The following is a 109,633-nucleotide window of genomic DNA, read 5'->3' as shown; positions in this document are numbered from 1 at the left end:
AGAAGGTCGCCGATCAGCCGGTTCATCCGCCCGGCCTCGCGGTCCATGATCGCAAGGAACCGTTCCCGCGCCGCCGCATCGTCGCGGGCCGGGCCGCGCAGGGTCTCGATGAAGCCCATCAGCGCGGTCAGCGGTGTGCGCAGCTCGTGGCTGACATTGGCCACGAAATCGCGGCGCATCTGTTCGGCCTGCTCGACGCCGGTGGTGTCCTCCAGCACCACAACCGCGCCGCGCCGCCCGCGCACGGTCAGGGGCGAGACGGTGACGATGCAGTTCTGCTCTCGTCCCCGTGCCCTGATCGTGGCAGAGAGCCGGGTCGAGGCAGGCTCCTGCGCTTGTGTCGGCGCCAGGGTCTGGTCAACGGCGCGGTTGATGAGCGGCTGGCGCAGCACGGTGACGAAGGGCCGGTCGGTCAGGCCCGCCCCCAGCATCGCGACAGCGGCAGCGTTCGCGGTCATCACGCGGGCATTGTGATCCACGACCAGCATCGCCACCGGAACAGCGTCGCCGATCTGGTGGAGCGCGACGCTTTCCACGGTCTGCCCTCAGTCCACTCGCCGCAGGCTCGCGCGGAAGCGGGCGGCATTGGCCCGGTAGCGGGCGGCGGATTCGCGCAGGCTGGCGATGGCTGCCTCATCGAGCTGGCGGATGACGCGCCCCGGCGCTCCCATCACCAGCGCGCCGGGCGGGATCTCTTTCCCTTCGGCGACCAGCGCCCCGGCGCCGATCAGGGCGCCCGCGCCGATCACGGCGCCGTTCAGCACCGTCGCGCCCATGCCGATCAGCGCGCCGTCACCGACAGTGCAGCCGTGCAGAATTGCCTTGTGGCCGACCGTCACATCCGCGCCGATCCGCAGCGGCAGGCCGGGGTCGGTGTGGAAGACGCAGCCGTCCTGCACGTTGGAGCCGCGGCCGATGCGGATTTCCTCGTTGTCGCCGCGCAGGACGGCACCCCACCAGACGCTCGCCTCGTCTTCAAGCACGACGCGGCCGATCAGTTGCGCGTCGGGCGCGACCCATGCGCCCTGCCCCAGTTCGGGGGCCACCCCGTCGAGTTCCCAGATCATGCCGCTTCCTCCATCAGCTTTCGCACGAAACCGCCCAAGGCCGGGCGCCGCTCGCGCCGCAGCCGCTCGGCCGTCAGGATCGCGCGCAGGTTGGACTCGGCCGCCTCGATGTCGTCGTTGACCAGAACATAGTCGTATTCGGCCCAGTGGCTGATCTCGTCGCGACTTTTCAGCATCCTCCGGGCGATCACGTCGTCGCTGTCCTGGTTGCGCCCGCGAAGGCGGCGTTCCAGTTCCGGCAGGCTGGGCGGCAGGATGAAGATCGAGACGACCTGCGAGCCGAGGCTCGATGCCCGGATCTGCTGCCCGCCCTGCCAGTCCACGTCGAAGATGGTATCGCGGCCCTCGGCCATCGCCAGTTCCACGGGCGCGCGGGGGGTGCCGTAGCAGTTGCCGAAGACCTCGGCATGTTCCAGCATCTCGTCCTGCGCCACCATCTCGTCAAAGGCGGGCTTGTCCATGAAATAGTAATGCTGCCCCTCGACCTCGCCCGGACGCGGGGGGCGGGTGGTGGCGGAAACCGAGAAGCGCAGGGTCGGGTCCCATTCCATCAGCCTGCGGGCGAGCGTGGACTTGCCCGCGCCCGAGGGCGACGAAATGATGATCAGCAATCCGCTGCGCTGCATGGTCCCTCTCACGGCTGTCCGGCGGGGACAGTTGCCCCACCGGGGCGGCCGAGGTCAAGGACGGGGCCGTTATGGACCTTGGGGCACGCGCGTTGTATCTGACGGGCATGGACATGAAGCCGCCCCTGACCCTTTACCTTGCCGCGCCGCGCGGATTCTGCGCGGGCGTGGACCGCGCCGTGCAGATCGTGGAACTTGCGCTGCAGAAATGGGGCGCGCCGGTCTATGTGCGCCACGAAATCGTGCACAACCGCTTCGTCGTGGAGGGCTTGCGCGACAAGGGCGCGGTCTTTGTCGAGGAACTCGACGAGGTGCCCGACGACCGCCCGGTGATCTTTTCGGCCCATGGCGTGCCGAAATCGGTGCCTGCCGAGGCGCGGCGGCGCGAGATGGTCTTCGTGGACGCGACCTGCCCGCTGGTCAGCAAGGTTCATATCGAGGCCGAGCGGCACCATGCCGAAGGGTTGCAGATGGTGATGATCGGCCACGCCGGCCACCCCGAAGTGCTGGGCACCATGGGCCAGCTTCCGCCGGGTGAGGTCATCCTGGTCGAGACGGTCGAGGACGTGGCGCAGATAACGCCACGCGACCCGGAACGGCTCGCCTGGATCACCCAGACGACGTTGTCGGTGGACGACACCGCGCAGATCGTGGCGGCCCTGCAGGCGCGGTTTCCCGCCATCGTCGGACCGGCCAAGGACGACATCTGCTATGCGACGACGAACCGGCAGGCGGCGGTCAAGGCCATCGCGCCCCTGATCGACGCGCTGCTGGTGATCGGGGCGCCCAACAGTTCCAATTCGAAGCGGCTGGTCGAGGTCGGACGCGGCGCGGGCTGCGATTATGCCCAGCTTGTCATGCGGGCAACCGACATCGACTGGCGGGCGCTGGAAGGCATCCGTTCGGTCGGCGTCACGGCGGGGGCGAGCGCGCCCGAGGTGCTGGTGGACGAGGTCATCGCCGCCTTTGCCGACCGCTACGACCTGAGCGTGGAACTGGTCGAGACGGCGCGCGAGCGGGTCGAGTTCAAGGTGCCGCGCGTGTTGCGCGAGGCCGTGCCGGGCTGAGCCGCCCTATCGGGGGCGCTTCGCCCCCCGCTCGGCTGTTGACCCTCGCTCGCGGAAAACAGCCCGCCGGACTGTTTTCCGGGCGCTCGCAAGCCCACGAGGATGTTTGAACAAAGAAGAACCTGCGGCGGGAGTTGCCGCCCGTCTTGCTTCACCGCTAAGACGCGCCTTGGAGATTCATGATGACCGAGCTTTTCGCCTGGACCGACGGCGCCTGCAGCGGAAATCCCGGCCCCGGCGGCTGGGGGGTGCTGATGCGCGCGCAGGATGGCGAGCGGGTGGTCAAGGAACGCGAGCTTTCGGGCGGCGAGCCCGCCACCACAAACAACCGGATGGAACTGATGGCCGCCATCGCCGCGCTGGAAGCCCTGAGCCGGTCTACGACGATCACCATCACCACCGATTCGGCCTATGTGAAGAACGGCGTCACCGGCTGGATTCATGGCTGGAAGCGGAACGGCTGGAAGACCTCGGACCGCAAGCCCGTGAAGAACGCCGACCTGTGGCAGCGGCTGGACGAGGCCCGCAACCGCCACCAGGTCACCTGGGCCTGGATCAAGGGCCATGCCGGGCACCCGGAAAACGAGCGCGCGGATGAACTGGCCCGTGCCGGCATGGCGCCCTTCAAGTGACCGAGGGCATCCTGATCGGGGCGAACCTGCCGGCGCTGGTCTGGCTGCTGGATTATTCCTCGGCTCTGGTCTTTGCGCTCACCGGGGCGCTGGTGGCGAGCCGCCTGCAGCTTGACCCGGTGGGTTTCATCTTCATGGCGACGATGACGGCCGTGGGCGGGGGCACGCTGCGCGACCTGATCCTGAACCGGGCGACGGTCTTCTGGGTAGACCGGCCCTCGCTGATCCTGCTGGCGGCAGCGGCGGCGCTGCTGGTCTTCTGGACGGCGCATCTGGTCGAAAGCCGCCAGCAATGGCTGCGCTGGCTCGACGCCTTTGCGCTGGCCGTGGCGGTGCCGGCAGGCGTCGGCGTGGCGCTGGCCGCCGGAGTCTCGCCGGTGATTGTGGTGCTGATGGGCGTCGTCACCGGCACCTTCGGCGGGCTGATGCGCGACGTGGTCGGCAACGAGTTGCCGATGGTCCTGAAACAGGGCGAGCTTTACATCACCGCCGCCTTCGGCGGTGCGCTGACGGCGGTCGTGCTGATCTGGCTCGGTCTCGACCGCTCCATGGCCGTGGTGCTGTGCGGCGCGGTCACGATGATCCTGCGCGTCGGCAGCATGATCTTCGGCTGGAGCCTGCCGGTCTATCGCCCCCGCCCGCCGCGCAACCGCTAGATTGCCTCGATGTCGCCCTGTGCCCTGACGGCGTGGAAACCCGCAATCCAGTTATCCAGCGTGCCCCCTGCGATGGCGTCCCGCATCCCCTGCATGATCTCCTGATAATAATGCAGGTTGTGCCAGGTCAGCAGCATCCCCGAGATCATTTCTCCGGCGCGGAAGACATGGTGCAGGTAGGCGCGGGAATAGCCCGTGCAGGCGGGACAGGTGCAACGCTCGTCCAAGGGCCGCGGGTCGTCGGCGTGGCGGGCGTTCTTGATGTTGACCTGCCCGCGCCGCGTCCAAGCCTGTCCCGTGCGCCCCGAGCGCGAAGGCAGAACGCAGTCCATCATGTCCACGCCCCTTTGCACTGCACCCACGATGTCGTCGGGCTTGCCCACCCCCATCAGGTAGCGCGGCTTATCTCTGGGCAGCAGTTCGGGCGCGTAGTCGAGCACCCCGAACATCGCCTCCTGCCCCTCGCCCACGGCAAGGCCGCCGATGGCATAGCCGTCGAAGCCGATGCGGCGCAGGGCCTCGGCGGATTCCTCGCGCAGATCGCGTTCGACACCCCCCTGCATGATCCCGAACAGCGCATGGCCGGGGCGGTCGCCGAAAGCATCGCGCGACCGCTGCGCCCAGCGCATGGACAGCCGCATCGCCTCGGCCTGCCGTTCATGCGTTGCGGGCAGCGCGGGGCATTCGTCGAAGGCCATGACGATGTCGGACCCAAGCAGCCGCTGGATCTCCATGCTGGTTTCCGGCGACAGGAAATGGCGAGAGCCGTCGACGTGGCTGGCGAAGGTCACGCCCTCCTCGGTCAGCTTCCGCAGGTCCGCAAGGCTCATCACCTGGAACCCGCCCGAGTCGGTCAGGATCGGCCGGTCCCAGTTCATGAAGCGGTGCAGGCCCCCCAGCCGCGCGATGCGCCCGGCACCGGGCCGCAGCATCAGGTGATAGGTGTTGCCCAGCAGGATGTCGGCGCCGGTGGCGCGCACGCTTTCGGGCAGCATCGCCTTGACGGTCGCGGCGGTGCCCACGGGCATGAAGGCGGGGGTGCGGATCTCGCCGCGCGGGGTCTGGATGAGGCCGGCGCGGGCACGCCCGTCCGTCGCGTTCAGGGTGAAGGAAAATCCGGTCATCCGGCGCTTCTAGCCGTGGTGGATTCGGCCAGCAACCGTGGCCCGCCGCCAGTTCTTCTTTCTGGATCGAAATACCCCGCGGGGCGCGAAGCCCCCGCTTTCCCGCAAGGCAATCTAGCCCGCCAGCAACCGCAGGGCGCGGGCGCGGGATGACGGAATGGCGCTGACCTCCATCCCTGTGAAGACATGGATCGTGCCCAGCGCCCGGTCCATGACCGCGTGATCGCTGACCCAGCCGCCCATTGTCAGATAACTTCGCAGCAAGGGCGGCATCGTCGCCCTTGCCCGGCTTGCATCCGGCCGGCGCGGCGGAGGCGGAAAACGCACCACCTCGGGCGCCCTCATCCGCGGCAGCCAGCGCGGCGGCGCCTGGTGACAGTCGCGCAGCATGGCAAAGGCATCCTCATACCCTGCCGCGTCGGTGCCTGGGAACGAGGAGCAGCCGAACAGCAGCCCGGCCCCGGCGGCATCCACATGGCGGGTCAGCGCGGCCCAGGCTGTCCGCAGGATGTCGGAACCGGAATGAGCCGGATGGACGCAGAAGCGGCCGATCTCGATCATGGCCGCGGGAAAGGCGCGAAGGCGCTCCAGATCATAATGCTGCGCGGAATAGCTGCTGTCGATGTCGGCGCCCGACTCCAGGTCCAGCAGGCGAAAGCAGCCGGCAAGCTGGCCGCTGCGGCTGTCCTCGATCAGCAGGTGCCGGCACAGCGCGTCATGGGCATCGGCGTCCCGCGCATCGGGGTCATCCATGCCGTGACGGTCCCCGATGAAGCACAGCCAGCGCAGTCGCTGGGCCGCGCGCAGGTCATCCTCGCCCAGCGCGGGACGGACCCGGTAGCGGCCCTTGTGCAGTTCCGGCATCCCCCCACCCCTGTTGGCGCGGGCGGGTCCGCCCGCGTGGATCAACCCCTGCATCCCGGCCCCGTTCCGCGTTCTTGTTCCGCCATGATCCGAGCTTAAATGTGAGGACAACCGCAACAGGGATACCCGACATGGCTGAAAAGATCACCCGCACCGACGCCGAATGGCGCGAACTTCTCGACCCCGCCACCTATCACGTCACCCGGCAGGCCGGAACCGAACGGCCGTTTTCCCATCCCGGCTTCCCCAAGGGGGCGGGCCATTACGCCTGCGCCTGCTGCGGCGCCCGGCTGTTCGACGGCGACCAGAAGTTCGAAAGCCACTGCGGATGGCCCAGCTTTTCCCACGCGGGCGGCGCGATCGAGGAACACCGCGACCGCAGCCACGGGATGATCCGCACCGAGGTCCGCTGCGAGCGCTGCGACGCGCATCTGGGCCATGTCTTTCCCGACGGGCCACCGCCCACGGGGCTGCGCTACTGCATCAACGGGGTGGCGATACGCTTTGTCCCCGAAGGCGCGGAAGCGGCCCCGGCCTGAGCCCCGAATCAGCGGGCGGAATCCAGCAGGTCGCCGGCATTCACCCGGCCCACGTTGCCCAGGATTTGCCGCAGGAAGCCCGAGCCCTCGACGCCCGTGTCGGTCACGCGCCGCGACAGCGTGACGACACGGCCGCGTTCCAGGCCGAAGCGTTCGACATTGGTGACCGTGCCCCCTTCGTCGAAGCTGATGGCAACCACCTCGCGGGAAATCTCGCGCGGTTCCCTCAGCCCGTAGCGTTCCCAGCGCGAGCCGACGTAATACCAGCTTGATCCCGTGAGGACGCCCTGAGAGCCCGGGCGGCCGACAAGGTATTCCAGGTCGTCGCGCCTGGTCTGGCCGACGACGACGGCCGCAAGTTCGTCATCACTGGGCACATGGCCGTGGTTGCGATACATCCGCGTGCAGCCCGCTGCGGCCACAATGGGCACCGCAAGGGCCAGGGCGATCGCTCGCCGGCGGGTCATGGACATCGGGACACCTTCCCTCGTTCGGGCCCGCCCGTCGCGCAGGATCGGCCACTTCTTCCGCCGCGTCCCGTCCCTTTGCCGGGTTCCGGTTGACGGCGTCCGACCCGCTTAGCAAACTCGGCAACGCCGCTCAAGAACATCGGGGCGCAACGCCCTGCCGACAAAGGCAAGATCATGTCCTCCGCCCCATTTTCCCACAGGTTGCGCCTGTCGCAGCTGAATCCGCGCCAGCCGAACCACATCGACCTGGTGCCCGACGAACCCGCCCGTCAGCGGATTGCCGCCGAACTTGGGCTGACTGCCCCGCCCGAGGTGCGGCTGGTGGCCACGATCACCGCCGCCCCGAACGATGCCTGGCTGCTGGAGGGCCGTGTCACCGCCCGTGTCCAGCAGCCCTGCGTAGTGACGCTGGCCCCCGTCCGCAGCAAGATCGACGAGCCGGTGCGCCGCCTTTATTCCCCCCATGTCACCCAGCCTGAAAGCGACGAGGTCGAGATGCCCGACGACGAGGTCGAGCCGCTCGGCCCCGCCATTGACGCGGGCGAGGTGCTGGTCGAGGCGCTGGCCTTGGCGCTGCCCCCCTATCCCCGCGCCGAAGGGGCCGAGTTGCCCGCAAACGCGACCGATCCCGCTGATGGGGACGACAACAGCCGCCGTCCGTTTCAGGGGCTTGCGGATCTTCTGCAACGCAAGGACAATTGACGCCAGGTTGACCGCAACCGGCCTTTGGCCTTGCGGAATACGGGTTTGTGCCGTATCTGCGCGGTTCGATCCGAAACACTTGCCGGTCGGGACAGGATTCCCTCCCGACCCTCTGCCACCGAAGGTTGTCCCATGGCCGTCCCCCAGAACCGAGTCACCCGGTCCCGCCGCAACATGCGCCGCTCGCATGACGCGCTGGTCGCGGGTAACCCCAACGAATGCTCGAACTGCGGCGAACTCAAGCGCCCGCACCATGTCTGCCCCTCCTGCGGTCATTACGCCGACCGTGAGGTCGTCGCGCAGGCGGCGGACATCGACCTGGACGACGACGCGGCCTGAACACGCTGACCGCAGGGTGCGATGACGACCACGCTTTCCAAGGCAGACCCGTCGCGCCCCCGCGTCTCAGGCCCGGTGGTGATTTCGGTCGATGCGATGGGTGGCGACCGCGGCCCCGCCGCCGTTGTCGCGGGCATCGAGAAAAGCGCCGAGAAGAACCCTGACATCCGCTTCATCGTCCACGGCCCCGAAGCCGAGCTGCGACGCCTGATCGGCCGCCGCAAGGGACTGGCCGAACGCTGCGACATCCGGGACGCGAGCGGCGTCGTCCGCATGGACGACAAGCCCGCGCAGGTGATCCGTTCCGCGCAGGCCACCTCGATGTGGTCGGCCATCGAATCGGTGCGCGAGGGCGAATCGACCGTCGCGGTCAGTTGCGGCAACACCGGCGCGCTGATGGCCCTGTCCACCCTGCGCCTGCGCAAGCTGCCCGGCGTGAACCGCCCTGCGATCGCGGTGCTGTGGCCCTCGCGCGGGCCGCAGGGCTTCAACGTCATTCTGGACGTGGGCGCCGACATCAAGGCCGAGGCCACCGACCTGCTGCAATATGCGATGATGGGCGCATCCTACGCGCGCAACGGCCTTGGTCTGGAACGCCCGCGCATCGGCCTGCTGAACGTGGGCACCGAGGATCACAAGGGCCGCCCTGAACTGAAGGAAGCGCACGCCCTGATCGCCGCCGCGGCCGAGCCGGCGAATGTCGATTATGTCGGCTTCGTCGAGGGCGGCGACCTGATGAGCGCCCGCGTGGATGTGATCGTCACCGACGGCTTCACCGGGAATATCGCATTGAAGACTGGCGAGGGGACGGCCAAGCTGGTCGGCGACTTCCTCAAGGACGCCTTCGCCAATTCCATCATGTCCAAGTTCGCCGCCGTTCTCGCCATGACCTCGCTGAAGCGGCTGCAGAAGCGCATCGATCCGCGCCGGGTGAACGGGGGCGTGTTCCTCGGGCTGAACGGCACCGTGGTGAAATCGCATGGCTCGGCCGATGCGACCGGCGTTTCGGCCGCGATCAAGCTGGCCTTCAAGCTGGCGCAGTCGGGCTTTCAGGACCGGCTTGCCGCCCGCGTGGCGCAGGCCAACGAACAGGCGGCGGCCGAGGGCGCGCATCCTGCCCAGCAATCGGGGACGGGGGCATGATGCGTCGGTCGGTAGTGCGCGGAACCGGGCATTACCTGCCCGAGCGCGTGGTCGAGAACAGCCATTTCGAGCAGACGCTCGACACAACGGACGAATGGATCCGCTCGCGCACGGGGATCGAGCGGCGCCATTTCGCGGCTGAAGCAGAGTTCACCTCGGACCTCGCCATCGCCGCTGCGCGGCAGGCGCTGGACCGCGCCGGCATGACGGCCGAGGACATCGACGCCATCGTCGTCGCGACATCGACCCCCGACCTGACCTTCCCGGCGACCGCCACCATCGTGCAGGCGGGCCTGGGGATGCAGCGCGGTTTTGCCTATGACATCCAGGCGGTCTGCGCGGGCTTCGTCTATGCGCTGGCCAATGCTGACGGGCTGATCCGGTCGGGCCAGGCCGATCGCGTGCTGGTGATCGGGGCCGAGACCTTCAGCCGCATCATGGACTGGACCGACCGCGGCACCTGCGTGCTGTTCGGCGATGGCGCGGGCGCGGTCATCCTGGAAGGGGTGGATACCGAAGGTACCAGCGACGACCGCGGCGTTCTGGCCACCGACCTCAACAGCGACGGCAACCTGCGCGAACTGCTGTATGTGGACGGCGGCGTCAGCCGCACGGGTACGGTGGGGATGCTGCGAATGCAGGGCAACCTGGTGTTCCGCCACGCGGTCGAGAAGCTGGCCGCCACCGCCAAGCGGGTGCTGGAGAAGGCGGGACTGACGCCCGGCGACGTGGACTGGCTGGTCCCGCATCAGGCGAACCTGCGGATCATCACCGCCACCGCGCAGAAGATGCAGCTTCCGATGGACAAGGTGATCCTGACGGTCGCGGACCACGGCAACACTTCGGCCGCGTCGATCCCGCTGGCGCTGTCGGTCGCCGACACGGAAGGCAAGCTGAAACCGGGCGACGTCATCGTGACCGAGGCCATCGGCGGCGGGATGAGCTGGGGCAGCGTCGTCCTGCGCTGGTGATGCGGCCGGGCCACAGGCCAAGGCGTTTTCCCTGATTCCGACCGGAACCGTTCCGGCCACCCCATGTTCCTTCTGTGACCGGTATCAGGTCCGAGGCGAGGGGAACATGCAGACCGATCAATTGAACCCGATCGCCTATTGCGGCGTCCCGCCAACCCCGGCGACGCTGATGGGCGCATGGAACCTCGACCCCGTGCTGCTAGTCGCGCTGGGCCTGTGGGCCGCGGCGCTGTATCGCCACGGCAAGGACGCGTTCGGCTGGTCAGCCTGGGCGCTTGCAGTGGTGGTCTTCGTCTCGCCGCTGTGCAACCTGACCTCGGCGCTGTTCTCGGCGCGGGTGGTCCATCATGTGCTGCTCTCTGCCGTCATCGTCCCCTTGGCGCTGCTGGGGCTGGCCCCTGCGCTGCGGGACCGGATGCGCATCGTGGGCGTCGGCGCCGCGATCCTGCTGCATGCCGGGGCGATGTGGGCCTGGCACGCGCCCGGACCCTATGCCTGGGCGCTGGCGACGACGCCGGGCTACTGGCTGATGCAGGCGACGCTGGCCGGAAGCGCGGCTGCCGTGTGGCTGCATATCCTGTCCCCCGACCGCGGCGCCGCGGCGGTCGCCGCAGGCGGAACCTTTGTTCAGATGGGGATGCTGGGGGCCATCATCCTGTTTGCGGGCCAGCCGCTTTACGGCGCACATCTTCTGACAACCGAGGCCTGGGGCCTGAGCCCGCTTGCGGACCAGCAGTTCGCCGGCCTGCTGATGTGGGTCGTGGGCGCCCTGCCCTATATGGCCGCGCTGCTGTGGCAGGTCGCCCGCCTTGCCGACGAGGCCGCGCCCGAGCCTGCGAAAGCGCCCCGGTGATTCCGGCCTTCATCGACGCGGTGCGGGACATCCTCAACTCGGATGCCTTTCTGGGCCTTGTGAAGTTCATCCATGTCGGCGCCATCGCCGTCTGGGTCGGCGGGCTGATCGCCCTGCCCTGGCTGATGGCGCAGCGGCGCGGAATCACCCGGCGCGGCGGCCAGCGCGCGCTGCACCGGCTGCATGCGATAGGGCGGATGCTGCATATCGGGCTGGTCTCGCCCGCCGCGGTGCTGGCGATCAGTTCCGGCATCGGGCTGATCTTCCTGCGGGAAACCTATTCGCCCTGGTTCACCGCCAAGCTGGGCTTTGTCGTGCTGCTGGGTGCGGGCCACGTGCTTTGCGCTCGCACCATGGTCCGCGTCTTCGCCGACGACCCGGTCGAGGAGGACCCGGAGGGCGAGGTCAACCCGCGCGAACTGCGCCTGACCCCCGGCCGGGCGATCCTGCTGAACGGACTGATCGGGGTGGGCGCGATCGGCATCCTGCTGATGGTGCTGATGAAGCCGCCGCTGGAATGGTCGGGGCTTGCGCCCGACCTGTTCCAGCCTGGCGCCCTGGCAGAGACGCTGGGCCTTCAGTCGTCGGACGCAACCATGATGCCGACACCATGATCGAAGATGAGCTTGCCCCCATGATAGCCGGCCACCCCCACCGTCAGCGCGCCCAGGATCGACAGGAACAGCCCGTCGGGCAGGATCGGCCGGGTGCCGTCCAGCCGCAGACCCCAGTTCGCGCCGATCACGGCCAGAAAGGTCAGCGCCGCGACCGCATGGCTCCAGCTCGCGCCGCGCAGGCGGATGCCGGGGACCAGCAGCACCTCGGCCAAGCCGACGAGACTGGCGATCACGCCCGCAAGGAAGCCGCCGCCCACCGCCCAGGTCGCCGCGCGGGCGAAGAAGGGATCGCCGAACACCCAGTAAAGGACGTCGAAGCCCAGCACGACCATGGCGAAGGCGATGGGGAAATGCACCAGCATCGCATGGACCGGGTGGCCGATGAAGGCGATGGCCGAGCCGGTGTCGAGTTCCTGAACCGGCGGGCTCAGCGGGTTCCGGCTGCCGCCCTTGCCCTTGTTCCCACCCTTGCGCGGCGTCTGGTCGGTGCTGGTCATCGAAGGCTCCTCGGGCTGATGGCTGGCGGTGCGGTGCTGGTCACCTCGGGTTGCAACGCGCCGCTGTCGGCCCTGGATCCGCTGGGACCCTCGGCCGCCGAGATCGGGCTGCTGGGCCGGGTCATGCTGGCGGTCATGCTGACGATCTGGATCGGCATGGTCCTGCTGGTGCTGGCGGTCATGTCCCCGCGCGGGCGGTTCGGGCGGGTTTCGCTGAAGACCTGGCTGATCGGCGGCGGACTGGTGCTGCCGCTGGCGGTGATGATCCCGCTGTTCATCTGGTCGGTCGTCCTGACCGGGCGGCTTCTGCCGGACGGAACTGAGCCCACCCGCATTGAGGTCGAGGGTTCCATGTGGGCCTGGACCTTCACCTACCCGGAGGTTCCGGGGGCGGCCAGCCAGGGCACCCTGTTCCTGCCCGCAGGCCAGCCGGTGCGGCTGGAGATCACCGCCCGCGACGTAATCCATTCCTTCTGGGCGCCACGGCTCGCGGGCAAGATGGACGCGATCCCCGGCCATGTGAACGAGACCCTGATCCAAGCCGACAACCCTGGCGTGATCGAGGGGCAATGTTCCGAATACTGCGGTCAGGGCCACCAGCTCATGCGCTTTGTCGTCGATGTCCGCACGCCCGAGGACTACACCGCCGCCCTGACCGCGCTGGCCGAGGGCCGCGCGCCCGAGCCCGCGCCCGAATGGGTGCCGCCCAGCGCAGTCGGCGCGGCCGCGCCCTCGCCGCCGCTGCCAATGCCCGAGGCGGGCGGTCCCATCGGCGGCGCGCCCGAGACCGCGCCCGGCCCTGATCCGATGCCGCCCGCGCTGCCGCCCTCGGCGCAAGGCGAGGGCTCGCCCGCGCCGCCGCCCGAGGACATCCCCACCACGATCCCGAGAGATTCCGCCCCATGACCACGGCGCCCACCCCTGCCCCGTCTGCGCCCGAGGACGGGCTGTCGCCCCTCGAACGCCACAAGGCGCTTGACGCGATCTGGACCTCGGGGCGCGGGCTGCAGCAGCTTTCGGCGGTGAACCATACGACGCTGGGCATCCGCATCATGCTGACAGCCTGCTTCTTCTTCTTCGTCGGCGGTCTGCTGGCCATGCTGATCCGGGCGCAGCTTTCCACGCCCGACACCGCCTTCCTCGACGCGCCGGCCTATGCGCAGGTCTTCACCATGCATGGGACGGTGATGATGTTCCTGTTCGCGATCCCGCTGCTGGAAGGGATCGCGATGTACCTGCTGCCGAAGATGCTGGGGACGCGCGACCTCGCCTTCCCGCGCCTGACCGCCTACGGCTATTGGTGCTACCTGTTCGGGGGACTGACGCTGCTGGCCGCGCTGGTCCTTGGCGTGGCGCCGATGTCGGGCTGGTTCATGTACACGCCTCTGTCCTCGGACGTCTACTCGCCCGGCATCAACTCGGACATCTGGCTGCTGGGAATCACCTTCGTCGAGATCTCGGCCGTCTCGATCGGGGTGGAACTGACCGTCACCATCCTGCGGATGCGCGCGCCCGGCATGTCGCTGGCGCGGATGCCGATCTTCGCCTGGTACATGCTGGTCACGGCCCTGATGATCGTCGTGGGCTTTCCGCCGCTGATCGCCGGGTCCCTGATGCTGGAAGCCGAGCGCGCCTTCGGCCTGCCCTTCTTCGACCCGACCCGCGGGGGCGACCCGCTGCTGTGGCAGCACCTGTTCTGGATCTTCGGCCACCCCGAGGTCTACATCATCTTCCTGCCCGCCGCCGGGATGCTGGCGACGCTGGTTCCCACATTCTCGCGCCGGCCGCTGGTCGCCTACAAGGCGGTCGTGGCCGCCGTGCTTGCCATGGGGGTCATCAGCTTCCTGATCTGGGCGCATCACATGTTCACCGTGGGGATGCCCAAGCTGGCGCTGGACTTCTTCGCGGTCAGCTCGAGCGCGGTGGTCCTGCCGACGGCGATCCAGATCTTCGCGCTGATCGCCACCATGGCGATGGGGAAGGTCGTCCGCAGCGTGCCGATGCTGTATGTCATGGGCTTCTTCATCGTCTTCGTGAACGGAGGGCTGACGGGCGTCATGGTCGCTGTCGTGCCCTTCAACTTCCAGGTCCATGACACCGCCTTCGTGACCGCGCATCTGCATTACGTCCTGATCGGCAGCCTCGTCTTCGGCTCGCTGGCGGGGCTTTACTACTGGCTGCCGCATCTGACGGGGCGGATGTCGGTCCACAGCCTGTCGATCCCGGCCTTCTGGCTGATCTTCCTCGGCTTCAACGGGACCTTCCTGCTGATGCACCTGACCGGCCTGCTGGGGATGCCCCGGCGCGTCCACAGCTATTTCTGGGATGACGGCTGGGCCACGCTGAACCTGATCTCCTCGGTCGGAGGGTTCATCCAGGCGATGGGCTTCGGGCTGGTGGCGCTGGACGTGATCCTGACCCGCCGGCACGGGCCGCGCTTCCGCCGCGACCCGTGGAAGGCGGGGACGCTGGAATGGGCCACCCCTACGCCTGCGCCCAGCTATGCCTTCGGCGCCCTGCCCCATATCGAGACCCGCGCCGACAAGCTGGAGCCGAGCGTCCTCGGCCCGCAACTCGCGGCGGGCGACGGCTATCTCGCGCGCCCTCGCGGCTGGATGGAGACGATGGTCGTGGACACCGTCTCGGGCAAGGCGGACCACATCGCCATCCTGCCCCGGCGGACCTACATGCCGCTGATCCAGGGGCTCGTGACCTTCGCCGGAATCCTCTGCCTGCTGTTCAAGGCCTATCTGCTGGCCGCCGGAATCGCGCTGCTGCTGGCGGCGCTGTTCATCCTTGCCGCGCAGGGGGCGGGGCTGGGCCGCGACCACGGGCCGCTGCCGGCAGGCCGGGGGCTGTCGCTGCCGCCCCATCCCGAGGTCAGGAACTCGTTGCCGACCTGGGGCCTGCGCGTCACGCTGCTGGCCAATGGGGCGATGTTCGCATCGCTGGGCTTCGGCGTTCTTTACCTCCGGCTGACCGCGCCGGGCTGGCCGCCGCCGCCCGAGGCGATGGCGATGCGCGGCCCCGGCGTGGCGCTGGCGGCGCTGGCCGCCGTGTTGCTGATCGCGGTGGCGGCGGGCCTGTCCCGCGCCACGATCCGCGCCAATGACAAGGGCGAGCCCAAGGGCCGCTGGATGCTGTTCACCGCGGGCGCACTGGCGGTTGCCACAGCGCTGGTCTTCTGGCTGCCTGCCAGCGGCCATCTGCCCGATCCCCGCGTCCATGCGCTGGGGGCCACGCTGAACGGGCTTGCCGCCTATGTCTTCGTCCATGCCGCGATCGGGCTTGCGATCCTTGCCTCGAACGCGTTCCGCTCGGCTGGCGGCTGGACCAGTCCAAGACGCGGCACGGACTTCCTGCTGACGCGCATGTGGCTGGACTACACCGCCGCCACGGCGGCGATCAGCGTGGGGCTGGCGGCCCTCGTCGTGTGACGGGTGACGCGGCAGCGCGGCGGCCCCGCAGACCCTTCCCCCTGCCGGTGCGCCGCGCTATCAGGCGGCCATGCTGAAGACACGCATCATCCCCTGCCTCGACGTGGCCGATGGTCGCGTGGTCAAGGGCGTCAACTTCGTGGACCTCATCGACGCGGGCGACCCTGTGCAGGCCGCCGCCGCCTATGACGCGGCAGGGGCGGACGAGCTGTGCTTCCTCGACATCCACGCCACGCATGAAAACCGCGGCACGATGTATGACCTCGTGACCCGGACGGCGGAACAGTGCTTCATCCCGCTGACCGTCGGCGGCGGCGTGCGGACGCCCGAGGATGTGCGGGCGCTGCTGCTGGCGGGCGCCGACAAGGTCAGCTTCAACTCGGCCGCCGTCGCCGACCCCGACGTGATCGCGCGGGCGGCGGACCGTTTCGGCAGCCAGTGCATCGTCTGCGCCATCGACGCCAAGACGGTCGAGCCGGGCCGCTGGGAGATCTTCACCCACGGCGGCCGCCGCCCGACCGGCATCGACGCGGTCGAGTTCGCCCGAACCGTGGCGGAGAAGGGCGCGGGCGAAATCCTGCTGACCTCGATGGACCGCGATGGCACCCGCGCGGGCTTCAACATTCCGCTGACCCGCGCGGTGGCGGATGCGGTGGACATCCCCGTGATCGCCTCGGGTGGCGTGGGCACGCTGGACCACCTCGTCGAAGGTGTCCGCGACGGCCATGCCTCCGCCGTGCTGGCGGCGTCGATCTTCCACTTCGGCACCTACAGCATCGCCGAGGCCAAGGCCCACATGGCCGCCACCGGCATCCCCGTGAGGCTGGAATGACCGCGCTGGAACGCTTGGCCGCGACCATCGAATCCCGCCGCGGCGCCGATCCCTCGTCAAGCTGGACCGCGCAGCTTCTGGCCAAAGGCCCCGAGAAATGCGCCGAGAAATTCGGCGAGGAAGCCGTCGAAGCCATCATCGAGGCCGTGCGCGGCGACCGCGCCCGCCTGACGGCGGAAGCCGCGGACGTGCTGTATCACCTGCTGGTCATGCTGGCCGCGCGCGACGTGGCGCTGTCGGACGTGCTGGCGGAACTCGACCGGCGCGAGGGCCATTCGGGCGTGGACGAAAAGGCCGCGCGCACAGAATAGACCCCGCGCACCCGGCGCGAAACAGCGGGCGGAGACCTCATGGATGCTGTTCTCGCCGATCTGGCCCGCGCTTTCGATCCGCTCGGCTCGATGCCGCTGCATATCGCCGCGCTGCGGCTGATCGCAGCGATCGTTCTGGGCGGCGTGATCGGCTGGGACCGCGAGGTGAACGCCCGTTCGGCGGGGCTGCGGACGCATATGCTGATCTCGCTGGCGGCCGCCACCTTTGTCATTGTCGGCATCGAACTGACCAGCCTTGAGGCCGCGCCCGGCACCACGTCGCAGATCGACCCGCTGCGCCTGATCGAGGGGGTGACATCGGGCGTGGCCTTCCTTGCGGCCGGCTCGATCATCATCAACGGGACCAACGTCCGCGGCATCACCACCGGCGCCTCGATGTGGCTGTGCGGGGCGATCGGCCTTTGCTGCGGTTTGGGCGACATCACCCTGGCGATACTGACGACCGTGCTGGCCATGACGGTGCTGCAGCTGATCCAGCTGCTGCTCAGCCCCGTGGCCAAGCGGGCCAAGGGCGAGAGCCCCGACACCGACGCGGAGGGGTCGAAGGACCGCGGCGGCTGAGGCCCGGTGTCAGCCGACCACGACCACCCGCACCGCGCCGCCCTGCGCCGACAGCGCGATCTTGCCCTGTGTCAGCCGCAGCGCGTCCTCGCCGAAGACCTCGCCCCGCCAGCCCGACAGCGCGGGCACGTCGCGCGCGCCCGTGGCGATGGCGTCCAGTTCCGACGACGAGGCGATCAGCTTGGGCGCGACCCCCGCCGCATCGGCCTTGGCCTGCAAGAGGACCCGCAGCAGTTGCGACAGCGCCGCGTTGCCGGGCTTGCCGGGCTCGTCAGGGGCAACCTTGGGCAGGTCGGTGGCCTCAATGCCCGCCTTCACGGCCTCAAGGATGCCCTGCGCGATCTCGCCCCGCCGCGCATCGCGCAGAAGCAGGCGCGACTTGCCAAGGTCATCCTCGGTCAGCGGCTTGGTCGAGGCCAGTTCGATCATCGCGTCGTCCTTGAACACGCGCGAGCGGGGAATATCGCGGGTCTGGGCATGGATTTCCCGGAACCGCGCAAGTTCCCGCACCACCGCCAGGAAGCGCGGAGAGCCGGAGCGCGTCCGCACCCGTTCCCACGCTTCCTCGGGGCGGCTGATGTAGGTCTCGGGGTTGATGAGCGCCTGCGCCTCTTCCGCCACCCACGCATCCCGCCCGGTCTTCTGCAACTGCGCCGAAAGGAATTCGTAGATCGCCCGCAGATGGGTCACGTCGGCCAGCGCATATTCTGCCTGCGCCTGCGTCAGCGGACGGCGCGACCAGTCGGTGAAGCGCGAGGACTTGTCCAGCGGCTGCTTGGCGATGCGCTTGACCAGCGTCTCGTATCCTGCCTGCTCGCCGAAGCCGCAGACCATCGCCGCGACCTGGGTGTCGAACAGCGGATCGGGGAATACGCCCGCGTCGTGGAAGAAGATCTCCAGATCCTGCCGGGCGGCGTGGAAGACCTTGACCGTCGCGGTATGGCGGAACAGGTCATACAGCGGTTCAAGCGACAGGCCCGGCGCCAGCGGATCGACCAGCGTGGCGGGTCCCCCCTCGGCCTTGGGACCGGATGCGGGAGGCAGCGCCATCTGGATCAGGCAGAGCTTGGAATAATAGGTCCGCTCGCGCAGGAACTCGGTGTCGAGCGTCACATAGGGCTGGGCCTTGGCGAGTTCGCAGAATGCCGCGAGGTCTTCGGTCGTGGTGATGATGCGCGGTTCTGCGGCCATCTTCGTCCTTTCAGGGGCGGGTCATCCGCCGGTTGCTGGCTGCCGCTTTATTCCTGTCCAAAGGGGATTGCGAGTGGAAACGGGGGGTTGGACTTCCTTCCTGTTGACGCCGCGCACCGGCGGCCTTTCATGGGCGCGCAGTCCCTTCCGGCCCCTGAGGTTTTCCATGCTGACCATCCACGGCGTCACCCGTTCCCGCGCATCCCGCATCGTCTGGCTTTGCCACGAACTCGGCCTGCCCTTCCGGCAGGAGCGGGTGATCCAGGCCTACAAGCTGCCCTTCCCGGATGCGCCGGATGCGCCGGTCAACACCCGCTCGCCGTCCTTCCTGGCGCTGTCGCCCGCCGGCGCGATCCCGGTGATCGAGGATGACGGGCTGGTGCTGTCGGAATCGCTCGCCTGCACTCTGTATCTGGCGAAGAAGCACGGCGGAGAGCTTGCGCCCCGCGATGCCGCCGAGGAGGCGCTGATGCTGCAATGGTCCTTCTACGCGGCAACCTCGGTCGAGCCCGACGCGCTGACGATCATGATGCTGCACACGGGCCGCCAGCAGTCGGGCGAGGACGTCACCCTGATCGCCGATGCGGCGGAACGGCTGGTCCGCCCGATGAAGGTGCTGGAGGATCATCTGGCGACGCACGGCCATCTGGTTGGGGGCCGCTTCACCGTAGCCGACCTGAACGTGGCGGAAATCGTCCGCTACGCGTCGGATTACGGCGAGCTGATGGGCCAGTTTCCGGCTGTGCAGGCATGGCTGACCGCTTGCCATGACCGGCCCGCGTTCGAGAAGATGTGGGACGCGCGGGCCGCAGAGGAACATTGAAATACATACTGTAGTATCTATATTGGTGGCACCTGCTTGGGAGCCACCATCATGACCCGCCTGCTGACCAACCATATCGCTACCATGACCGAACTGCGCGAGCCGCATAAGGTGCTGGAACGCTCGGGCGGCAAGCCGGTGGCGATCCTGCGGAACTCGGCGCTGGTGGGGTATCTGGTGCCTGCCGAGGCGACCGAAAAGGTAACTTCGCGCTATGCGACCCGTGAGGAAATGCTTGCCGCATTGGAACGCACGCGTGAGCGCGCCCAGCCTGTCCTGAACTATCTGAAGGACAAGTGAGGTCGCGATGGAATACCTGCTGCCCTCGGCCGAACTGGTCGAGGAGGTTCACGACATCGTCCTGAACCCGGGCGAGTTGCCCGGCCGTGCCCGCGACAAGTCGCTTGAAGGTGCGCTCGCACGGGTCGAGAACCGCCTCTCCTATGGCATGATCGAGGATGTGTATGCGCTAGCCACTGCCTACGCGATGGCCATCGCGCAGGGGCATTGCTTCAACGACGCCAACAAGCGCACCGCCTATCGCGTCATGCAGGTGGTGCTGGACTGGAACGGCGGCATCGAGCCTGACGTGCCTGAAGACGTGATGGGTCAGCAGATCATCGCCCTCGCCCAAGGCCATATCGACGACGGCCAATTGGCCGAGTGGCTGCGCGAGCGGGCGTGAACCGCCGCCCCGGCCGGGGCAGGATTGCCCCGACCAGCCCCTTCGTGGCATGACGCCGCATCATCACAGGCAAGAATACCCATGTCCGACGACCTTCTTTCGGGCGCGCAAGCGGCCACCGACAGCTATTCCGCCGCCTCGATCGAGGTGCTGGAAGGGCTGGAACCCGTCCGCAAGCGCCCCGGCATGTATATCGGCGGCACCGACGAACGCGCGCTGCATCATCTCGTGGCCGAGATCCTCGACAACTCCATGGACGAGGCGGTGGCGGGCCACGCCAGCCGCATCGAGGTCGAGCTGCGCGCCGACCACTCGGTCGTGGTGCGCGACAACGGGCGCGGCATCCCCGTCGATCCGCACCCCAAGTTCCCCGGCAAGTCCGCGCTGGAGGTGATTCTCTGCACCCTGCACGCGGGCGGCAAGTTCACCGAAGGCGCCTATCAGACCTCGGGCGGCTTGCACGGCGTCGGCGCCTCGGTCGTGAACGCGTTGTCGGACAGCATGGTGGTCGAGGTCGCCCGGAACCGTGAACTCTGGCGGCAAAGCTTCAGCCGCGGCATCCCGCAGGGTCCGGTGGAAAAGGTCGGCCCCGCCCCGAACCGTCGCGGCACCACCGTCACCTTCCATCCCGACGAGCAGATCTTCGGCCACCACCGGCTGAAGCCCTCGCGCATGATGCGGATGGTCAAGTCCAAGGCCTACCTGCATTCCGGCGTCGAAATCCGCTGGAAGACCGAGATCGACGACGGCGAGACGCCGCGCGAGGCGACCTTCCACTTCCCCGACGGGCTGTCGGACTATCTGTCCGAGCAGATCGGCAAGGCCAGCACCTACGCCGACCGGCCCTTTGCCGGGCTGGTCGAGTTCCGCGAGCGCTTCGGCGTCCCCGGCAAGGTCGAATGGGCGATCAACTGGACGCCCTCGCGCGACGGCTTCATCCAGTCCTACTGCAACACCGTGCCGACCCCCGAGGGCGGCACGCATGAGGCGGGCTTCTGGACCGCGATCCTCAAGGGCATCCGCGCCTATGGCGAGCTGACGAAGAACCGCAAGGCCGAGAACATCACCCGCGACGACCTGCTGACGGGCGGCTGCGCGCTGGTGTCCTGCTTCATCGCGGAACCGGAGTTCGTCGGCCAGACCAAGGACCGGCTTGCCACTGCCGAGGCGGCGCGTCTGGTCGAGGGCGCCGTCCGCGACCATTTCGACAACTGGCTGGCAGCGGACACCAAGTCGGCGGGCGCGATCCTCGACTTCCTGGTGCTGCGGGCCGAGGAGCGCCTGCGCCGCCGTCAGGAAAAGGAAACCGCGCGGAAGTCGGCCACCAAGAAGCTGCGCCTGCCCGGCAAGCTGGTGGACTGCTCGGCCAACGCCCGCGAGGGGACGGAACTGTTCATCGTCGAGGGCGACTCGGCGGGCGGCTCGGCCAAGTCGGCGCGCGAACGCACGACGCAGGCGATCATGCCCATCCGGGGCAAGATCCTGAACGTGCTGGGCGCGTCTTCGTCGAAGCTCGGCCAGAACCAAGAGATCGCGGATCTGTGCCAGGCGCTGGGCGTGGGCATGGGGACCCGCTTCAAGGTGGACGACCTGCGTTACGACAAGGTCATCATCATGACCGACGCCGACGTGGACGGCGCGCATATCGCCAGCCTGCTGATGACCTTCTTCTTCATCCAGATGCGGCCCCTGATCGACAAGGGGCACCTGTATCTCGCCTGCCCGCCGCTTTACCGGCTGACGCAAGGGGCGGCCCGCGTCTATGTCGCGGACGACGCCGAGAAAGAAGCGTGGCTGGCCAAGGGCATTGGCGGCAAGGGCAAGATCGACGTGCAGCGCTTCAAGGGTCTGGGCGAGATGGATGCCAAGGACCTCAAGGACACCACCATGAACCCGGCCAGCCGCAAGCTGATCCGCGTCAGCATCGACGAGGAGGAAGGCGGCGAGACAGGCGATCTGGTGGAACGCCTGATGGGGAAAAAGCCCGAGCTGCGTTTCCAGTATATCAGCGAGAACGCGCAGTTCGTGGGGGACGAGGGGCTGGATGTGTGAGAGGATGAAGCAATGACCTCGGGATATTATCGTGAGGCAAGTGCTGTAAGATTTGCTCGCTATCGCGTTTGCTATCCCTCTTTGGTAGCCCGTCCTTTAGCACTTCTGGCTCGCGGTCAAATTATTAGTCGAGCGACAGGGTTCATTTATGAAAATGCCGGCTCTATGCACCTAGTTAGTAATTGGCATGTCTTTTCTGGGAGAGACATTTACACAGGGGCAGCGAAACATTCCTCTTTGGCCATACCTGATGAAGTTGAAGTTCAGTTCCCAGCAAAACTGATCTCAGATGAGAGGGAAATAGAATTGCATACTGGCAACTTCCCCCTTCAATCATCGAGCGAGAAACCATTATGGAAGATGCACCCAAAGGGACACGAAGTTGATGTAGCTGTGCTTCCGATTAACATAAATAACCCAAATGATAAGACAGCTATAGCTCCAGTTAATATAAGCCTGCCAGTCAACATGAGCAATGGCTTGCGAGTTGCAAATGATGTGTTTATTGTGGGCTTTCCGGAAAAATTTCCTATTGAAATGGCGCTTCCTATATGGAAACGAGGGACTATAGCGGCGGAGCCTTTGCTTGATGGAGAGTATGCCCGAAAATTTTTCATAGATGCTGCAACAAGACCTGGAATGTCTGGCTCACCGGTATTTTACCGGAGAAATAAAGTTATAATGCTAGACGATGGCACTCAGGCGAGCAGTTTGTTAGAGGCAGAATTTGTGCCATGCGGTATTTATTCCGGCCGCATAGACACCTCAGATCAGTTTGCGGCCACAATTGGAATAGTTTGGCTTTTAGGTTTTATTGAAGAGATTGTAGCCAATGGCGTCGCAGGTGGTTTTGTTCGTAATTGATTATTTAGTCTGCAAGAATGTTTACTTAACCCTTAGATCATAGGCCTAGATGATCAACGATCAAAGCCTCGCCCTCACCCCCGCCCATGTCGCCCGCGCCCACCGCTCGGTGGACGAGCCGCCCTACGATGCCTGCTGGACGCTGCTGACCGACGACGACCTGGATGCGCTGGCCGAGGAACTGACCGCAGGCCGGCCCCGTCCGGTGCCGATCTTCTCCTACGGCTCGCTGATCTGGAATCCGGGCTTCGAGGTGGGCGCAATTCGCAAGGGCACCGCGCCCGGCTGGCACCGCAGCTTCTGCATCCACCTCGACCACTGGCGCGGCTCGCCCGACTGCCCCGGTCTCATGCTGGCGCTGGAACCGGGCGGCACCTGCGCCGGGCTGGTGATGGAGATCGCGCCGGGAACCGAACGCGACTCGCTGCGCGCGATCCTGCGGCGGGAACTGGTGGCGCAGGAACTGGTCCGGAACGCCTGCTGGATCACGGTGGAAACCGAACGCGGGACCGAAGACGCGCTGACCTTCTACGCCGGGACGGTTGGCCAGACGCTGGTGCATCTGCCGGTCGAGGAACAGGCCCGGCGGCTCGCCCGTGCCTGCGGTCATGCCGGGTCGGGGGCCGAGTATCTGCAGCGCACCACCGCCGCGCTCGCCGCGCATGGTCTCGACGATCCCTACATGTGGCGTTTGCAGCAGCTTGTGGCCGCGGAAATCGACAGTTGGTCCCATCACGGCACGCCCATCGGCGACGTCTAGGAAGACTGCCCGCCCGCAGCGTTCTGTCCCCAACCCGAAGCAGGAGAGAACCCCTGTCATCCGGCGAGACCACCACCGACCACGACACGATCCGTGAATGGATCGAAAAGCGCGGCGGCATCCCCACCGTCGTCAAGGGCACCAAGGGCGAGGACGGCGAGGGCATCCTGCGTGTCGATTTCGCCGAGCGCGACGAGAAACTGGAAGAAATCCCGTGGGAGGAGTTCTTTCAGGTCTTCGAGGACCGCGCCATCGCCTTCCTTTATCAGGAGGAAACCAAGGACGGGTCCGAAAGCCGCTTCTTCAAGTTCGTCAAGCGGTAAGCGGCGGCCTCTTCAGCCCTGCGACGGCGCACGGCCTTGCTGCAGCGGCCTGCCGGGGTCTGCCAGCCGAGGCCAGCAACCCGACTATATTCGCAACAGCCTCATGCAGCGGCAGGCGCAGTGCGGTCCAGCTGCACCAGCCTGTCCATCCGCCCGGCAAGTTCCATGTTGTGCGTGGCGATCAGCGCAGCCATCCCCGTCTCGCGCACCAGCGCCATCAGCACGTCGAAAACCCGGTCCGAGGTGGCGGGGTCGAGGTTCCCCGTCGGCTCGTCCGCCAGCAGCAGCGAGGGCGCGTTGGCCAGGGCACGGCAGAAGGCTACGCGCTGCTGCTCGCCCCCGGACAGCGCCGCCGGGCGGTGATCGGCGCGCGGCGTCAGGCCCACGTGGTCCAGCAAGTCCGCCGCGCGGGCGCGGGCAGCGCCATCCACCACGCCGTTGGCAAGCTGCGGCAGAACGATGTTTTCCAGCGCGGTGAACTCGGGCAGCAGGTGGTGGAACTGGTAGACGAAGCCCACTTCGCGCCGCCGCGCCTCGGTCCGGGTGCGGTCGGGCAGGCCCGTCATGTCGCGCCCGTTCAGCACCACGCGGCCCGCGTCGGGCGTGTCCAGCAGCCCCGCGACATGCAGCAGCGTCGATTTGCCCGCGCCCGAAGGGGCGACCAGCGCCACGATCTCACCCTTTGCGACCGACAGGTCCAAGCCGCGCAGCACCTCGACGGCGGCGGGGGTGCCGGGGTTGTAGGTCTTGGCGATGCCTTCCAGCCGCAGCACGTCATTCATAGCGCAGGGCCTCGACCGGGTTCATGCGGGCCGCGCGGCGGGCCGGGAAGATGGTGACGATGAAGGACAGGGTCAGCGACAGCCCCACCGCCTTGGCGATGTCGATGCCGCGCAACTCGGCGGGCAGGCGATAGATGCCGCGCACCGAGGCGTCCCAGGCGCCCCCGCCCGAGAACCAGTTGATCCCCGCCATGATGCTGTCCACGTTCAGCGCCAGAAGGACGCCCAGGATCACCCCGGCGATGGTGCCGATGATCCCGGTGAAGGCTCCGCAGAGGAAGAAGACGCGCAGGATCGCCCCTTCCGTCAGGCCCATGGTCCGCAGGATGCCGATGTCGCGGCCCTTGTTCTTGACCAGCATGATGAGGCCGCTGGTGATGTTCATCGATGCGATCAGCACCAGCACCGACAGGATGACGAACATCACGTCATCCTCGATGTCCAGCGCCGACAGGAACGACCCCGAGGCGTCGCGCCACGTCCAGACGATCCCGCCCGGCAGCGCCTGCATTAGGGGCATCGTCAGCGCATCCACGCCCTCGGGGTCGGAAACGAAGACCTGGATCTCGTCCACGACGCCCTCGCGGTTGAAGAAGGACTGCGCCTCGGCCAAGGGCATGTAGATGCGGGTGCGGTCGATGTCATAGCGACCGGCGGAGAAGACATAGACGACCGGATAGGTGGCGATGCGCGGCGTCGTGCCGAAGGCCGTCTGCGCCCCGTGGGGCGAGATCAGTTGCACCAGGTCCCCGACATTCACCCCCAGTTCCCGCGCCATGCCGATGCCGATGGCCACGCCTTCGTCAAAATCGGACAGGTTGCCCTCGGCCGTTTCCGGGTTGGCGACACGGGGGATGGCGGCAAGGTCCTCGGCACTCAGGCCGTAGACCTCGGCCACGTTCGACCGATCCGCCACACTCGCCATCACCTGCCCGCGCACGACGGGATCGGCGCGCTCGACGCCGGGCAGAGCCTCGATCCGGGTGACGGCGGCGGGATAGTCGGAAATCGTGCCCGCGACCGTATAAACCTCGTCCGTCAGCTCGTTCACGATCGAGCTTGGCGGCAGGTAGACCGTCGAATGGGCGTTGGCACCAAGGATCGTGTCCACGAACTCGGCCCGGAAGCCCGAGCGGACGGCCAGCGTGGCGATCAGCGCCATCACCCCCAGCGCGATGCCGATCAGGCTGATCCAGGTCATGACCGACACGCCCCCCTCGGCGCGGCGCGCGCGCAGATAGCGCCAGGCGATCATGAACTCATAGCGCGCAAAGGGGGCTGGGTTCGCCATGCGGGGGCCTTTCGTCACTCGCGCCCTGCAATGGCTGCAGACCCCGCCCGATGCAAGGCGACAACCCCGTGAGCCTCATGCCCATCTTCTTCGGGGTAAATATCCCGGGATCGTCGTATACGACGATGGGGCAGAGCCCCGGGCGGCCTTGCCGTCAGTCCGGGCGGGTGGCGTCCTTCAGCCCCTTCATGTCGGTGCGGTCGGACAGCAGCAGCGCCCAGGGGCGCAGCACCGGCACATGGGCGCCCAGCACGACCAGCGCCACCGTGACGGGCACCGCCAGCAGGGCGCCGGGAATGCCCCAGATCCAGGACCAGGCCAGAAGCCCCACCAGCACGACCAGTGGAGAGACGGAGACGCGCTTCCCCTCGACCTTGGGATCGACGTAATTGCCCATGACCTGCTCGATGACGAGGATGCCGAGGCCAACCGCAACCGCGGTGCCGATGTCCTGCGTCATGAAGACATAGATCACCGGCAGCAGCCCCGCGATGATCGAGCCGACCGTGGGGATGAAGTTCAGAAGGAACGTCAGGATCACCCAGACGAGGATCAGCCCCGCGCCGAAGAACCACAGCCACAGCCCGTAAAGCGCGGCGGTGATGACGCCCAGCGCTGCCCGGATGAGCAGGTAGGCGCGGATCTTCTGCGCGATCACCTCGGCGGACTCGGTCAGCCGCCATTCGTCGCGCGGATGGGTGATGGTGGCGATCTTCCGCCGCCAGTCGCCGCTTTCGATCAGGATCAGCAGGGTGAAGAAGAAGATGATGACCAGCGCCGAGCCGAGCCCGACCGCCGAGTTGAGGACCGTCGTCGCCACGCTGCCAAGCACGCTGGCCATGCCGCTGGCCATCCGGGACGCGAGATCGCCGCCGGACCCCGACAGCATCCCCTCAAGCCCCGATCCCTCGCCGTCGGAGAAGGCCTCGGCCCCCGCCTCGGCCCCGTCGCCGGGCAGGCTCAGGGGCAGGGCCGGGGCGGTGTCGCCGCCCGACGCCTCGTCCTCGGACCCGTCCTGCGGCAGCATCTGCGCGATCTCCTCGCCCGAGGGGAACTCGGCGATCACCTGCTGCGCGGCCAGCCACAGCGCCCCGAAGAACAGCGCCACCACCAGCAGGATCAACGCCATGGCCGAGGTGACGCCCAGCCATTTCAGCTTGTCGGGCATCCGGTCCCGCACCCGGTCGCGCACGGGCATCACCGCCAGCGCGATCAGGATCGACGAGACCAGCGGGATAACCACGGCGCCGGTCGCGCGCAGGCCCCAGCCGATCACGACCAGCGCGATCAGCGCCAGCAGCACGGTGCGGATGTCAGGCCGGTCGCTTGGCGGAGCGCGCGTTCCTGACCGGGCGGTTGCCCCCGCGACCTCGCTTCCGTCTGCCATGACCGTTCCCTTGCTGGTGCTGCGGTCCAACCACCGCCTGCTAGATAGGTTCCGCCGCGCTTGCGGCCGCCCGGTGGGGCTGCCACATAGGCCGGCATGGCCAAGCCCGTCACCTCCTTCACCTGCACCGCCTGCGGTGCCGCGCATCGCAAGTGGTCCGGCCGCTGCGAGGCCTGCGGCGAATGGAACACCATCGTCGAGGAAGCGCCGCTGAGCCAGGGACCGGGCCGGGGCCTCGGCGCCCAGCGCGGCCGCACGATCCCGCTGAGCGGGCTGTCCTCGACCGAGCCGCCGCCCGCCCGCGCGCCCTCGGGCATCGAGGAACTGGACCGGGTCCTGGGCGGCGGACTGGTCCCCGGCAGCGCGATCCTTGTCGGCGGCGATCCGGGGATCGGGAAATCGACCCTGATGCTGCAGGCTGCCGCGGCCTTCGCCCGCCGGGGCACCTCGGCCGTCTATATCAGCGGCGAGGAAGCCGGCGCGCAGTTACGGATGCGGGCGCAACGGCTGGGGCTTTCGGACGCGCCGGTGCGGCTGGGGACGGAAACGGCGCTGCGCGACATCCTGACGACGCTGGACACGGAACGACCCGAGGTGGCGGTGATCGATTCCATCCAGACGCTGTGGTCCGACACGGTCGAGGCCGCGCCGGGCAGCGTGGGGCAGGTCCGCGCCGCAGCCCACGAGCTTGTGACCTTCGCCAAGCGATCCGGCGTCGCCGTGATCCTCGTCGGCCATGTCACCAAGGACGGCCAGATCGCCGGTCCCCGCGTGGTCGAGCACATGGTGGACACGGTGCTTTACTTCGAGGGCGAGCGCGGCCACCAGTTCCGTATCCTGCGCGCGGTCAAGAACCGCTTCGGTCCCTCGGGCGAGATCGGCGTCTTCGAGATGACCGGCGGCGGGCTGTCCGAAGTCGCCAACCCCTCGGCCCTGTTCCTGTCCGAACGGGGCGAGCCTGTGCCCGGCAGCGCCGTCTTCGCCGGCATCGAGGGCACACGGCCCGTGCTGACCGAGGTTCAGGCGCTGGTGGCACCCTCGACGCTCGCCGCGCCGCGCCGGACGGTGGTGGGTCTGGACAGTGGCCGTGTGTCCACCATCCTCGCCGTGCTTGAGGCCCGGTGCGGCATCCCCTTTGCCGGGCTGGATGTGTTCCTGAACGTCGCGGGCGGGATGCGGGTCGTGGAACCCGCCGCCGACCTTGCCATCGCGGCAGCGCTGCTGAGTGCGCGGGAAGACCACGCCCTGCCCGCCGAAACGGTGTTTTTCGGCGAGATCAGCCTGTCGGGCGCGCTGCGTCCTGTGGCGCAGGCGGAAAACAGGTTGAAAGAGGCGCAGAAACTTGGTTTTTCCCGGGCCATCCTGCCCGAGGTCCAGAAGGTCGAGGGCGGCGGCGGCATGAGCCTTGCGCGGGTCGCCGATCTGACCAGTTTCACGGGCGAGACATTCGGAGCCGGATGACCGCCCCAATCATGCCGGGCCAAGGCCCGCACAGAGGGCGGTAGAAGATGGACGGATTCACCCTGATCGACGGCATTGTGGCCGCCGTCATCATTCTGTCGGCGATCCTCGCCTATTCGCGCGGCTTCGTGCGCGAATCGCTGGCGATCATGGGCTGGATCGGCGCGGCCGTGCTGGCCTTCGTCTTTGCCGCGACCCTGCGCCCGATGATCGCCCAGATCCCTTACGTGGACAGCATCATCGCTGACAACTGCGAACTTGGCATGATCGCGGGATTTGCCGTGGTCTTCGCCCTGGCGCTGGTGGTGTTTTCCATCCTGACGCCGCTGTTCTCGTCGGTCGTGCAGCGGTCGGCGCTGGGCGGGGTCGATCAGGGCATGGGCTTTCTCTTCGGCGTGGCCCGCGGCATCCTGCTGGTCGTGATCGCCTTCATCGTCTACGACCGGGTGATGACGACGCAGCGGGTCGCGATGGTGGACCAGTCGCGTTCCGCCCAGGTCTTCCAGCAGATGAGCGGCGAACTGAACCAGCAGATCCCGCAGGACGCGCCCGGCTGGCTGGCCGCCCGCTTCGAGCAACTGGTCCGCGACTGCGGCCCGACCGGCGTCACGGTGGCGCCCACCGCCCCCGCGCCTGCCGCGAACTGATCCGAAAGCCGCGACGTTCCGGTGATCTGCCGCCCTGTGGGGTGACTTTTCACCGGTTCCATCCTACATAGACGCAGTCCCGCTCGACTCGGGGCTGCTACAGCCGCCCGAGCGACCTTCACCCCACACAGCTACAGGCCGACGCGATGCAGCCCTTTCTTGCGGATCCATTCGACAGCGACCGGCTGCACGAGGAATGCGGCGTCTTCGGCGTGATCGGCGTCAATGATGCGGCGAACTTCGTCGCTCTCGGCCTGCACGCGCTGCAGCACCGCGGGCAGGAGGCCGGCGGCATCGTCGCCTTCCACCCCGACAAGGGCTTCAACAGCGCCCACCGCTTCGGCTACGTCCGCGACAACTTCACCAAGGCGTCGCTGATGGAAACCCTGCCGGGCGAACTGGCCATCGGCCATGTCCGCTATTCCACCGCAGGGGCAAAAGGCCCGGCGATCCGCGACGTCCAGCCCTTTTTCGGCGAATTCGCCATGGGCGGCTGCGCCATCGCCCATAACGGCAACATCACCAACGCCGTCGCCCTGCGGCGCGAGCTGATCGAGCGCGGCTCGATCTTCCAGTCGGGCTCGGACAGCGAATGCATCATCCACCTGATGGCGCGGTCCATCCAGCGCAACATCCCCGAGCGGATGAAGGACGCGTTGCGCCGGGTCGAGGGCGCCTTCAGCGTCATCGCCATGACCCGCACCAAGCTGATCGGCGTGCGAGACTCGCTGGGCGTGCGCCCGCTGGTGCTGGGCAAGCTTGCGGGCGACGGCTATGCGCTGGCGTCCGAAACCTGCGCGCTGGATATCATCGGCGCCGAGTTCGTGCGCGAGATCGAGCCGGGCGAGATGGTCGTGATCTCGAAGGGGAAGGTCGAAAGCTCGCGCCCCTTTGGGCCTGCCTCGGGCCGCTTCTGCATCTTCGAGCATGTCTATTTCAGCCGCCCTGATTCAATCATCGGCGGGCGGTCGGTCTATGAGACGCGCAGCCAGATCGGCGTGGAACTGGCCCGCGAGGCCCCGGTCGAGGCCGATCTCGTCTGCCCCGTCCCCGATTCAGGCACCCCCGCGGCCATCGGCTACGCGCGGGAAAGCGGCATCCCCTTCGGCATGGGGATCATCCGCAACCAGTACATGGGCCGCACCTTCATCGAGCCGACCGAGCAGATCCGCAACATGGGCGTCCGGCTGAAGCTGAACGTCAACCGCGCGCTAGTGAAGGGCAAAAGGGTCGTGCTGGTGGACGATTCCGTGGTGCGCGGGACAACCAGCCGCAAGATCAAGGACATGATCATCGACGCGGGCGCGGCCGAGGTGCATTTCCGGGTCGCCTCGCCGCCCACCGCCTGGCCCTGCTTCTACGGCGTGGACACGCCGGACCGCGACAAGCTGCTGGCCGCGAACATGACCCCCGAGGAAATGCGCGACTGGATCGGCGTGGACAGCCTCGCCTTTGTCTCGCTGGACGGGCTTTACCGCGCCGTGGGCGAGGCGCAGGGCCGCAACGATTCCTGCCCGCAATATTGCGATGCATGCTTTTCGGGCGACTATCCGGTTGCGCCCTTCGACCAGCTTGAACGCGGCTTCCGCATGAAGCCCGATCCGCTGTCAGGCGATGCCGAGGCGCAGCAGGACCAGACCGGCTACGAGCCGGTGGACCACACCCTTCCCCCGAACAACGCCACCCACGCGGCGGAATAGCTCAGCCCGCCAGCGCCTCGATCAGCGCGGCATGGCGGCGCTCGGTTTCTGCCTGCGCCGCGGCAACCTTGGGGATGTCCATCAGCCGCGCGTATTCGGCCTGCAGCCGGGCACCGTGGCGCTGGCCGAAGCCGGTGTCGCGGATGCCCGCCCCGGCGATGCGGTCGAAATAGCGATAGGTGTGGCGGTCGTTCTGCTGCCCCTTGGGGGCGGCACCCCGCCCCCGGTCCTGCCGCAGCAGGAACGAGGCCAGCGACTTGACCGCGTAATGGTTGTAATGCGCCATGCCGTAGCGGATGTCCTCGACCGGAACGTTGCGCAGGAAGGCCCACAGCTTGCCGCCCGGCGGGATTGCGAAGGTCGAGCCATCCGCCCGCATCACCAGCAGGTCGCCGTCCCCGCGATATCCCATGACCGAGTGGTTGTGGATCTGCCGGAACCGCCCGATCCCCCGCGTCAGGGTCTTGACGGGGCCGTTCGCGCGATGCCGCTCGGGCAGGCGCCGGGTGAACTGGTCGGTGACAAGGCCCGGCTGCCACTGGGGATCGTCGCCGGTCCCGAAGGTCCGGGCGTTCAGCATCACGATGTCCACGCTCTCCTCGGTCGCGGCGGTCAGGTCCTGCACCTTGCCCTGCCCCGTGCAGACATCCAGGAACTCGTCGGCATCCAGCACCATCAGCCAGTCGGCGCGGTCAAGCCCGTGCGCCTTGCGCATCGCCGCATAGGCGGCGTGCTGCGGCACCTCTCCGGGTGCGACGGTGCTGCGGTGATGGATGATCGCGCCAGCGCGGTCCAGCGCGTCCAGCAGCAGGTCGGTCCCGTCGCGGCAGTCGTTCGAGGCGATGAAGATGCGGTCAAAGCCGATGGCGCGGTGATGGGCCACGAATTCCAGCGCATAAGGCCCCTCGTCCCGCATGGACGAGACCAGCACATGGCCCAGCGAAGCCTTTGCGCCCGCTTCGTCCGGCACGGGCATGGCCATGCGGTCGTCCTGCATGATTGCCTCCACCTGATCCGGGCCGGGGCCTGGCGACCAGCCTGCGCCCTTCGACCGGGCGGATGTGTCCTGCACCGGGGGCGAGGTCAAGCGGATCGGGGCCGGGCCTTGTTCAGGCAGTGGACTCCCTGGCGGGCTGCGATGCCCCGTCCTCGGCCGCGGCCTGCTCGACCACGGCCTCGAACAGTTCTCCCAACTCGCGCTCGGTCAGATCTTCCACGGTCGTGCCCGCCGGCAGCAGGGCATCAACTGCATCACGGGTGGTCGTCGGCATCATCCTGCCTTCTGCCCCAAGGGGGCGCTTCGGGGAACGGGGAAACCCAAGCGTTATCCGCGCGGACCCCGAGCGGTCAAGCGGCCGCATCGGCCGCCTGACGCAGCGGCAGTTCAAACCTGCATGAGCAGACCGCCGGGACGAGGCGTCGTCAATGCTTGGGGGCCTTGGCGGGCCAGCGCGGCTTGCCTGTCGCGCCCGCCACCTTCGGCTTGAACCTGGCGCGAGGGGCCTCGGCCGTGCCGCCGGGCGCCTTGTCGAATGACTTGCCGGCCTTGGCTGCACGCGGCCGCTTGGCGGCAGGCCCGCTGTCCTTCTGGCCGTCCAGAGGCGTCCAGCGCGGTTGCGCCTCGGTCCGGGGCGCCTTTGCCGCGCCGCGGACGGGGCGCGGCGGCCGGGCTGCGGCTCGGGACCCGTGGTCGGGACTGTCCAAGCTCGGCTCGCCCGGCAGGCGGCGCATGGACAGGCCCGGCTCCAGTTCCGCTTCGGCGCCGAAGCGGGGGGCCATTGCCGCCGCGATCTGCACGAAGGTCTCGTCCTGGCGGACGCGGATCGCGCCGATGGCGTCGCGGGTGATGCCGCCCGCCTCGCAGATCTTGGGCAGAAGCCAACGCGCCTCGGCCCGGCCGGTATGCCCGACCGACAGCGCGAACCAGACGGCCTCGCCGAACTCGCCGCGCGGACGCGGGGCGGCGGCCGTCTGGGGCACCGTGGTCTCCATCAGTTCCTCGGGCGCGGGCCGACCCTCGCGCCACAGCCGCACGAAGGCTGCCGCGACCACCTCGGCACCGAAACGTTCCAGCAGCAGCGCGGCGGTTGCGGCTTCCTCGCCCGGTTCCTCGGTCAGCGCCGGGTGGTCGAGCAGCCGCGCGTCGTCGCGGGCAAGCACGTCGTCCGCCGAGGGCGCCTTGCCCCATTCCGCCTCGACCTTCGCGCCTTGCAGAAGCCGCTGCGCCTTCTTGGTATCGCCCGGCGTCACGATCAGCGCCGAAACGCCCTTGGCCCCTGCCCGGCCCGTGCGGCCGGAACGGTGCAGCAGCGTTTCGGAATTGGTCGGCAGGTCCGCGTGGATCACCAGCTCCAGCCCCGGAAGGTCGATGCCGCGGGCGGCCACGTCGGTGGCGATGCAGACCCGCGCCCGGCCGTCGCGCAAAGCCTGCAGGGCATGGGTCCGTTCCGCCTGGCTGAGTTCGCCCGACAGCGCCACGGCCTTGAAGCCGCGGTTGCCCATGCGGGCCAGCAGGTGGTTCACGTTGGCCCGCGTCTTGCAGAAGACGATGGCGGTCTGCGCCTCGTGAAAGCGCAGCAGGTTGAAGATGGCGTTCTCGCGGTCCCGCGTCGTCACGCTGAAGGCGCGATAGGCGATGTCGCCGTGCTGGCGTGCCTCGCCGGCCGCGACGATGCGCAGGGCGTCCTTCTGGAACTCGGTCGCAAGCTTCGCGATGGCTGGCGGCACGGTGGCCGAGAACATCAGCGTGCGGCGGTCCGCGGGGGCGGATTGCAGGATGAACTCCAGATCCTCGCGGAAGCCGAGGTCCAGCATCTCGTCGGCCTCGTCCAGCACGCAGGCGCGCAGCGCCGACAGGTCGAGGCTGCCGCGTTCCAGGTGGTCGCGCAGCCGTCCCGGTGTGCCCACGACGATCTGCGCGCCCCGCGCCAGCGCCCGGCGTTCGGTGCGATAGTCCATGCCGCCCACGCAGGTGGCGATCTGCGCGCCCGTGCCTGCATAAAGCCAGTCCAGTTCGCGGGCGACCTGCAGCGCCAGTTCGCGTGTGGGCGCAATGGCCAGCGCCTGCGGCAGCGGGATTTCCGGCAGCCGGTCGCCGTCGAGGATATCCGCGGCAATCGCCAGCCCGAAGGCCACCGTCTTGCCCGAGCCGGTCTGCGCCGACACCAGGATGTCGCGCCCCGCCGCGTCGGTGGCCAGCACGGCCTGCTGGACCGAGGTGAGGCTGTCATAGCCCTTGTCGGCCAGAGCCGCGGCCAGCGGCGCGGCGATTTCGAGATCTGTCATTGATACTTTACCAGAAGGGGATGCCACGCACCCGATGAGCGGCACCACGTCCTTCCAGTCCGGGCCCCTGCGCCCGGCCATCAAGGAAACCTCGCGCCAAGGGAGTTCCGCTATCCGCTGGCTGCGCGAAAGTCAACCGCCTGTCGCCCCAACCCTGACCACAAACCGACATTTCCCCTGCCCCGCACAGGCAGGAGCTGCCCGCGCCGGTCACGGCATCGGGCAGCCCCCTCTTTCGTTCGCGCCGCCTTCCGGCGCTGCGCCTGCCGGATGGCGGCGAGAATCAGGCGACCGCGCGGCGGCGGGCTTCGTTCACCTGGTTGTCCACACCCTCGACCAGCGGCGTCAGGTGGATGTCGAAGACGATCTCGGCGAAGGGACCCTCAAGGCCGTTCGCCTGGATGCTTTCCGGGTCGGTCCGCTCGATCACCGGCGGGACCAGCCCCTCGCGCGTGGCATAGGCAAAGTCGTCGTTCACCAGCGGGTCGCCCTCGATGTTGATCTGGGTGGTCAGCTTGCGGTGCCCTTCGGCGCTGATGAAGAAATGGATATGCGCCGGGCGCTGGCCATGGCGGCCGAGCGCCGACAGCAGCGCCTCGGTCGGGCTGCCGGGCGGCACGCCGTAGCCGCTGGGCAGGATGCTTTGAAACCTGTAGCGCCCGTTCTCGTCGGCGATGATCGTGCGGCGCATGTTGAAGGGCGCCTGCTTGCCGGTCGGGTCGAAGTGCGAATAGAAGCCGCGTGTGTCGCAGTGCCAGACCTCGACCGTCGCGCCGGGCATCGGCTGGCCGTCCGCCCCGTGGACCGTGCCGTGCATGATCAGCGTGTGGCCGTTGGTGTCGGTGCCGTCGTCCAGCCGGGCGAAGCCCTGCTCGACCGGGGCGCCCGCCACGTAAAGGGGGCCTTCGATGGTGCGGGGGGTCGGGTTGTCGATGCCCAGTTCCGCGTCGATCGCGTCCAGCCGTTCGTCCAGGAAATGGTCCAGCCCCAGGCCGGGCGAGATCAGCCCCGCCTGCCCCGCTGCCCCAAGGTCGTTGAGCCAGGCGATGGCGGTCCAGTATTCATCGGGCGTCACGTCCATCTCATCGATGGTGCGGAACAGGTCCGACATGATCCGGTGGATGAGCTGCTTTACGCGCGGATCGCCGCCCTCGTTGTCAAGCCCGCTGAGCGTCCTCAGGAACTGCTGGATGTCGGGCCTGTCGAAAATCCTGACTGTCATCTGGTCCTCCTTCTGGAATGATGGCGCGGTCGCGGCCTAGGCGTCGTCGTCGCGGATCGACGAGGGGTGGCGCAGCAGGGGCGTCACCTCGATCTTCATGAACCTGAACAGCGGCAGCCCCGACAGGATCTCGTGCAGTTCCGCATTGTCGCGCACGTCGAAGACGCTGTAATTCGCGTATTGCCCGGCGATGCGCCAGATGTGGCGCCACTTGCCGCTGCGCTGCAGATCCTGCGAATAGGCCCGTTCCCGCGCGATGATCTCGGCCGCCTCGTCGGCGGGCAGGTCATGCGGAATCCGCACATCCATGAACACGTGAAAAAGCATTTTCAGCGCCCCTGCCCGATGTCGATGGTCCTGCGCAGGCCGTCCCGGGCGAAGAAGGCGACGCGATCCTCGTCCAGTTCGATGCCAAGGCCGGGGCCGCCCGGAACCTCAAGCTCGAAATCGCTGTAGTCCAGCGGGGTGGCCAGGATCTCCTCGGTCAGCAGCAGCGGGCCGAAAAGCTCGGTGCCCCATTGCAGCCGGGGGAAGGTGGCGAAGACCTGGGCCGAGGCCACCGTGCCGACGCCGCCTTCCAGCATCGTGCCGCCGTAAAGCCCGATCCCCGCCGCATCGGCGATGGCCGCGACCCGCTGCGAGGCGTAAAGGCCGCCGCTCTGCTCGATCTTGACGGCGAAGACATCGGCGCCGCCCACCTTGGCAAGCTCGAAGGCGGTCTCGGGCCCGTGCAGCGATTCATCTGCCATCAGCGCGATGGGAAAGCGGCGCACCAGCCGCGCCAGCGCCGCGGTCGAGGCGACCGGCTGCTCGACCAGCTCGCAGCCCGCGTCGGCCAGCGCGGCCATGCCGTAGGCGGCGTCGGTCTCGTTCCAGGCCATGTTCACATCGACGCGCACGGCGCCGCGGTCGCCCAGGGCGCGCTTGATCTCGGCCACATGGGCCATGTCCTCGCGCACCGCCCTTGCGCCGATCTTCAGCTTGAAGATGCGGTGCCGGCGCAGGTCCAGCATCTGCTCGGCCTCGGCGATGTCCTTGGCGGTGTCCCCCGAGGCGAGCGTCCAGGCCACCGGAAGCCGATCGCGCAGCCGTCCGCCCAGCAGTTCGCTGACCGGCAGCCCCAGCCGCTTGCCCTGCGCGTCCAGCAGCGCCGTTTCCACCGCGCATTTGGCAAAGCGGTTCTCGCGGATCATCCGGCCGATGCGGACCATCAGCGCCTGCACGCGGCTGGCGTCCTGGCCCTGCATCACCGGGGCGAAATAGCTGTCGATGGCAAGCTTCATGCTTTCGGGGCTCTCGCCGCCATAAGCAAGGCCGCCGATGGTCGTGCCCTCGCCGATCCCGACGATTCCGTCGCTGCAATGGACGCGCACCAGCATCAGCGTCTGGCCGGTCATGGTCGCGACCGACAGTTTGTGCGGCCGGATCGTCGGCAGGTCGACAATCACCGTCTCGACCCGCTCGACAGTTGGGAAAGGGCTATGTCCGGGGAACTGTGTCATGCAGTCATGCATGCCCTGTCGGCCGAGCCTCGTCCAACATCATTTGCATCTGTGATGATACCCCCCAGGGTATCGCGGGGCGATGCTCACCGGCATGGTCGCAGGGGCTTCGGCTGCCTCGACGCAGGATCGCAGCCGATATGCTGCCGATAGACCTGCGGGTATCCCGGCTTCGCCGCTGGCGCGGGAAGGTCAGGTCACGCCGTCAGAGGCTTTGCACTCTCATACATGGAACGCAGGAAAATGCCCGGAGGAAGCCTGCCGGGACGCGCAGGTGCCGCCATGGCAACGGCGTTTCCGCCGGAAACCCGCTTGTTCCGGCAAAGTCTCATCTTCAGACCCGCCGTCCCTGTACCCAGGCGCCACGCACCGCGCCAGCATTGCCGATGCGCGTCACCCGGATGGCGTCGGCGCGGGCGCCGATTTCCAGCCGCCCACGGTCGTGCAGATCGGTGGCCCGCGCGGGCGCAATGGTCACGGCCGCAATGCCGCGTGCGGTGTCGCCCCAGATATCGCCCAGCATCAAGGCCCCGGTCAGCAGCGACGAGGGCACATAATCCGAGGACAGGATGTCCAGCAGCCCCTCGGAGGCCAGCGCCGCCGCCGCGACATTGCCGCTGTGAGAGCCGCCGCGGATCAGGTTCGGCGCCCCCATCATCACCAGGATGCCGTGGTCGTGGCAGGCGCGAGCGGCCTCGGCGGTCGTCGGGAACTCGGCGAAATGGACGCCGTGACCGGCGCTGACCGCCACCTGCCCGGCGGTGGTGTCGTCGTGGCTGGCCAATGTCGCGCCATAACGGCGGGCCTCGGACACCACGATGGCCTCGTGACGGGCGCCCACGCGTTCCTTCAGGGCGGTCATGTGCAGGACATGGGCGTCGAAGACCTCGTCGGTCATGGCGAAGCGGCCGGTGTAATAGTCGCGCAGCTTGGACAGGTCCCGGAACTGCCGCTCGCCCGGCGTGTGGTCCATCAGGCTGACGATGCCGATGCGGTCGTCGGGACCGAACTTGGCCATTTCCGCGATCAGCGTCTCGGAACAGACCTCGGCCCGCAGATGCAGGAAATGGCTGATCCGCAGCGCGCCCTGCGCCCGCAGGTCCATGATCTCGGTCGCAAGCGCGCGGGCATATTCGCCATAGTTCGCATCCGCGTCGGACACGACAGACCCGACCCGCAGCGCGTCGAAGACGGTGGTGATGCCCACGCCCGCAAGTTCCGCGTCATGGGCGATAATGGCGGCCTGATGCGGCCAATGCACCTTGGGGCGCGGCTGCAGGTGGCGTTCCAGGTTGTCGGTGTGCAGTTCGATCAGGCCGGGCATGACCAGGTCGCCCTCGCAGTCGATGGCGCCGGCGGGCACCTGCGTGCCCTGCGCGATGTCGGCAATGCGGCCGCCGGCCAGCCGGACCTGACCGCTGATGGTCTCGCTGGGCAGGACAAGGCGGGCATTGGCAAGGATGGTTTCGGTCATCGGTTGTCCTGTGTTGTCATTCCCGCGGCATCCAGCGCGGCCAGCAGCCGGGCCACGCCCTCGTCGGGGGTCGCATCGTTCATCACGGTCGCGGTCGCAAGCCCGTCGGGCAGGTCGAAGCCGGCGCGATCCAGCCGTTCGGCAATGTCGCCGGGGGTTTCGCGTCCGCGCGCGGCCAGCCGCCGGGCCAGCAACTCTGGCGGGGCGGTGATAACGATCACCCGCAGGTCGGGGAAGACCGCCTGTGCCGCAGGCAGCGCCGCGCGGCTGCCGTTGAAGATCACGTCGCCGTCACCCCGCACCTGCGCGCTTGGTATCCCGTAGCTCAGGCCGTGGGCCTGCCAGTCCAGCGCGAACTCGCCCCGTGCCTTGCGGGCGGCGAATTCCGCGGGCGTGACGCCCTCGAAATCCTCGCCCCCGGCCCCGGTCGGGCGGGTAATGACGCGGCGGGCCAGCCGCAAGCCGGGACGCGCCCGCAGCGCGCCCTCGATCAGCGTGTCCTTGCCCGCGCCCGAGGGGCCGACCACCGCGAAGATCATGCCACAGCCTTGGGCGTGAAGCCGGTCACGTCCACCAGCCGGTCGCAGACGCAGGCGCGGGCGGCCTCGTCGTGGAAGATGCCGAGGACTGCGGCAACGCGCGCCCTGGCTTCCTCGATCAGGCGCAGCACGACCTCGCGGTTCGTAGCGTCAAGGCTGGCGGTGGGTTCGTCCAGCAGCAGCGCCGCGTAAGGGCGGGCGAAGCCGCGGGCGATGTTGACGCGCTGCTGCTCGCCGCCCGGGAAGGTGGTGGGCGACAGGCCCCACAGCCGCTCGGGGATGTTGAGCCGGCGCAGCAGCGCCGCCGCCCGCGCCTTTGCCGCGTCGGGGGGAGTGCCCAGCGTCAGCAGCGGCTCGGCCACCACCTCCAGCGTCGGCACGCGCGGGAGGCGCAGGAACTGGCTGATATGGCCCAAGGCATACCGCCGCAGCGCGATGATCCCGCGCGGCGAGGCCGTCGCCACATCGGTGCCGCCCACGATGATGCAGCCCCCGGCGGCAAGGTAGTTGCCCCAGAGCATCCGCATCAGCCGATGCGCCAGCAGCCGGACCACGGCAAGGTCATGGGTTACGATGAGGACAGACAGCCCGAGGTCGCGCACGAGCCCGCGCAGCAGGTCCGGCAGACGCGCCTTCACCGAGACATCCAGGCCCCGGGTCGGCTCGTCCATGAAGACCAGCCGCGGCCCGGTCATGAGGTTCCGCGCGATCTGCAGCCGCTGCTGCATCCCGCCCGAGAACTGCGCGGGCCTGTCGTCGACGCGGTCGGCGGCGGTTTCGGCCCGACCCAGCCAGTCCTGCGCGGTTTCTCGGATGCCGCCATAGTTGCGCGCGATGTCCTCGTACAGCTTGACATGCATGAGGCCGTATTCCTCAAGTTCGTGCATCTTGCGCGTTTCCGTCTCGCGCGGTTCCAGAAAGCGCAAAGGTTCCGGGATCGGCACCTGATAGACGAGGATCTGGTCCTCGGCCAGCGGCTGTTCGGGGATGCAGTGGCGGGTCTGGATGACGGCCGCCTCGGCGGTGCGTTCGGTGACGGCGACGCCTGCGGTGCGCTGGAAGAACTTGCGGATGCTGACCGCGTTGTTGGGGTCGTCCGCGCCATCGTCGATGACCTTCAGCCGGTCCCCGGGGCTCAGGCGGGCGGTCGTCACCTGCACCGCTGCCGGTGCCCCAGCCGTAAGGCATGGGCATCTCGCGGCTGGCGAAGGGCACCTGATAGCCGGGCACCGCCACGGCCTTGAGGATCGCGCGGCGGATCATGCGGGTGGCCTGTTCGTCCGGGCAGGCGAAGTTGCAATCGCTCACAGCAGCCCCCGTTCGCTCAGGTCGGTTTCCAGCCCCTCGGGCGTGGTGAAGACCACCGCCTCCATCCCGAAGGCACGGGCACCTGCCGCGTTGGCCGGGCTGTCGTCGATGAAAAGGCAATCCGCAGGGTCCAGCCCGTTGCGGGCGCAGAGGACACGAAAGATCGCGGCATCGGGTTTCAGCAGCTTCTCCTGCCCCGAGACCACCACGTCGCGGAAGACCTGCGTCAGCCGGGGATGCAGGCGCTGGGCGTCGGGCCAGGTCTCGTCTGACCAGTTGGTGATCGCGTAAAGCACGTGGCCTCGCGCCGCCAGCCGGTCCACCAGCGCCCATGTGCCCTCGATCGGCTCGGCGATGGTCTCGGCATGGCGCGAAGGATAGTCAGTCGCCGGATGCGCGCGCTCGCCATGGCGGGCGCGCAGGTCGGCGCTCGCTTCGGCCCAGCTTCGACCGCCGTCCTGAAGGCGGTTCCAGTCGTGGAAGCCCACCTCGTCCAGATAGGCATCGATGAGTTCGGGGCTGTCGAAGTGATCCGCGAAGGCCGCGTTAAGGTTCCAGCGGACCAGCACATTGCCGATGTCGAAGACGATGTTCATGCTGCAGCCTCCTGCATCGGCGCGGCTTCGGCCTGCAGGCGGCGGACGAGTTCCAGTTCCGCCTGGAAATCAACATAAAGCGGCAGATTGATATGTTCCAGGAAGCCAGTCGCCTGGATGTTGTCGCAGTGATAGAGCACGAATTCCTCGTCCTGCGCCGGGGGCGTCGGTGTCATCCTCGCCCAGTTCCCGCCAGCGCGGCGCCCGGTCCACGAGGCTCATGGAGACGGCCTTCCGTTCGGACTGCCCGAAAACCAACCCATAACCGCGCGTGAACCGCGGCAGCTTGGTGCGGGAGCCCTTGAACTGGTTCACCGTCTCGGATTCGGTCAGCTCGACCTCGCCGATCTCGACGGAAAAGCCCAATTTTAGAATCCCCACCTCGACGGCCACGCGGCCGATGCGAAGCTCGCCCACGAAAGCATGGATGCGGCCAAGGCCGCGCTGGGTGGAAGAGGCGAGCGACAGGATGAAGCCCTCGTCCCTCCGCGCCAGCGCCTGCAGTCGCAAGGGACGGGCGGCGGGCAGTTCCAGCGGCTCGCGCGTCAGGTCAGGGAGCGCGGTGTCGCCCTGCGCCTCGGGGGTCGCGTCCTGCGCGGGTGCAGCCGCGACCTCGCCCTCGGCCCCGAGCTTCATGTCGAGCGGACGGTGCGTATAGTCGAAGGCCGGCCCCAGCACCTGCCCGCCCGGCAGGTCCTTGAAGGTCGCGCTGCCCCGCCGGTCCACCGCCATCGCCGCCGTGTCCACCGGACGCGAGGCCCCCAGCCGTGGCAGCGTCGTTCGATGGGCGCGGATCAGGAACACCGCTTCGATCAGGTCGCCGCGCGCCTGCCTGATCGCCAGCGCGGCAAGGTCGGGTCGTAAAGCGAGCCTTCTGTCATCCCCCCGGTTGACCGCCAGCCGCATCTGTTCGCGGATCGGGGCAATGGTCAGGTCCGGGACGGCGGGGTCGCCGCGGAGTTCCTCGGCCAGCCAGACATGGGCATTGTCGATGGCGCGCTCGCCACCCTGACGGCGACCTACATCAGGTAGCCTCCACGCGCGTTGAACGGGGCACCGCGGCGAGCCGGTCGCCGCAGGTCAGGATGCAGTCCCAGCCCAGCGGGAACAGCGCCCGGTTGTGCCGGAACGCCGCCGTTTCCGGTAGCGACAGGCTTGCCGCGTCGCGGATGCCGGGTGCGGTCAGGCGTCAAGCCGTCCGGTTTCCACGATCAGCGTAGCCGAGCGGTCGGGACAATCCGGCTGCCCGGTGCGGAAGCGGCTGACGGGCTGCAGTGCGGTCCATGTGCCCAGGGCGAACACTGCCTTCTCTGCCAGGACAAGCGGAGCGCCGAGGGAGAAGGCCAGCCAATCCCGCAATGCCGGGCAGTCCACCGCGCCCGCAAGGAACAGCGGAGGCGTCGGGTCCGCCACCACCAGCAGCGCCATGCCCGCGGCGGGCGACAGCGGCGCGGGAGGTGCCGCGCCCTCGACATGGTGGATCGTGCTGGGGCAGGCTATCGCCTCAAGATTCGAGTCTGCAAGGGCACCACCGGGCAACCCGCGACGATCATCAAGGGGTCCACGTCCTTCATCACCACCGCGCCCGAGGCAACGATGGCCCCTTGCCCCCAGCGTGACCTCGGGCTTGACGATGGCGCCATGCCCGATCCGGCAGTCCGGCCCACGCGCCGCAAGGGCGGCGAAGAAGGCGGGTCGTCCTCCGCATCCTCCCAGTAAGAATTTGAAGGGTAGAGGAAATGATGCTGCGCCGCATGGGTCCAAGGATGATCCGTCAGCCCGATCCGCACCATCGCCGCGATACGGGCGAAGTGCCCGACCGTGGTGTTGGCAACATCCGCCAACCGGTGGCAACAGGCATAGTCTCGGTAATCCGAGTTCAGGACGCGCGACCCCTGCCCCACCCCGCACCAAGCGCCAAAGGTCGAATTGGCCATCTCGCATCGCGGATGGATGAAGGGGCCATCGACGGACAGTCGGGGCATCTCTGCATATTTCTTCTTTGTTCAAACATCCTGCGGGCTTCCAAGCGCCCGGACAGGGCGCGGATCAGAAAACAGCCGTCATGGCTGTTTTCCCGCTGAATGAGTCCGGTGGTCTGTTTTCAGCGAGGAAGGCTCCGGCAGCGCCCCGGTGCGGCGGCTCAACCCCCGTGTTCACCCGCCCCGGATGAGCCTGCGCCGCACCCAGCCCGACAGGCTGTCCATCAGAATCACCACCAGCACGATCAGCACCATGTAACGGGCGACCTCCTCCCAGTCCTTCCGGGTCATGATCGCCTGCGTCAGCAAAAGCCCGATGCCCCCCTCGCCTACGAAGCCGAGGACGGCGCTGGCGCGGACGTTGATCTCGAAACGCAGCAGCGCGCAGGAGAGCCAGTTCGGCGCGACCTGCGGGATCACGCCCAGCCACATCCGCTGTGACCAGTTGGCACCGACCCAGTGCAGGTCCTCGACGGACCCGGCGTCGGCGTTCTCGGCCACTGCAGAAAACATGCCCAGCGCACCCGCCGTGTGGATCGCGATGACGATGACGGCGGGAACCGGCCCGCCGCCGAGAATGAAGATCAGGACCGGCGCGATCTCGGGCACGGCGCCGAAGTCATCCATCAGGCGGCGGAAGACCGGCGTCAGCCGCGGCCAGCGCGACAGCTCGCGCGTGGCCAGCAGCGTCGCCACGGCGGCGATGTTGACCGTTTCGACCAGCGAGGGGAAGAACTGCACGATCCGCCCCGGAATGGCGGCCCGCTTTTCCCAGGCCTCGGACAGCACTTCGGACGGAAAGGCCGTCAGCATCGGCAGGCCGTTCAGGAAACCGCCCGCGTTGCGTCCCTCGGCCAGCAGGATGTCGGTTTCCTGCAGGTCGGCGGTCAGTCGGGTGACCTTCTCCTTCATGTCCTCGGGCAGCGCCGCGCGCAGCACCATCGGGCCTTCGGGGATCAGCTTCGAGCGTCAGATCTCGACCAGTTCGTTCATGTCGATCAGACCGGCGTCGGCAGCCTTGCGGAAGGCGCCCGAGTTGTCGCCGTCTTCGCAGTTCCCCTGCCCGTCGGCCCAGGACAGGCCCGCGTCGATGTCGCCGTTCCGGATGCCGACCAGCGTCTGCTCGTGCCCGCCCGACATGCGGATCTCCGAGAAATGCTCCTCGAGCGGGCCATGGGTGTGGCGCAGATCGGCGTCCGGAACCAGATGGCCCGAGGTCGAGTTCGCGTCGGCACGGGCGAAGCCGCTGGAACAACAGCCGGTCGAGCCGTCCATGTTCTGCTTGATCGGCCGCACCGTGACCGCATCGGGGTCGATCAGGTGGATCTTGGCATAGCCCGAAGCGCCCAGTCAGGCATAGTCCAGCGTGCCGCCCGGCAGCCCATTGGATCACCCCGTCATGATCGGCGGGGGCGAAGACCTTGACGGGGAGACCCGGCGCCTCTTCGACCCTGGCGCGCAGGCATTCGCCCGAGGTCAGACGGTCTCTCCGCCCATGACGCCGATGTTGAACTGGCTGATCTCCTGGGCCGAGAGGGGGCCGACCAGCGCGGTGGCGGCGGCAAGAACGGCGGTGGGGGTCTTCATGAAAGGCTCCATGCAGTTGCGGCTCCGGCTTTCGGGGCCAAGGGGAAGTGGTTGGAAGGTGTCAGAACAGCATCGCGTCCGCCCAGGCGCGGTCCGGAGCGCGGTCGGCGGTCGATGTTGCAGCCTCGTTGAAATCGGCGCCGGCGCTGTAGATTTTGCGGGCGACGCCTGTCGAAAGCTGCTCGGGGCGACCGTCGAAGGCGATGCGGCCGTCGCACATCCCGATCACGCGGTCGCAATAGCGCCGCGCAGTGTCCAGCGTGTGCAGGTTGGCGATCACGATGGGCGCGTCCTCGGCATTGATGCGCTTGAGCGTGTCCATCATCACCTGCGCGTTCAGCGGGTCGAGGCTGGCGAGGAGTTCGTCCGCAAGGATGATCCGGGGGTCCTGCATCAGCGCGCTTGGGCGCCTGCTCGGCGATGCCGAGGCGATCGAGGATGTCGAGCGCCCGCAGGATGTCAGCTTTGGACCACAGGCTGAACATGGTCGGCAGGGTCGCGCAGCAGTTGAGGACGCCGCAAAGGACGTTCGACACCACGTCCATTCGGGGCACAAGGTTGAACTGCGGGAAGATCATCGCACATTGCGGCCGCCATTCGCGGGCAGGGACACCCCGCAGAGCCAGCACGTCGCGCCCCTTGACCATGATCTGCCCCGAAGTCGCGTCTGTCAGCCGGTTCATCAACCGCAGGAATGTGGGCTTGCCCGCGCCCGACCGCCCGATGATGCCGACAAAGGCAGGCCCATCGACCGAGAAGCTGACGTCATCGACCGCCGCCTTGGCGCCGAACATCCGCGTCACCGATTTCACCTGCAGCATCTCTGTCCGTCCCGGGTCAAGCTCGGGGCGCTGATAGGGACTGCAGATGACGGATTTCTGGCAGGCACATGAGACCTGGGTACCGGTCGGAGCGGTGCCGCGGAACACTGACGGCTAGGTGTTCAGTCCCGGCATCTGGTGGATCGGGTTGAGGATGAATCTGTCCGGCTCTGAGGTCCAGACCTTGCAGATGTATTCGTAGGGGGTGAGCCCCTTCAGCGTCTTGAGCCGACGCGCAAAGTTGTAGGCAGCCATGAAGTCGGCCAAGTGCGCGCGCAGCTGGTCGTGATCGTCGTAGTGGAAGCGCTTGACGGTCGCTTCCTTGATCGTGCGGTTCATCCGCTCGACCTGACCATTGGTCCAGGGATGGTTCGGCTTTGTCAGCCTGTGCTCGATCCCGTTGGCCTCGCAGATCATGTCGAAGCGCATCTGCCGCGACCAGGCGGTGTTCCGGTTGCGCGGCTGGTCGGCGAATTGGATGCCGTTATCGGTCAGGATTGTATGAATGCGGTAGGGCACGACTGTCAGAAGGTGTTCTAGGAACTCCCACGCCGTCTTCCTATCTGCCTTGTCGACAAGCTGGGTGACCGCGAACTTGCTGGTTCGGTCGATGCCGACAAAGAGATAGAGCTTGCCCTCACCCGTCTGGAGTTCGGCGATGTCGATGTGAAAGAACCCGATCGGATAGCGCTTGAAGCGCTGTCGCTTCGGCTTGTCGCCCTCCACATCAGGCAGACGCGAGATGCCGTGCCGTTGAAGGCACCGGTGCAATGCCGACCGTGTCAGGTGCGGGATCGAGGGCTGTAGAGCGTAGAGGCAATCGTCCAGCGGCAGGAGCGTGTGACGTCGGAACGCGACGATCACCGCTTCCTCGGCCTCGGTCAGGACCGTCGAGCGCGGCTCCTTCGGTCCCGTCTTCAGGTCCTCGACCGTCGTCCGCTTGCGCCACTTCGCCACCGTCTTGGGGTTGATCCCCAGTTCCCGGCTCAGCGTCGCGAGCGAAGCTTGCGATCGTTGTATTGCAGCTCGGACGGCGTGCGTGGTCGTGGCGCTTCCGTGACGAACCTGGCCCATAGTGCCTCCTTCCATTCATGAGAAAGGATCACACCATCAAACCATGGGATCAAACACCTAGGGCCTGACCCTCCGGCCCAGCAGCGCGGGCAGCGACAGCCCCAGAAGGACGGCGGCAAGCGGCAGGGCAAAGACAAAGCCGATGCGCGAAAAGCCTGCCGCACCGACCACGCCGCCCGCGACGAAGACGCCGACAAGCTGCAGGTGGATGCGCAGTTTCCGGGGGTCGGCGCCCATGTGCCGTCCCGGGAAGGCGCGGGCAAAGACCTCGCGGCCCAGCTCGATCCCGATGTCGGTGATCATGCCGGTCGCATGGGTCGTGCGGATGCGCGCGCCCGAGATCTTGGTGATCGTCGCGTTCTGCATCCCCATTATGAAACAAAGGCAGGCCAGCGCGAACAGCCGTCCCGGCGGGCTGGTGAAGATGCCGCCGCTGGCGAAGCAGGCCAGAAACCCCCCCTGCACCGCGACCGGCAGGGCATATTGCCGCCCCATGCTGCGAAGCCGCGCCCAGTTGATCAGCAGCGTGCTGAAACCCGCGCCCGCGACAAAGGCGCCGATGGCGACGGCGGCGACAAGGGCGATCCAGAACTCTCCGATCACGAGATTGTCGGCCAGTTGCGACAGGTAGCCCGTCATGTGCGAGGTATAGGCGCCCAGCGCGAAGAAGCCGCCCGCGTTCGACGCGCCCGCCACCGCGGCCAGCACCGTTGCCAGCACCAGGTCGGTCCCGCGCGAGCGGCGATGCCCCATCAGCACCCGCGCCGAGGCGACCGGTCGCAAGATACGTCTGCGGAACCTCACAGCGGAACGCAATCCTCGGGGTGACGGGTCTGCCTGAGACTAGGGGCACAGCCGCTGCGGCGGCAAGATGCAGAGACGGCTGATGGCTGACCGACTTTCCCGGCCAAAGCCGGACTGCCCGGCCCGTGACGGCGGGATTGCCTGCGGGAGCCGCCGCCCCTAGCCTGCGCAAGCCCTGACCCCACCGAAGGACGGACCCATGACCGGCAAGACCCTGTTCATCACCGGAGCCTCCAGCGGCATCGGCGCCGCCACGGCCAGACTTGCGGTCGCGCACGGCTGGCGCGTGGGGCTGTTCGCCCGGCGCGAGGACCGCCTGCGCGCGCTGGTGGCAGAACTGGGGGAAGACCGCGCTCTGACCCTGCCGGGCGATGTCACTGACCTCGCCGACCTGCAGACGGCGCTGGAACGGATGTCGGACCGCTTCGGCGCGGTTGACGCGGCCTTTGCCAATGCAGGCCGCGGCCTGAACGCCGCCGGGACCGAGGGCGGCGATCCCGGGGAATGGCAGGACATGATCCGCATCAACGTCATGGGTCTGCTGTTCACCGCCAAGGCGGCCCTGCCCTTTCTGAAGAAGACGCAGGGCCATCTGCTGATGACCGGCTCGGCCGCCGGGCGGGTGCATATCAAGGGCTCGGTCTATGGCGCCTCCAAGTGGTTCGTCCATGGCTATGGCGGCAATCTGGCCGAGGAGATGCGCGAATGGGGCGGACGCTGCACCGTCATCGCGCCCGGCATGGTGGACACCGACTTCTTCGACGAGGCCAAGCCCAAGGCGATCCGCCCCGACGAGGTGGCCCGCGCGGCGCTCTACGCGCTGGAAGCCGGGGACCACGCCGCCGTGCGCGAGGTCTTCCTGATGCCGCGCTGAGGGCGGTTGCGGCTGGACAAGGATACGCCGCCCCGCTTCCCTGCGCCCATGACCATCACGGGGCGGAACGCCCATCGCGAGGACAACATGCCGCACGACAGCCTTGAACTGAGATCGACCATCACCGCCGACGGAACCCTGCGGGTCAACCTGGATCGGGTTTCGGTCCCCGACCCCGGAAAGGGCGAGCTTCTGGTCCGGGTCGAGGCCGCGCCGGTCAATCCTTCAGACCTCGGCCTGCTGTTCGGGCCGGCCGACATGGCGACGCTGAAGGCCGAGGGCACCAAGGACGCCCCGGTCCTGACCGCGAGTGTGCCGCCGCATCTTCTGCCTGCCGTCAGCGCCCGTCTGGACCAGTCGATGCCGGTCGGCAACGAAGGCGCGGGCACAGTGATCGCCGCCGGTCCCGACCTGCAGGACCTGATCGGCCGGCGCGTCGCCATGATCGGCGGCGCCATGTATGCCGAGTTGCGGCTGATCCGCCCCGAGGCCTGCATCGTCCTGCCCGAAGGCGCGGGCGCGGCCGAAGGGGCGGCGCTGTTCGTCAATCCGCTGACCGCGCTGGGCTTTGTCGAGACGATGCGGGCCGAAGGCCACAAGGCCATCGTCCATGTCCCCGCCGCCTCGAACCTCGGGCAGATGCTGGTGCGGATCTGCAAGGCCGACGGGATCGAACTGGTCAACATCGTCCGCAGCCCGGCGCAGGCCGAGCTTCTGCGCGGCATCGGCGCCACCCATGTCCTCGACAGCAGCGCGCCCGACTTCCGCCGGACGCTGGAGGAGGCCATCGCCGCGACCGAGGCGACGCTCGCCTTCGACGCCATCGGCGGCGGCGAGATGACCAGCACCATCCTGAACGCGATAGAGGCCGTGGCCGCCCGCAGCCTTGAAAGCTATGACCGCTACGGCTCCTCGACGATGAAGCAGGTCTATGTCTACGGGGCGCTGGACACTGGCCCCACGATCCTCAAGCGCGGCTTCGGCTTCACCTGGGGGATCGGCGGCTGGCTTCTGTTCAACGCGCTGAAGCGCATGGATCCGGCCATCGTGCAGCGGATGCGCGAGCGCGTGGCGGCCGAGATGACGACCACCTTCGCCAGCCACTACACCGCCACCATCAGCCTAGCCGATGTCCTGAAGCCCGAGATCGCACTGGCCTGCCAGAAGAAGGCGACCGGAGAGAAATACCTGATCACGCCCTGAGGCCGGACGAGGATCGCCCCGCGGCGACGCATCCCGGCGACCGCCTGTTCCGCGGGTTCTCGGATCCGCGGCAGGCATCGCCCCGGCGGTCCTTGCAGACACGGGGCGCATCCTCACGACAGCCGGGGCGCTGCGTCCCGCCCGGACAGGCCCGCTATCATTCCTGATGCGACAGCGGGTCCACGGGCTTCGCGCCCTCCGAAGGCTCGCCGGGAAGGCGGATATGGGGGGCGGTGGCCTGCACGATGGGGTCCACCGGCTCGCCCGCGCGCAGGGCCGCCAGCAGGTCCATCCGCATCCGGTAGGTCCAGAAATCGTTGATGTGGCCCGCCACCGCGATCTCTGGCTCGCCCGGCTGGCTGCGGAAGAAGGTGGCGATCTGGTTCGCCATGCGGATCAGCTTTTCATGCGGCGTGTGTTCAGAGATTTCGGACAAGGCGTCAGCCCTTCATGCGCTGGGGGTGGGTGTAAAGGTCGAAAGCCTCGCCGCGGGCGCGGCCGATCAGGGTGATGCCCGCCGCCTCGGCCCAGGCGATTGCCAGCCGCGTGGGCGTGCTGGCGCCGATCAGGACCGAGGCGCCGATGCGGGCGGTCTTCTGCACCAGATCGACCGACAGGCGCGAGGACATGACGATGGCCCCGCCCTTCGCGTCGAGCCCCTGGTCCGCCATCGCGCCCGCCAGCTTGTCGAGCGCGTTGTGGCGGCCCACGTCCTCGCGCACGATGGCCGTGTCGGGCGACCAGAACCCCGCCGCGTGTATCGCGGGCGTCTCGCGCCAGCGGCGCTGGCCATCGGACAGCGCCTGCATCGCGCGGCCGACGTCCTGTGGAGACAGGCCCGCGTCCTCGGCCACCCGCACGACCTGTGGCAGGGCGGCGGCGATGCTGTCCACGCCGCAAAGGCCGCAGCCCACGGGGCCGACCATGCTGCGCCGCCGCTCGGCCAGACCCGAGGCGAGGCCGGGGCGCAGCCACAACCGCGCCTCATAGGCGGGAACGCCGGGTAGTTGCGCGGGCGGCCGGACCTGCGTGATCTCTCGGTCGGTCACGTCAGCGGACGAGGCGATCAGCCCCTCGGTCAGCGCAAAGCCCAGCGCGAAATCGGCCAAGTCGTGCGGCGTTGCCATCAGCACCGCCTGGCTGGTGCCGTCGATGACGATGGCGACGGCGGCTTCCTCGGGCGCTGCAGGCGCGTCGGCCGCCACCCAGCCGCCGGACCAGCGGCGGGGCGGCTTTCCCGCAGCCGGGGCGGTCGGCTGCGGGGATGATGCCGTCCTGTCTTCGGCCGCGCCTGCCCCCATGCTTGCCTCACCGGGGGGCAGCGCGGCCGAAATTGTCGCCTCTTGCAGCGTGCCTGTGTCCGTCCCCGGCCCGCTGCCTTGGCGAGCCGGTCCTGTTTTGCTCATTCCGCGGCCGGCAGGATGCGGCGGGCGAGTTCCGAATGGCTGCGATACTGTTCCTGCCATTCGGACGGCCCGTTCGAGGGGCTGACCTGCACCGCCGTCACCTTGAACTCGGGGCAGTTGGTGGCCCAGTCCGAGTTGTCGGTCGTCACCACGTTGGCCTGCGTGTTCGGGTGGTGGAAGGTCGTGTAGACCACGCCCGGCGCGACCCGATCGGTGATCTTCGCCCGGATCGTCGTGTCGCCCGCCCGGCTAGCCACGCGGACATAATCGCCCTCGCGGACGCCGCGCTGTTCGGCGTCATGGGGGTGGATCTCCAGCAGATCCTCGGGATGCCAGACGGTGTTGTCGGTGCGCCGGGTCTGGGCGCCGACGTTGTATTGGGTCAGCGTCCGCCCCGTGGTCAGCAGCAGCGGGAAGCGGCCGCCGGTGCGCTCGTCGCTTGGGACATACTCGGTGTTGATGAACTTGCCGGGACCGCGCGCAAAGCCGTCGATGTGCATGACGGGCGTGCCCAGGGGGGCCGCGTCGTTGCAGGGCCACTGCACCGAGCCTTCGCGATCCAGCAGGTCGTAGCTGACGCCCGCGAAGCTGGGCGTGGTCAGCGCGATCTCGTCCATGATCTGCGAGGGATGGTCATAGTGCCAGCCCGCGCCCATGGCATTCGCCAGCATGATCGTGATTTCCCAGTCGGCATGGCCGTTCATGGGGGTCATGGCCTTGCGGACCATGTTGATCCGGCGTTCCGCATTGGTGAAGGTGCCGTCCTTTTCCAGGAAGCTCGACCCCGGCAGGAAGACATGGGCGTAGTTCGAGGTCTCGTTCAGGAACAGGTCGTGGACGATCAGGATGTCTAGGCTCGCCAGCGCCGACTGGACGTGGGTGGTGTCGGGATCGGACTGCAGCACGTCCTCGCCCTGGCAATACAGGCCCTTGAACCGGCCCTGCGTCGCCGCGTCGAACATGTTGGGGATGCGAAGCCCCGGTTCGTCGGACAGCGGCACGCCCCAGACGCGCTCGTAAAGCTCGCGTGTCTCGATGTCGGTGACGTGGCGATAGCCGGGGTATTCGTGCGGGAAGGACCCCATGTCGCAGGAACCCTGCACGTTGTTCTGGCCGCGCAGCGGGTTCACGCCGGTCCCCGGCTTGCCGATGTTGCCGGTCATCATCGCAAGGTTCGCGATCGCCATGACGGTGGTCGAGCCCTGCGAATGTTCCGTTACCCCCAGCCCGTAATAGATCGACGCGCGCGGCGCCTTCGCATAGGCGCGGGCCGCCTGCCGGATCAGGTCGGCGGGCACGTGGCTGTGGCGCTCGACCTCCTCGGGGGAATGGCGCGGGTCCAGCAGGAAGTCGCGATATTCGAGGAATTCGTCCCAGTCGCAGCGTTCGCGGATATAGGCCTCGTCATAGAGGCCTTCGGCCGCGATCACATGAGCCATGGCGGTCAGGACGGCCACATTGGTGCCGGGCAGCAGCGGCAGGTGGATCGCCTCGTTCCGGTGCACGCTGTCCAGCAGGTCGATGTGGCGCGGGTCGAGCACGATCAGCCCCGCCCCTTCGCGCAGCCGCTTGCGCAGGCGAGAGCCGAAGACCGGGTGCCCCTCGGTCGGGTTCGCCCCGATCACCAGCGCAAGGTCGGTATGCTCGACCGAGTCGAAGTCATGCGTCCCCGCCGAGGTGCCGAAAGCGGTCTTGAGGCCGTAGCCCGTGGGCGAGTGGCAGACGCGGGCGCAGGTGTCGGTGTTGTTGTTGCCAAAGACCGCGCGGGCGAGCTTCTGCACCAGATAGGTTTCCTCGTTCGTGCAGCGCGACGAGGTGATGACGCCGACGGAATCCCGGCCGTGCTTCTCCTGCGTCGCGCGCAGGCGGTCGGCGGCGAAGCGGATCGCCTCCTCCCAGGACACCACCCGCCACGGGTCGCGGTAATCCTCGCGGATCATCGGGTTCAGGATGCGTTCCGCATGGGTCGCATAGCCCCAGGCGAAGCGGCCCTTGACGCAGGAATGCCCGCGGTTGGCCTTGCCGTCCTTGCTGGGCACCATCTTCACGACCGTCTCGCCGCGCATATGGGCGTCGAAGGAACAGCCGACGCCGCAATAGGCGCAGGTTGTCTTCACGATGCGCTCGGGCGTGCCGATCTCGATCACGGTGTTCTCGATCAGCGTGGCGGTCGGGCAGACCTGCACGCAGGCGCCGCAGGACACGCAGTCGGACGACAGGAAGCTGTCGGACATCATCCCCGCGCTGACGCGGCTGTCAAAGCCGCGGCCGTCGATGGTCAGGGCGAAGGTGCCCTGCACCTCCTCGCAGGCCCGCACGCAGCGCGAGCAGACGATGCACTTCGCCGGATCGAAGGTGAAATACGGGTTGGAATGGTCCTTGGCCCGCCATTCCGGGTTCGACTCGCCGTTGTCGCGGCGCTGGAAATGGTTCTTGCCCGGCTCATAGCGGACCTCGCGCAGGCCCACGGCGCCGGCCATGTCCTGCAACTCGCAATCGCCGTTGGCCGCGCAGGTCAGGCAGTCGAGCGGGTGGTCCGAGATGTAAAGCTCCATCACCCCGCGCCGGATCTGCGCGACTTCGTCGGTCTGGGTGCGGACGACCATGCCCTCGGCCACCGGCGTGGTGCAGGAGGCGGGCGTCCCGCGCATCCCGTCGATCTGGACGACGCACAGGCGGCAGGACCCGAAGGCCGTCAGGTGGTCGGTCGCGCAGAGCTTCGGCACCGTGATCCCGGCGATGGCGGCGGCGCGCATGACGCTGGTGCCCGCCGGAACCGCGACGGGGATGCCGTCCACCGTCAGCGTGACGATGATGTCGGACAGCGACGCGGGGGTGCCGAGGTCGCGGTCGTCGGGGATGATGAAGTCCTTCATTCGGCAGCCTCCACCCGGCGCGTCCTGCCGGTGAAATCATCGGGAAAATGCGTCAGCGCGGACATGACTGGATAAGGCGCAAAGCCCCCCAAGGCGCAGAGGCTTCCCCATTTCATCGTGTTGCAAAGATTGGAAAGGACCGGGATGGCTTCAAGGTCGCCGGCAGCAATCCGGTCGATTGTTTCGACGCCCCGTGTCGAGCCGATGCGGCAGGGCGTGCATTTTCCGCAGGACTCGATGGCGCAGAACTCCATCGCGAAGCGGGCGAGCGGCAGCATGTCGGCGCCGTCGTCGAAGATGACGATGCCCGCATGGCCGACGAGACCCTCTTTCCCCGCAAACTCCTCATAGCCGAAGGGCGTGTCGAACAGCGCGCGGGGGAAATAGGCGCCCAGGGGGCCACCCACCTGCACCGCCTTGACCGGGCGGCCCGAGGCGGTGCCGCCGCCGATCTCGTCCACGATCTCGCCCAGCGACAGGCCGAAGGCGACCTCGAACAGCCCACCATGCTTGACGTTGCCCGCGATCTGCAGCGGCATGGTCCCGCGAGACCGGCCGATGCCATGCGCCGCGTAAGCCGCCGCGCCATTCGCCATGATCCACGGCACGGTGGCCAGCGACAGCACGTTGTTGACGACCGTGGGCTTGCCGAGGAAGCCCTCCAGCGCCGGAATCGGGGGCTTGGCCCGAACGACGCCGCGCTTGCCTTCCAGGCTGTTCAGCAGGCTGGTCTCCTCGCCGCAGACATAGGCGCCCGCGCCGACCCGCACCTCCATGTCGAAGGCATGGGCGGAACCCAGCACCGACGGCCCCAGCACCCCTGCCGCCCGGGCGATGTCGGTGGCCGCGCGCATGACGCGGATCGCGTCGGGATATTCGCTGCGGATATAGACATAGCCCTGTACGGCACCCACGGCGATGCCCGCGACAGCCATGCCTTCGATGAGGGTGAAGGGGTCGCCTTCCATCACCATCCGGTCGGCGAATGTGCCGCTGTCGCCCTCGTCGGCGTTGCAGACGATATACTTGCGGTCGGCGGCGGCCTTGGCGACGGTTGCCCACTTGATCCCGGTCGGGAAGCCCGCCCCGCCCCGGCCGCGCAGGCCGGACTCCGTAACTTCGGAAACAATCTTGTCGGGTGCGGCCAGCGCCGCCTTCAGCCCCTCAAGCCCGCCATGGGCCTGATATTCCTCCAGCGACAACGGATCGATCACGCCCACGCGGGCAAAGGTCAGCCGCGTCTGCCGCTTCATCCAGGGCAGATCCTCGACCAGCCCCAGCGCCAGCGGATGCCCCTTGGGATCGGCGAGGATCGCCGGCACGTCCCCGGGCGCCACCGGCCCGAAGCCATGCCGCACGCCCTCAATCTCAAGCTCCATCAGCGGCTCAAGCCAGATCATCCCGCGCGAGCCGTTGCGCGTGGGGGCCACCCCCATCTCGCGCCGCACGGCCTCGGCCACCTCATCCGCGCCCAGCGCGCGGGCGGCGGCGTCGATCGGAACCCAGACCCGCATCAGCGCGCCCCCCCTGCCATGGCGACCACGCGCTGCGCGGTCGCGCGCCCGACCAGCCGGTCATCCATCTGCGCCGCAGGGCCGCAGGCGCAGAGGCCGAGGCAGAACACCGGCTCAAGCGTCAGTCGCCCATCCGCCGTCGTCTCGTGCCAGTCGAGGCCCAGCGCGCCCCGCACCTGCTCGGCCAGCGTGTCCGCGCCCATCGACTGGCAGGCCTCGGCGCGGCACAGCCGCAGCACATGGCGGCCCGCAGGCGCCTCGCGGAAATCGTGGTAGAAGCTGACGACGCCGTAAACCTCTGCCCGGCTCATCCCCAGCGCATTGCCGATGATCGGCTGCGCGGCCTCGGGGATCATGCCCCATTCCGCCTGCACATCATGCAGGATCGGCAGCAGCGGCCCTTCGCTTTCCGCATGGCGCACAATGATCGCCTGCAGCCTTTCAAGGCTTTCCCCGTCCAGTGCCGCAGCCCTGGGCTTGTTCGGAGGATGGGGCGAGTTGGCGCTTGTTGTCATGGGCTGGCTCCGAGGGAAATCCGCTTGCGCCCTAGGCATAGGTCGCCGCGATAGGCACATCAATCCTGAAGTATCGTTCGTTGATAGAGTTTATCTATTGAAACTCTGCCGCGCCACCTGCATCAGCGCCTCGACCAGTGGCGACAGCGGCTCGCGTTCTGCAAGCACCAGCCCGACCCGGTTGCCCGGCCCGTCCGACAGCGGGCGCGCCCGCACGCCCGCCGGCAACGGCAAGCCGTCCGCCAGCGCCTGCGGCAGGATCGCCGCCCAGTCGCCGGTCGTCACATGGGACAGGATCGCCAGCATCGAGTTCGATTCGACCCGCGGCACCGCCGGCGCATCCGCCTCGGCCAGCCGGGCCGAGACGATTCGACGATTCTGCATATCGGGGGTCAGCAGGCACAAGGGGCGCGTCGCCGCCTCGGTCCAGGACACAGGCCCCGAGTCGTCGGTCCGGTCCACGAGGCACAGGGTTTCCAGAAACAGCGGCACCGTCCGCAGCCGGCCCAGATGCTCGCCGTCGAGATAGGTCACGCCCGCGTCCAGTTCCAGCGCGGCGATCTGGTCGCGGATCTCGTCCGACGACCGCGACAGGATCGTGACCTGGGCCGAGGGATGGCGCGACAGGAACGGCGCCGTCAGTTCCGCGATGCGCGGCATGGCGGTGGGGATCACCCCCAGCCGTAGCCGGCCCGAGACGCCGCTGCGGGTCGCCCGCAGTTCCGCCTGCATGGTCCGCACGTCGCCGACGATGCGCCGCGCCCAGTCCAGCACCCGCTCGCCCTCCGGGGTCAGCCCGTGGAAGCGCGAGCCGCGCCGGACAAGCTGCACGCCCAGTTGATCCTCAAGCGACTTCAGCGCCGAGGACAGCGAGGGCTGGGTGATCCCCAGCGCCTCGGCGGCGCGGCCGAAATGCCGCTCGCGCGCAAGGACCATGAAGGCGTGCAGCCGGTCGATCATGCGACCCGGCCTGCGATTGCCGTCAGGGGAAAGCGGATCAAGACAGGGGCACCGGGTGGAAGCATCGCCAGCGCGTCGTCGTTAAAGGCTGTCACTGCGGACTCCGTGCCGCACGCGCGGGCTGCCGACCAGCTTCGGACATAGCCGAGCAGGCCCGACAGCGGCCATTCGGCAGCGATTTCCCGCTGGGGAACGACAGGACGCGGGAAGGGAAAGGGAAGGTCGCGGTAGCCGTTCTCGACATGAACGCGCTCGGGCGGCCAGAAGGGCGCGATCTCGTCGTGGTAGAAGCGGGCAAAGCGGTCGCCCAGGACGCCCGCGACTTCGGCGGGGCCATAGCTCACCAGCCCACCACCCCGCCAGGACGCAAGACCCGCCGGACCTCGGCGTAGAGGGCGGAAAGGTCGAACCAGCGCGCGGCCTGCGCCACGACCCCCAGATCGGCGGAGCCGTCAGCCACGGGCAGCGCGTCCGCCCCGCCCGCGCGCCAGTCGATGCACGGATGCGCGGGTGCCTCGGCCAGTTGGGCGGGGCTGACATCGATCCCCGGCACGGCGTCGAAGTGACCTACCAGCGTCAAGGTCAACTGCCCCGAGCCGCAGCCGACATCCACCCCTAGCCCGCGTCCGGGGCAGAGCGCAGCCAGCGCGGCGGCGAGTTCAGGGGGATAGGTCGGGCGGGCCTCGGCGTAATCGCCCGCGCCGCCGGTCACAGGATCTCGACCCGCCAGCTTTCGATGACGGTGTTGGCCAGCAGCTTCTCGCACATCCGGCCGACCTCGGCTTCGGCCTCGGCGCGGTCGGTGGTAGACAGGTCCAACTCGATCACCTTACCCTGCCGGACGCTGTTCACCCCGGAAAAGCCCAGCGTGCGCAGCGCATGGCGGATCGCCTCGCCCTGCGGGTCGAGGACGCCATTCTTCAGCATGATCGTGACTCGGGCTTTCATGCGCGGCGGTCCTTTCAGTTGATGAGCGTCGGCTTGACCGGAACGGCGGCAGGCATGACGCCTAGGCGGCGCGCGACCTCGGTATAGGCGTCGGTCAGGCTGCCCAGGTCGCGGCGGAACACGTCCTTGTCCAGCTTCTGCCCGGTTTTCACGTCCCACAGCCGGCAACTGTCGGGGCTGATCTCGTCGGCCACGACCAGCCGCATGAAGTCGCCGTCCCAGATGCGGCCGATCTCGATCTTGAAGTCGATCAGCTTGATGCCGACGCCATAGAACACCCCCGACAGGAAGTCGTTGACCCGCAGCGCCAAGGACACAATGTCGTCCATGTCCTGCTGCGTGGCCCAGCCGAAGGCGATGATGTATTCCTCGCTGACCATCGGATCGCCGAGCTCATCGTTCTTGTAGCTGTATTCGACGATGGGCCGGGGCAGTTGCGTCCCTTCCTCCATCCCCAGCCGCTTGGAGATGGATCCGGCGGCAAAGTTTCGCACGATCACTTCCAGCGGGATGATCTCGACCTGCCGGATCAGTTGCTCGCGCATGTTGATGCGGCGGATGAAATGGGTGGGGACGCCGATATTGCCCAAGCCCTGCATGAAATATTCGGACAGGCGGTTGTTCAGCACGCCCTTACCGTCGATCACGGCTTTCTTCTGGGCGTTGAAGGCGGTGGCGTCGTCCTTGAAATACTGGATCAGGGTGCCAGGCTCGGTGCCTTCGTAAAGGATCTTGGCCTTGCCCTCGTAGATCTTCTTGCGCCGCGGGGCCATGATCGCGCCTTTCGTCTGGGCAAAGCGTTGAACGTCGCCGCACCCATAGCGCCGTTCGACCTTCGGGGGCAATACGGGCGGGGCCGGAAACGGGGTTGCGGCAAGAGGGTAGCAGAGGCATATCAAACGCAACCCTTGGACGGAGGCCGCAATGACCACTTTCGACGACCGCGAACGTTCCTATGAAACCAAGTTCGCCCATGACGCCGAACTGCGGTTCAAGGCCGAGGCGCGGCGCAACCGCCTGCTGGGCGAATGGGCGGCGGGGCTGCTGGGCAAGACCGGGGACGAGGCGCGGACCTATGCGCTGACCGTCGTGACCTCGGACTTCGAGGAGCCGGGCGAAGACGACGTGTTCCGCAAGCTCAGCGAGGACCTTGCCGGCAAGGCCGACGAGGCGACCATCCGCTCCAAGATGGTCGAACTGCGCGCCGAGGCCCGCCGCCAGGTCGTCGACGAGGTCTGAGAAGGCCTCCACTGTCCGGAAAAAAGAAAGCGGCGCCAGTGCCGACGCCGATCCGGCCGGGTTGATCATCGGGTGAGGCACTCACCCTGCAACCCGGCACCCTGGTGTCAGGCCGAGGGAACTCCACCGACAAGAAGATGCGCGCGCCTTCTTCATGCGGCGGCGGCCTCGGCTTTTGGATAGCGCCGCCCCATCATGATCCCGCGCATGGCGTTCAGCATCATCAGCGCTGCCCACAGCCCGTGGTTGCCGAAAGCCGGCGGCAGGATCAGCAGCGCCAGCACATAGACGGCCACCGAGGGCACCATGGCGTTGCGCATTTCGCGCGTCAGCGTGGCGCCGATAAAGATGCCATCCAGCATCCAGCTAGCCACGCCCACCAGCGGGGCGATCACCAGCCAGGGCAAGTAGACGCGCGCCACCTCGCGCACCTCGGGCGAGGTGGTCAGCAGGTCGATGATCGTCCCGCCCGCCCCCGCAAAGACCGCCGCCAGCAGCAGCGCCCCGGCCGCAGCCCAGGCGCTGGTCAGGCGGGCCGCTCGCCGCACCCGCTCGGGCCGCCGCGCGCCGACCGCCTGCCCCACCAGCGTCTCGGCGGCGAAGGCCAGTCCGTCCAGCGAATAGGCGGTGATCTGCAGGAACTGCATCAGAACCTGGTTGGCGGCCAGCGTCACGTCGCCCTGCGCCGCTCCCATGAACAGGAAGGTGGTGAAGGACGCCTGCAGCAGCACCGAGCGGATCATGATGTCGCCGTTCACGCCCGCCATCCGCGCCAGATGCTCGCGCGCCCACAGTCCGCCTGCCTGAAGCCCGTCCCGCAGCGCGTGCCGCGCGAACCACAGCGCCAGCGCGAAGCCCGACCACTCGGCCGCCAGCGTTGCCCAGGCCACCCCCGGCACGCCCATGTGCAGCCCCAGCACGAACCACAGGTCCAGCCCGATGTTGACAGCATTTATCAGCAGTTGCACCAGCAGGATCACTCGCGTCCGCTCGACCGCGATCATCCATCCGGTCAGCGCATACATCCCGATGGTCGCGGGCGCGCCCCAGATGCGGATGGACAGGTATTGCCGCGCCAGCGTCTCGACCTCGACTGACGCGGGCGACAGCCGGAAGGCAAGCCCGATCAGCGGCCCCTGCAGCAGAACCAGCAGCAGCCCGGCGCCCAGCCCCACGCAAAGCGCCCGCAGCAGATGCGCCCCCGACTGCGCCCGGTCCCCCGCCCCATGCGCCTGCGCCACCAGCCCCGAGGTGCCCATCCGCAGGAAGCCGAAGATCCAGTAAAGCGAGGTCAGGATCACCGCCCCGATCCCCACCGCGCCGATCGGCGCGGCCTCGCCCAACTGGCCCACGACGCCGGTATCCACCATTCCCAGGATCGGGATGGTCGCGTTTGCCAGCACGATCGGCAGCGCGATCGCCAGCACCCGGCGATGGGTCAGCGCGTCAGGAGGCATCAATCCTCAGCCCTGCGCCATCAGGAAATGGCCGCTCGCCTGGGCAAAGGGGCGCTCGGGGCTGTCCTGCCAGGCCTCGACCTGCACGCTGGCATAGCGGCGGCCCAGCCGGACCACGCGGGCGCGGGCATAGGCGTCGCGGGCGCCGGCCGAGCGCAGGTAGTCGATGGTGAAGTCGATGGTCTTGGGCAGGCGCGGCAACCCGTCCGGTCCGGGATGCAGCTCGCGGCCATCCTCGCCCAGCACGGCCCAGACAAGGCCGAGGACCGCGGTGGTTTCCAGGAATGCGGCTGTGACCCCGCCATGCAGGGCGGGCAGCACCGGGTTGCCGATCAGCCTGTCCGAAAATGGCAGGACAGCGGTCAGCTCGTCCCCCCGCCGGTCCACCCGGACCCCCAGCCAGCGCACATAGGGAACCTCGGCCAGCATCCGCTCGACGGTCGATTCGCGGATGGCGAACACATGGTCCATGTCACACCCCCACGGTGAAGGTGCCGGTGGCCGTGGCGACCGGGCTTTCACCCTCGTCATGGGCCACGGCGCGGACAAAGGCGACCGAGCGGGTCATGTGAAAGCATTCTGCCCGCGTCCGCACCCGTTGCCCCGAGGTCGCGGACCGCAGGTAGTCGATCCGAAGGTCGATGGTCGCCGTCGTCGCCGGCCGGTCGGGATGGGTCAGCACCGCCGCCCCGCAGCAGGTGTCCATCAGGGCCGAGATCACGCCCCCGTGCAGGACGCCGGTGCGGGGATCGCCCACGAACTCCTCGCGCCAGGGCATGGCGATCTCGACCACGCCGGGACCGGCCTCGACCAGTTCCATCCCCAGGGCGCTGGCGTGGGGGATGACCTCGATCATCGCACGCGCCAGCGCGGTTTCGTCCAGGCTCGCGGTGCCGGGCAGCAGTTCCATCCTTGTCCTCCTGTCGCGCCTCCGATCACTGCAACGGGCGCGGCTTCCCCGCAAGCCGGCGCGGAACGCACCCGCAGTGGTTGAGGTCGGCCCGGCACTGCGTTACGTTGCGGCAATTCATCAGGGCGCAGGGCCATGCCAGAGAACACTTGGATCAGTTTCAAGGACATGTGCGCCCGCTTCGACGTGACGCCGCGCACCCTGCGGTACTACGAATACATCGAACTGCTCAGCCCCCGGCGCGAGGGCCGCGCCCGCTGGTATGGCCCGCGCGAGATCGCGCGCATGAAGCTGATCATGCGCGGCCGCCGCTTCGGCTTCAGCCTTGAGGAAATCCGCCAGTGGCTGCTGATCTACCAGCAGCAGGGCACCCGCGCGCAATACGAGGTGTGGGTCGAATTCGCAACCCGGCAGCTGGACGTGCTGACCAACCAGCGGGCCGAGTTGGACGCCTCGATCACCGACCTGCGCAAGCTGCGAGACGACACGATCGACTTGCTGGCCGACATGCCCACCGAGGCGCGGGCCGAGGGGCAGGCCAGCTGACCTTCCGGCACCCGGCCCCCTGACGCAGCGTTCGTGCTGGCGAACCGCAGGGGGGCCTGCCATGCTTCCCCCACAGGGCTGGCGCGGGGGGCTCGGCGATGTCCGACGACGGCCGGCTTTGCGCCGGCGCAGCCCTCTGCCCGCCGCCGCGCGAAAGTTGAGAGAGGCCGCATGACCGCCTATACCGCCCCGATCCGCGACATGCAGTTCCTGCTGCACGAGGTGCTGAAAATCTCGGCCTCGGACCTGCCGGGCCACGCCGAGCTTGATCCGTCCTTCACCGAGGCCGTGCTGGAAGCCGCGGGCCAGATCGCAAGCGAGGTGCTGGCCCCGCTGAACGCCGTGGGCGACCAGCAGGGCTGCGTCCTGGAAAATGGTGCCGTCCGCACGCCCGAGGGCTTCAAGGCGGCTTTCGAGGCGATGAAGGAAGGCGGCTGGACCGGGCTTGACTGCGACCCGGAATATGGTGGCCAGGGGATGCCCTATGTGATGGGCGTGGCCACCGGCGAGATGTTCGTGTCGGCCAACATGGCCTTCAACATGTACCAGGGCCTGACCCACGGCGCCTATTCCGCGATCCACGCGCATGGCACGGACGCGCAGAAGCGGACCTACCTGCCGAAGATGGTGTCCTGCGACTGGACAGGCACCATGAACCTGACCGAGCCGCATTGCGGCACGGATCTGGGGATGCTGCGGACCAAGGCCGAACCGCAGGAGGACGGCAGCTACCTGATCACCGGGCAGAAGATCTTCATCTCGGCCGGCGACCATGACCTGTCCGAGAACGTGATCCATCTGGTTCTGGCCAAGGCTCCGGGCGGGGGCGAGGGCACCAAGGGCATCAGCCTGTTCATCGTTCCGAAGTTCCTGGTGAACGAGGACGGCTCGCTTGGCGATCGCCAGCCCGTCTCGGTCGGCAAGATCGAGGAAAAGATGGGCATCCATGGCAATTCCACCTGCGTCATGAACTATGACGGGGCGAAAGGGTGGCTCTTGGGCGAGTTGCACAAGGGCATGCGCGCCATGTTCACCATGATGAACGAGGCGCGGCTGGGCGTGGGCCTTCAGGGCTATGCGGTGGCCGAGGCCGCCTATCAGAACTCGGTCGCCTATGCCCGCGACCGGCTGCAGGGCCGTGCGGTCACGGGGGCCGAGAACCCCCAAGGCCCCGCCGACCCGATCATCGTGCATCCCGACATCCGCCGCGCGCTGATGGACCAGCGGTCCTTCCTTGAAGGCGCCCGTGCGCTGGCCTTCTGGGGCGCGCACATGATCGACCGTGGCCACAACGGCGACGCGGCGGCCGAGGGGCTGGTCTCGCTGATGACCCCCGTCATCAAGGGCTTCCTGACCGACAAGGGGTTCGAGGGCACCGTGCAGGCCCAGCAGGTCTATGGCGGCCACGGCTATATCGAGGAATGGGGGATGTCGCAGTTCGTCCGCGACGCCCGCATCGCCATGATCTACGAGGGTGCGAACGGCATCCAGGCGCTGGATCTCGTGGGCCGAAAGCTGGCGCTCGACGGCGGCAGGCACGTCATGGCCTTCTTCGAGATGGTCAAGGGCTTCATCAGAGAGAACGAGGGGAACGCGGCGCTGAAGGCCGATTTTCTCGGCCCGCTGAAGGCCGCATCCAAGGACCTGCAGGCGGCGGCCATGTTCTTCATGGAACGCGGCATGAAGAACCCGAACGACGCGCTGGCAGGCAGCTATGACTTCATGCACCTGTTCGGCCACGCCGCGCTGGGCCTGATGTGGGGCCGCATGGCGGTCGCAGCCCAGAAGGCTTTGGACGAGGGCACCGGTGACCGCGCCTTCTACGAAGCCAAGCTGATGACCGGCCGCTACTACATGAAGCGGCAATTGCCGATGACTGGCACACATCTGGCCCGCATCCAGTCGGGGGCCGAGCCGGTGATGGCGCTTGCGGCCGAGCAGTTCTGAGATGACCACCCTCCCCGCCTGCGGCAGGGCCGGAGCCTCCGGCGGGGATATTTTGACGAAGAAGAACGCAGGCCGAAATAGCGGCCTCGGTTCGCGCGGCCCTTGGGCATCTCTGGCGGACCGAGGCTTCCTTCTCCTTCGACGGTCATCGGCTTCCCAGCCTGTACCGTGAGAATGACACTGAAGCAGAAGCCTTGAGAAACGGTTAACCGCTCACGAGATTCTTCTTCGAACAAATATCCCGCGGGATCGTCGTATACGACGATGGGGGCGCGAAGCCCCCGGCACGCGACCCGCGCAAACGCTTCGATCGGAGGACGCATGACCGACGCCTATATCTATGACGCCGCCCGCACGCCGCGCGGCAAGGGCCGCAAGGACGGCAGCCTGCACGAAGTCACGGCGGTCGCGCTGTCCGCGCGCCTGCTGAATGCGGTCAAGGAGCGCAACGGCCTGAGCGACCACGTGGTCGAGGACGTGATCTGGGGCAACGTCACCCAGGTCGGCGAACAGGGCGGCTGCCTTGCGCGGTCCGCCGTGCTGCTCTCGGACCTCGACGAGCGGGTGCCGGGCCTTTCGATCAACCGCTTCTGCGCGAGCGGCATGGAGGCCGTTAACCTCGCCGCCAACCAGGTCAAGGCCGGCGCGGGCGAGGCCTATATCGCGGGCGGCGTCGAGATGATGGGCCGCGTGGCGATGGGCAGCGACGGCGCGGCCATCGCCGTGGACCCCAGCCTTGCCATGAAGACCTACTTCGTCCCGCAGGGCATTTCCGCCGACATCATCGCCACCGAATACGGCTTCACCCGCGAGGAAGCCGACGCCTTCGGGGTCGAATCCCAGCGCCGCGCCGCCAAGGCGTGGGAGGAAGGGCGCTTCGCCAGGTCCATCGTCCCGGTGCGGGACCAGAACGGCGTCGTGATCCTCGAGCGCGACGAATACATGCGCCCGGGCACAACGATGGAAGATCTGGCCAAGCTAAAACCCGCCTTCAAGGAGATGGGCGAGGTCATGCCCGGCTTCGACAAGGTCGCGCTGCTGAAATACCCGCACCTCGACCGGATCGAGCATATCCACCACGCCGGGAACTCCTCGGGCATCGTGGACGGCGCGGGGGCGGTTCTGATCGGCAGCCGCGAATGGGGCGAGGCCCGCGGCCTGAAGCCCCGCGCCCGCATCCGCGCCACGGCCAAGATCGGCACCGATCCGACGATCATGCTGACCGGCCCGGTCCCGGTGACGGAGCGGGTGCTGCAGCAGTCGGGCATGAGCATCTCGGACATCGACCTCTTCGAGGTGAACGAGGCTTTCTCCTCGGTCGTCCTGCGCTTCATGCAGGCCTTCCAGGTCGATCCCGCGCGGGTCAACGTCAATGGCGGCGCCATCGCCATGGGCCACCCGCTGGGCGCGACCGGCGCCATCATCATCGGCACGCTGCTGGACGAACTGGAGCGGCAGGACAAGGAAACGGGTCTCGCGACCCTCTGCGTGGCGTCCGGCATGGGTGCGGCAACGATCATCGAGCGGGTGTGAGCATGCAGGTCTTTCGCAAACGCCCGGACGGCGAGATTTATCTGCCGCATCCCGATCGCGCTGGACGCTACGTCCTTGGAAATCCGCAATACGGTAATGAGAAGCACCACGCGAAAAACAAGGTGCTGGCTGACACTTTGGAAGAAGCCGTGCGGCTTGTGGAGCAGCACGGCTTCTCGCTCCGCATGAAGGGTCAGGCCACGAAGCAGACGAATCTCATTTCGCCCCGCGAAATCCAGATCGTCCGATAGGGAGAATGAGATGACCGATTTCACCATGCAGAAGGGCGACGATGGCGTCGCCGTCATCACCTGGGACGTGCCCGGCAAGTCGATGAACGTGCTGTCGATGGACGGCGCGGGTGAACTCAGCAACCTGATCGACGACGCGCTGGCGGACGCAGCTGTGAAGGGCATCGTCATCACCAGCGGCAAGGCGGACTTCGCCGCCGGCATGGACCTGAACGTGCTGGCGCAGATGAAGGAAGGCGGCGCGCAGACGGTCTTCGACGGCGTGATGAGCCTGCACCACCTGCTGCGCAAGATCGAACTCGCGGGCATGGACCGCAAGACGCAGAAGGGGGCCAAGCCCATCGCCGCCGCCCTGCCCGGCACCGCGCTGGGGATCGGGCTGGAGCTGCCGCTGGCGACCCATCGCATCTTTGCCGCGAACAATCTGAAGGCAAAGATCGGCCTGCCCGAGATCATGGTCGGCATCTTCCCCGGCGCGGGCGGCACCACGCGGCTGATCCGCAAGCTGGGCGCGATGGCGGCGGCTCCGCTGCTGCTGGAAGGCAAGATGAACGACCCGCAGAAGGCGAAAGCCGCAGGCGTGATCGACGAGGTGGTGGACGATCCCGTTGCCGCCGCCCGCGAATGGGTCTTGAAGGCCACCGACGCCGACCTGGTCAAGCCGTGGGAGCAGAAGAGCTACAAGATGCCCGGCGGCTCGCCCTATACGCTGGGGGGCTTCATGACCTTCCTCGGCGCCTCGGCGATGGTGATGGGGCGGACGATGGGCGTCTATCCGGCCGCCAAGGGGCTGATGAGCGCGGTCTATGAAGGATCGCTGGTGGACTTCGACACCGCGCTGAAGATCGAGGCGCGCTGGTTCACCCATGTCCTGATGAACCCCTCGTCCACGAACATGATCCGCAGCCTCTTCATCAACAAGGAGGCGCTGGAGAAGGGCGCGAACCGCCCCGAGGCCCTGGACCAGCGGGTCCGCAAGCTGGGCGTCCTCGGCGCGGGCATGATGGGCGCGGGCATCGCCTATGTCTCGGCCAACGCAGGCATCGAGGTCGTGCTGATCGACTCGACGCAGGAGGCGGCGGATCGCGGCAAGTCCTACTCGACCGGCATTCTGGACAAGGGCATCAGCCGCAGGAAGGTCACCGAGGAGAAGAAGGCCGAGGTTCTGGGCCGGATCACCGCGACAACGGATTACGCCGCGCTGGACGGCTGCGACCTGATCGTCGAGGCGGTGTTCGAGGATCCCTCGGTCAAGGCCGACGTGACCGCAAAGGCCGAGGCGGTGATCCCCGAGGATGCAATCTTTGCCACCAACACCTCGACCCTGCCGATCAGCGATCTGGCGAAGGCCAGCAAGCGACCCGATCAGTTCATCGGCATCCACTTCTTCAGCCCGGTGGACAAGATGGCGCTGGTGGAAATCATCCGCGGCCAGCAGACCGGCGACCGCGCGGTGGCCAAGGCGCTCGACTTCGTGCGGCAGATCCGCAAGACGCCCATCGTGGTGAACGACGCGCGCTTCTTCTACGCCAACCGCTGCATCATTCCCTACATCAACGAAGGCATCCGCATGGTCGGCGAAGGGGTAAATCCCACGCTGATCGAGAACGCGGCCAAGCTGATGGGGATGCCGCTGGGACCTCTGCAGCTTGTGGACGAGACCTCGATCGACCTGGGCGTCAAGATCGCCAAGGCGACGAAGGCCGCGATGGGCGAGGCCTACACCGATCAGGACGTGGACGCCGTGATCTTCAAGCTGGCCGACGAGGACCGGATGGGCCGCAAGGCGAAAGCGGGCTTCTACGACTATGACGAGGCGGGCAAGCGCCAGGACCTCTGGTCGGGGCTGGGGACAAACTGGCCCCGTGCCGAGGACCAGCCCGAACTGACCGAAGTCCAGCACCGCCTGATGTTCGTGCAGGCACTGGAAGCCGTGCGGGCGCTGGAACAGGGCGTGCTGACCGACATCCGCGAGGGCGACGTGGGCGCCATCCTCGGCTGGGGCTTCGCGCCCTGGACCGGTGGGCCCTTCGGCTGGCTGGACATGCTGGGGGCCGGGCGCGCGGTGGAAATCGCTGAAAAGCTGGCCGCCGAGCATGGCGACCGCTTCGCCCCGCCCGCGCTGCTGCGCGAGATGTCCGACAAGGGCGAAAGCTTCTACGGCCGCTTCGGGGCAGAGCGGCAGGCAGCCTGACGCAGACCGCTCCGCCATGACTGCAGCGGGCGCGGAACCGGCTTTCGCGCCCGCTTTCTTCTGCAACCGGCAGGGGAACCACTCACGGCTTCGTGCGTTCCGGGTTCTGGCAGTGCAGGGAAGTTGGTTATGGTAGCAGTTTACGGTCCGATCGACCTCAGACCGATTCATCCGATCCACGCGATCCTTCTGTCATTCCCTTTCCCCCTGTTCCTCGGCACCCTGCTCAGCGATTTCGCTTACCGCGCGACCTACGAGATCCAGTGGGCGAACTTCGCGCAATGGCTGAATGCAGGTGGCCTGCTGGTCGGGGCCTTTGTCGGGCTCTGGGCGCTGATCAACCTGTTCCGCCGGGAAACCCGCGGACGCCGCCGCACCATCATCTATTTCGTCGTGCTGCTGGCAATGTGGGTGCTGGGGCTGATGAACGCCTTCATCCATGCCAAGGACGCTTGGGCCATCATGCCCGAGGCGATCTGGCTGTCGGCGATCTCGGCCTTTCTGGCGCTTGTCGCCGCGTGGATCGGCTATTCCGGTCTTTCCATCGACGAGGTGAACTGATGCGCCCGCTTCTTCTTCTCGGCACCGCCATGGCGGTTGCTGCCCTGACGACTGGCGCATCGGCGCAGGATGGCGGAACGCCGCCCCCGGAATACGGCCCGAACCCCACGCTGCCCGAACCGCAGCGCGGGTTGCTGCCGACCATGACGATCCCGCGTCCCGCCCTCTGGGGCGACGAGCGTCCCACGGTGCCCGAAGGCTATACCATCCAGCCCATTGCCACGGACCTGCGGATTCCGCGCCAGACCCTGGTCCTGCCAAACGGGGACATCCTGGTGGCGGAAGGCTCGGGCGGCAACGCCCCTGCCCTGCGCCCCAAGGACATCATCGCGTCCTATATCAAGAACCTGGGCAAAAGCTCGGTCGAGCCGGGGAACCGCCTGACGCTGCTGCGCGATGCGGACGGCGACGGCACCTATGAACAGCAGGAAATCTTTGCCGAGAACCTGAACGCGCCCTACGGGCTGGCCTATATCGACGGCACCATCTACGTCGCCAACCAGGATGCCGTAGTGCGCTTTGACTATAGCGACGGCCAGACGCAGGCGAGCGGCCCGCCCACGACCCTGACCTACCTTCCTGCGGCGATCAACCATCACTGGACCAAGGCGATGACCGCCAGCGAGGACGGGCGCTTCCTGTATGTCGGCATCGGATCGAACAGCAACATCACCGAACGCGGGCTGGATATCGAGGAAGACCGCGCCATGGTCTGGCAGATCGACACCCAGACCGGGGCCAGCCGGGTTTACGCCACGGGCCTTCGCAACCCGACCGCGCTGACGATCCAGCCGGAAACGGGCCAGCTCTGGGCCGTGGTGAACGAACGGGACGAGATCGGCCCGAACCTTGTTCCCGACTATCTCACCTCGGTGCAGGAGGGAGGGTTCTACGGTTGGCCCTACAGCTACTGGGGCCAGAACGTGGATATCCGCACCCAGCCCCAGAACCCTGAACTGGTCGCTTCAGCAATCGTGCCGGATTATGCGCTGGGCTCGCATGTGGCGGCGCTGGGCGTGGATTTCTCGGTCCCGGCGATGGGGGCTGAATTCGCGGACGGCGTCTTCGTGGGCGAGCATGGAAGCTGGAACCGCAACCCGCCGGTCGGCTACCGGGTGATCTTCGTCCCCTTCGAGGACGGACGCCCCGTCGGAGAGCCGATCGACTTCGTGACCGGCTTCCTGCAGGACGAGGACAACACTCGCGGTCGCCCCGTGGGGGTGACGATCGATCCCCGCGGCGCTCTGATCGTGGCCGACGACCTGTCGAACACGGTCTGGCGGGTTACGCCGGACAATCCCGTGCCGGTGGCCCAGGCGGCGGCAACGCAGCCGGCCCCCACGTCGGGCGAGACCGGGACAAGCCCGGCCACGACCGGTGCGGAACAGGCGCCCACGCCCCCCGCGCCGACGCTGCCGGCCTCGGAACAACCTTCGGCCCCCACGACCGGCTACGGCCAGCCGACGCAGGTGCCATTGACACCTGAAGAGTGAGGTTGCCTCTCAGACCAGCCCTTCGGCCCGGAACAGCGCCATGACGTCCGCCTCGGGACGGGCGCCGAGGTGGGTGATCACCTCGGCCGCCGCAATGCAGCCCATGCGGCCCGCGACCGCCAGCGGCTTGCCCGTCGCCAGCCCGTAGATCAGCCCCGCCGCGAACTGGTCCCCTGCCCCGGTCGCATCGACCGGCGTCACCCGATGGACCGGAGCCGTCACCCGTTCCCCCCCCCGGATCAGGATAGCGTCCTCGCCCGAGCGGGTGCAGATCACCGTCCCGCAATCGGCCGAGGCGAGGCGCAGCGCCTCCTCCAGATCCTCGACCTGATAAAGCGCCTGCCATTCGTGCAGATTGCCGATGACGTAATCCATCGGCCCCGCCACCAGCCGCCGGAAATCCGCCCGGTGGCGGTCCACGCAGAAAGGATCGCTCAGCGCGATGCCCGCCTGTCCCCCCGCCGCATGGCAGGCCTCGGCGGCCTTGAGGAAGGCGGCCTTTCCCTTGGGCTTGTCGAAGAGATAACCTTCGAGAAACAGCCAGCTTCCGCCCGAGAACAAACCCGCGTCCACGTCGTCCCCATCCAGTTCCGCCGAGATGCCGAGATAGGTGTTCATCGACCGCTCGCCGTCGGGCGTCACGAAGATGATGGATCGCGAGGTCGGAAGCCCTGCCTCCACCGGCGCATTGACGAAATCCGTGCCGTCCGTTCCCATCTCATGCGCATAGGCCCGGCCCAGATCATCCGCCGCCACCCGGCCGATGAAGGCGGTGGACAGCCCCATCCTCCCCAAGCCCGTCAGCGTGTTCGCGACCGAGCCGCCGGGGACCAGCCGCGCGCCATTCCCGGCATGGGTCAGTTCCTCGGCGCGGTCACGCTCGATCAGTTGCATGATGCCCTTCTGGATGCCCAGTTCGGCAAGCCGCGCGTCGCTTGCCGTGGAGATCACGTCCATCACGGCATTGCCGATGCCGATCACCTGATATGCCATGCGCTACCCCTTGTGCCTGTCCCGGCGCTTAAACCGGGGACACGCGGCGGGGACAAGAGGTCAGACCGGATCGGTCGTCTTCGGCTCATAGGGGCAATGCGCGCGGATCGGGCAGATGGTGCAGCGCGGGCGGCGGGCCTGGCAGATGTAGCGGCCGTGCAGGATCAGCCAGTGATGGGCGTTCTGCTGGAACCCGGCGGGGACATTATCCTCGATGGCGCGCTCGACCTCGGCCTCGTCGCGGCCCGGCGCGATGCGGGTGCGGTTGCCGACACGGAAGATATGGGTGTCCACCGCCTGCGCCGGGATGCCGAAGAACGAGTTCAGCACCACATTCGCGGTCTTGCGCCCCACCCCCGGCAGGCTCATCAGCGCGGCGCGCGAGGTAGGCACGTCGCCCCCGAAGTCATCCACCAGCCGCTGCGACAGGGCGACGACGTTCTTCGCCTTCTGCCGGTAAAGGCCGATGGTGCGGATCAGTTCGGTCACGCCCTCGACCCCCAAGGCGGCGATCGCCTGCGGCGTGGGGGCTGCGTCGAACAGCGCAGGCGTCGCCTTGTTCACGCCCACGTCCGTCGCCTGCGCCGACAGCGCCACCGCCACCAGCAGGGTGAAGGCGTCGCGATACTGTAGCTCGGTCACCGGCTGCGGGTTCGCCGCCTGCAGGATGCCGAAGATGGCGACCTGATCGCGGTAAGGCAGCGGCGGCGGCACCCGCCCCTTGCCACGGGCGAGAGTCTTGTCGGCAGGGGAAGGGGTCCGGGCCATGGCAGGGTGATGCCTCGATCGGCGGAAACACGCAAGCCTTCGGGAAAGTCGAGGGAATGTGACGCGCTTTCAGGGGCTTCGGCTGGCAGCCGGGGGGAACTTCTGAAAGGCTGGCGCCGTTCGGCGGCATGACGGGCGACCCTGACGGGCGCCACGCCGCCTTGGCAAAGGAAAGGACAGAACCATGATCCGCCGAGTTCACCTGTTGATCGCCTCCGTGGGGGTCATGGCGCTTGGCGCCTGCGCCCAGGACCCCTATGGCCAGTTCGGCAACATGAACAGGACACAGCAGGGCATCATCGCCGGCGCCGCGACCGGCGCGGTCCTTGGCGCGGTCCGCGACGACGACAGCAACAACCGCGGGCGCGACATCGCGCGGGGCGCGATCGCCGGGGGCGCGGCGGGCGGCCTGATCGGCTCGGTGCTGGACGCGCAGGCACGCGCGCTGCAAAGCCAGATGACCACGCCCGGCGTGCAGGTGGTCAACACCGGACAGACGCTGAACGTCACCTTGCCCGAAGGCGTGCTGTTCGCCTTTGACAGCTCTGCCGTGTCCGGCCCGGCGCAGAACGACCTTTACGCGCTGGCGCGGAACCTGCAGCAATATCCGAACTCGACCGTGCAGGTGATCGGCCATACCGACTCGACCGGGGCTGCCGCCTACAACATGGACCTGTCGCAGCGCCGAGCGCGGTCGGTGGCCTCCATCCTGACGGCAGGCGGCGTATCCCCGAACCGCATCGCGACGCAGGGGCTGGGGATGAACCAGCCCGTGGCCTCGAACGCGACCGAGGCGGGCCGCGCCCAGAACCGCCGGGTCGAGATCATCATCCGCCCGAACCGCTGAGATCGGCACAGGCAAAGGAAAACCCCCGGTGGCGACACCGGGGGTTTTTTCATCCGCGTCCGTCAGCAGCGGCGGATCAGTTCAGGTGGCGGGCCACGTCGTCGATGGCGCGGTCAATGCCGGCGCTGCGGTCCTGCGCCCCCATCTGGCGGCCAAGCACCTCGGTTGCCGCGGCCATGGCGACCTGGATCGCCTGGTTGCGGACGGCGCGGACCGCATCGTTCTCGGCGGCCGTGATCTGGTCTTGGGCTGCCTGCAGGCGCCGCTCGATGGATTTCTGCAGATCGACCTTGGCCTTTTCGGCCTGAGCTATCGCCTCGCGGCGCGCGTTGGCGACGATCTCGCCGGCCTGGGTGTGAACCTCGCGCTGGCGGCGTTCGTAGCTGGCGTAGATTTCCTGCGCCTCGTCCCGCAGGCGGCGGGCTTCCGAGATGTCGGCCTTGATCCCCTCGGCCCGGCGGTCCAGCAGCCGGCCGGTGGCGCCCGGCACCTTGTAATACAGCAGGATGCCGATGAAGGCGAGGAACGCCAGCAGCACGATGAAATCCGTGTTGCGCAGCGAGAAGAACGGCCCCGTGGCGGCCAGCGCGGGGCTGGCGGCCAGAGCGGCCACAAGGGCGGTCAGGCGGGCGATCATAGCACGGCTCCCTTGATGCGGGCATCGACGGCCTGGTCGATCGAGCCATCGGGGTTGCCGCCGAAGGTCCGCACCAGCTCGGCCGCGACATCGCGGGCGACGCTGCGGGCGTCGGTTGCGGCGGAGTCCCGGATCTCGGAAATCCGGCGCTCGGATTCCTGGGTCCGGGCGGCGATCTCGGCATCGGCCTTGGCGATGGCGACGGACAGTTCCGCGTCGATCTCGGCCTTGTTGGCGGCCACGATCTTCTGCGCCTCGGCGCGTGCGTCGGCCAGCGCCTTGTCGTAGACCGACTCGGCCTCGCGCGCCTTGCGCTTGAAGTCCTCGGCCGCGGCGAGGTCGGCGGTCATCAACCCCTGCCGGTCGCCGAGGATGCGGCCGATGCGGGGCAGCGCGACGCGCGACAGGATCAGGTAGATCAGCCCCAGCGCCACCAGCAGCCAGAAGATCTGGTTGCCGAAGCTGGCAAAGTCGAGCTGCGGCATCCCAGCCGAGGCGGCAGCATCGGCACCATGCGCGACGGCATGGGTCGTGTCGGTGCCCGGCACGGCCGCACCCGCAAGGCTGTCGGTCGGCAGGTGTCCCTGCCCGTTCTGCGCGATGCCGGGGGCGTGCTCGACGCCCGAGGCGCCCGGCACGATGATGGAATCGGTGGCATGGGTCTGGGCCGCGGGCGATTCCGCGGCCGCGACCGGAGCGGTGGACACGACGGGTGCGGTGGTCGCTGCCCCGGTCGTCGTGGTGGTCGTTTCGACCGCGGTCGGGGCGGTCTGCTGCATTAGGCTGAACATTTCCTATCCCTGGCCTGCGGTTGGCAATCGGGCGGGCGCGTCATGCGCCCGCCCAAAAGCAAGGAGTGGCGCCGGGATCAGGCTGCGAACAGCAGCAGCAGCGCGACGAGGAACGAGAAGATGCCAAGGGCTTCGGCAAAGGCCATGCCGATGAACAGCGTGGCGGTCTGCGACGCGGCGGCCGAGGGGTTGCGCAGGGCACCGGCCAGGTAGTTGCCGGCAACGTTGCCCACGCCCATGGCGGCACCCGCCATGCCGATGCAGGCCAAGCCCGCACCCAGGTATTTGCCCAGATCGGCGTAGTTCGCGACGTTTTCCATGAGATGCTCCTTGAGGCTTTGGAAACGGTTGCTGAAAAATCCTGCGGACGTCAGTGGCCCGGATGCAGCGCGTCCTTGAGATACACGCAGGTCAGGATGGTGAAGACATAGGCCTGGATCACGGAGACCATGACCTCGAAGGCATACATGCCGACAATGGCAAGGATCGAGACCGGGGCCACAACCGCGATGGCGGCGAAGGCCGCGAAGACCTTGATGACGGCGTGACCCGCCAGCAGGTTGCCCGCAAGTCGGATGGAATGGCTGACGGGACGCACGAAATACGAGATCAGCTCGATCACGGCCAAGACTGGGCGCAGCGCCAAGGGCGCCGACTTGACCCAGAAGAGGCCGAGGAAGTGCGTCCCGTTCAGCACGAAGCCCAGGATGGTGACGCCGAAGAACACCAGCAGCGCCAGCACGCCGGTGACGGCGATATGCGAGGTTGTGGTGAAGGACTTGGGGATCAGGCCCAGCAGGTTCGCAAACAGGATGAAGCAGAACATCGTGAAGATGTAGGGGAAGTAGCGCAGCCCCTCTTTACCGGTCACGTCCTCGACCATCTTGTGAACCATGCCGTAGGTCAGTTCCGCTACGGACTGCACGCGGGACGGGATCAGCGACCGGCCCGAGGTGCCCGCGACGAACAGCAGCCACACGACCAGCACGGCCAGCATCAGCCACAGGGTCACGTTGGTGGGCGTGTACCAGTGGACCGGCCCGTCGCCGAACAGCGGACGGACGATGAACTGGTCCATCGGGTGGAAAACCAGGCCCGTGCTTTCTTCGTTCTCCACGCTCAGTCCCTTTCGTCCTTCGGCGGATCGCCCGCCGGCTTGTCGCCTGCCGGCTTGCCCGGCCCTGTTCCGGCAGCGGCCCCGCCCATCTCGGCGGCGGTCCGCAGCATTGTCTTCACTCCGGCCGCGAAGCCGAGGAAGATGAAGATCACCAGCAGGATCGGCGTCGTGCCGAGCAGCCGGTCAAGCCCGTAGCCGACGCCGAATCCCACGGCGAGGCCGGCGACAAGCTCGATGACCATCCGCCATGCCTGGTTGGCATGGGCGAACTTGTCCATTCCGGGGGGTGCGAGCCGATCGTCGCGGCGAGCCTGCGACAAACGTTCTTCCAGCGCCCTCAGCCGTTCGGCGTCGCGCGCCTTCTGGACGCCGTCATCGCCTTGGTCCGACACGCCCTGTCCCCTTCGCGTTGCGCTGCCTGATAGGGACTGCCCCGGCCCGAGTCAACCACGGCCTCGCAAGTGCAACCACGTTGATCTGACTGGATTTCCCGTCCGAGCGCCTTTTGCTTGCCGCGCCCTGATGGGCGGTTCATCATTCAACCTTTCAGTTGAACATGGCAAATGACCCGCGACTCCGACCTCGACGCGATCTTCGCGGCCCTTGCCGACCCCACCCGGCGGGCGATCCTGTCGATGCTGCTTGAGGATGACATGGCGGTCACGGACGTGGCCGCGCCCTTCGGGATCAGCCTTGCCGCGATCTCCAAGCACCTGGCGACGCTGGCTGCGGCCGGGCTGATCCAGCAGGAACGGCGCGGACGGATCACCTGGTGCAAGCTCGACCCCGAGGGGATGCGGGCGGCCGCTGTCTGGATGCGCGTCTTCGGTCAGGTCGATCCGCTGGACCTTGATGATTTCGAGCGGTTCCTTGCCGCCGAAATGGGCATCCCGGCCGACGATCAGGCATGAAAAAAGGGCCGGTTGTCCGGCCCCGTTTCAAGTGCGACTGCCGCGGATCAGGCCGCGTGGTCGTAGGACGACTCGATCTGCCCCGCAGGCCCTTGGATGTCGTGATAGGCATACATCTGGTTCAGGACCTCCAGCGCGCGCCTATTGGGCAGGCAGCGCACAGTGCGCGAGGTGTTTTCAAGATCGGCCATCAGGCCCTGCGGCCGGTCATGTTCAGTGCGGTTCATTCTGGATCTTACCTTGGACTAGAGGACGTCCCCCCTTGCAGCATGATATAATGCTGCAACGCAGCATTCGCTATGCCCGTGACGCCAGGTCATCATGGCAAAGCCGTAAGGATTGAATCGAAAAGGCCGCCCCGTGGGGGGCGGCCCTGCACCGACGCGCCGGTTCAGAGTGCGCGTTCAACCATCAGGTGCTTGATCTCGGCGATTGCTTTCGCCGGGTTCAACCCCTTGGGGCAAGTATTGGTGCAGTTCATGATCGTGTGACAGCGATAGACCTTGAAGGGGTCTTCCAGCTCATCCAGCCGCTCGCCCGTGGCCTCGTCGCGAGAGTCGATGATCCAGCGATAGGCGGTCAGCAGCGCCGCTGGCCCCATGAAGCGGTCCTGGTTCCACCAGTAGGACGGGCAGGCCGTGGAACACGAGGCGCAGAGGATGCACTCGTAAAGCCCGTCCAGCTTCTTGCGGTCCTCGATCGACTGGCGCCATTCCTTGCCGGGGGCGGGTGTCTCGGTGATCAGATACGGATGCACCGCCGCGTGCTGGGCGTAGAAATGCGTCAGGTCGGGGATCAGGTCCTTGACCACCGGCATGTGCGGCAACGGATAGATGTTCACGTCGCCGTCGATCTCGTCCATGCCGTAGATGCAGGCGAGGTGGTTGCCGCCACTGATGTTCATGGCGCAGGAGCCGCAGATCCCTTCCCGGCAGGACCGGCGGAAGGTCAGGGTCGGGTCGATCTCGTTCTTGATCTTGATCAGCGCGTCCAGCACCATCGGCCCGCATTTGTCGAGGTCGATCCAGTAGGTATCCAGCCGCGGGTTTTCCCCGGTGTCCGGGTCCCAGCGATAGATGTTGAAGCGGCGCAGGTTCGTCGCGCCCTCGGGCCGGGGCCAGGTCTTTCCGACCCGGATGCGGCTGTTCTTGGGAAGGTTGAACTGGACCATGGGGCTATCCTTTCGGGTCTTGCTGGCTCAGCGCGGGTCGGTGAAGGCACCCGCGAAGCGCGTCAACTGCTCGGGCGGCAATGATTGCGGGTGGATGGTGAAACGGGCCATGCGGCCGATCATCTCGGCGCGGGGGACCAGTTCCTCGATCCAGTGGTAAGCCTCGCGGTCGATATAGTCATCGAACAGCACGGTGACAGGGCGGGTGCAGCGAATCATCGTGGTCAGGAAGCAGGCGACACGGAAGCGGCCGTCGATCAGGACCACATCGGGATGCCGGAAGCGCGGATGATCCCAGATCGCGGTGGGGTAAAGGTGAAACCGCCGGAAGGGCGCATTCTTCGCCGGGCGGCCCCAGGACAGGGTCGGGCCGATATCCGCGTGATGCACCAGAAAGCGTTCTGCGGGAAACTCGGTTTCCAGCGCATCGGTGATCCGCTGCGACCACGCGTGGTCGCTTTCGACCGACATGACGAAGCCGGCACCCGCGCGCAGCGCCAGAAAGGTCGAGCCGCCGCTGCCATATTCCAGCACCGCGCGGGCCGAGGAACAGGCCGCCGCATAGGCCCTGCCCGCCTCATCTGGCAAGGTCAGCCGGAATGCGGGTTTCTCCGCATCTTCGTGGCGCTGCCCGCCGTCATCTGCGCCCTCGAACATGGGCTAGGTAGCCTCCTGCGCGGTCTTTGTGCGGGTTCGGGGCGCCATGCCGATGTGATCCAGCGGCGCCGCGATGATCTCGCCGATACCGGCGATCACCGGCAGCGTGGGCCGGGTCCGCAGCGTTCCCGACACGCTCGACGCCTCAAGCTCGGGGGTCATGCCGTCTCGCAGCCACCGCTCGGCCCGTGGCAGCATCCAGGCCTTGCGGCCGGCGCGCAGGTTCAGCAGCGCGAAGCCCACGTCCGCATGGCCGAAGTAAGGCGCCATCTCGCTGAAGGAGGGAACCGCATCCCCCCGCGCCACGACCGAGCCGGTGCCCAGCATCCGCACTCCCCGTGCCGACGGCAGGGCCTGCGACATGCCGGTAGCCTGCCAGCCCGTCCCCTGCTGATCGCCGCCACGGTGGTTCATGCCCCCATAGCCGAAGACATTGCCCTCCCAGCCGATCAGGGTGGCCCGCTCGATCGACTGCGGGACATAATCGGAGGGGTAAAGGATATCGTCATCAACCAGGAAGACGATGTCGTCCGGTTCGGGCGGCATGAAGAAGCGGCCCAGGTCCTTGGTGTCGCGGTCGGTGGTGATCGCCTCGATCCGGTCATTCGCGGCGATGTCGGCAGGAACCTCGTCCATCTCGTTGAAGACGATGACCATGCGGTCCACCTGCGGCAGGATCGCGTCCACCACGCGGCGGAAGATGCCCGCGCGCGCGGGAAAAGTCGCCATGTGCGCGCGCACGATGCCGCGGGGGGCGCCTGATCGGCGATAGATACGCGTCCGGGTCACTGCGGCCATCCGTAACCCGGCTGTTCGTGCAAGGGCCGGGTCGGCACCTGCCCCGAGCGCCGCAGGACGCAATCGTGGAAAGCCACCGCCGGGTCGCGGCCCCTGATGTAGTCGGACGACAGCGAGACGCTGATGCCGCCCATGGTCCGGACCTTGTGGCCGTCCGTGCCAAGGCCCAGGCCGATCTCGGTCCGGGGACCGGTGGCGGCGCGCGCATTCTCAAGGCAGAGACGTTCCGCCCGGGCGACAGGAACCGGGCCGCTGCAGGCCGCGATCCCCGAGGCCAGCAGAAGCATCAGGGCCATGCCGGAATGCGCGCGCCGCTGCATCAGGCGACCGCCGCCCGGGAGATGCACTGCGAGGTGGCGGGGCGCGACACGACCGAGGCCACGGCCCCGGCGGCGCCCGCCTGCCCCTGCTGCGCAGCGATGTCCGCCAGTTCCGCCATGGTGGCATTGGCCACCACGCAGTCAGTCAGCGGCCCGACGTTGCGCCCTGGCAGGCGGCGCGCCATCTCGGCGTTGATGACCTGGCGGGCGGCGGCATTGTTCGGCACGGCGGGTGGCGGGGTCACGACGACCGTGCCGCCCGGAGGAGGCGACACCACCGCCGTCCCGGGGATGGAGGTCATCGGAACAACCGCGCAGCCCGCCAGGGCGGCAGCGGCTGCAAGAGCGGCAAGAACAGAGAAACGCATCAGTAGACCCTCGCTTTCGGTGCGATCTTCTTTGGATCGATCCCGCCGTCCTCGTGCTTCGTCAGCGGTTCGAGGTGGACGGGCCGATAGGCGAGTTTGACGTCATTTCCATCGACCCACGCAAGCGAATGCTTGCGCCAGTTGGCGTCATCCCGATCAGGGTAGTCCTCATGCGCATGCGCCCCGCGCGATTCCTTGCGCGCCTCGGCGGCCACGATGGTCGCCAGGGCGTTCGGCATCAGGTTGGTCAGTTCCAGCGTTTCCATCAGGTCGCTGTTCCAGATCAGGCTGCGGTCGGTAACATGCAGGTCGTCAAGGCCCAGCGCGATCTCGCGCATCTTGTCCACGCCCTCGGCCAGTGTCTTGTCCGTGCGGAACACGGCCGCATCCGACTGCATGGTGCGCTGCATCCGGTCGCGCAAGGTCGCCGTGGACGTTCCGCCTTTCGCATGGCGCAACGCGTCGAAGCGGTCGAGCGCGCGGTCCACCTCGGCCTTGTTGACCGAGGGAATGGCCGAGTCGCGGTCGATCACCTCGCCCGCCCGGATCGCTGCAGCGCGGCCGAAGACCACGAGGTCGATCAGCGAGTTCGATCCCAGCCGGTTCGCCCCGTGTACCGAGGCGCAGCCTGCCTCGCCTACCGCCATCAGGCCGGGGAAGACGCGGTCGGGGTCGCCCTGCTCAGGGGCCAGCACTTCGCCCCAGTAGTTCGTGGGGACGCCGCCCATGTTGTAATGCACGGTCGGCAGCACCGGGATCGGTTCGCGCGTCAGGTCCACGCCCGCGAAGATCCTGGCCGATTCGCTGATGCCCGGCAGGCGTTCATGCAGCGTGTCCGGCGGCAGGTGCGACAGGTGCAGGAAGATGTGGTCTTTGTCGGAACCAACGCCCCTGCCCTCGCGGATCTCCATCGTCATGCAGCGGCTGACCACGTCGCGGGACGCCAGGTCCTTGTAGGTCGGGGCATAGCGTTCCATGAACCGCTCGCCTTCCGAGTTGGTGAGATACCCGCCCTCGCCCCGCGCCCCTTCGGTGATCAGGCAGCCGGAACCGTAGATGCCGGTCGGGTGGAACTGCACGAACTCCATGTCCTGCAGGGGCAGGCCCGCGCGGGCGACCATGCCACCGCCGTCGCCGGTGCAGCTATGGGCGCTGGTCGCGCTGAAATAGGCGCGGCCGTAGCCGCCGGTCGCCAGCACCACCATCTTGGCGTTGAAGACGTGGATGGTCCCGTCGTCCAGCTTCCAGCAGACGACGCCGGTGCAGGCCCCGTCCGTGATGATGAGGTCGAGCGCGAAATACTCGATGAAGAACTCGGCCTTTTCCTTGAGGCTCTGGCCATACAGCGTGTGCAGGATCGCGTGGCCGGTGCGGTCGGCGGCAGCGCAGGTGCGCTGGACGGGCGGGCCCTCGCCGAACTCGGTCGTATGTCCGCCGAAGGGGCGCTGGTAGATCTTGCCCTCCTCGGTGCGGCTGAAGGGGACGCCGTAATGTTCCAACTCATAGACGGCCTTGGGCGCCTCGCGCGCGAGGTATTCCATCGCATCGGTATCGCCCAGCCAGTCCGAGCCCTTCACGGTGTCGTAAAGGTGCCACTGCCAGTTGTCCGGCCCCATGTTCGACAGCGAGGCGGCGATGCCGCCCTGGGCCGCGACCGTGTGACTGCGGGTCGGAAAGACCTTGGTCACGCAGGCGGTGCGGAAGCCCTGCTCGGCCATGCCGAGGGTCGCGCGAAGGCCCGCGCCTCCGGCCCCCACCACCACCACGTCGTAATCATGCGTCTGGTATTCGTAAGCGGACATGGGAACCTCAGTGGACGACGACGGTGGTGATGGAACCGACCGCCGGGGACAGCGCCATGCGGGCCAGCGCATAAACGGCGGCGGCGATCACGCCCCAGGCGAAAAGCTGGACGGCGATCAGCGCGACCCGGCGTTCGGTATGGGCGGCATAGTCGTCGATCATGATGCGGGTGCCGCCCATGTAGTGCAGCATCCCCACGATCAGGAACAGCGCCGTGACGATCGCCGGATATGGCTGGCTGAAATAGGCGAAGACCGCGTGATGCGGCAGGCCGATGGCCGAGGCGATCACGAAGATGAAGGCGGGCGTCAGGATCAGCAGCGCGACCGAGCTGACGGTCATCGACCAGTGCTGTGCGGTGCCCGTGCTTGGACCTGCCGCGCCCAATCCGCGGGCGGCCTTGCGGGGGGTGATGTAGCGCATGGACGATCCCCTCAGAATGCGAACATGAAAGCGGTGATCAGCGTCAGCACCACCGAGCCGATGATGATGACCCAGCTTGCCCGCTGCGCGTCGTCGCGCGTCATCAAGAGGCCCGCGTCATAGAAGAGGTGCCGCACCCCGGCGAGGAAGTGGAACCACAGCGCCCAGGCCGAGCCGAACAGGATCAGGTAGCCGATCCAGCTGCGCAGCACCCAGTCGGCGGTGGCAAAGGCGCGCGGGCCGGTGGCGGCCGCGACCAGCCACCAGACGATCAGCAGCAGCCCGGCCATGAGGGCCTGCCCGGTGATGCGGGTCATGATCGAGGTGACCGCCGCCATCGGCAGCCGATAGACGCTGAGATGGGGCGAAAGCGGGCGATTGCCGCGGGGGATGTCCGCCATGGGCGCTCCTGTCCGAAAAGCGCGGGCCAAGCTGGCGCGCGGGCTGGCTTGAAACTGCTGGTCTCTCTAGACATCCTTTCGTCCGTGTCACGGGTTTGTTCAAGTCCCGCCGTGTCACGGACGATGTTAGCGTCGGTTGTGATCACAAGATCATAGCTAGTGATCACAACCTGCCATTCAGATTCACCACCTGCCCGCGATGGTCCGAGCCGAACCATGGCCGCATGATGGCTGCTGCCGACCAGTTGGCGGGTGCAAGGACATGGTCAATGGCGATGGGCAGCCCGCCAAGCAGAAATGTCGGCCGCACCGGGCCCGCCCCTTCCGTCCCGGTGGCAGTGGCAACGCGCGAAACGATGTACGACCACGGGACGGCATTGAAGTCGCCTCCAAGCACCACCGGCTCTGCCAGACGGGCGAGCTGCGGCAGAACACGCTCCACCTGCGCGGCCTGACCATAGGGCCATGGCCAGCCGAGGTGGAGTGACACGACCGTGACCGCGCCTTCGGGTGCAAGCACGCGGACCGAGGCCATGCCGACGCCGGTGGCGCAATTGGGTTTCGCGGCAAAGGGCCAGCGCGACAGAATCGCGACGGTGCCCGGCGTCGGTGCCGGGCAGACCACCTGATACGGCATCTCGCCGGCAAGCGCGATTGTCACGCCCGCGTTTGTCCGGCTGACCTCTTGCAGCAGCGCGACGTCGGCGCGGGCCTGCAGGATGTCGGCGGCAATGCCCGAAGGATCATCGACCGAATGCAGCAGGTTCTTCTGGTAGACGATGATCTGCGGCACGAGCGGGGCCAGCGGCCTCATCGCCCAGAGGATCGGCGCCAGCGCCAGCGCCCCCAGGGCGGCCGCAAGCCAGCCCGCACCCCCGCGCAGGACAAGACCGCCAAGCACCAGCACCGCCGCAAGGAACGGCCGCCCGACCGCCAGGGAATCGCCCGCGGGATGCAGCCGCCCGGCGTATGAGGCAGCCAGCAGCACCAGCCCCGCGGCCAGCGCAGCGCGTCCGAGCCTGCGCCACCTCACAGCGGCATCAGCACCCAGTAATCGAGATCCAGCAGGACATGGGACGCGTAGCGCCCGTCCTCGCGCTTCAGCGTCAGGTTCCCCGGCTCGCCCTTGTGGGCGACCAGCCGCAGGCGCAGGGCGCCGATGCCGGGCGCGTTGGTCGGCGCGCGGTCCAGCACCTCGGACCATGCCCGCACGGTGTCGCCGGCGAAACAAGGGTTGGCGTGGGCGCCCGCGTTCAGCGCCACGATCATCTGCGCGTTGGCCAGCCCGTTGAAGGACAGCGCGCGGGCAAGGCTGATGACATGGCCGCCGTAGATCAGCCGGGCGCCATCGTCGCGGAAGGTCGCGTCGAAATGCACCTTGGCGGTGTTCTGCCACAGGCGGGTGGCGAGCATGTGCTCGGCTTCTTCCACCGTCACGGCGTCCACGTGGTCAATAACCTCGCCCACCTGATAGTCGCCCCAGCGGTGCGGCTCTCCGGCAAGGGTGAAGTCGTAGTCGCTGAAATCCAGCCCGTCCGGGATCACCAGCGCCTGCGGCAGCACCACGCGGTCAAGGCGCGGCACGATCTCGTCGGGCGCGGGGCTCGCGGCCTCGCGCTTGCGGACCATGACCCAGCGGACATATTCCAGCACCGGCACGTCGCGCTGGTTCAGGCCGCGGGTGCGGACATAGACATTGCCCGAGGTGCCGTTCGAGTTCTGCTTGAGCCCGATCACCTCGGATTCCGCCCGGATCGTGTCGCCGGGCCAGACTGGTTCCAGCCAGCGCCCCTCGGCATAGCCGAGATTTGCCACCGCGTTCAGCGAGATGTCGGGGACGGTCTTGCCGAAGACGGAATGGAAGGCGATCAGGTCGTCCATCGGCGCGGCGGGCAGGCCGCAACCGCGGGCGAACTCGTCCGAGGAATGCAGCGCGTGGCGGGCGGGATAAAGCGCGTGATACAGCGCCCGCTCGCCGCCCGAGACGGTGCGGGGGACGGCGTGACGGATCACCTCGCCGACGCGGTAATCCTCGAAGAATCGGCCCGGATTGGTCTTGGTCGCCATCGTCATCACTGCTCGCCCAGCTTCATGCCGGGGTGATAGGCGGCCGCGATCTCCTTGGTGACACCCTGCGCGCAGCGCATGACGCCCCGGACGGGATCAAAGGCGATCGAGGGCGCGCCGTGCAGCATCCAGCCCTTTGACAGCGCAAGGCTGACCTTGTGGCAGAAGACCGAAGTGTCGTCCTCGGTCAGCAGGCGGTAGATCGTTGGCATCCTCAGGCTCCGAAGGGGTTGGGGCCGACGAGGCCATGGATCAGGCCGACGACCAGATAGACGAACAGTGCGCCGACGGCCGCCATGACCTCTTTCCGGATCACGGTCCGGTGCGGGGGACGGACCCAGTTCGGCTCGGCCCGGTTGATGACGGCCATCTCGACCAGCGCCCACAGCAGCAGGCCGCCGAACAGCACGAAGGACGGCAGGTCGCCGTTCGTCAGAAGATGCGCAAAGGCCCAGAGCGAAAAGCCGGTCAGTTGCGGATGCCGCATCTGCGTGCCAATGCGGTTCTTGATCCCCGCCGAGGCGAAGAGGAAGAAGGCCACCAGCACCAGAAGGTTGTTGATTCCCTTCAGCGCCGGGCCTGCCGCCCACCAGATCGTCGCATCGGCCTGCTGGTAGCCGATGGTCATCAGCAGCACCGAAACGACCAGCGCCCCCGCGACCACACCCTTGCGCCGGCTGTCCGGCAAGGGATGCGCCGCCATACGTTTATAAAGATGCGCGCCCCACCAGAGCGCGACGCCAAGGATCAGCAGGATCATGCGGGGACATCCTTCATGCGAGTTCGCGCCACCCTGCCATCAGCCCGCCAGCGCGGCAATCGCCTGCGCTTTCGTCAGGGTCCTGCGGGCGGTTTCCACATGCAGGTTCTCGACGATGCGGCCATCGACGACGGCCACGGCCTTGCCCTCGGCAATCGCGGCCTCATAGGCCTCGATCTGGCGGCGGGACAGGTCCACCTCGGCCTCGGTGGGTGCAAAGGCCGCGTTGGCGATGTCGAGCTGCGCCGGATGGATCAGGGTCTTGCCGTCGAAGCCCATGTCGCGGCCTTGCTGGCATTCGGCACGCAGGCCCTCGTCGTCCTTGAAGGCGTTGAAGACCCCGTCCACGATCACGAGACCATGCGCCCGCGCGGCCAGCAGGCACAGGCCCAGGCCCGTCTGCATCGGCAGCCGGTCGGGGCGGTTGCGGCTGCCCAGTTCCTTGGCAAGGTCGTTGGTGCCCATCACCATGCCCTCAAGCCGCGGATGGGCGGCGATGGCGGCGGCGTTCAGCATCCCCAGCGCGGTTTCCATCATCGCCCACAGGGGCGTCTCGCCGGTCAGCGCGGCGACCGCGTCCAGATCCTCGGGGCGGCTGACCTTGGGGACCAGCACCGCGTCGGCGCCGGTCGCGAAGGCGGCCGCATCGTCGCGGCCCCATTCGGTGTCGAAGCCGTTGATCCGCACGATCCGCGCCCGCCCGCCGTAATCCTGCGCCAGCGCATGACGCAGCAGATCGCGGGCGCCGGGCTTCTCGGCGGGCGCCACCGCGTCCTCGAGGTCGAAGATGATCGCGTCGGCGGCCAGCGTGCGGGCCTTTTCCATGGCGCGCTGGTTGGCGGCGGGGATGTAAAGGACCGAACGATAGGGGCGCGACATGACGGCAGGCTCTCTCACTTGCTGGATGACGGGGGAATGAGTGCCCCGTGACGCCCCCGGCGGCAAGACCATATGCTGCACTGCGGCGAATTTAGATTTTGTCAGGGGCGGGAAACCCATCGCGCCCTCGCGGCTTTCCCCTGTCTGGACCACCCACGCATCAACCCGAGAGGACACGAACATGGCGACCGAACAGATGGGACTGACCGACCTGCTCAAGCACGGGCTTGAGGACATGTATTACGCCGAGGCGCGCATCCAGAAGGCCCTGCCCAAGATGATCGCGGCGGCGCAGGACGAGGAACTCAAGAGCGGACTGGAAAAGCACCTGGAAGAGACGGCTCAGCAGATCACCATGCTGGAGGAAGCCTTCGAGGCGATGGGCGAAAAGCCACGGTCCGAGAAATGCGACGCGATGGACGGCATCCTCAAGGAAGGCGATTCGCTGCTGAAGGATTTCGGCGGCACGGCGGCGGGCGACGCGGCGATCATCTTTTCCTGCCAGGCGGTCGAGCATTACGAGATCGCCCGCTACGGAAGCCTGCGCGCCTATGCCGAGCTTCTGGGGCTGGAGCAGGTCGCCGAGATCATGTCCGACATCCTTGAACAGGAGGAAGCCGCCGACGACCTGCTGTCCGAGATCGCCGAAGAGCGGGCCAACCCCACCGCCGCCGGAACCTCGTCCGAGGATGACGAGGACGACGAGTGAGCCGCTACATCACCGCGTCGGCGATCAGCTTCAGCGACACCGCCAGCAGCGCCCAGGTGATGAACAGGTAGAAGGCCCGCTGCGGAATCCGCCGCACCAGCCAGACACCTACGAAGACGCTTGCGGCCGCGACCGGGATCATGGTCGCGGCCTTTCCCAGATTTGCCGCCCCCAGTTGCCCCAGCGCCGCATAGGGGACCAGCTTCACCAGATTCACCACCGCAAAGAAGACCGTGACAGTGCCGGCATAGGTCTGCGGGCCAAGCCGCAGCGGCTGGACATAGATCTGATAGGGCGGCCCGCCCGAGTGGCTGACGAAGCTGGTGTAGCCCGTGACCGCCCCCCAGCCGGTGCCGCGCAGCCAGTCGGGCTCGCGCGGGGCTGCATCCTCGGGCGCAGGGCGCAGCAGGGTCATCACCGCGAACCAGGCGCCGATCACCCCCACGATGCCGCCGACCCAGGCGTCGTCCACAAGGCTCGCCGTGGCCCAGCCCAGCGCGACCCCCGCCACCGCGCCGGGCAGCAGGCGGGTGACCACGCGGCGGTCCCAGTGGCGGCGATAGGCGATCAGCCCGAAGGCGTCCGACACCACATAGACCGGCAGCAGCAGCCCCGCCGCCTGCACCGGCGACATCGCCAGCGACAGGATCGGCACCGCCAGCATCCCCACCATCGCCAGCCCGCCCTTTGCCAGCCCCACCAGCGCCGAAGCAAGCGCCAGAAGCAGCCAGCCCCCGACCGTCAGATCCACGTCCCACCCCTGTCGTTTCACCGCATTCCGGGCCTGCGGGCAGCCGTCCGCGCCGCTCTACGCCTTGCGCGAGGGCGGGCAAAGGGTCTATCGCGGCCCCGACCCATCAGCCAAACGGAGGACTCCATGGCCCGTCCCAAGATCGCCCTCATCGGCGCCGGACAGATCGGCGGCACGCTGGCGCATCTCGCCGCCATCAAGGAACTGGGCGACGTCGTCCTGTTCGACATCGCCGAGGGCACGCCCCAGGGCAAGGCGCTGGACATCGCGCAATCCGGCCCCTCCGAAGGCTTCGACGGCAGCTTCAAGGGTACCAGCGACTATGCCGACATCGCGGGCGCCGACGTCTGCATCGTGACCGCGGGCGTGCCGCGCAAGCCGGGGATGAGCCGCGACGACCTGCTGGGCATCAACCTCAAGGTCATGAAGTCCGTGGGCGAGGGCATCAAGGCCCATGCGCCCGACGCCTTCGTCATCTGCATCACCAACCCGCTGGACGCGATGGTCTGGGCGCTGCGCGAGTTTTCCGGCCTGCCGCATGAAAAGGTCGTGGGCATGGCGGGCGTGCTGGATTCGGCCCGCTTCCGCCACTTCCTGAGCCTCGAATTCGGCGTGTCCATGCGCGACGTGACGGCCTTCGTTCTGGGCGGTCATGGCGACACGATGGTGCCGCTGGTCCGCTATTCCACCGTCGGCGGCATCCCCCTGCCCGACCTCGTGAAGATGGGCTGGACCACGCAGGAGAAGCTGGACGCCATCGTCCAGCGCACCCGCGACGGGGGGGCCGAAATCGTCGGCCTGCTGAAGACCGGCTCGGCCTTCTACGCGCCCGCGACCTCGGCCATCGAGATGGCGGAATCCTATCTCAAGGACCAGAAGCGCGTCCTGCCCTGCGCGGCCTATGTCCAGAACGCCTACGGGCTTGACGGGATGTATGTCGGCGTTCCGACGGTGATCGGCGCCGGTGGCATCGAGAAGGTCATCGAGATCGAGATGAACGCCGAAGAGCAGGCGATGATGCAGAAGTCCATCGAGGCGGTGAAGGGCCTCGTGGAAGCCTGCAAGGGCATCGACAACTCGCTGGCCTGAACCCTCGCCTCTGCCTCGGAACGGCAAGGGCCGCCCTTTTCGGGGCGGCCCTTTCTTTTAGCGCGGACGAAGCGGGAGGGCTTGCCCGAGCGGCTGCATACAATAGCACATCAACAGTGTGATCACACGCCGATGGCATGTGATCACGGAACTTGGAAAAACTGCGGCCTTTCACCAAAAGCGGAACGCGCGGCTTTGCTTTGCACGCGCGTTCTGGCACATGAACGCGAGTTTCCCTGCGAGGTTCCCGATGAACATCCACGAATACCAGGCCAAGGCGCTGCTGAAGCAATACGGCGCGCCGGTGTCCGAGGGCCGCGCGGTCCTTTCCGCCGACGAAGCCGAAGCCAAGGCGCGGGAGCTGCCCGGCCCGCTCTGGGTCGTCAAGTCCCAGATCCACGCGGGCGGGCGCGGCAAGGGCCGGTTCAAGGAGACGCAAGCCGGCGAAAAGGGCGGCGTCCGGCTGGCCAAGTCGGTGGACGAGGTCGTGGAAAACGTCCGCGCCATGCTCGGCTCGACGCTTGTCACCCACCAGACCGGCCCTGCCGGCAAGCAGGTGAACCGCATCTATGTCGAGGACGGTTCCGACATCGCGCGGGAACTGTATCTCGCGCTGCTGGTGGACCGCTCAACCTCGCGCATCAGCTTTGTTGCCTCGACCGAGGGCGGCATGGACATCGAGGAAGTCGCGGCCTCGACGCCTGAGAAGATCGTCAGCTTCTCGGTCGATCCGGCCACGGGCCTGTCGGACTTCCATGGCCGCAAGGTGGCCTTCGCCCTTGGGCTGGAAGGCGATCAGGTCAAGCAATGCGTGGCGCTGGTGAAGCTGCTGTATAAAGCCTTCGTCGAGCGCGACATGGAGATGCTGGAGATCAACCCGCTGATCGTGACGGAAGCGGGGCAGATCAAGGTTCTGGACGCCAAGGTCAGCTTCGACAACAACGCGCTGTATCGTCAGAAGGACGTGATGGCGCTGCGCGACGAGACTGAGGAAGACCCCAAGGAACTCGAAGCCTCGAAGCACGACCTGAACTACATCGCGCTGGACGGCGAGATCGGCTGCATGGTGAACGGCGCCGGGCTGGCGATGGCGACGATGGACATCATCAAGCTGTATGGCGCGGAACCGGCGAACTTCCTGGACGTCGGCGGCGGCGCGTCCAAGGAGAAGGTCACCGAGGCCTTCAAGATCATCACCTCGGACCCGAACGTGAAGGGCATCCTCGTCAACATCTTCGGCGGCATCATGCGCTGCGACATCATCGCGGAAGGCATCATCGCCGCGGTGAAGGAAGTGGGGCTGCAGGTCCCGCTGGTCGTGCGGCTGGAAGGCACGAACGTGGACCTCGGCAAGCAGATCATCCGCGAGAGCGGGCTGAACGTGATCCCGGCAGATGATCTTTCGGACGCGGCCGAGAAGATCGTGAAGGCGGTCAAGGGCTGATGTTACCTGCCGCTCTCAATGCAATGTTCGCAGTTGTCGCGCTGGCGGGCCTGACCGCCTGCGCCACGGACAACGACGCGAACTTCGCCGAGCGGCAAGAGCTTGCCAATACATCCCCGCTTCTCGCCGTGCCGAAAGCGACTGGCCGCAGCCTGACCGGGAACTTCGAGCGGTTCTGCATTAAGGGTAGCGCCGATGCGAATGACCGGGCGGCGCGGCTGCGGGCGGCCGGCTTCGTTCCCGATGGCGGCTGGCGCGATGGGCTGCGGCAGTTCGTGGCCAACGACTTGCGCCCTGCGGTGCGGATTTCGAGGGACGGCAGGCTGTGCGCCGTCCGCGCCCGTGCCCAGACCGGGCAGAACGCGGAAATCCACAAGTCGATGGCCGCGTGGTTCCCGCAGGCCCGGCTGCTCAAGGACAGTGGCACGGAACAAATCTGGCAGGTCGGGCCGAACGAAGGGATCGCTACCGCGCGCAATTCCCTCGGCCACCATTTCAATGAAATCATGCTGGCGCGTATCCAGCTGTAAGACCGACAAGGACACGGAATGGCCATTCTCGTCGACAAGAACACCAAGGTCATCACCCAGGGCATCACCGGCTCGCAGGGGACCTTCCACACCGAGCAGGCGATCGCCTATGGCACGCAGATGGTCGGCGGCGTGACCCCCGGAAAGGGCGGCACGACGCATCTGAACCTGCCGGTCTTCAACTCGGTCCACAAGGCCGTTGAACAGACCGGCGCGAATGCCAGCGTGATCTACGTCCCCCCGCCCTTCGCGGCGGACTCGATCCTTGAGGCGATCGACGCGCAGGTGCCGCTGATCGTCTGCATCACCGAAGGCATCCCGGTGCTGGACATGATGAAGGTCAAGCGCGCGCTGGAAGGCTCGTCCAGCCGCCTGATCGGGCCGAACTGCCCCGGCGTCATGACGCCCGACGAATGCAAGATCGGGATCATGCCCGGTTCCATCTTCAAGCGCGGCCGCGTGGGCGTCGTTTCGCGGTCCGGCACGCTGACCTATGAGGCGGTCAAGCAGACCTCGGACGTGGGCCTCGGCCAGTCCTCGGCCGTCGGCATCGGCGGCGACCCGATCAAGGGGATGGAGCATATCGACGTGCTGGAAATGTTCCTGGCCGACGACGAGACTGAGTCGATCATCATGATCGGCGAAATCGGTGGTTCGGCCGAGGAAGAGGCGGCGCAGTTCCTCGCCGACGAGAAGAAGCGCGGCCGCTGGAAGCCGACCGCGGGCTTCATCGCGGGCCGTACCGCGCCCCCCGGCCGCCGCATGGGCCATGCGGGCGCCATCGTCTCGGGCGGCAAGGGCGACGCGGAATCGAAGATCGAGGCCATGAAGGCCGCCGGCATCATCGTGGCCGACAGCCCCGCGGGCCTCGGCGAGGCCGTGCTGAAGGCGATGGGCCGCTAAGGCAGTTGATAACGCGCCGCCCCGGCTTAGGTTGGGGCGGCAAGACTTTCCCCCGGGCGCGGCGAAACGGCCCTGCCCTTCACAAGGCCAAGCCGGTCAGGTGTCCGTCATGAACGATCAATCCCCGAACTCCGCCTTCCGCGATTCGTCCTTCCTGCAGGGGGCGAACGCGGCTTACGTGGAACAGCTCTATGGCCAGTGGGCGAAGGATCCGGCCGCCGTCGATCAGGCCTGGGATGAATATTTCCGCAGCCTCGGCGACAGCGAGGCCACCGTCACCCGCGGCGCCAGCGGCGCAAGCTGGGCACGCCCCGACTGGCCGCCGATGCCCTCGGACGAGAACACCGCCGCGCTGACCGGAGAATGGCCGATGGCGACCGAGGCCGAGGCCAAGGCCGCGATCAGGAAGATCACCACCAAGGCCGAAGAAAAGGGCGTGTCGCTGTCGGACGAGCAGTTGCGCCGCGCCGTGCTGGACAGCGTCCGCGCGATCATGCTGATCCGCGCCTATCGCATCCGTGGCCACCTGCACGCCGATCTGGACCCGCTGGGCATCCGCGAGGTGCCGCCGCTGGGAGAGCTTGACCCGGCGACCTACGGCTTCACCTCGGGCGACCTCGACCGGCCGATCTTCATCGACAACGTGCTGGGGCTGCAGGTCGCATCCATCCGCCAGATCTCCGATCTGATGAAGCGGACCTATTGCGGCACCTTCGCACTGCAGTTCATGCACATCTCGGACCCCGAGCAGGCCGCCTGGCTGAAAGAGCGGATCGAGGGCTATGGGAAAGAGATCGCTTTCACCCAGGAGGGCCGCAAGGCGATCCTGAAGAAGCTGGTCGAAGCCGAGGGCTTCGAGAAGTTCCTCCATGTCAAATACATGGGCACCAAGCGCTTCGGCCTGGACGGGGCCGAGGCGCTGATTCCGGCGATGGAACAGATCATCAAGCGCGGCGGAGCGCTGGGCGTGAAGGAGATCGCCATCGGCATGCCCCACCGCGGCCGCCTGTCGGTGCTGGCCAACGTGATGGAAAAGCCCTATCGCGCGATCTTCCACGAATTCCAGGGCGGCAGCTACAAGCCCGAGGACGTGGACGGCTCGGGCGACGTGAAATACCATCTCGGCGCCTCGTCGGACCGAGAGTTCGGCGGCAACAGCGTGCACCTGTCGCTGACCGCGAACCCTTCGCACCTCGAGGCGGTGAACCCGGTCGTGCTGGGCAAGGTCCGCGCCAAGCAGGACCAGTATAACGACCACATCGACCGCACCAGCGTCATCCCGATCCTGCTGCACGGGGATGCGGCCTTCGCGGGCCAGGGCGTCGTCGCGGAATGCCTGCAGTTGTCGGGCATCCGCGGGCACCGGACAGGCGGGACGATCCACATCATCGTCAACAACCAGATCGGCTTCACCACCGCGCCGCATTTCAGCCGGACGAGCCCCTATCCGACCGACATCGCCCTGATGGTCGAGGCGCCGATCTTCCACGTCAACGGTGACGACCCCGAGGCCGTCGTCCATGCCGCCCGCGTTGCGACAGAGTTCCGGCAGAAGTTCCGCAAGGACGTCGTCCTCGACATCTTCTGCTATCGCCGCTTCGGTCACAACGAAGGCGACGAGCCGATGTTCACCAACCCGGCGATGTACAAGCAGATCAAGTCGCACAAGACGACGCTGCAGCTTTACACCGAGCGGCTGGTCAAGGACGGCCTGATCCCGGAAGGCGAGATCGAGGACATGAAGGCCGCCTTCCAGGCCCATCTGAACGAGGAGTTCGAGGCCGGCAAGGTCTTCAAGCCCAACAAGGCCGACTGGCTCGACGGCAAGTGGTCCGGCCTCAAGCCCGAGGGCGAAGACTATCACCCCGGCGAGACCGGCATCCCGGCCGAGACGATGACGGCGGTGGGCGCGGCGCTGACGCGGGTACCCGACGGCTTTGACCTGCACAGGACCGTGGGCCGGTTGCTGGAAGCCAAGAAGCAGATGTTCGAGACCGGGCGCGGCTTCGACTGGGCCACCGGCGAGGCGCTGGCCTTCGGCAGCCTGCTGGCCGAAGGGCATCCGGTGCGCCTGTCGGGGCAGGATTCAGCGCGCGGCACCTTCAGTCAGCGTCACTCTGCCTTTGTCGACCAGACGGCCGAGGACCGCCATTACCCGCTGAACCACATCCGCGAGGGGCAGGCGCGATACGAGGTTATCGACTCGATGCTGTCGGAATACGCGGTTCTGGGCTTCGAATATGGCTATTCGCTGTCCGAGCCGAACGCGCTGGTCATGTGGGAAGCCCAGTTCGGCGACTTTGCCAACGGCGCGCAGATCATGTTCGACCAGTTCATCTCGTCGGGCGAAAAGAAGTGGCTGCGGATGTCGGGCCTTGTCGTCCTGATGCCGCATGGCTTCGAGGGTCAGGGGCCGGAACACTCCTCGGCCCGGCTGGAACGCTGGCTGCAGATGTCGGCCGAGGACAACTGGATCGTTGCGAACCTGACGACTCCGGCCAACTACTTCCACATCCTGCGGCGGCAGCTGCACCGCAGCTTCCGCAAGCCGCTGATGCTGATGACGCCCAAATCGCTGCTGCGCCATCCGCTGGCGGTTTCCACGGCCGAGGAGTTCCAGACCGGCTCGACCTTCCACCGGGTGCTGCATGACGACGCGGAACGCGGCAAGGTGGACTTCCAGCTTGCCCCGGACGACCGGATCCGCCGCGTCGTGATCTGCTCGGGCAAGGTCTATTACGACCTGCTGGCCACCCGGAACGAGGCGGGGGCGGATGACGTCTACCTGCTGCGGCTGGAACAGTTCTATCCCTTCCCCGCGCAGTCGATGTCCAAGGAGCTTGAGCGGTTCAAGCAGGCCGAGATCGTCTGGTGCCAGGAGGAACCCAAGAACCAGGGCGCCTGGAGCTTCGTGGAACCGAACCTTGAATGGGTCCTGCACCGCGTCGGCGCCAGCCATCCCCGCGCCCGCTATGTCGGCCGGGTCGCGCAGGCCTCGGTCGCGACGGGCCTCGCCAGCCGCCACAAGGTCGAACAGGACACGCTGGTCCACGACGCCATCACGATCGGAGCCTGAGATGACCACCGAAGTCCGAGTGCCTGCGCTGGGCGAAAGCGTCAGCGAGGCGACCATCGCCACATGGTTCAAGAAGCCCGGCGATGCCGTCGCGGTGGACGAGATGCTGTGCGAGCTGGAAACCGACAAGGTGACGGTCGAAGTCCCCTCGCCCGCCGCCGGGGTTCTGGCCGAGATTGTCGCGGCCGAGGGGGAGACGGTGGGGCCGAACGCGCTCTTGGCGCAAATCGACGAGGCCGGGGCGGCATCCGCCCCGCGCGACAATGCAACCGCGGCGGTCCAGCCCGCCCAACAGACCGCAGACAGGGGTGAGCCGAAGATGGCCGGGAAATCCGTTGACGTGATGGTGCCGACGCTGGGCGAAAGCGTGACCGAGGCGACGGTCGCCACCTGGTTCAAGAAGCCGGGCGACGCCGTGCAGCAGGACGAGATGCTCTGCGAGCTGGAAACCGACAAGGTGTCGGTCGAGGTTCCCGCCCCCGCCTCGGGCGTGCTGGCCGAGATCCTGGCCGAGGAAGGCGCGACCGTGGACGCCAAGGCGCGGCTGGCCATCATCACCGAGGGCGCGTCGGCCGGGGCGTCTGGTATCGCCGGGCCGGGCGATGTCCCCGTCAGCGATCCGAACAAGCGGATCGAGGCGGCCGACAAGGTCGGCTCGCCCGGCGACGGTCCCGAGCAGGTGGTCCTGCGCAGCGATGTCGAGGACGCGCCGTCCGCGAAAAAGGCGATGGCCGAAGCCGGCGTCAGCCGCGATCAGGTCACGGGTTCGGGCCGCGACGGCCGGGTGATGAAGGAAGACGTGGCCCGCGCGGGTTCCGCCCCCGCGCCGCAGCGGTCCGAGGCGCCGCAGCCTGCCCCTGCCCCCCGCGCGCCCTCCTCGGCCGAGGATTCGCGGCGTGAGGAGCGGGTGAAGATGACCCGCCTGCGCGCGACGATTGCCCGCCGGCTGAAGGACGCGCAGAACACCGCCGCGATGCTGACCACCTACAACGAGGTGGACATGTCGGCGATCATGGACATCCGCAGCGAGTACAAGGACCAGTTCGAGAAGAAGCACAAGGTCAAGCTCGGCTTCATGTCCTTCTTCGTGAAGGCCTGTTCCCACGCCCTGAAGGAAGTCCCCGAGGTCAATGCTGAGATCGACGGCGGCGACGTCGTCTACAAGAACTTCGTCCACATGGGCGTGGCGGTGGGCACCCCGAACGGCCTCGTGGTCCCGGTCGTGCGCGACGCCGACCAGAAGTCCTTCGCCGGGATCGAGAAGGAGATCGGTGAACTCGGCGCCCGCGCCCGCGACGGCAAGCTGACCATGGCCGACATGCAGGGCGGCACCTTCACCATCTCGAACGGCGGGGTCTACGGCTCGCTGATGTCCTCGCCGATCCTGAACCCGCCGCAGTCGGGGATCCTCGGGATGCACAAGATCCAGGACCGCCCGGTCGTGGTCGGCGGCCAGATCGTGATCCGCCCGATGATGTATCTGGCGCTGAGCTACGACCACCGGATCGTGGACGGCAAGGGCGCGGTGACGTTCCTCGTGCGCGTGAAAGAGGCGCTGGAGGACCCCCGCCGCCTGCTGATGGACCTCTGATCCGGTCCGGGGCGTTCTCGCCGGGAATGCCCCGATCCGAAGAAAGGACCATGCCATGACCAACCAGATCATCGCCCGCTACGACATCGCCGACTACGCCCAGTTCCGGGCCGAGTTCGACGCCGACGCCGAGGACCGCGGCAACGCCTCGCTGTCGGTGCTGCAGATCTGGCGCGAGGGCACGGGCCGGGTCTGGGTGCTATATCAGGTCGCGGACGGCAAGCGCGCGCTCGACTATCTGCAGGGCGCGGGCCAGGTTTTCAACGGCCGCGCCGGCGTGCAGGATGCCGAGTATCACGTGGTGCAGACGGCATGATCCCACCCTCGCCCGAGCTTCTGGTCCTCGGCCTCGCCGCCATCCTACAGGCGGTCCAGATCGGGCTGGCCGGATGGTCGATGGGCCAGGACGGGCTGCAGCAGTGGAACGTGGGGCCGCGTGACCGCGAGCCGCAGTTCTCTGCGCGCACCAGCCGCTTGCGCCGTGCGGTGAACAACCACTTCGAGGCGCTGGCCTTCTTCACCATCGCGGTGGTGCTGGTCCAGTTCACCCAGTCGAACACCGGCTTCACCGCTGCCTGCGCCTGGGCCTACCTGCTCGCCCGCATCCTCTATGTCCCGGCCTATGCGCTCGGCTGGTCGCCCTGGCGCTCGCTGATCTTCGGGGTGGGTTTCCTCGCCACGATGCTGATGATCCTGACCGCGCTGTTCTGAATTCGGGCGGTCTCAAATATCCCGCGGGATCGTCCTATGCGACGATGGGGGTGCGAAGCCCCCGGTCCGGCGGCCATGAACAAAGGACAAAGTGATGTATGATCTGATCGTCATCGGCGCCGGCCCCGGAGGCTATGTCTGCGCCATCCGCGCCGCCCAACTGGGGCTGAAGGTCGCCTGCGTCGAAGGGCGCGAGACGCTGGGCGGCACCTGCCTGAACGTCGGCTGCATCCCGTCCAAGGCTTTGCTGCACGCCAGCCACATGGCCCATGAGATGCACGAGAACTTCGAGAAGCTCGGCCTGATGAACGCGACAGCCGACATCGACTGGGACCGGATGCAGGGCTACAAGACCGAGACGGTCGGCACCAACACTAAGGGCATCGAGTTCCTGTTCAAGAAGAACAAGATCGACTGGCTAAAGGGCTGGGCCTCGATACCCTCCCCCGGCAAGGTCAAGGTCGGAGACGCCGAGCATGAGGCGAAGAACATCGTCATCGCCTCGGGTTCCGTCTCGACCGCGCTGAAGGGGGTCGAGGTGGACAATGACGCCGGCATCGTCGTCGATTCCACCGGCGCGCTGGCGCTGAAGAAGATCCCCGAAACCATGGTGGTGATCGGGGCGGGTGTGATCGGGCTGGAACTCGGCTCGGTCTTCAGCCGGCTCGGCACGCAGATCACGGTGGTGGAATATCTTGACGCCATCACCCCCGGCATGGACGGCGAGGTGCAGAAGCAGTTCCAGCGCATCCTGTCCAAGCAGGGCCTAAAGTTCATCCTTGGCGCCGCTGTCTCGGGGGTCGAGACAGCCGAGGGCCGTGCAACCGTCACCTATACGCCCAAGAAGGGCGGCGAGGCCCAGACGCTTGACGCCGAAGTGGTGCTGGTCGCCACCGGCCGCCGCCCCTATCACGACGGCCTCGGCCTCGACGCGTTGGGTGTGCAACTGACCGACCGCGGTGAGATCGCCATCGACAACCACTTCGCCACCAGTGTTCCGGGCGTCTACGCCATCGGCGACGCGGTGCCCGGCCCAATGCTCGCCCACAAGGCCGAGGACGAGGGCATGGCCGTGGCCGAAATCATCGCCGGCAGGCATGGCCATGTGAACTACGACGTGATCCCCGGCGTCATCTATACCGCGCCCGAGGTCGCCTCGATCGGTCTGACCGAGGAAGGTGCAAAGGCAACAGGCCGCAAGATCAAGGTCGGCAAGTTCCCCCTGATGGGCAACGCGCGGGCCAAGGCGATGCTGCAGGCGGAAGGCTTCGTGAAGCTGATCGCGGACGCGGAAACCGACCGCATCCTCGGCTGCCACATCATCGGCCCCGGCGCGGGCGAAATGATTCACGAGATCTGCGTGGCAATGGAGTTCGGCGCGGCTGCGCAGGATGTGGCGCTGACCTGCCACGCGCATCCGACCGTCAGTGAGGCGGTGCGCGAAGCGGCACTCGCCTGCGGCGACGGGGCGATTCACGTCTGATCGGAAGGGAAAGGCCGGGCGGTGCCCGGCCTGGCCTCCGGCGAGGATATCTGGGCTAGAAAGAAGCCGAGGAGCTTGCAACTTCTCGGCGAATTCTTGCCGATGGAAGCTTGCTAGAGGGGCGGGGTTCCGCTTTGAGGCTGGTGCGATGGATGGGGGTCGCTATCGTCCGGCGCAACCATAACAGAACTCGTCAGGACAGTGATGACCCCTACGATCACCCGCATCGGCGCCTTGGCGCTGGTCACGGCGCTTGCGGCTTGCGGCGGGGGCAATCCCGAGAGAATGTATCTTGTCCAGCCTCGCATCAGCCAAGCCGCCTTACATCCGAACGAGACGCGCGAACTGCGAGCGCTGATTCAGAAATACTCGGCTGCTTATGGTGTTCCCGAGGAACTGGTCCACCGCATCGTGATCCGCGAAAGCCGTCATCGCCCCGGTGCCCGCAATGGTCCCTATTACGGGTTGATGCAGATGCTTCCGGCGACTGCACGCGGGATGGGCTATCGGGGCTCGCCCGCGGGGCTGCTGGATGCGGAAAACAATCTGAAATATGGAGTCAAATACCTGCGCGGCGCCTATATGGTCGCCGACGGTAACCATGATGCCGCCGTGAAATGGTATTCCCGCGGCTACTACTACGAGGCCAAGCGCAAGGGTCTGCTGGAAGCAACCGGGCTGCGCTGACGCTTGTGGACCAAGTGAGCTCCCATCTTTGTCTGGAGATATCTGGTCACATATCTCACGGAATATTTGTAAATATCGTGCGTTGTGGCCTGTAATACCCACAGAAAATTTTCAGGTTTGGCGTTAATAGAATGTTGTGGCCTGGTTTTCTATTTCCCTTGATTAGTTGTAACATCCCATGTGACACTTGGTGCATGACGGGTCCTGGCGCCATGCTCGGGGTGGCCGGGCAAGCGGCTCCGGGTGGCGAAGGCGGTCCCTGCGGGACCTCGGGAGCGGGGGGCCGCTCGCCCGGGGAGGAATGCGGGCGCTTTGTGGTGCAAGGGCGGCGCCCCGCCGCGAGGACGATCTTCGCCGCGGCGAGGCTGCAGAGGATGTCGCCGGTGAGCCGCTCGTCGCGCAGCTTGGCGGTGAAGCTCTCGCAGCGGCCCGTCGTCGGGCACACAGTCCCCCGGACCGTTTCCTGATCCTCCTCCCTCCCCGGGGGATCCAGGCTCGACAGAGGCCGTTCCGGCGCCGGCCGCGGCGATCCGGTCGCGCAGCGCGGTGGCCACGAACGCCGGGCCGTTGTCCGGCCGGACAGGGCCGGGCACGCCGCGGAGGAGGAACCGGTCCGGCAGCACGTCGATGACAGCCGGCGCGTTCGGCTTGCGGCTGAGCCGGAGCGCCAGGGATTCCCGGGCGAACCCGTCGATCAGGTCGCGCATGCGGAACTTCCCGCCGTCACGGGTCCGGGCCGCGACGAAGTCGCAAGACCGGACGTGGTCTGGACGCGCTGGCCGCAGACGGAGGCACGATCCGTCGTCGCGCCGGAGCCGCGCCTTCCCCGGTTGCGGCGCAGGCGCCGTCAGCCCCTCCCGCCGCCGGCGACGCAGGCCTCGCCCCCTCGCCGCGCGTCACGTTCCCCGTCCGGCCGGCATGCCCGAGCAGGGCCGGGATCCGCCGCTGGCCGCAGCGCCCCTGCCGGGCGGCAAGCGCAACTAGACCTGTCCCGGTTTCGTTCCGGTCAGGTGCTCATGTTAGGCGGCCCTCTGTTCGAAGGCCACGGGTTATTTCCAGCCGGGGGCCGAGTGTTTTCTGCGGGTTGTAGAATCCGTTGATGTATTCGAAGAGCGCCATTTCGACCTCGCGCCGGGTTTGCCAGTTGCGCCGCCGGACCAGTTCGGCCTTCAGCGACTTGAAGACGCTCTCGACCGCCGAATTATCACAGCAATTGCCCTTGCCGCTCATCGAAACCTTGAAACCGTGCTGGCGCAGTAGCTTCTGATAGTGATGGGCACAGTATTGCGAGCCGCGATCGGTGTGATGGATGCAACCCAGTGGCGGGCGACGCAACGCGATTGCCATGTTCAGCGCCCTGCGCCAGATCCTGCTTCATTCGGCTGCTGATCGCCCCGCCGACCATGCGCCGTGAGAACAGATCGATGATGACGGCCAAGTAGACCCAGCCCTCGCGCGTCCAGACATAGGTGATGTCGCCCGCCCATTTCTGGTTCGGCCGGCTCGCGGTGAAGTTCTGGCTCTCAGGAGGTTCGGCGCGATGTTGAAGGCGTGATCGCTGTCGGTGGTGCGCTTGAACTTGCGGCTGCGAACGACCTGGATGCCGTTCTGGCGCATCAGACGGCCAACGCGCCGCTGGCCGATAGTCAGACCCAGTTCGTTGAGTTCTTCGGTCATGCATGGCCTGCCATAGCTGCCCAGGCTGCGGCGATGCTGTTCTCGGATATGGGCCAGGATCACCATGTCACGCCGTTGGCGCTGCGACCGCGGCCGCTGCTTCCAGGCCCGGAACCCGCGGTCCGTCACCCCCATCAGGCGGCACAGACCGCTGCGCGGCAGATTGCCACGGTAATTGGCAATGAATTGAAACTTCATGGCTTTTGAGCCGCGAAGAACTGAGCCGCCTTCCTAAGAAACATCCGCCGCCTCTGGTGCCGGTGCAAGAGCATAGCCAAGCGATCGCGCACGACGCTGCAGATTGGCCAGAACCCGGGATCGGTGCCGCGCGTCATAGGCGGCAGCACCGGGATCATGGTAGGTCATGCCGAAGCGCAGTGTGTTGTAGAACAGCACCGCGATCTTGCGGGCCGTGGCGGTCACCGCCTTCTGCTTGCCAACTCGCGACGAAAGACGCCGGTAGAATGCACCCAGCGCGGTGTCACTGCGCCCGATCGTGACAGCCGCCAGCCGCAACAGCGCTGCGGCCCGACTCGAGGATCTTCGGGTTCGCGATGACAGCAGCTTGCCGCCGGATATCTTGTTGCCGGGTGCAAGACAGAGCCATGAGGTAAAGTGCTTCGCGCTCGGCCATGCATTCAGGTCGGTTCCGCATTCGGCGACCAGCTTCAACGCCAATGACGGTCCGAGGCCGTGAATCTGGGTCAGGTCCACGCCAAGGACGCCGTGAAGGGCCGCCCTGATGTCGAACGAGGGCGCATTCACCTGCTTTCGCTTCACGCGCGCTTTTGGAAGGGGAGCGACGACCCCATGCGTCTTGACCGTAAGCACTGCGACCGCTGCCTCCAGCCTGCGATCGCAGTCCGCCATCTTGGCCTGAACGTGCTCGTCGCGGTCGTTGCCCACCAGTGCCGCGCGGATCGTCTCGACTGACGCGTGGCAGCGGACATCACGAAATGACGCCAGCACGTCCGGATCCCGCTCGCCCGACACGATGGCACGAATAATCCGCATCCTGGTCGCGCCGGTGATGTCCGAGACGACATGGTGCAGCTGGAGGTTCATCTCCATCAACGCCTTTTGCATGTGTTGGATATGGGCAGCGGCATATTCAATCAGCCGCTCGCGCTGTCGCATGTAGGCCCGCAGAGTGGCGATCTCGGCCGCGGGGCGGAAACTCCCGCGCAGGAGACCGTAGGAATGCAGCTGTCGCAGCCAGCCTGCGTCGCTGACGTCGGTCTTCCGGCCCGGCACGTTCTTGGCATAGCGCGCGTTCACGAGGATCACGTCGAACCCGTGCTGCTCGAGGATCTCGAAAGCCGGGATCCAGTAGACCCCGGTGGATTCCATTGCCACGCTGGTCACGCCGCAGGACCGGAACCAGTCAGCCAGATCGTGCAGATCTCGCGTGAAGGTGCCGAAAACGCGCACGGGCAGATCCGCACGGTCGGGGTGCACCGCCGCCATGTGCATCTTCGACCCGATATCGATCGCTGCGGCATTGGAATTGACCACCTTCAGGTCCGAGTGGTCGCCGGCCTGCTTCTTTGCCATGACATCTCCTCCGATCAGGCTGGAGGGCGTAGGCCGCGCAAGTTCGTCATCTTCCTAATCGGGATCACCGCCGAGGCGGTGTCACCACTCTCAAGTGCGCATCGACCCATGTGCCACGTTTTTTAACGGGGTGAGTCCCTCCAATAAGCAATCGGCAACTGCCCTCCGCTCGCGACGATAGCACAAGCTGTTTCTACTGCGCACAGGAAGGCCAGACCCGGGACAGTTTTTTAGCACCTCCCACTTTCGCCGGGGAAACAGTCCACTGGACTGTTTCCTGATCCGGCTCAAATCGCGCAGTATCCGGTTTTCCTTGCACAGCCGCTCGTTCTCTCGCAGCAGGTCTGCATTTTGGTCCGGCACCTTGGCCTCATCGGAAATCGCCCGGGTCCATTTGCCGGGGGTCGACAAGCCGATCCCCAGATCAGACGCAACCTGACGTCGTGTCAGGCCGCTGGTGAGCGCAATGCGAACCGCATCCCGCTTGAACTCGTCGCTGTGTGTCGCTGCCATATTTGGTCTCCCTTCGTGGCGAGCATCGCTCTCAGAAGACTGGAACGAAACTGGGAAAGGTCCATTGCGCATGAAGACCTCTGCCTCGCGGGCGAGCGAGTGCAGGTCGGCCAGTAGCCCGCCCCGAAGTCGACGTGCTTCCCACCAGCGGTCATAGGCCGCGTTGTTGCGAAAACCCAAGAACAGCGACAGCGCGATCCCGAAGACGGTGAAAGGGGCAGCGTCGATGACAGGCAGCGGGTGCCAGGCTCGCTCCACCGCCACGAGGAGTGCTGCCACTGCCATCAACGACAAAAGGGGATAAGCGATGTGCGGCAACACCGAGCCGCGCATTGTGAAGACGAGCTCCCACAAACCAGGCTTGCTGCGGACGATCATGCGCAGACGCCTTGGCTCGATCAGGCTGGCAAGCCTCAACGTACCTTGATCTGCGGCGGCCCTGCTGGGCAATCGTCTGATGGTCGGACTTCACCCGTCCGGAAGCGGCCTGAGGGGCAACGCTGAAGAAAGCCAAGAGCTGGAAATGCTCCGGTCAGATGGCCAACCGAGAGGACAGGCCACTTGCAACCATGATAGCTCCCACATCACCACGACGGATTGACCTGGGCGAGCGAGGCGAAGCATGATCGAACAGCCTGAAGGAACGCGCAAGGCTCGGACCCGAGACCGGGGCAGGACTGACAGGCACACCGGCTCGGTTTCAGTCAGGGGCATCCGCTGGAGGCAGGCCAGGTCACCGCATCCAAGCGTGGAGGAATGACTATGGCAGAGAAAAACTCCGGAGAGGTCACGAGGTCTGAGGGCGGAACTGCGCCGGGGCCGGATGTGCTGCTGCAGATCTGGAGTTCCTGGATGGATCAGATTTTTGCGTCGTCGCGAACTGCAGCGGACCCGGGAAATGCCGGGTGGGACCCGTCCAAGGCTCCTCTTTCCGCATCGTTCACGGGGGGCACCCAGCATCTCCAGGATGCGCTGTCCCGGAATCCGACGCTCCGCTCGATCGACCAGATGTGGAATGCCAATCCCCTGCGCGACGTCATCCCGCTCGACTGGGCGGAGATTGCCCGCGCCCTGCGCACCGTCTGGCTGCGCTCGCTGGCCCGGCCCGAGACGGCGGTGTCCGTCATGCAGTTCAATCAGGACCTGTGGCGCTCGGCGATAAACGTCTGGCAGGAGGCGGGGCAGCGCTGGCTGGGCAATGCCCAGGCCTTGCAGGACAAGGCCCCCACGTCGCCGGCCGACAAGCGCTTTGCCGCGCCCGAATGGCAAACGAACCCCGCCTATCGCGCCCTCATGGAGGTCTATCTTCTCGCCTCGGACTGGCTCATGGAGCAGAACAGGGGCGAGGACATGGACGACGCCGAGCGGCAGCGCGTCAACTTCCATCTTCGCCAGTTCGTCGACGCGATGAGCCCGACGCTGATGCTGCTCTCCAACCCCGCCGCGCTGCGCAAGGCGCTTGAGACCGGCGGCACCAGCATGGCGGCCGGGGCGAGAAACCTCATGGCCGACCTCGCCGCCGGGCGGCTCAGCATGGTGGACGAGGATGCCTTCGCGCCGGGGCGCAACCTCGCGCTCACCCCCGGCAAGGTGGTCCATCGCAACCGGCTGATCGAACTCATCCAGTACGAGCCGACGACGAAGCAGGTCCACCAGGTGCCGCTGCTGATCCTGCCCCCCTGGATCAACAAGTTCTACATTCTCGACATGCAGCCCCGGAACAGCATGGTGAAGTACCTGGTAGATCAGGGCTTCACCGTGTTCGTGGTCTCGTGGAAGAACCCCGACGCCTCGATGGACGGGATCGGCATCGAGGACTACATGGACCTGGGCCTGCTGGAAGCCGGCGATGTGGCGCGCGACATCACCGGCAGCCCCACGGTCAACATCATGGGCTACTGCATCGGCGGCACGCTTCTGACGATGACGCTGGCGATGCTGGCAGCCAAGGGGAAAGGCGCGGAGCGCATCAACTCGGCGAGCTTCATGGTCTCGCTGCAGGACTTTTCGCGCGTGGGTGACACCGCCGTCTTCATGGACGAGCCGGGGCTTGATCTCGTCGAACAGCAGATGATGGACCGCGGCTATCTCGACAGCCGCGAGATGTCCAACATGTTCAATCTCTTGCGCTCGAACGATCTTATCTGGGCCAATGTGGTCAACAACTACCTGCTGGGCAACAAGCCGCCTGCCTTCGACCTGCTCTACTGGAACAGCGACGGCACCCGGATGACGCGCGCCGCGCACAGCTGGTACCTGCGCAACACCTATCTCGAGAACAACCTCATCGAGCCCGGCAAGATCACGCTGAAGGGCGTGCCCCTCGATCTCGGCCGGATCAAGCTGGACTGCTATGCGGTCGGCGCCGAAAAGGACCACATCGTGCCCTGGGACGCAGCCTGGCGCATCACGCAGCTTTTCGGCGGCGATGTGCGGTTCATCCGCGCCTCAAGCGGCCACATCGCCGGGGTCATCAATCCGCCCGGCGGCAAGGGCGCCTACTGGACGTGGGAGAAGGACAGCACGGCGTCCAGCCCGGAACAGTGGCTTCAAAGCGCGACCCGGCATGACGGCAGCTGGTGGACGGATTGGACGGCGTGGCTTTCCGCCCGCTCGGGCAGAAAGGTTGCGCCGCCTTCAATGGGCAGCAAGACGTATCCTCCGCTTCAGGACGCGCCGGGAAGCTACGTCCTGGAGAAGTAGAAGATGGCTGAGCGGATGCATCATTCGCGAGGTGGAGATGGGGTGGATGCCGCTCTCTCCCCTACGGCGTCGCAATGCGCCAAGCTTGTGATGCTGAAGTCACAAGAGAAACAAGAGGGCATCCATGAAGGAAATTAGCATCATCGGCGTCGACCTTGCAAAGAACGTGTTCCAGCTGCACGGCGCGGCCGCGGATGGTTCGGTCATGTTTCGCAAGAAGCTGTCGCGCCCGCAATTCCAGCGCTTCATGGCGGAGCATCCGCAATGCCTCGTGGTGATGGAGGCCTGCGGTGGTGCGCATCACTGGGCGCGGGAACTGGTGCGGGTCGGCCATGAGGTGAAACTGATCGCACCGCGCTATGTCAAGCCGTTCATCAAACGGCAGAAAAACGACGCGGCGGACGCGGAGGCGATCGTGGAAGCGGCGCTGCGCCCGACCATGCGCTATGTCGAGCCGAAGACCAGCGACCAGCAATCGCGCTCTATCCTGTTCCGCACCCGCGAGCAGTTCGTGAAACAGCGCACGGAAGCGGTCAATGCGCTGCGGTCGCACCTGTACGAGTTCGGCTTCATCGCGCCCGAGGGGATCGGCTATCTTCCGCGCCTCGACGCCCTCATCAAGGACGCAAACTCCGATTTGCCGCCGCTCGCCCGGGAAATCTGTAGTGAACTGCTGGACCAGGTCGCGCATCTGACCGCCCGGATAAATGTCATGAAAAAGAGGATCGACGCGATTGCCAGGGAAGGCGAGACATCTCGCCGCCTGCAGACCATGCCGGGTGTGGGTCCGATCAGCGCCTTGGCCGTCGAGACCTTCGCGCCGCCGATGGCGCAGTTCAAACGCGGCCGCGACTTTGCAGCTTGGCTTGGGCTCGTGCCACGACAGGCGTCGACCGGCGGCAAGCAGCGGCTTGGAAAAACCTCGAAGATGGGCCAGCGCGACATTCGCCGTCTGCTGATCACCGGCGCGATGGCCGTGATCCGCTGGGCCCTGCGCCGTGGCGCACCGCAAAACCCCTGGCTTGAGCGCATGTTGGAACGCAAGCCGCCGATGGTCGCGGCCTTCGCACTGGCCAACAAGATGGCGCGCGGCCTCTGGGCGATGCTCACGCGCGGTGAAGACTATCGCGATCCGGTGATCGCCAGCGCTGCCTGATCCGGCATCAAAACGCGAAAACGGAACGCAGAGTTGTGAGGAAGGCATGATCCGAATGGGCAAATGATCGACATGATCCGGGTTGGGCAAACCAGAAACCTTCTCAGAGCTTCGAGCTCGCTGTTGGAGATTTGGCCCCGGTCCGCGCATCTCCATCTCGGCCAGCGGCATCTATCAGGCCGCGCTAACAGGCCTGACAAGAGTCCGCACTCGATCACATGTCTAAGGTTCAGAAATTCCTTGCAAATGAGGGCGGCATCCACAAGAGAAGGTTCGACGTCAGGACCATCTCCTCCGCTAAATATTATCCGGTTTAGAATATCCATACGTTGATAATTAAGGATTTTCGTGCAGCCCGGTGGAGTCCAATCCGGATCTTGCCATACATTATGCGCTACAGTCCCCTGCTCGGGAGGTGATGCATCATGGCGATCAAGGCACGGGGTAGCCGAGGCAAGCTGTCGCTCTACAAGCGGGTGCCTGCGCGTTACGAGGCGATCGCGCCTCGCAAGTTCGTCTGGGTGGCTCTGCATACTGACAGTCCCCGTCTGGCGGAGCGGAAGGCGGACGCCGTCTGGTCCGAGATGATCGAGGCGTGGGAGGCAAAGCTTGCCGTTGACTGTTGATTTCCACCCAGAACTGAGCCGGGTTTTCCATCGAGACGTGAGCCACCTCTGACTATGGATTTCGGGTTATGCTGGGGTCAAGGCCTGGCTGGTCTCCTTCTTCCTTGCTGCCGCAGCCGAACTGGCCTTGAAGCGGAAGCTGTCGTTTCCGGTCTCCAGGATGTGGCAACGATGGGTGAGCCGGTCGAGTAAAGCCGTGGTCATCTTGGCATCGCCAAAGACCGTGGCCCATTCGCTGAAGCTCAGGTTGGTGGTGATGATGACGCTGGTGCGCTCGTAGAGCTTGCTCAGCAGGTGGAAGAGCAGCGCGCCACCCGAGGCACTGAAGGGCAGGTATCCCAGCTCATCGAGGATCACGAGGTCGAGCTTGGTCATGCTTTCGGCGATCTGCCCGGCCTTGCCCCTGGCCTTTTCCTGTTCCAGGGCATTGACCAACTCGATCGTGGAGAAGAAGCGGACCTTTCGGCGATGATGTTCGATGGCCTGGATGCCGAGGGCGGTCGCGACGTGGGTCTTGCCCGTTCCCGGGCCGCCGATCAGCACGATGTTCTGGGCGCCATCCATGAACTCGCAGCGGTGCAGGACCCTGGCGGTGGCTTCATTGATCTCGCTGGCGGCGAAGTCGAAGCCGGAGAGGTCCTTGTAGGCCGGGAAGCGTGCGGCTTTCATGTGATAGGCGATGGAGCGGACCTCGCGCTCCGCCAGTTCGGCCTTGAGGAGTTGCGACAGGATCGGGACGGCGGCGTCGAAGGCCGGTGCTCCCTGTTCGATCAGGTCGGTGACGGCCTGCGCCATGCCGTGCATCTTCAGGCTGCGCAGCATGATGACGATAGCGCCGCTGGCGGGGTCATGACGCATGGCGGCCTCCGGCAATCTGGGCGCGCAGCCCGTCATAGCGTTCGACATCCGCCGTGGGTTCTCGGCGCAGGGTCAATGCCTGCGGGGTATCCAGCGGGGGTCCACCGATCACCTTGCCGTCAACCAGCCGGTGCAGAAGGTTCAGCACATGGGTCTTGGTCGGTACGCCCTCGGCCAGGGCCAGCTCCACCGCGGTGAGCACGGCCTGTTCATCGTGCTGCAGGACCAGGGCGAGGATATCGACCATCTCGCGGTCACCGCCGGGCTTGCGCAGCATATGATCCTGCAACTGTATGAGGGCAGGCGGCAATTCCAGGAACGGCGCGCCATTGCGCAGGGCTCCGGGCTTGCGTTGCACGACAGCCAGATAATGCCGCCAGTCGTAGACTGTCCTCGGCGGCAGGTGGTGGCTGCGCTGGATCACGCGGGCATGTTCGCACAGGATGTTGCCCTCGGCCGCCACGACCAGCCGGTCGGGATAGATCCGCAGGCTGACGGGACGGTTCGCGAAGGACGCCGGCACGCTGTAGCGGTTGCGCTCGAAGCTGATCAGGCAGGTGGGCGAGACGCGCTTGCTCTGCTCGACGAAGCCGTCGAATTGCGCCGGCAGCGGCATCAGCGCAGCCTGCTCCTCCGCCCAGGCGTCGGCGATCGTGCCGGGCAGCGTGCCATGGGCCGTCTCGCGCCACAGGTCCTGACATCGTTGTTCCAGCCAGGCATTCAGCGCCGCCAGGTCGGGGAAGTCCGGCATCCCTTGCAGCATCTGGTGGCGGGCGTCGCGGACGTTCTTCTCGACCTGGCCTTTTTCCCAACCCGCGGCCGGATTGCAGAACTCCGGCTCAAAGACGTAGTGGTTTGTCATCGCGAGGAAACGAATGTTGACGTGCCGTTCCTTGCCTCTGCCGACGCGATCCACCGCGGTGCGCATGTTGTCATAGATCCCACGCGCCGGCACGCCGCCGAAGACCCGGAACCCGTGCCAGTGGGCGTCAAAGAGCATCTCGTGGGTCTGCAGCAGATAGGCGCGCAGCAGGAAAGCCCGGCTGTGCGACAGCTTGATATGCGCCATCTGCAGCTTCGTGCGTTCGCCGCTCAGAACCGCAAAGTCCTCGCTCCAGTCGAACTGGAAGGCCTCACCCGGGCGGAACGACAGCGGAACGAAGGTGCCACGGCCTGTGGTCTGCTGCTCGCGCTGGCGATCTGCCCGCCATTGACGCGCAAAGGCTGCCACCCGGCCATAGGAACCGGTGAAGCCGAGCGTCACGAGATCGGCGTGCATCTGCTTGAGCGTCCGGCGCTGCTTGCGTGACTTCCCTGCCTCGGTCTGCAGCCAGCCGGCCAGCTTCTCGGCGAAGGGATCGAGCTTGCTCGGGCGCTCGGGCGTGGCAAATTTGGGCTCGACCGTGTTCGCCGCCAGATGCTTGGTAACGGTGTTCCGCGACAGTCCCGTGCGCCGCGCGATCTCCCGGATCGACAGCCTCTGCCGCAAGTGCATTCGCCGGATGATGTTCAAAAGTCCCATGTGGATCACTCCCGTTGCCCCCGCCGCTCTCCGCTCCGGGGGAAGGTTCACATGGCTCAATTCTCAGTGGAAATTACGCGCCTACCCGGCTCAGTTCTGAGTGGAAATCAACAGCACGAGACGATCCGCGGTGATGACCCGAGCGGTTGCATAGGCGCCAAGAGGATGCGTGTAGGCGACACGGTCACCGGGCCTCACGTCCTCGACCCCGTCTCCCACCGCGACCACCCGGCCTGCCGCTTCGGAGCCGGGAATAAGATCCCGCTCGACTGCCCAAGGGTAGAGGCCGCTGCGGTGATAGACATCGAGAAAATTGAGACCGACCGCAGTATGGCGCACCAGAACCTCGTGGGGCCTGGCGCGGGAGGCTCGATCTTGCGCTGCGCGAACCGGTCGCTGCCGCCGGGTGTCGTCACCACCGTC

General features: G+C 67.0%; 117 protein-coding genes and 9 pseudogenes (2 of these 126 only partly in view). 52 read left to right on the top strand and 74 right to left on the bottom strand.

From position 1 onward, the window contains the following. The 3 genes in view from JGR78_RS02280 to gmk are tightly spaced (at most 9 nt apart) and all read right to left on the bottom strand, a layout consistent with a single transcriptional unit that may run on beyond the window. A protein-coding gene (locus JGR78_RS02280; RefSeq protein WP_182803942.1) for an ATP-binding protein crosses the window boundary here: on the bottom strand, positions 1–536 show its start. It extends 568 nt beyond the left edge of the window; only the first 536 of its 1,104 coding nucleotides appear in the window; its start codon is at positions 534–536; its stop codon lies off the left edge, out of view. A gap of 9 nt (positions 537–545) precedes the next feature. Further along, a complete protein-coding gene (locus JGR78_RS02275; RefSeq protein ID WP_182791429.1) occupies positions 546–1,067 on the bottom strand; it encodes a gamma carbonic anhydrase family protein in 522 nt (173 codons plus the stop codon). After that, positions 1,064–1,693 (bottom strand): guanylate kinase, encoded by a 630-nt coding sequence (gene gmk, locus JGR78_RS02270; protein ID WP_182791537.1) that lies wholly within the window; start codon positions 1,691–1,693, stop codon positions 1,064–1,066. Before gmk ends, JGR78_RS02275 begins: the two co-directional genes overlap by 4 nt. A 107-nt stretch (positions 1,694–1,800) precedes the next feature. On the opposite strand from gmk, the gene ispH reads away from it, so the two are divergent. From ispH to JGR78_RS02255, 3 genes are all read left to right on the top strand, one after another. After that, complete coding sequence (gene ispH, locus JGR78_RS02265; RefSeq protein WP_182804009.1) at positions 1,801–2,760, top strand: 4-hydroxy-3-methylbut-2-enyl diphosphate reductase; 960 nt, start codon at positions 1,801–1,803, stop codon at positions 2,758–2,760. Positions 2,761–2,942: 182 nt separating this feature from the next. Further along, complete coding sequence (gene rnhA, locus JGR78_RS02260) at positions 2,943–3,392, top strand: ribonuclease HI (RefSeq protein WP_182803940.1); 450 nt, start codon at positions 2,943–2,945, stop codon at positions 3,390–3,392. Continuing rightward, positions 3,389–4,048 (top strand): trimeric intracellular cation channel family protein, encoded by a 660-nt coding sequence (locus JGR78_RS02255; RefSeq protein ID WP_234450823.1) that lies wholly within the window; start codon positions 3,389–3,391, stop codon positions 4,046–4,048. Before rnhA ends, JGR78_RS02255 begins: the two co-directional genes overlap by 4 nt. Here JGR78_RS02255 and tgt read toward each other — a convergent pair. Together tgt and JGR78_RS02245 are read right to left on the bottom strand one after the other, a co-directional pair. Then, a complete protein-coding gene (tgt, locus tag JGR78_RS02250; RefSeq protein ID WP_182803938.1) occupies positions 4,045–5,172 on the bottom strand; it encodes a tRNA guanosine(34) transglycosylase Tgt in 1,128 nt (375 codons plus the stop codon). The genes JGR78_RS02255 and tgt overlap by 4 nt on opposite strands. A 114-nt stretch (positions 5,173–5,286) precedes the next feature. After that, the gene (locus JGR78_RS02245; protein ID WP_182804007.1) at positions 5,287–6,036 is read right to left on the bottom strand and encodes a GNAT family N-acetyltransferase; all 750 of its coding nucleotides are present in this window, start codon (positions 6,034–6,036) and stop codon (positions 5,287–5,289) included. Positions 6,037–6,167: 131 nt separating this feature from the next. Here JGR78_RS02245 and msrB point away from each other — a divergent pair, with 131 nt between their 5' ends. After that, on the top strand, positions 6,168–6,575 hold the full coding sequence (gene msrB / locus JGR78_RS02240; RefSeq protein ID WP_182791432.1) for a peptide-methionine (R)-S-oxide reductase MsrB: 408 nt from the start codon (positions 6,168–6,170) through the stop codon (positions 6,573–6,575). Between the two features lie 8 nt (positions 6,576–6,583). Here msrB and JGR78_RS02235 read toward each other — a convergent pair whose 3' ends face one another. Then, positions 6,584–7,048 carry an outer membrane protein assembly factor BamE gene (locus tag JGR78_RS02235; RefSeq protein WP_182791433.1) on the bottom strand — a complete coding sequence of 155 codons (465 nt, stop codon included), beginning with the start codon at positions 7,046–7,048 and terminating at the stop codon, positions 6,584–6,586. A gap of 171 nt (positions 7,049–7,219) precedes the next feature. Between JGR78_RS02235 and JGR78_RS02230 the strand changes: the two genes are divergently transcribed. From JGR78_RS02230 to JGR78_RS02205, 6 genes are all read left to right on the top strand, one after another. Next, complete coding sequence (locus tag JGR78_RS02230; RefSeq protein ID WP_182803936.1) at positions 7,220–7,747, top strand: DUF177 domain-containing protein; 528 nt, start codon at positions 7,220–7,222, stop codon at positions 7,745–7,747. 132 nt (positions 7,748–7,879) lie between these two features. Further along, positions 7,880–8,086, top strand: a complete 207-nt coding sequence (gene rpmF / locus JGR78_RS02225; RefSeq protein WP_182791435.1) for a 50S ribosomal protein L32 — start codon at positions 7,880–7,882, stop codon at positions 8,084–8,086. 21 nt (positions 8,087–8,107) lie between these two features. Beyond that, complete coding sequence (plsX, locus tag JGR78_RS02220; RefSeq protein WP_182791436.1) at positions 8,108–9,229, top strand: phosphate acyltransferase PlsX; 1,122 nt, start codon at positions 8,108–8,110, stop codon at positions 9,227–9,229. Beyond that, positions 9,226–10,200 carry a beta-ketoacyl-ACP synthase III gene (locus tag JGR78_RS02215; RefSeq protein WP_182803934.1) on the top strand — a complete coding sequence of 325 codons (975 nt, stop codon included), beginning with the start codon at positions 9,226–9,228 and terminating at the stop codon, positions 10,198–10,200. The genes plsX and JGR78_RS02215 overlap by 4 nt, the downstream gene beginning before the upstream one ends. Before the next feature lie 106 nt (positions 10,201–10,306). Then, positions 10,307–11,053: a cytochrome c oxidase assembly protein gene (locus JGR78_RS02210; protein ID WP_182791438.1), complete on the top strand. Its 747-nt coding sequence runs from the start codon at positions 10,307–10,309 to the stop codon at positions 11,051–11,053. Next, a complete protein-coding gene (locus JGR78_RS02205) occupies positions 11,050–11,667 on the top strand; it encodes a CopD family protein (RefSeq protein ID WP_182803932.1) in 618 nt (205 codons plus the stop codon). Before JGR78_RS02210 ends, JGR78_RS02205 begins: the two co-directional genes overlap by 4 nt. Here the strand turns inward: JGR78_RS02205 and JGR78_RS02200 are convergent. Then, a complete protein-coding gene (locus tag JGR78_RS02200; protein ID WP_182791440.1) occupies positions 11,631–12,167 on the bottom strand; it encodes a DUF2231 domain-containing protein in 537 nt (178 codons plus the stop codon). The two genes, JGR78_RS02205 and JGR78_RS02200, sit on opposite strands and share 37 nt — an antisense overlap. An 18-nt stretch (positions 12,168–12,185) precedes the next feature. Here JGR78_RS02200 and coxB point away from each other — a divergent pair, with 18 nt between their 5' ends. From coxB to JGR78_RS02175, 5 genes are all read left to right on the top strand, one after another. Beyond that, complete coding sequence (coxB, locus tag JGR78_RS02195) at positions 12,186–13,073, top strand: cytochrome c oxidase subunit II (protein WP_182803930.1); 888 nt, start codon at positions 12,186–12,188, stop codon at positions 13,071–13,073. Beyond that, positions 13,070–15,604 carry a cytochrome c oxidase subunit I gene (locus tag JGR78_RS02190; protein WP_182803927.1) on the top strand — a complete coding sequence of 845 codons (2,535 nt, stop codon included), beginning with the start codon at positions 13,070–13,072 and terminating at the stop codon, positions 15,602–15,604. Before coxB ends, JGR78_RS02190 begins: the two co-directional genes overlap by 4 nt. Before the next feature lie 70 nt (positions 15,605–15,674). After that, entirely contained in the window at positions 15,675–16,436 is a 762-nt protein-coding gene (hisF, locus tag JGR78_RS02185) for an imidazole glycerol phosphate synthase subunit HisF (protein WP_182791443.1), read from the top strand. Then, on the top strand, positions 16,433–16,747 hold the full coding sequence (locus JGR78_RS02180; RefSeq protein ID WP_182791444.1) for a phosphoribosyl-ATP diphosphatase: 315 nt from the start codon (positions 16,433–16,435) through the stop codon (positions 16,745–16,747). Before hisF ends, JGR78_RS02180 begins: the two co-directional genes overlap by 4 nt. A gap of 39 nt (positions 16,748–16,786) precedes the next feature. Next, complete coding sequence (locus JGR78_RS02175; RefSeq protein ID WP_182803925.1) at positions 16,787–17,329, top strand: MgtC/SapB family protein; 543 nt, start codon at positions 16,787–16,789, stop codon at positions 17,327–17,329. A gap of 9 nt (positions 17,330–17,338) precedes the next feature. On the opposite strand, the gene rnd is transcribed toward JGR78_RS02175, so the two are convergent. Continuing rightward, the gene (gene rnd / locus JGR78_RS02170; RefSeq protein WP_182803923.1) at positions 17,339–18,520 is read right to left on the bottom strand and encodes a ribonuclease D; all 1,182 of its coding nucleotides are present in this window, start codon (positions 18,518–18,520) and stop codon (positions 17,339–17,341) included. Positions 18,521–18,686: 166 nt separating this feature from the next. On the opposite strand from rnd, the gene JGR78_RS02165 reads away from it, so the two are divergent. The 7 genes from JGR78_RS02165 to JGR78_RS02135 all read left to right on the top strand — a co-directional run bounded on the left by JGR78_RS02165 (position 18,687) and on the right by JGR78_RS02135 (position 24,027). Next, positions 18,687–19,343 (top strand): glutathione S-transferase family protein, encoded by a 657-nt coding sequence (locus tag JGR78_RS02165; protein ID WP_182803921.1) that lies wholly within the window; start codon positions 18,687–18,689, stop codon positions 19,341–19,343. Positions 19,344–19,394: 51 nt separating this feature from the next. Further along, positions 19,395–19,643, top strand: a complete 249-nt coding sequence (locus JGR78_RS02160) for a hypothetical protein (protein WP_182791448.1) — start codon at positions 19,395–19,397, stop codon at positions 19,641–19,643. 7 nt (positions 19,644–19,650) lie between these two features. Further along, entirely contained in the window at positions 19,651–20,028 is a 378-nt protein-coding gene (locus JGR78_RS02155; RefSeq protein WP_182791449.1) for a type II toxin-antitoxin system death-on-curing family toxin, read from the top strand. Positions 20,029–20,109: 81 nt separating this feature from the next. Further along, positions 20,110–22,080: a DNA topoisomerase IV subunit B gene (gene parE, locus JGR78_RS02150; RefSeq protein WP_182803919.1), complete on the top strand. Its 1,971-nt coding sequence runs from the start codon at positions 20,110–20,112 to the stop codon at positions 22,078–22,080. A gap of 12 nt (positions 22,081–22,092) precedes the next feature. Further along, a complete protein-coding gene (locus tag JGR78_RS02145) occupies positions 22,093–22,944 on the top strand; it encodes a serine protease (RefSeq protein WP_182803917.1) in 852 nt (283 codons plus the stop codon). A 49-nt stretch (positions 22,945–22,993) separates the two neighbouring features. After that, positions 22,994–23,704, top strand: a complete 711-nt coding sequence (locus tag JGR78_RS02140) for a gamma-glutamylcyclotransferase (protein WP_182791452.1) — start codon at positions 22,994–22,996, stop codon at positions 23,702–23,704. After that, a complete protein-coding gene (locus JGR78_RS02135) occupies positions 23,668–24,027 on the top strand; it encodes a hypothetical protein (RefSeq protein WP_234450822.1) in 360 nt (119 codons plus the stop codon). The genes JGR78_RS02140 and JGR78_RS02135 overlap by 37 nt, the downstream gene beginning before the upstream one ends. Positions 24,028–24,128: 101 nt before the next feature. Here JGR78_RS02135 and JGR78_RS02130 read toward each other — a convergent pair whose 3' ends face one another. From JGR78_RS02130 to JGR78_RS02120, 3 genes are all read right to left on the bottom strand, one after another. Beyond that, positions 24,129–24,809: an ABC transporter ATP-binding protein gene (locus tag JGR78_RS02130; protein ID WP_182803915.1), complete on the bottom strand. Its 681-nt coding sequence runs from the start codon at positions 24,807–24,809 to the stop codon at positions 24,129–24,131. Further along, a complete protein-coding gene (locus tag JGR78_RS02125; RefSeq protein WP_182791454.1) occupies positions 24,802–26,100 on the bottom strand; it encodes a lipoprotein-releasing ABC transporter permease subunit in 1,299 nt (432 codons plus the stop codon). Before JGR78_RS02125 ends, JGR78_RS02130 begins: the two co-directional genes overlap by 8 nt. 154 nt (positions 26,101–26,254) lie before the next feature. After that, positions 26,255–27,487, bottom strand: a complete 1,233-nt coding sequence (locus JGR78_RS02120; RefSeq protein ID WP_182791455.1) for an AI-2E family transporter — start codon at positions 27,485–27,487, stop codon at positions 26,255–26,257. 96 nt (positions 27,488–27,583) lie between these two features. Here JGR78_RS02120 and radA point away from each other — a divergent pair, with 96 nt between their 5' ends. The 3 genes and pseudogenes from radA to purF all read left to right on the top strand — a co-directional run. Further along, positions 27,584–28,948, top strand: a complete 1,365-nt coding sequence (gene radA, locus JGR78_RS02115; RefSeq protein WP_182791456.1) for a DNA repair protein RadA — start codon at positions 27,584–27,586, stop codon at positions 28,946–28,948. Positions 28,949–28,995: 47 nt separating this feature from the next. Beyond that, positions 28,996–29,595, top strand: a complete 600-nt coding sequence (locus JGR78_RS02110) for a CvpA family protein (RefSeq protein ID WP_182791457.1) — start codon at positions 28,996–28,998, stop codon at positions 29,593–29,595. A 146-nt stretch (positions 29,596–29,741) separates the two neighbouring features. Continuing rightward, a pseudogene (gene purF / locus JGR78_RS02105) lies at positions 29,742–31,190 on the top strand (amidophosphoribosyltransferase); the annotation flags it as partial. Between the two features lie 106 nt (positions 31,191–31,296). Here purF and JGR78_RS02100 read toward each other — a convergent pair. The 15 genes and pseudogenes from JGR78_RS02100 to JGR78_RS17965 form a co-directional block, all read right to left on the bottom strand. After that, positions 31,297–32,292: a glycosyltransferase family 2 protein gene (locus JGR78_RS02100; RefSeq protein ID WP_182803913.1), complete on the bottom strand. Its 996-nt coding sequence runs from the start codon at positions 32,290–32,292 to the stop codon at positions 31,297–31,299. 112 nt (positions 32,293–32,404) lie between these two features. Beyond that, positions 32,405–32,569 carry a hypothetical protein gene (locus tag JGR78_RS02095; RefSeq protein WP_182791459.1) on the bottom strand — a complete coding sequence of 55 codons (165 nt, stop codon included), beginning with the start codon at positions 32,567–32,569 and terminating at the stop codon, positions 32,405–32,407. Between the two features lie 148 nt (positions 32,570–32,717). Continuing rightward, positions 32,718–34,580, bottom strand: coding sequence for a DEAD/DEAH box helicase (locus JGR78_RS02090; RefSeq protein ID WP_182803909.1), 1,863 nt, complete (start codon positions 34,578–34,580; stop codon positions 32,718–32,720). Between the two features lie 283 nt (positions 34,581–34,863). Beyond that, positions 34,864–35,802, bottom strand: a complete 939-nt coding sequence (gene catA, locus JGR78_RS02085) for a catechol 1,2-dioxygenase (protein WP_182791461.1) — start codon at positions 35,800–35,802, stop codon at positions 34,864–34,866. A gap of 36 nt (positions 35,803–35,838) precedes the next feature. Next, positions 35,839–36,129 (bottom strand): muconolactone Delta-isomerase, encoded by a 291-nt coding sequence (gene catC / locus JGR78_RS02080; protein ID WP_182791462.1) that lies wholly within the window; start codon positions 36,127–36,129, stop codon positions 35,839–35,841. A 2-nt stretch (positions 36,130–36,131) separates the two neighbouring features. Continuing rightward, a complete protein-coding gene (locus JGR78_RS02075) occupies positions 36,132–37,304 on the bottom strand; it encodes a muconate/chloromuconate family cycloisomerase (protein ID WP_182791463.1) in 1,173 nt (390 codons plus the stop codon). A gap of 334 nt (positions 37,305–37,638) precedes the next feature. Then, positions 37,639–38,778 (bottom strand): alpha-D-ribose 1-methylphosphonate 5-triphosphate diphosphatase, encoded by a 1,140-nt coding sequence (locus JGR78_RS02070; RefSeq protein WP_182791464.1) that lies wholly within the window; start codon positions 38,776–38,778, stop codon positions 37,639–37,641. Next, positions 38,775–39,317, bottom strand: a complete 543-nt coding sequence (gene phnN / locus JGR78_RS02065) for a phosphonate metabolism protein/1,5-bisphosphokinase (PRPP-forming) PhnN (protein ID WP_182791465.1) — start codon at positions 39,315–39,317, stop codon at positions 38,775–38,777. Before phnN ends, JGR78_RS02070 begins: the two co-directional genes overlap by 4 nt. Beyond that, a pseudogene (locus tag JGR78_RS02060) lies at positions 39,314–39,847 on the bottom strand (ATP-binding cassette domain-containing protein); the annotation flags it as partial. The gene phnN and the pseudogene JGR78_RS02060, both read right to left, overlap by 4 nt. Before the next feature lie 138 nt (positions 39,848–39,985). Then, positions 39,986–40,132, bottom strand: a pseudogene (locus tag JGR78_RS18350) (ATP-binding cassette domain-containing protein); the annotation flags it as partial. A gap of 9 nt (positions 40,133–40,141) precedes the next feature. After that, positions 40,142–40,625, bottom strand: a pseudogene (locus tag JGR78_RS02055) (alpha-D-ribose 1-methylphosphonate 5-phosphate C-P-lyase PhnJ); the annotation flags it as partial. After that, a complete protein-coding gene (locus JGR78_RS02050; protein WP_182803907.1) occupies positions 40,622–41,221 on the bottom strand; it encodes an HAD family phosphatase in 600 nt (199 codons plus the stop codon). The pseudogene JGR78_RS02055 and the gene JGR78_RS02050, both read right to left, overlap by 4 nt. Beyond that, a pseudogene (locus tag JGR78_RS02045) lies at positions 41,218–42,214 on the bottom strand (carbon-phosphorus lyase complex subunit PhnI). The gene JGR78_RS02050 and the pseudogene JGR78_RS02045 overlap by 4 nt, the downstream one beginning before the upstream one ends. A 31-nt stretch (positions 42,215–42,245) precedes the next feature. Next, positions 42,246–42,374, bottom strand: coding sequence for a phosphonate C-P lyase system protein PhnH (locus JGR78_RS18345; RefSeq protein WP_255434812.1), 129 nt, complete (start codon positions 42,372–42,374; stop codon positions 42,246–42,248). 29 nt (positions 42,375–42,403) lie between these two features. Then, entirely contained in the window at positions 42,404–42,760 is a 357-nt protein-coding gene (locus JGR78_RS17965) for a phosphonate C-P lyase system protein PhnH (protein WP_255434805.1), read from the bottom strand. 200 nt (positions 42,761–42,960) lie between these two features. Here JGR78_RS17965 and JGR78_RS17960 point away from each other — a divergent pair, with 200 nt between their 5' ends. Continuing rightward, on the top strand, positions 42,961–43,305 hold the full coding sequence (locus JGR78_RS17960) for a hypothetical protein (RefSeq protein ID WP_234450820.1): 345 nt from the start codon (positions 42,961–42,963) through the stop codon (positions 43,303–43,305). Between the two features lie 72 nt (positions 43,306–43,377). On the opposite strand, the gene JGR78_RS02035 is transcribed toward JGR78_RS17960, so the two are convergent. The 5 genes and pseudogenes from JGR78_RS02035 to JGR78_RS02015 form a co-directional block, all read right to left on the bottom strand. Continuing rightward, complete coding sequence (locus JGR78_RS02035) at positions 43,378–44,115, bottom strand: ABC transporter permease (protein WP_234450925.1); 738 nt, start codon at positions 44,113–44,115, stop codon at positions 43,378–43,380. 57 nt (positions 44,116–44,172) lie between these two features. Further along, positions 44,173–44,499, bottom strand: coding sequence for a PhnD/SsuA/transferrin family substrate-binding protein (locus JGR78_RS02030; RefSeq protein ID WP_182791468.1), 327 nt, complete (start codon positions 44,497–44,499; stop codon positions 44,173–44,175). A 352-nt stretch (positions 44,500–44,851) separates the two neighbouring features. Then, positions 44,852–45,611, bottom strand: a pseudogene (locus tag JGR78_RS02025) (phosphonate ABC transporter ATP-binding protein). Between the two features lie 114 nt (positions 45,612–45,725). After that, positions 45,726–46,685 carry an IS481 family transposase gene (locus JGR78_RS02020; protein WP_182806304.1) on the bottom strand — a complete coding sequence of 320 codons (960 nt, stop codon included), beginning with the start codon at positions 46,683–46,685 and terminating at the stop codon, positions 45,726–45,728. Between the two features lie 57 nt (positions 46,686–46,742). Then, the gene (locus JGR78_RS02015; protein ID WP_200559407.1) at positions 46,743–47,468 is read right to left on the bottom strand and encodes a YoaK family protein; all 726 of its coding nucleotides are present in this window, start codon (positions 47,466–47,468) and stop codon (positions 46,743–46,745) included. A 220-nt stretch (positions 47,469–47,688) separates the two neighbouring features. Here JGR78_RS02015 and JGR78_RS02010 point away from each other — a divergent pair, with 220 nt between their 5' ends. Both JGR78_RS02010 and JGR78_RS02005 read left to right on the top strand, forming a co-directional pair. Then, positions 47,689–48,363, top strand: coding sequence for an SDR family oxidoreductase (locus JGR78_RS02010; protein WP_182791469.1), 675 nt, complete (start codon positions 47,689–47,691; stop codon positions 48,361–48,363). Positions 48,364–48,369: 6 nt separating this feature from the next. Beyond that, on the top strand, positions 48,370–49,566 hold the full coding sequence (locus tag JGR78_RS02005) for a zinc-binding dehydrogenase (RefSeq protein ID WP_234450819.1): 1,197 nt from the start codon (positions 48,370–48,372) through the stop codon (positions 49,564–49,566). Positions 49,567–49,723: 157 nt separating this feature from the next. On the opposite strand, the gene JGR78_RS02000 is transcribed toward JGR78_RS02005, so the two are convergent. The 10 genes from JGR78_RS02000 to purC all read right to left on the bottom strand — a co-directional run bounded on the left by JGR78_RS02000 (position 49,724) and on the right by purC (position 58,558). Further along, a complete protein-coding gene (locus JGR78_RS02000; protein ID WP_370576389.1) occupies positions 49,724–50,002 on the bottom strand; it encodes a formate dehydrogenase subunit delta in 279 nt (92 codons plus the stop codon). A gap of 4 nt (positions 50,003–50,006) precedes the next feature. After that, the gene (gene fdhD / locus JGR78_RS01995; protein ID WP_234450818.1) at positions 50,007–50,972 is read right to left on the bottom strand and encodes a formate dehydrogenase accessory sulfurtransferase FdhD; all 966 of its coding nucleotides are present in this window, start codon (positions 50,970–50,972) and stop codon (positions 50,007–50,009) included. Beyond that, the gene (gene fdhF / locus JGR78_RS01990; RefSeq protein WP_182791470.1) at positions 50,969–53,848 is read right to left on the bottom strand and encodes a formate dehydrogenase subunit alpha; all 2,880 of its coding nucleotides are present in this window, start codon (positions 53,846–53,848) and stop codon (positions 50,969–50,971) included. Before fdhF ends, fdhD begins: the two co-directional genes overlap by 4 nt. Beyond that, positions 53,845–55,362 carry an NADH-quinone oxidoreductase subunit NuoF gene (locus JGR78_RS01985; protein WP_182805107.1) on the bottom strand — a complete coding sequence of 506 codons (1,518 nt, stop codon included), beginning with the start codon at positions 55,360–55,362 and terminating at the stop codon, positions 53,845–53,847. Before JGR78_RS01985 ends, fdhF begins: the two co-directional genes overlap by 4 nt. Next, positions 55,362–55,877: a formate dehydrogenase subunit gamma gene (locus tag JGR78_RS01980; RefSeq protein ID WP_182791472.1), complete on the bottom strand. Its 516-nt coding sequence runs from the start codon at positions 55,875–55,877 to the stop codon at positions 55,362–55,364. The genes JGR78_RS01985 and JGR78_RS01980 overlap by 1 nt, the downstream gene beginning before the upstream one ends. Before the next feature lie 90 nt (positions 55,878–55,967). Continuing rightward, complete coding sequence (locus JGR78_RS01975; RefSeq protein WP_182791473.1) at positions 55,968–56,837, bottom strand: LysR family transcriptional regulator; 870 nt, start codon at positions 56,835–56,837, stop codon at positions 55,968–55,970. After that, positions 56,834–57,181 carry a hypothetical protein gene (locus tag JGR78_RS01970; RefSeq protein WP_182805105.1) on the bottom strand — a complete coding sequence of 116 codons (348 nt, stop codon included), beginning with the start codon at positions 57,179–57,181 and terminating at the stop codon, positions 56,834–56,836. The genes JGR78_RS01975 and JGR78_RS01970 overlap by 4 nt, the downstream gene beginning before the upstream one ends. Beyond that, on the bottom strand, positions 57,178–57,549 hold the full coding sequence (locus JGR78_RS01965; RefSeq protein ID WP_182791475.1) for a class I SAM-dependent methyltransferase: 372 nt from the start codon (positions 57,547–57,549) through the stop codon (positions 57,178–57,180). Before JGR78_RS01965 ends, JGR78_RS01970 begins: the two co-directional genes overlap by 4 nt. Then, the gene (gene purS, locus JGR78_RS01960) at positions 57,546–57,785 is read right to left on the bottom strand and encodes a phosphoribosylformylglycinamidine synthase subunit PurS (RefSeq protein ID WP_182791476.1); all 240 of its coding nucleotides are present in this window, start codon (positions 57,783–57,785) and stop codon (positions 57,546–57,548) included. Before purS ends, JGR78_RS01965 begins: the two co-directional genes overlap by 4 nt. A gap of 14 nt (positions 57,786–57,799) precedes the next feature. Next, positions 57,800–58,558, bottom strand: coding sequence for a phosphoribosylaminoimidazolesuccinocarboxamide synthase (gene purC / locus JGR78_RS01955; RefSeq protein ID WP_182791477.1), 759 nt, complete (start codon positions 58,556–58,558; stop codon positions 57,800–57,802). Positions 58,559–58,709: 151 nt separating this feature from the next. Here purC and JGR78_RS01950 point away from each other — a divergent pair, with 151 nt between their 5' ends. Continuing rightward, entirely contained in the window at positions 58,710–59,024 is a 315-nt protein-coding gene (locus tag JGR78_RS01950; RefSeq protein ID WP_182791478.1) for a DUF1476 domain-containing protein, read from the top strand. Positions 59,025–59,176: 152 nt separating this feature from the next. Here the strand turns inward: JGR78_RS01950 and JGR78_RS01945 are convergent, their stop codons facing one another. Genes JGR78_RS01945 through JGR78_RS01935 form a run of 3 tightly spaced genes read right to left on the bottom strand, consistent with a single transcriptional unit; the run spans position 59,177 to position 61,391 of the window. Further along, positions 59,177–60,481 (bottom strand): MATE family efflux transporter, encoded by a 1,305-nt coding sequence (locus JGR78_RS01945; RefSeq protein WP_182791547.1) that lies wholly within the window; start codon positions 60,479–60,481, stop codon positions 59,177–59,179. Between the two features lie 6 nt (positions 60,482–60,487). Further along, positions 60,488–60,952 carry a PaaI family thioesterase gene (locus JGR78_RS01940; protein ID WP_182791479.1) on the bottom strand — a complete coding sequence of 155 codons (465 nt, stop codon included), beginning with the start codon at positions 60,950–60,952 and terminating at the stop codon, positions 60,488–60,490. A 1-nt stretch (position 60,953) separates the two neighbouring features. Continuing rightward, entirely contained in the window at positions 60,954–61,391 is a 438-nt protein-coding gene (locus JGR78_RS01935; protein ID WP_182805102.1) for a PaaI family thioesterase, read from the bottom strand. Positions 61,392–61,526: 135 nt separating this feature from the next. Here JGR78_RS01935 and JGR78_RS01930 point away from each other — a divergent pair, with 135 nt between their 5' ends. The 7 genes from JGR78_RS01930 (at position 61,527) to JGR78_RS01900 (ending at position 69,916) form a co-directional block, all read left to right on the top strand. Then, positions 61,527–61,937, top strand: coding sequence for a MerR family DNA-binding transcriptional regulator (locus JGR78_RS01930; protein ID WP_182791481.1), 411 nt, complete (start codon positions 61,527–61,529; stop codon positions 61,935–61,937). A 171-nt stretch (positions 61,938–62,108) separates the two neighbouring features. Beyond that, entirely contained in the window at positions 62,109–63,884 is a 1,776-nt protein-coding gene (locus tag JGR78_RS01925; protein ID WP_182791482.1) for an acyl-CoA dehydrogenase C-terminal domain-containing protein, read from the top strand. Between the two features lie 321 nt (positions 63,885–64,205). Further along, the gene (locus tag JGR78_RS01920) at positions 64,206–65,417 is read left to right on the top strand and encodes an acetyl-CoA C-acetyltransferase (protein WP_182791483.1); all 1,212 of its coding nucleotides are present in this window, start codon (positions 64,206–64,208) and stop codon (positions 65,415–65,417) included. Between the two features lie 2 nt (positions 65,418–65,419). Beyond that, positions 65,420–65,668 carry a hypothetical protein gene (locus JGR78_RS01915; protein ID WP_182791484.1) on the top strand — a complete coding sequence of 83 codons (249 nt, stop codon included), beginning with the start codon at positions 65,420–65,422 and terminating at the stop codon, positions 65,666–65,668. 10 nt (positions 65,669–65,678) lie between these two features. Next, the gene (locus JGR78_RS01910; protein WP_182805100.1) at positions 65,679–67,862 is read left to right on the top strand and encodes a 3-hydroxyacyl-CoA dehydrogenase NAD-binding domain-containing protein; all 2,184 of its coding nucleotides are present in this window, start codon (positions 65,679–65,681) and stop codon (positions 67,860–67,862) included. 129 nt (positions 67,863–67,991) lie between these two features. Next, positions 67,992–68,423 (top strand): DUF2231 domain-containing protein, encoded by a 432-nt coding sequence (locus JGR78_RS01905; protein WP_182791486.1) that lies wholly within the window; start codon positions 67,992–67,994, stop codon positions 68,421–68,423. Then, positions 68,423–69,916 (top strand): sorbosone dehydrogenase family protein, encoded by a 1,494-nt coding sequence (locus JGR78_RS01900; RefSeq protein ID WP_200559406.1) that lies wholly within the window; start codon positions 68,423–68,425, stop codon positions 69,914–69,916. The genes JGR78_RS01905 and JGR78_RS01900 overlap by 1 nt, the downstream gene beginning before the upstream one ends. Positions 69,917–69,925: 9 nt before the next feature. Here JGR78_RS01900 and JGR78_RS01895 read toward each other — a convergent pair whose 3' ends face one another. Further along, complete coding sequence (locus JGR78_RS01895) at positions 69,926–70,909, bottom strand: adenosine kinase (RefSeq protein ID WP_182791487.1); 984 nt, start codon at positions 70,907–70,909, stop codon at positions 69,926–69,928. Between the two features lie 60 nt (positions 70,910–70,969). Next, the gene (gene nth, locus JGR78_RS01890) at positions 70,970–71,623 is read right to left on the bottom strand and encodes an endonuclease III (protein WP_370576394.1); all 654 of its coding nucleotides are present in this window, start codon (positions 71,621–71,623) and stop codon (positions 70,970–70,972) included. A gap of 238 nt (positions 71,624–71,861) precedes the next feature. Here nth and JGR78_RS01885 point away from each other — a divergent pair, with 238 nt between their 5' ends. Further along, the gene (locus tag JGR78_RS01885; RefSeq protein ID WP_182791489.1) at positions 71,862–72,524 is read left to right on the top strand and encodes an OmpA family protein; all 663 of its coding nucleotides are present in this window, start codon (positions 71,862–71,864) and stop codon (positions 72,522–72,524) included. Between the two features lie 76 nt (positions 72,525–72,600). Here JGR78_RS01885 and JGR78_RS01880 read toward each other — a convergent pair whose 3' ends face one another. From JGR78_RS01880 to JGR78_RS01860, 5 genes are all read right to left on the bottom strand, one after another. Continuing rightward, a complete protein-coding gene (locus JGR78_RS01880) occupies positions 72,601–73,158 on the bottom strand; it encodes a F0F1 ATP synthase subunit B (protein ID WP_182805109.1) in 558 nt (185 codons plus the stop codon). After that, positions 73,158–73,709, bottom strand: a complete 552-nt coding sequence (locus JGR78_RS17955; protein ID WP_256435050.1) for a F0F1 ATP synthase subunit B' — start codon at positions 73,707–73,709, stop codon at positions 73,158–73,160. Before JGR78_RS17955 ends, JGR78_RS01880 begins: the two co-directional genes overlap by 1 nt. A 320-nt stretch (positions 73,710–74,029) precedes the next feature. Beyond that, positions 74,030–74,272 (bottom strand): F0F1 ATP synthase subunit C, encoded by a 243-nt coding sequence (locus JGR78_RS01870; RefSeq protein WP_182791490.1) that lies wholly within the window; start codon positions 74,270–74,272, stop codon positions 74,030–74,032. A gap of 50 nt (positions 74,273–74,322) precedes the next feature. Then, positions 74,323–75,030 carry a F0F1 ATP synthase subunit A gene (locus tag JGR78_RS01865; RefSeq protein WP_182791551.1) on the bottom strand — a complete coding sequence of 236 codons (708 nt, stop codon included), beginning with the start codon at positions 75,028–75,030 and terminating at the stop codon, positions 74,323–74,325. A 41-nt stretch (positions 75,031–75,071) separates the two neighbouring features. Then, the gene (locus tag JGR78_RS01860; protein ID WP_234450816.1) at positions 75,072–75,461 is read right to left on the bottom strand and encodes an AtpZ/AtpI family protein; all 390 of its coding nucleotides are present in this window, start codon (positions 75,459–75,461) and stop codon (positions 75,072–75,074) included. Between the two features lie 171 nt (positions 75,462–75,632). On the opposite strand from JGR78_RS01860, the gene JGR78_RS01855 reads away from it, so the two are divergent. Further along, entirely contained in the window at positions 75,633–75,980 is a 348-nt protein-coding gene (locus JGR78_RS01855; RefSeq protein ID WP_182791491.1) for a helix-turn-helix transcriptional regulator, read from the top strand. 47 nt (positions 75,981–76,027) lie between these two features. On the opposite strand, the gene JGR78_RS01850 is transcribed toward JGR78_RS01855, so the two are convergent. The 14 genes from JGR78_RS01850 to JGR78_RS01785 all read right to left on the bottom strand — a co-directional run bounded on the left by JGR78_RS01850 (position 76,028) and on the right by JGR78_RS01785 (position 85,627). Further along, a complete protein-coding gene (locus tag JGR78_RS01850) occupies positions 76,028–76,207 on the bottom strand; it encodes a hypothetical protein (RefSeq protein ID WP_182791492.1) in 180 nt (59 codons plus the stop codon). 164 nt (positions 76,208–76,371) lie between these two features. Continuing rightward, on the bottom strand, positions 76,372–77,151 hold the full coding sequence (locus JGR78_RS01845) for a succinate dehydrogenase iron-sulfur subunit (RefSeq protein WP_182791493.1): 780 nt from the start codon (positions 77,149–77,151) through the stop codon (positions 76,372–76,374). A gap of 27 nt (positions 77,152–77,178) precedes the next feature. Continuing rightward, positions 77,179–77,808 carry a hypothetical protein gene (locus JGR78_RS01840; protein WP_182791494.1) on the bottom strand — a complete coding sequence of 210 codons (630 nt, stop codon included), beginning with the start codon at positions 77,806–77,808 and terminating at the stop codon, positions 77,179–77,181. A gap of 3 nt (positions 77,809–77,811) precedes the next feature. Then, positions 77,812–78,597 carry a hypothetical protein gene (locus tag JGR78_RS01835; protein ID WP_182791495.1) on the bottom strand — a complete coding sequence of 262 codons (786 nt, stop codon included), beginning with the start codon at positions 78,595–78,597 and terminating at the stop codon, positions 77,812–77,814. Beyond that, entirely contained in the window at positions 78,594–78,902 is a 309-nt protein-coding gene (locus tag JGR78_RS01830; protein ID WP_182791496.1) for a hypothetical protein, read from the bottom strand. The genes JGR78_RS01835 and JGR78_RS01830 overlap by 4 nt, the downstream gene beginning before the upstream one ends. A gap of 23 nt (positions 78,903–78,925) precedes the next feature. Beyond that, positions 78,926–79,228 (bottom strand): hypothetical protein, encoded by a 303-nt coding sequence (locus JGR78_RS01825; RefSeq protein WP_234450815.1) that lies wholly within the window; start codon positions 79,226–79,228, stop codon positions 78,926–78,928. A 65-nt stretch (positions 79,229–79,293) separates the two neighbouring features. Continuing rightward, positions 79,294–81,096 (bottom strand): succinate dehydrogenase flavoprotein subunit, encoded by a 1,803-nt coding sequence (sdhA, locus tag JGR78_RS01820; RefSeq protein ID WP_182791498.1) that lies wholly within the window; start codon positions 81,094–81,096, stop codon positions 79,294–79,296. Between the two features lie 7 nt (positions 81,097–81,103). Next, a complete protein-coding gene (locus tag JGR78_RS01815) occupies positions 81,104–81,520 on the bottom strand; it encodes a succinate dehydrogenase, hydrophobic membrane anchor protein (protein ID WP_182791499.1) in 417 nt (138 codons plus the stop codon). 11 nt (positions 81,521–81,531) lie between these two features. Next, positions 81,532–81,921, bottom strand: coding sequence for a succinate dehydrogenase, cytochrome b556 subunit (sdhC, locus tag JGR78_RS01810; protein WP_182791500.1), 390 nt, complete (start codon positions 81,919–81,921; stop codon positions 81,532–81,534). A gap of 163 nt (positions 81,922–82,084) precedes the next feature. Beyond that, on the bottom strand, positions 82,085–82,954 hold the full coding sequence (locus JGR78_RS01805) for an endonuclease/exonuclease/phosphatase family protein (RefSeq protein ID WP_182805095.1): 870 nt from the start codon (positions 82,952–82,954) through the stop codon (positions 82,085–82,087). Further along, the gene (locus tag JGR78_RS01800) at positions 82,951–83,988 is read right to left on the bottom strand and encodes a MaoC family dehydratase (RefSeq protein ID WP_182791502.1); all 1,038 of its coding nucleotides are present in this window, start codon (positions 83,986–83,988) and stop codon (positions 82,951–82,953) included. Before JGR78_RS01800 ends, JGR78_RS01805 begins: the two co-directional genes overlap by 4 nt. A gap of 5 nt (positions 83,989–83,993) precedes the next feature. Further along, positions 83,994–84,200, bottom strand: coding sequence for a DUF1737 domain-containing protein (locus JGR78_RS01795; protein WP_182805093.1), 207 nt, complete (start codon positions 84,198–84,200; stop codon positions 83,994–83,996). Between the two features lie 2 nt (positions 84,201–84,202). Next, positions 84,203–84,748 (bottom strand): NnrU family protein, encoded by a 546-nt coding sequence (locus JGR78_RS01790; protein ID WP_182805091.1) that lies wholly within the window; start codon positions 84,746–84,748, stop codon positions 84,203–84,205. Between the two features lie 39 nt (positions 84,749–84,787). Beyond that, on the bottom strand, positions 84,788–85,627 hold the full coding sequence (locus JGR78_RS01785) for a CoA ester lyase (RefSeq protein WP_182791505.1): 840 nt from the start codon (positions 85,625–85,627) through the stop codon (positions 84,788–84,790). Positions 85,628–85,808: 181 nt separating this feature from the next. Between JGR78_RS01785 and JGR78_RS01780 the strand changes: the two genes are divergently transcribed. Further along, positions 85,809–86,336, top strand: coding sequence for a ferritin-like domain-containing protein (locus JGR78_RS01780; protein WP_200559404.1), 528 nt, complete (start codon positions 85,809–85,811; stop codon positions 86,334–86,336). A gap of 4 nt (positions 86,337–86,340) precedes the next feature. Here the strand turns inward: JGR78_RS01780 and JGR78_RS01775 are convergent, their stop codons facing one another. After that, the gene (locus JGR78_RS01775) at positions 86,341–87,087 is read right to left on the bottom strand and encodes a sulfite exporter TauE/SafE family protein (protein ID WP_370576390.1); all 747 of its coding nucleotides are present in this window, start codon (positions 87,085–87,087) and stop codon (positions 86,341–86,343) included. 126 nt (positions 87,088–87,213) lie between these two features. On the opposite strand from JGR78_RS01775, the gene mdh reads away from it, so the two are divergent. From mdh to JGR78_RS01725, 10 genes are all read left to right on the top strand, one after another. Beyond that, positions 87,214–88,176, top strand: a complete 963-nt coding sequence (gene mdh, locus JGR78_RS01770) for a malate dehydrogenase (protein WP_182791506.1) — start codon at positions 87,214–87,216, stop codon at positions 88,174–88,176. 250 nt (positions 88,177–88,426) lie between these two features. Continuing rightward, positions 88,427–89,620: an ADP-forming succinate--CoA ligase subunit beta gene (gene sucC / locus JGR78_RS01765; protein ID WP_182805089.1), complete on the top strand. Its 1,194-nt coding sequence runs from the start codon at positions 88,427–88,429 to the stop codon at positions 89,618–89,620. 23 nt (positions 89,621–89,643) lie between these two features. Next, entirely contained in the window at positions 89,644–90,150 is a 507-nt protein-coding gene (locus JGR78_RS01760; protein WP_182791508.1) for a hypothetical protein, read from the top strand. Between the two features lie 18 nt (positions 90,151–90,168). Further along, positions 90,169–91,053, top strand: a complete 885-nt coding sequence (gene sucD, locus JGR78_RS01755; RefSeq protein WP_182791509.1) for a succinate--CoA ligase subunit alpha — start codon at positions 90,169–90,171, stop codon at positions 91,051–91,053. Between the two features lie 109 nt (positions 91,054–91,162). Further along, complete coding sequence (locus JGR78_RS01750) at positions 91,163–94,129, top strand: 2-oxoglutarate dehydrogenase E1 component (RefSeq protein ID WP_182791510.1); 2,967 nt, start codon at positions 91,163–91,165, stop codon at positions 94,127–94,129. Position 94,130: 1 nt separating this feature from the next. Continuing rightward, positions 94,131–95,720: a 2-oxoglutarate dehydrogenase complex dihydrolipoyllysine-residue succinyltransferase gene (gene odhB / locus JGR78_RS01745; protein ID WP_182791511.1), complete on the top strand. Its 1,590-nt coding sequence runs from the start codon at positions 94,131–94,133 to the stop codon at positions 95,718–95,720. 55 nt (positions 95,721–95,775) lie between these two features. Then, positions 95,776–96,036 (top strand): hypothetical protein, encoded by a 261-nt coding sequence (locus tag JGR78_RS01740; RefSeq protein WP_182791512.1) that lies wholly within the window; start codon positions 95,776–95,778, stop codon positions 96,034–96,036. Beyond that, positions 96,033–96,431: an MAPEG family protein gene (locus JGR78_RS01735; RefSeq protein WP_182805087.1), complete on the top strand. Its 399-nt coding sequence runs from the start codon at positions 96,033–96,035 to the stop codon at positions 96,429–96,431. The genes JGR78_RS01740 and JGR78_RS01735 overlap by 4 nt, the downstream gene beginning before the upstream one ends. A 94-nt stretch (positions 96,432–96,525) precedes the next feature. Next, the gene (gene lpdA, locus JGR78_RS01730; RefSeq protein ID WP_182791514.1) at positions 96,526–97,914 is read left to right on the top strand and encodes a dihydrolipoyl dehydrogenase; all 1,389 of its coding nucleotides are present in this window, start codon (positions 96,526–96,528) and stop codon (positions 97,912–97,914) included. Between the two features lie 204 nt (positions 97,915–98,118). Further along, positions 98,119–98,601 carry a lytic transglycosylase domain-containing protein gene (locus JGR78_RS01725; RefSeq protein ID WP_182791515.1) on the top strand — a complete coding sequence of 161 codons (483 nt, stop codon included), beginning with the start codon at positions 98,119–98,121 and terminating at the stop codon, positions 98,599–98,601. Positions 98,602–98,656: 55 nt separating this feature from the next. On the opposite strand, the gene JGR78_RS18540 is transcribed toward JGR78_RS01725, so the two are convergent. From JGR78_RS18540 to JGR78_RS01705, 5 genes and pseudogenes are all read right to left on the bottom strand, one after another. Continuing rightward, positions 98,657–99,046 (bottom strand): integrase core domain-containing protein, encoded by a 390-nt coding sequence (locus JGR78_RS18540; protein WP_370576541.1) that lies wholly within the window; start codon positions 99,044–99,046, stop codon positions 98,657–98,659. A 604-nt stretch (positions 99,047–99,650) separates the two neighbouring features. After that, positions 99,651–100,497, bottom strand: a pseudogene (locus JGR78_RS01720) (IS3 family transposase); the annotation flags it as partial. 12 nt (positions 100,498–100,509) lie between these two features. Then, entirely contained in the window at positions 100,510–101,832 is a 1,323-nt protein-coding gene (locus JGR78_RS01715; RefSeq protein WP_182806265.1) for an IS110 family transposase, read from the bottom strand. Positions 101,833–102,075: 243 nt separating this feature from the next. Then, positions 102,076–102,345, bottom strand: a pseudogene (locus JGR78_RS01710) (transposase); the annotation flags it as partial. 84 nt (positions 102,346–102,429) lie between these two features. After that, positions 102,430–102,723 (bottom strand): annotated as a pseudogene (locus tag JGR78_RS01705) (bestrophin family ion channel); the annotation flags it as partial. A gap of 630 nt (positions 102,724–103,353) precedes the next feature. Between JGR78_RS01705 and JGR78_RS01700 the strand changes: the two are divergent. The 3 genes from JGR78_RS01700 (at position 103,354) to JGR78_RS01690 (ending at position 106,830) form a co-directional block, all read left to right on the top strand. Next, complete coding sequence (locus tag JGR78_RS01700) at positions 103,354–105,048, top strand: alpha/beta hydrolase (RefSeq protein WP_200559403.1); 1,695 nt, start codon at positions 103,354–103,356, stop codon at positions 105,046–105,048. A 124-nt stretch (positions 105,049–105,172) separates the two neighbouring features. Next, the gene (locus JGR78_RS01695) at positions 105,173–106,204 is read left to right on the top strand and encodes an IS110 family transposase (RefSeq protein ID WP_182793966.1); all 1,032 of its coding nucleotides are present in this window, start codon (positions 105,173–105,175) and stop codon (positions 106,202–106,204) included. Between the two features lie 425 nt (positions 106,205–106,629). Continuing rightward, positions 106,630–106,830 (top strand): DUF6538 domain-containing protein, encoded by a 201-nt coding sequence (locus tag JGR78_RS01690; protein WP_182805930.1) that lies wholly within the window; start codon positions 106,630–106,632, stop codon positions 106,828–106,830. A 66-nt stretch (positions 106,831–106,896) separates the two neighbouring features. Here JGR78_RS01690 and istB read toward each other — a convergent pair whose 3' ends face one another. The 3 genes from istB to JGR78_RS01675 form a co-directional block, all read right to left on the bottom strand. After that, positions 106,897–107,688 (bottom strand): IS21-like element helper ATPase IstB, encoded by a 792-nt coding sequence (istB, locus tag JGR78_RS01685; RefSeq protein ID WP_182805947.1) that lies wholly within the window; start codon positions 107,686–107,688, stop codon positions 106,897–106,899. Then, positions 107,678–109,210, bottom strand: a complete 1,533-nt coding sequence (gene istA / locus JGR78_RS01680) for an IS21 family transposase (protein ID WP_182805945.1) — start codon at positions 109,208–109,210, stop codon at positions 107,678–107,680. The genes istB and istA overlap by 11 nt, the downstream gene beginning before the upstream one ends. A 90-nt stretch (positions 109,211–109,300) precedes the next feature. Beyond that, positions 109,301–109,633 carry the 3' portion of an alcohol dehydrogenase catalytic domain-containing protein gene (locus JGR78_RS01675; RefSeq protein WP_234450814.1) on the bottom strand. 30 nt of this gene lie beyond the right edge of the window, so only the last 333 of its 363 coding nucleotides appear in the window; the start codon falls outside the window, past its right edge; its stop codon occupies positions 109,301–109,303.

Source organism: Paracoccus sp. MC1862 (genome assembly GCF_016617715.1).
GTDB lineage: Bacteria > Pseudomonadota > Alphaproteobacteria > Rhodobacterales > Rhodobacteraceae > Paracoccus.
The sequence above is the reverse complement of the archived record's forward strand: the minus strand, read 5'-3'. Positions and strand labels throughout refer to the sequence as shown.

What these genes read in the sequence shown, in the direction of transcription:
- JGR78_RS02275 (WP_182791429.1), bottom strand. Translation starts at nt 1,067, where the DNA reads ATGATCTGGGAACTCGACGGGGTGGCCCCCGAACTGGGGCAGGGCGCA.
- gmk (WP_182791537.1), bottom strand. Translation starts at nt 1,693, where the DNA reads ATGCAGCGCAGCGGATTGCTGATCATCATTTCGTCGCCCTCGGGCGCG.
- ispH (WP_182804009.1), top strand. Translation starts at nt 1,801, where the DNA reads ATGGACATGAAGCCGCCCCTGACCCTTTACCTTGCCGCGCCGCGCGGA.
- rnhA (WP_182803940.1), top strand. Translation starts at nt 2,943, where the DNA reads ATGACCGAGCTTTTCGCCTGGACCGACGGCGCCTGCAGCGGAAATCCC.
- tgt (WP_182803938.1), bottom strand. Translation starts at nt 5,172, where the DNA reads ATGACCGGATTTTCCTTCACCCTGAACGCGACGGACGGGCGTGCCCGC.
- JGR78_RS02245 (WP_182804007.1), bottom strand. Translation starts at nt 6,036, where the DNA reads ATGCCGGAACTGCACAAGGGCCGCTACCGGGTCCGTCCCGCGCTGGGC.
- msrB (WP_182791432.1), top strand. Translation starts at nt 6,168, where the DNA reads ATGGCTGAAAAGATCACCCGCACCGACGCCGAATGGCGCGAACTTCTC.
- JGR78_RS02235 (WP_182791433.1), bottom strand. Translation starts at nt 7,048, where the DNA reads ATGTCCATGACCCGCCGGCGAGCGATCGCCCTGGCCCTTGCGGTGCCC.
- JGR78_RS02230 (WP_182803936.1), top strand. Translation starts at nt 7,220, where the DNA reads ATGTCCTCCGCCCCATTTTCCCACAGGTTGCGCCTGTCGCAGCTGAAT.
- rpmF (WP_182791435.1), top strand. Translation starts at nt 7,880, where the DNA reads ATGGCCGTCCCCCAGAACCGAGTCACCCGGTCCCGCCGCAACATGCGC.
- plsX (WP_182791436.1), top strand. Translation starts at nt 8,108, where the DNA reads ATGACGACCACGCTTTCCAAGGCAGACCCGTCGCGCCCCCGCGTCTCA.
- JGR78_RS02215 (WP_182803934.1), top strand. Translation starts at nt 9,226, where the DNA reads ATGATGCGTCGGTCGGTAGTGCGCGGAACCGGGCATTACCTGCCCGAG.
- JGR78_RS02210 (WP_182791438.1), top strand. Translation starts at nt 10,307, where the DNA reads ATGCAGACCGATCAATTGAACCCGATCGCCTATTGCGGCGTCCCGCCA.
- JGR78_RS02200 (WP_182791440.1), bottom strand. Translation starts at nt 12,167, where the DNA reads ATGACCAGCACCGACCAGACGCCGCGCAAGGGTGGGAACAAGGGCAAG.
- coxB (WP_182803930.1), top strand. Translation starts at nt 12,186, where the DNA reads ATGGCTGGCGGTGCGGTGCTGGTCACCTCGGGTTGCAACGCGCCGCTG.
- JGR78_RS02190 (WP_182803927.1), top strand. Translation starts at nt 13,070, where the DNA reads ATGACCACGGCGCCCACCCCTGCCCCGTCTGCGCCCGAGGACGGGCTG.
- hisF (WP_182791443.1), top strand. Translation starts at nt 15,675, where the DNA reads ATGCTGAAGACACGCATCATCCCCTGCCTCGACGTGGCCGATGGTCGC.
- JGR78_RS02180 (WP_182791444.1), top strand. Translation starts at nt 16,433, where the DNA reads ATGACCGCGCTGGAACGCTTGGCCGCGACCATCGAATCCCGCCGCGGC.
- JGR78_RS02175 (WP_182803925.1), top strand. Translation starts at nt 16,787, where the DNA reads ATGGATGCTGTTCTCGCCGATCTGGCCCGCGCTTTCGATCCGCTCGGC.
- rnd (WP_182803923.1), bottom strand. Translation starts at nt 18,520, where the DNA reads ATGGCCGCAGAACCGCGCATCATCACCACGACCGAAGACCTCGCGGCA.
- JGR78_RS02165 (WP_182803921.1), top strand. Translation starts at nt 18,687, where the DNA reads ATGCTGACCATCCACGGCGTCACCCGTTCCCGCGCATCCCGCATCGTC.
- JGR78_RS02160 (WP_182791448.1), top strand. Translation starts at nt 19,395, where the DNA reads ATGACCCGCCTGCTGACCAACCATATCGCTACCATGACCGAACTGCGC.
- JGR78_RS02155 (WP_182791449.1), top strand. Translation starts at nt 19,651, where the DNA reads ATGGAATACCTGCTGCCCTCGGCCGAACTGGTCGAGGAGGTTCACGAC.
- parE (WP_182803919.1), top strand. Translation starts at nt 20,110, where the DNA reads ATGTCCGACGACCTTCTTTCGGGCGCGCAAGCGGCCACCGACAGCTAT.
- JGR78_RS02145 (WP_182803917.1), top strand. Translation starts at nt 22,093, where the DNA reads ATGACCTCGGGATATTATCGTGAGGCAAGTGCTGTAAGATTTGCTCGC.
- JGR78_RS02140 (WP_182791452.1), top strand. Translation starts at nt 22,994, where the DNA reads ATGATCAACGATCAAAGCCTCGCCCTCACCCCCGCCCATGTCGCCCGC.
- JGR78_RS02130 (WP_182803915.1), bottom strand. Translation starts at nt 24,809, where the DNA reads ATGAATGACGTGCTGCGGCTGGAAGGCATCGCCAAGACCTACAACCCC.
- JGR78_RS02125 (WP_182791454.1), bottom strand. Translation starts at nt 26,100, where the DNA reads ATGGCGAACCCAGCCCCCTTTGCGCGCTATGAGTTCATGATCGCCTGG.
- JGR78_RS02120 (WP_182791455.1), bottom strand. Translation starts at nt 27,487, where the DNA reads ATGGCAGACGGAAGCGAGGTCGCGGGGGCAACCGCCCGGTCAGGAACG.
- radA (WP_182791456.1), top strand. Translation starts at nt 27,584, where the DNA reads ATGGCCAAGCCCGTCACCTCCTTCACCTGCACCGCCTGCGGTGCCGCG.
- JGR78_RS02110 (WP_182791457.1), top strand. Translation starts at nt 28,996, where the DNA reads ATGGACGGATTCACCCTGATCGACGGCATTGTGGCCGCCGTCATCATT.
- JGR78_RS02100 (WP_182803913.1), bottom strand. Translation starts at nt 32,292, where the DNA reads ATGCAGGACGACCGCATGGCCATGCCCGTGCCGGACGAAGCGGGCGCA.
- JGR78_RS02095 (WP_182791459.1), bottom strand. Translation starts at nt 32,569, where the DNA reads ATGATGCCGACGACCACCCGTGATGCAGTTGATGCCCTGCTGCCGGCG.
- JGR78_RS02090 (WP_182803909.1), bottom strand. Translation starts at nt 34,580, where the DNA reads ATGACAGATCTCGAAATCGCCGCGCCGCTGGCCGCGGCTCTGGCCGAC.
- catA (WP_182791461.1), bottom strand. Translation starts at nt 35,802, where the DNA reads ATGACAGTCAGGATTTTCGACAGGCCCGACATCCAGCAGTTCCTGAGG.
- catC (WP_182791462.1), bottom strand. Translation starts at nt 36,129, where the DNA reads ATGCTTTTTCACGTGTTCATGGATGTGCGGATTCCGCATGACCTGCCC.
- JGR78_RS02075 (WP_182791463.1), bottom strand. Translation starts at nt 37,304, where the DNA reads ATGACACAGTTCCCCGGACATAGCCCTTTCCCAACTGTCGAGCGGGTC.
- JGR78_RS02070 (WP_182791464.1), bottom strand. Translation starts at nt 38,778, where the DNA reads ATGACCGAAACCATCCTTGCCAATGCCCGCCTTGTCCTGCCCAGCGAG.
- phnN (WP_182791465.1), bottom strand. Translation starts at nt 39,317, where the DNA reads ATGATCTTCGCGGTGGTCGGCCCCTCGGGCGCGGGCAAGGACACGCTG.
- JGR78_RS02050 (WP_182803907.1), bottom strand. Translation starts at nt 41,221, where the DNA reads ATGAACATCGTCTTCGACATCGGCAATGTGCTGGTCCGCTGGAACCTT.
- JGR78_RS17960 (WP_234450820.1), top strand. Translation starts at nt 42,961, where the DNA reads ATGATGCTGCGCCGCATGGGTCCAAGGATGATCCGTCAGCCCGATCCG.
- JGR78_RS02035 (WP_234450925.1), bottom strand. Translation starts at nt 44,115, where the DNA reads ATGAAGGAGAAGGTCACCCGACTGACCGCCGACCTGCAGGAAACCGAC.
- JGR78_RS02020 (WP_182806304.1), bottom strand. Translation starts at nt 46,685, where the DNA reads ATGGGCCAGGTTCGTCACGGAAGCGCCACGACCACGCACGCCGTCCGA.
- JGR78_RS02010 (WP_182791469.1), top strand. Translation starts at nt 47,689, where the DNA reads ATGACCGGCAAGACCCTGTTCATCACCGGAGCCTCCAGCGGCATCGGC.
- fdhD (WP_234450818.1), bottom strand. Translation starts at nt 50,972, where the DNA reads ATGAGCAAAACAGGACCGGCTCGCCAAGGCAGCGGGCCGGGGACGGAC.
- fdhF (WP_182791470.1), bottom strand. Translation starts at nt 53,848, where the DNA reads ATGAAGGACTTCATCATCCCCGACGACCGCGACCTCGGCACCCCCGCG.
- JGR78_RS01985 (WP_182805107.1), bottom strand. Translation starts at nt 55,362, where the DNA reads ATGCGGGTCTGGGTTCCGATCGACGCCGCCGCCCGCGCGCTGGGCGCG.
- JGR78_RS01980 (WP_182791472.1), bottom strand. Translation starts at nt 55,877, where the DNA reads ATGACAACAAGCGCCAACTCGCCCCATCCTCCGAACAAGCCCAGGGCT.
- JGR78_RS01975 (WP_182791473.1), bottom strand. Translation starts at nt 56,837, where the DNA reads ATGATCGACCGGCTGCACGCCTTCATGGTCCTTGCGCGCGAGCGGCAT.
- purS (WP_182791476.1), bottom strand. Translation starts at nt 57,785, where the DNA reads ATGAAAGCCCGAGTCACGATCATGCTGAAGAATGGCGTCCTCGACCCG.
- purC (WP_182791477.1), bottom strand. Translation starts at nt 58,558, where the DNA reads ATGGCCCCGCGGCGCAAGAAGATCTACGAGGGCAAGGCCAAGATCCTT.
- JGR78_RS01950 (WP_182791478.1), top strand. Translation starts at nt 58,710, where the DNA reads ATGACCACTTTCGACGACCGCGAACGTTCCTATGAAACCAAGTTCGCC.
- JGR78_RS01945 (WP_182791547.1), bottom strand. Translation starts at nt 60,481, where the DNA reads ATGCCTCCTGACGCGCTGACCCATCGCCGGGTGCTGGCGATCGCGCTG.
- JGR78_RS01940 (WP_182791479.1), bottom strand. Translation starts at nt 60,952, where the DNA reads ATGGACCATGTGTTCGCCATCCGCGAATCGACCGTCGAGCGGATGCTG.
- JGR78_RS01935 (WP_182805102.1), bottom strand. Translation starts at nt 61,391, where the DNA reads ATGGAACTGCTGCCCGGCACCGCGAGCCTGGACGAAACCGCGCTGGCG.
- JGR78_RS01930 (WP_182791481.1), top strand. Translation starts at nt 61,527, where the DNA reads ATGCCAGAGAACACTTGGATCAGTTTCAAGGACATGTGCGCCCGCTTC.
- JGR78_RS01925 (WP_182791482.1), top strand. Translation starts at nt 62,109, where the DNA reads ATGACCGCCTATACCGCCCCGATCCGCGACATGCAGTTCCTGCTGCAC.
- JGR78_RS01920 (WP_182791483.1), top strand. Translation starts at nt 64,206, where the DNA reads ATGACCGACGCCTATATCTATGACGCCGCCCGCACGCCGCGCGGCAAG.
- JGR78_RS01915 (WP_182791484.1), top strand. Translation starts at nt 65,420, where the DNA reads ATGCAGGTCTTTCGCAAACGCCCGGACGGCGAGATTTATCTGCCGCAT.
- JGR78_RS01910 (WP_182805100.1), top strand. Translation starts at nt 65,679, where the DNA reads ATGACCGATTTCACCATGCAGAAGGGCGACGATGGCGTCGCCGTCATC.
- JGR78_RS01905 (WP_182791486.1), top strand. Translation starts at nt 67,992, where the DNA reads ATGGTAGCAGTTTACGGTCCGATCGACCTCAGACCGATTCATCCGATC.
- JGR78_RS01900 (WP_200559406.1), top strand. Translation starts at nt 68,423, where the DNA reads ATGCGCCCGCTTCTTCTTCTCGGCACCGCCATGGCGGTTGCTGCCCTG.
- JGR78_RS01895 (WP_182791487.1), bottom strand. Translation starts at nt 70,909, where the DNA reads ATGGCATATCAGGTGATCGGCATCGGCAATGCCGTGATGGACGTGATC.
- JGR78_RS01885 (WP_182791489.1), top strand. Translation starts at nt 71,862, where the DNA reads ATGATCCGCCGAGTTCACCTGTTGATCGCCTCCGTGGGGGTCATGGCG.
- JGR78_RS01870 (WP_182791490.1), bottom strand. Translation starts at nt 74,272, where the DNA reads ATGGAAAACGTCGCGAACTACGCCGATCTGGGCAAATACCTGGGTGCG.
- JGR78_RS01865 (WP_182791551.1), bottom strand. Translation starts at nt 75,030, where the DNA reads ATGGACCAGTTCATCGTCCGTCCGCTGTTCGGCGACGGGCCGGTCCAC.
- JGR78_RS01855 (WP_182791491.1), top strand. Translation starts at nt 75,633, where the DNA reads ATGACCCGCGACTCCGACCTCGACGCGATCTTCGCGGCCCTTGCCGAC.
- JGR78_RS01850 (WP_182791492.1), bottom strand. Translation starts at nt 76,207, where the DNA reads ATGAACCGCACTGAACATGACCGGCCGCAGGGCCTGATGGCCGATCTT.
- JGR78_RS01845 (WP_182791493.1), bottom strand. Translation starts at nt 77,151, where the DNA reads ATGGTCCAGTTCAACCTTCCCAAGAACAGCCGCATCCGGGTCGGAAAG.
- JGR78_RS01840 (WP_182791494.1), bottom strand. Translation starts at nt 77,808, where the DNA reads ATGTTCGAGGGCGCAGATGACGGCGGGCAGCGCCACGAAGATGCGGAG.
- JGR78_RS01830 (WP_182791496.1), bottom strand. Translation starts at nt 78,902, where the DNA reads ATGGCCCTGATGCTTCTGCTGGCCTCGGGGATCGCGGCCTGCAGCGGC.
- JGR78_RS01825 (WP_234450815.1), bottom strand. Translation starts at nt 79,228, where the DNA reads ATGACCTCCATCCCCGGGACGGCGGTGGTGTCGCCTCCTCCGGGCGGC.
- sdhA (WP_182791498.1), bottom strand. Translation starts at nt 81,096, where the DNA reads ATGTCCGCTTACGAATACCAGACGCATGATTACGACGTGGTGGTGGTG.
- JGR78_RS01815 (WP_182791499.1), bottom strand. Translation starts at nt 81,520, where the DNA reads ATGCGCTACATCACCCCCCGCAAGGCCGCCCGCGGATTGGGCGCGGCA.
- sdhC (WP_182791500.1), bottom strand. Translation starts at nt 81,921, where the DNA reads ATGGCGGACATCCCCCGCGGCAATCGCCCGCTTTCGCCCCATCTCAGC.
- JGR78_RS01800 (WP_182791502.1), bottom strand. Translation starts at nt 83,988, where the DNA reads ATGGCGACCAAGACCAATCCGGGCCGATTCTTCGAGGATTACCGCGTC.
- JGR78_RS01795 (WP_182805093.1), bottom strand. Translation starts at nt 84,200, where the DNA reads ATGCCAACGATCTACCGCCTGCTGACCGAGGACGACACTTCGGTCTTC.
- JGR78_RS01790 (WP_182805091.1), bottom strand. Translation starts at nt 84,748, where the DNA reads ATGATCCTGCTGATCCTTGGCGTCGCGCTCTGGTGGGGCGCGCATCTT.
- JGR78_RS01785 (WP_182791505.1), bottom strand. Translation starts at nt 85,627, where the DNA reads ATGTCGCGCCCCTATCGTTCGGTCCTTTACATCCCCGCCGCCAACCAG.
- JGR78_RS01780 (WP_200559404.1), top strand. Translation starts at nt 85,809, where the DNA reads ATGGCGACCGAACAGATGGGACTGACCGACCTGCTCAAGCACGGGCTT.
- mdh (WP_182791506.1), top strand. Translation starts at nt 87,214, where the DNA reads ATGGCCCGTCCCAAGATCGCCCTCATCGGCGCCGGACAGATCGGCGGC.
- sucC (WP_182805089.1), top strand. Translation starts at nt 88,427, where the DNA reads ATGAACATCCACGAATACCAGGCCAAGGCGCTGCTGAAGCAATACGGC.
- JGR78_RS01760 (WP_182791508.1), top strand. Translation starts at nt 89,644, where the DNA reads ATGTTCGCAGTTGTCGCGCTGGCGGGCCTGACCGCCTGCGCCACGGAC.
- sucD (WP_182791509.1), top strand. Translation starts at nt 90,169, where the DNA reads ATGGCCATTCTCGTCGACAAGAACACCAAGGTCATCACCCAGGGCATC.
- JGR78_RS01750 (WP_182791510.1), top strand. Translation starts at nt 91,163, where the DNA reads ATGAACGATCAATCCCCGAACTCCGCCTTCCGCGATTCGTCCTTCCTG.
- odhB (WP_182791511.1), top strand. Translation starts at nt 94,131, where the DNA reads ATGACCACCGAAGTCCGAGTGCCTGCGCTGGGCGAAAGCGTCAGCGAG.
- JGR78_RS01740 (WP_182791512.1), top strand. Translation starts at nt 95,776, where the DNA reads ATGACCAACCAGATCATCGCCCGCTACGACATCGCCGACTACGCCCAG.
- JGR78_RS01735 (WP_182805087.1), top strand. Translation starts at nt 96,033, where the DNA reads ATGATCCCACCCTCGCCCGAGCTTCTGGTCCTCGGCCTCGCCGCCATC.
- lpdA (WP_182791514.1), top strand. Translation starts at nt 96,526, where the DNA reads ATGTATGATCTGATCGTCATCGGCGCCGGCCCCGGAGGCTATGTCTGC.
- JGR78_RS01725 (WP_182791515.1), top strand. Translation starts at nt 98,119, where the DNA reads ATGACCCCTACGATCACCCGCATCGGCGCCTTGGCGCTGGTCACGGCG.
- JGR78_RS01715 (WP_182806265.1), bottom strand. Translation starts at nt 101,832, where the DNA reads ATGGCAAAGAAGCAGGCCGGCGACCACTCGGACCTGAAGGTGGTCAAT.
- JGR78_RS01700 (WP_200559403.1), top strand. Translation starts at nt 103,354, where the DNA reads ATGTGGAATGCCAATCCCCTGCGCGACGTCATCCCGCTCGACTGGGCG.
- JGR78_RS01695 (WP_182793966.1), top strand. Translation starts at nt 105,173, where the DNA reads ATGAAGGAAATTAGCATCATCGGCGTCGACCTTGCAAAGAACGTGTTC.
- JGR78_RS01690 (WP_182805930.1), top strand. Translation starts at nt 106,630, where the DNA reads ATGGCGATCAAGGCACGGGGTAGCCGAGGCAAGCTGTCGCTCTACAAG.
- istB (WP_182805947.1), bottom strand. Translation starts at nt 107,688, where the DNA reads ATGCGTCATGACCCCGCCAGCGGCGCTATCGTCATCATGCTGCGCAGC.
- istA (WP_182805945.1), bottom strand. Translation starts at nt 109,210, where the DNA reads ATGGGACTTTTGAACATCATCCGGCGAATGCACTTGCGGCAGAGGCTG.